Here is a 115,343-nt window from a genome sequence, read left to right on the forward strand (position 1 = left end):
CCCCGCCCCCGGGGGTGGAGTTGTGGGGTTGACCTGTGTTGTATACCCCCGTACCCCCATATATGTCCCCCCCGGGCTGGGGGCCGGCGGCGCGGCCCCCGGGGGGGGGGGGGGGGGGCACCCCCCCCCCCCCCCCCGCGGCCCGGTGCGAACGTCAGACGCAGCGTCCGTCCATCCAGTCGGTGAGGCCCGGCGTCCACGAGGTGGCCAGACGGGTCGCATCGGCGTCCAGCGCCCGCTGCCAGGAGCCGTAGTTGCCGGAGGCCGGCGGGGGCGGCTCCTGCCAGTCGACGACGTCGTACCAGTCGGGGAAGCCGGTGAGGGCCGCGGAGAGGCCTGCGGCGCCGACCCGGCTCCGGAGCACCGGATCCAGGTCCTTGTCATCCGTGTAGATCATGATCTCCTGGGACGCGATGCGCTCCGCGATCGGTGCGAGCACCTCGTTCCAGGCCGTCTCCCGGATCGACGAGTCGCTGCTGAGGAGAGACTCCTTCGTTTCCGCCTTCACCTCCACCAACACGACCATGCCGAGGGCCTTGGCGCTGTCGAGCCACTCGCGGAACGTGTACACGGTCTCACCCGTGTAAGGGCCGCGCGTGATGGTGCGTCCATCGAGCGGGTTCGGCCCGCTCGCCCACGTCAGCTCCGAGATGGAATCGGACGATCCGGTCAGCCCGTAGGTGGTTCTGTTGTGCCACATCACGGCCTTGGAGCCGTTCTTGGTCAGCCGCAGGTCGGCCTCCACCCCGGCCGCGCCCCAGCTCTTCTCCTGGGCGAGGCCTCGGGGGTGGTTCGCCGCACGGATCTGGTCTTCCTGCCAGCCTCCCACCTCCTGGGGCCACCCGCCGTGCCCGAACACCGCGGGGCAGTAGGGCAGCAGGGAGGGGCTGGTGTACCCCTCCATCATGTGGACCTGGCTGAAGGTCCAGTTGCCGGGCGCGGACTCCCAGCTGTGCAGGGGACTGTTGAGGTCACCGTCGGACTTGGCGGTGAAGGTGATCGTCTTCACCCGTCCGTCGGTGTAGCCGTAGAGGGTGGCCAGGTCGTCGCGGCCGTCCCCGTTGAAGTCACCGGTGACGATCTTCATACGCGAACGATCGTACGAGCCGGCCGGGAGGGCCAGCATGTCCCGCCGGGCGCCGAACTTCCCGTCCGTGCCGAGACGGAAGCCGATCACCGCGTCGTGTCCGTCCGCGTAGTCGTACCAGGCGGCCAGTTCGTCACGGCCGTCACCGTCGAAGTCACCCGCGTGCAGACTCGCCTGCCGGAACGTCCAGCCCGTGGACTCCCAGCCGTGTACGGGCTCGGCGAACCCGCCATCGGTCCGCCCGGCCCAGTACATCAGCTTCACGCTGCCGTCCCGGTACCCGTACAGCGCCGCGAGGTCGTCACGACCATCCCCGTTGAAGTCACCGGTGGCGAACTTCATGCGGTTGACGTACCAGCCATCCCCAGGGGCCCGCTCGAAGGAGGCGAGGTGCGCGCCGAAACCGCCGTCCGAGCGGGCGAGCATCGTGAAGAGTTTGTCGCTGCCGTCTCCGTAGGCGTACCAGACGGCGACGTCGTCACGGCCGTCCCCGTTGAAGTCGCCGGCCTGGGCGGTCATGGCGTCGAAATTCCAGTTGCCCGGCGCCGCGGTCCAGGAATGGAGAGGACTCTCGAATCTGCCGTCTCCACGGCCGAGCCAGGTCAGCAGGGTGACCCGGCCGTCCTCGTAACCGTAGAAGGCCGCGAGGTCGCCCACACCGTCCCCGTTGAAGTCGCCGGTGAGGCGCTTCATGTTCTCGACCCAGTAGCTGCCTGCGGGGGTCTCCCAGCCCACCCCGGGCGCGGCGAAGGCGCCGTTCGAGCCCGCGAGGAAGGTGCGTACGGCGTCGTGCCCGTCCGCGTAGTCGTACCAGGCGGCCAGATCGCTGCGGCCGTCACCGTTGTAGTCGTGACGGGCACCGGTGCCCGGTTCGGCCGCCTCAATGGTCGGCGCATCCGCCGTGCCGTCGAATGCCGCGGCCGTCCCTGCTGGTTGCCCAGGCGCGGCGGTCGCGCTACCGGTGCCCGTGGACAGGCCGAGCAGAGCGAAGCACAGCGCGGCCGAGCCCACTGCTATGGAAGGTCTTCTCATCCAGCTCTTCACATCCCTTGCCGTCGAACGAGAAAAATGCACCCCTCGGCGGGGGTGCATGGGGGCGAGCCTCGCCCGGCCGGATCGTTCATCTCGCCACAGCCATGGCAAAGACGACGACCGACGCCTGCGGGCCGTCGATCATTAGATCATTCAAGATCCTTCTGCGAAGCAGTCTCGATTGGCTCGGTAGCCTGTGGAGCGTCGCAGGGATCGTTGAGCGGCTGGTGCCGGATGAGTCGTGGGAGCTGTTTCAGCGGGTGGTCGAAGGCCAGGGTCCGGGCCAAGCTGCAGCACCTGGTGCTCGACGAGCACGGCTCCCGGGGCGAGCTGGACTGGTCGAGATGTGCGATCGACTCGGTGAACATGCGGGCTCTGAAAAGGGGGACCTGACAGGTCCGAATCCTGTCGACCGGGGCCTCACCATCCTGGACGTCCCCAAGCCCTGAGCCCTCCCCCAGAGACACCCCGATGCACCCTGACGTGGAACAGCTCACCCACATCGTCCCGCCACCGGCGGAGCGTCAGCCGCAGGCCTGGCCCGAGGTCGAGGCCCGCCTGGGCAGCGCTCTGCCGGAGGACCTCAAGGATCTCGTCGACACCTACGGCGGGGGCGTCCTCGACGAGACGATCTGGATCCTGGAGCCCGACTGCGCCGACTCCGACTACGACCTCCTGGCCATGAAGGCGGAGCGCGCCGAGGTACTGGCCCGGCTGTGGGAGATCGGTCCCGAGCCCCGCCCAGAGCAGCTGGAGGCCGACGGTGCGGGGCTGCTCCCCTTCGCGTACTCCGGCCCCTCCTGCCGTGGGCCACCCGGCGTTCCTCCCGCCGGCCGATCCGCGACGAAGTCAAGAACTCGTCGAAGGGCACGGTCGGCTGCTCGTTCAGCGCCGCGGGAACACCGGTGCCGTCGGAGCCGGCCCCAGCGTCGTCGTGCCGGGGGCCGACCGGTGGCCCAGCCCCGTACGGTAGGCGTCCAGGGCTGCCTCGGTACGGCCGCCGCGGCGCAGAAGGTCGCCCAGCAGACGGCACAGGTCGGCCAGGTCGCCGCTCGCTCCGCTGCGCTCCAGCAGCCCCAGGGCCATGACGTAGTGCTCCTCGGCGGTCTCGGCGTCCCCCCGCTCCTCCGCGATCAGCCCGAGCAGCCGGTGCGCACCCCCCGCGTGCACCGCGCCGTGCCGGTCACCCAGTTCGAGAAACGCCGAGAGCAGCTCCGACGCCTCGTCGTGCCGTCCGAGCCGCCGGAGGACATCGGCCAGCTCCACCTCCACCTGCGCCGTGAACAACGCCGCACGTCTGACGTTCAGCATGTCCCGGGCTGCACGCAACTCCCTTTCGGCTGATGCCAGTTCTCCGTTCTGGGCCTGGACGTAGCCGCGCATCCAGTGGCAGTGCGCGAGATCGGTACGCAGGCTCAGCTGCTGGTAGATCGCCTGCGCCTTGGCCAGTGAGGCGTCCGCGTCGGCCATGCGCCCCTCGGCGAGGAGCGTGCGCGCCACCTGCCGGTGCATGCCCGCGACCAGCGCCGGGTCGTCGACCTGCGGAGCCAGCGCCAGGGCGAGCTCGGCGGCGTGCGCGGCACGGGCGTGGGCGCCCATGTCCATGTACGGGCCGATCACGGCGGCGTACAGGACGACCAGCGCCTCGGGGTCGGCCAGTCCGCTCGCGCCGAGCTCGTCGATGGTGGACTCGAGGAGGTAGCAGGCATAACGCAGCTCGCCGGCCAGGAGGTGCGCGACGGCACGGCCGCGGATCGCGCGTACGCGGCGCGGCAGCGGCTCATCGGCGAGGAGCCGCTCGGCAGCCTGGAAGTGGCGCCCCGCGTCGACCAGTTGACCGGTCTCCAGGGCGCAGTCGCCGAGTCCGAGCAGCGCCTCGGCCTGCTCGGGCACGAGCTCCAGGTGCTCCGCGTCGGTGAGGAGGCGCCGATAGCGCACGGCGGCCTCCTCCGCGGTCCTGGTGGCCAGCTGCCGGCGCGCGTCGACGAGGTCGAGCCGCAGTTCCGTGGCGAGGTGCGCGGGCCTGCCGGTGGCCAGCTCCTCGTACGACGTGCCGAGCCGCTCCGCGAGGAAGCGCAGGGCGGTCTCCGAGGGCCTCACCTTGCCCGACTCCAGCGTCGACACGTACGCGGGGGTGTATGAGGGCTCGGCCAACTGCCTCTGAGTCAGCCCGCGTTGAGCACGCAGTCGCTGCACCCGGCGGCCGATCGCGGCCGGATCGTCCATCAGGACCCCCTGGTTCGTGAACTGCCCAGTATCCAGAAGCAGTAGGCATTGCGCACACCTTCGCCCTCCCCCTAGGTTAAGCGACTTGTTCAGCAGGGTTACTCCTGCCCTTAACTCGCCTGGCAAGGGGCTGATTTCATGCGTTCAGCACGACGAGCGGCCATGGCGGTCGGAGTGGCCGTCGCCCTCACGGCCGTACTCGCCGCCGCACCCGGCAGCGCCGCCGCGGAGCCGCCCGCACCTCGCACGGCCGGAGTCGAGGTCGAGATACCGGGGCCTGAAGACGGGACGTTCGCCGGCTCCGGCCACACGCACGTGCCGCCGGAAGGCCGGAACCGACCGGCCGCCCGCCTGACGTCGACCGAGGTGGCCGCCGACGGCGAGGTGGCCAAGATCGTCGACAACGGCCCCACCGCCGACCGGCTCGACATCGTCGTCGTCGGAGACGGCTACACCGTCGCCGAACTGCCCCGCTTCCACGCCGACGCCCAGAAGAAGTGGTCGGAGCTGACGGCCGTCGAGCCGTACACCACCTACCGCAACCTCTTCAACGTCTGGACCGTCGACGCCGTCTCGAACCAGTCCGGCGTCTCCGGCGACCCCTCTCCCGACACCCTCCGGGACACGGCCCTCGGCTCGTACTTCTGGTGCGACGAGATCGAGCGGCTCCTCTGCGTCGACCAGGACAAGGTCGACGGATACGTCGCGAAGGCGCCGGAGGCCGACCTGGTGCTCGTCCTCGCCAACAGCACCAAGTACGGCGGCGCGGGCTACAACGAGCCCAGCGAGACCCTCGGCTACGAGGGCATCTCCACGGCCTCGGCGGGCAACGAGAAGTCCGGCCAGGTCGCGATCCACGAAACCGGCCACTCCCTGGGCAAGCTCGCCGACGAGTACTTCTACGCCGACTACCCCGGCTACGAGCGCTACCTGGGCCCCGAGCCCGCCGACTCGAACATCACCACCCTCACGGCCGACGCCATGGCCGACCGGGGCGCCAAGTGGCACCGCTGGCTCGGCGAGCAGTCCCCCGACGGAGGCACCGTCGGCGCGTACGAAGGCGGCGGCTACTACGCCACCGGACTGCGGCGCCCCACCGAGGACTCCCTGATGCGCTCCCTCGGCAAGCCCTTCAACCTGCCTGGAGTGGAGGCGATGATCGCCGGCTTCTACCGCGAGGCGCGCATCGCCTCCCCCCTCACATCCACCGAACGTCCCCTCCGCGCGGGCGACACCGCCAAGGCCCTCGTTCCCCGGCTGACGGGGGCGGACGGGCGTCAGCTCACCATCCGCTGGTACCTGGACGGGCGGGAGCTGAAGTCTCTCGTGGGCCGCGACCGCGTACGGGTGTCCGACCTGGCCCTGCGGCTGCTCGACCTCCGGAAGCACACACTGTCCCTCACGGCCGAGGACCGCACACCTTCGGTGCGGGACCGCGGCATCGCCCGAACGATGAGGTCCACCGTCAGCTGGACGATCCGGCTCTGACGGCTCCGGCGGGCGTACGCCGCGGTTCGCAGACCAGCGCAGCGATCGTCACGTTGCGTATGCTCATCCGCCGCGCGACCCCGCGCTACCGCCGGGACGGCCACCCCACCACCCGACGCCTCACGTATCCATGTGCCGGGGTCTCAGCCCCAGCCCTGCAGCTGCTGGAGCAGGTCGGCGTCGCCCTCCATCCGCAGCGAGCCGGCCGGGATGCGCATGTACATGAGCAGGGCCATCTCGCTCGCCGTGCCGTAGATGGCGGCGGTGGGCTTGCTCTCGGCGGCCTCCGCCGCGGTGAGGCGGGTGAAGCGGGAACCGGCGGCGTCCACCGTCTGGCGCCAGGAACCGGCCTCGGCTGCGTGGTAGTCCATGGTGGCGGGCTCGCCCGGCCACGGGACCGTGCCGGTGCAGACGGTGGCGAGGAACTCCTCGATGGCGTCGCCCGCCTCGGTCGTCGGCAGCTCCTGCGGGGTACCGGAGGCCAGCTGGGCGTCGTAGGTGTGGATCAGCGACTCCGGGACGCGGCGACGGGCCACGGCGGCCACCGTGTGCGGCGAGGCCAGCGGCTCCCACCAGGCCCAGCAGCCCCGGTCCGGGCCGGCCTCGCGCAGAGCAGTAAGCAGCTGCTCCGTCGAGTCGGCCAGCCAGGATATGAGGGCCTCGCGCTCCCTGGGCGCCGCCAGCCCGTCCTTGCTCGGCCGCTCGTCGCCCGGCGCGGTGTTCAGCACGATGGAGGCCCAGAAGCGGTCCCCCTCACTGAGGTGGTTCGCCAGGTCGTACAGCGTCCAGCCCGGGCAGGACGGGACATCGGCGTCGAGGCTGGGGGCCGCGGCGACGGCGGCGCGGAACGCGGCGGACCGCTCGTCGATCATCCGCAGCAGGGTGGGGAAGTAGAGATGCTCAGTCACGCAGACCTTGTATCACCCGGACCGGGACTCTCACACTCGATTAAGACCGCCCGGCACGCCTACTGCCGGGCGCTCTGAAGCATGAACACGGGCTCCGGGAGGGGCAGTCACCCTCGAAGTAGCCGTTTCCCACCGGAGAAGTGTTCTGGACGCTGCCCCGACCCGGGGTCGCGAAGGAAGAACGCGGGGCCGGGAGCAACCCGGCCGCCAGACCGCTGTCGTCGCACCCACCGGCTGGGACAGCGAGACAGTGGCCCGCTCGGCCGGATCGCCGGCGCCGGCTGCCGTGCGGTCACGCGGACCAGTCGTGCTCCGTGACCTGAGGCTCCCGTCGAGGGCCCGGCTGTCCCGAACCTCCTTGCCCTCCTTTCCTGCCTTGCCTTCCCACGACGCTGCCCAGCCAGCCGAACAGAAAGCCGGCGGGAATCGACACGAGGACGACCGTCTCCAGCGGGAACCAGTCGATGTGCCACTCCGGGAAGAGCGCCGAGGGGGCGCCTGAGAAGACGGGGCTGGAGATCTGGAGTCCGCCGGTGCAGCCCAGGCCCCCGTACAGCGTCCAGAGCAGCCCGGGTCGGGTGTAGCCGCTCCAGAAGAGGGAGTACACCAGCGCCGGAAGCAGGCAGGAGGCCGCCACCGCCAGGGACAGCGTCGTCAGGAACAGGACATTCCATCCCTGCACCCGGACGGCCAGCAGGATGCTCAGCATTCCGACCCCGGCGGACGCGAGGCGGGCGGCGGCCACCTCCCGGCCCTCGGTCGTGCGCCCACGGCGCAGGGCCTTCGTGTACAGGTCGTGGGCGATCGCCCCCGCGGCCGCCAGGGTGATGCTCGCCACGGCGGCCAGCGTGGTGAGGAACACGGCGCAGGAAACCAGGACGACGAGCAGCGCCCCGTTCGTGTGGGTCGAGGAGCCGCCCGCCAGTTCGCCGGTGAGCAGCAGCAGGGTGCTGTTGCCGCCGGGGTCCGCGGCCAGGATCGCCGGTGCGCCGATCAACGCGGCGCCCGCGAAGCCCATCAGCGCAGCCGTGAGGAGGAACGCGCCGACGATGCCGATGGTGTGCCGCACCGTACGACGCGCGGCGGCACCGTCGGAAGCCGTGCCGAGTTGCATGGCGACGTGCGGCAGGCACGCCACTCCCAGCACGATGGTGATCACCAGGCCGACGAAGTCGAGCGTGCCTTCGAGGTCGTTGCTCGCGGCGAAGCGGAGGCCGGGGCGCATATAGCCGGCGGGCCGGCCGCTCCCCTGTGCGGCGGCGTCGATCAAGGAATCGGCGCTCCAGTGAAATCGATGGAGCAGCACCGCTGCCACCGTCAGGGCGGCGCCGAGCAGCACCAGCGTTTTCATCACCTGGATGACGATCGCGCCGCGCATGCCGCCGAACACCGTGGCGCAGACGACCAGTGCGCCGATCATGACGACGGCCGTCTTCTCGGGTCCGGGCCCGGTCACTCCCAGCAGCGCCGTGGTGGTCACGCCCGCGCCGGAGAGCTGCACGACCAGAACGGGGACGCACACGCTCAAGGTCACGACGGCGCTCGCCACCCTCGCCCCCGGCCCTGGAGCCCGCAGGGCGAACGTGTCGCCCAGGGTGTAGCCGGCGTGCTCGCGCAGGGGGCGCGCGAGCAGGAGGAGCACGCCGAGCGACAGCACGGTGCACAGGGCGATGAACAGCCCGTCGTAGCCGAAGACCGCGACACTTCCCGTGGTGCCGAGCACCACGGCCGCGGGCAGGTAGACGCCGGACAGGACGAGGGCCCCGCGCAGGGGCTTCAGCCTGCGGCCCGCTGTGTAGAAGTCGTTGATCCGGTCCCGCTCGGGGCCGCTGAGGACGCAGACGAACAGGATGGGGATGATGAGCGCCAGAAAGCCCACCAGGACGAAAGCCTGTGTGTCGCTGTCGAGGGCGCCGGGCGCGGACGCCAGGATCCGCGGACTCATCTGCTCTCTTCCCCGTCCTCATGAGGAGCCGGGCGGCCGTCCGCACGGCGTTCGTACCGCGCCGCCGTCCACACCAGCAGGGAGCCCTGGAAGAGCAGGGCCGGCACGCCGATGCTGGTCTCCCCCCACACGCGGGTGGCCATCAACTCGGCTGCGGAGCAGGCGAGCAGCACGTGCAGGGCGAAGGCGGATCCGTTGACCAGGGCGAAGGTCGCACCGGGGCGGTGAGGCCGCGGTCGATGATGAAGGCGGGGGGCGTGCGGGTGGGTCATGGCGGTCTCCGTACGTTGTTGGGCGGACCGGGATGATCGGGCGTGGCTGACGGCGGCTCGGCTCGTGTGACTCGGAAGTGGGCCGCCGGCGCTCTGCGGCGTGCCCGGCTGCTGATTGAGGTGCGCGTGTCCATCGCCCTTTACGCAGATGACGGCGGGGTGTTGCTCGGGCCGACGGCATGCCGCTCCGGAACGAGGAGCGAGCCTGAAGCCGGCCGATGGTGCCCATGGGGCCGTTGACATCTCCGTCACGACGACCGTCAGTGCCGTTCCGGCGTGACGGGGACAATAACGGAACTGACAGTCACGTATCTAGAGGGAGGAGCCCTTCGGCTTCCCGTCCCATGCCATCGGTCGCCGCCATGAGCGACATGCGTGCGCACCTCGTCGCGGGCGTTCCTGCCCGATACCGGTGGCATGCCGCCGGCGAACCGTTTCCATACCCGCAGGTCCTAGCGTCCGGCACAGCCGTCATGGCCGCCCACGACCACCCTGCGAGGAGATTCCGTGCTCGAAGGCTTCGGCGAAGCGCTCGCGGACCGGGAGTACTACCTGCCGCTGCCCAGCGTGGCCGACCCCGGGCCGCGCTTCGCTCCCGGCGAGGTGCCGCCGGGCCTGCGCGGCGCCGCCCAGGGCATCTGGAAGGTCTGGGGCGGGCCGCGGACGGGGCTCGCCGAGCAGGGCTGGAAGATCCACGTGTCGGCGCGGCTGGACCGGGCGCAGCACGTGCTCGACACGGTCGCCGGGATCTGCTTCTCCGAGGGCGTGCCGTTCAAGCACCTGAGCGCCCGGCTCTTCTTCCTGTTCCTCCATCACAAACACGCCGGGCGGGCCCAGGCGGGCAAGTTCTGCGCCGTCTACCCGCCGGACACGGCGACGGCCCGCCGCCTGCTGGAGCGCCTGCGCGACGCGCTCGACGGGGAGGAGGGGCCGTACGTCCTCACCGACCGGCGCTTTCGCGACTCACGGACGGTCCACTACCGCTACGGCTCCTTCGGTTCCCGCAGCCGGCTGCGCGCCGACGGCACGCGGGAAGGGCTGGTCCGCGACGGCTCCGGCCGCGAGGTCGTGGACCTGCGGCTGCCCGCCTTCCACCTGCCCGAGGGGATCGCGGACCCCTTCGTCGAGCAGGAGGAGCGGCCGCACGTGGGCCCGATCCTGATCCGCGACTACGAGGTGACCCGCGCGGTGCGCCTGAGCAACGCCGGCGGCACGTACCAGGCCCGGGACCGGCGGACCGGCCGCACCGTCTTCGTCAAGGAGGCCCGCGCCCACAACGGCCTGGTCCTCGACGGGACCGACGCTCAGCAGCGGCTGCGGCACGAGTACGGCGTGCTGCGCGAGCTGCACGAGGCCGCCCCCGGGGTGGGCCCGGAGCCGCTGGACCACTTCACGGAGTGGGAACACGACTTCCTCGTCACCGAGTACGTCGCCGGACAGCCGCTGGTGGGCTGGCTGAGCCGGTCCTCCCCGCTGGCCCGCGCCGACCGCACGGCCGAGTCCGTCGCCGCGTACTACGAGGCGTGCCGGCACCTGCTGGCCTCGCTGGACGCCTCGCTGGAGCGGCTGCACACCGCCGGCTACCGGTTCGGCGACCTCAGCCTGGGCAATGTCATGGTCATACCGTCGGGCGAGGTCCGGCTGGTGGACTTCGAGGCGGCCTCGGCCCTGTCCGCGGCGCCCTCCGGGATGGGCACTCCGGGGTTCACGCCGCCGCCCGGCATGCTCCGGGCCGACTCCGATCCGCTGCTGCATGACCGGTACGGCATGTCGGCAGTCGCGTTCGCCTTCCTGGCGCCGTTCCACGAGATCGCCGCGCACGCGCCCGCCAACCTCGTACTGCTGCGCCGCGACCTGGCGGACGTGGCTCCGCCGCGGGACCTGTGGCAGCGGGCCACCGCCTTCCATCCGGCGGAGGACCCGACGCGGGACCGGGGCGGTCCCGGCCACCTGCCCTCCCCCACCGAGCTGGACGGCGATCCGCGCGGCTGCCTCACCCGGCTGGCCGAGGAAGTGGCCGCGGGGCTGCTGGAGATGGCTGACGCTGACCGCCCGGAGTGGGCCTTCCCGCCCTCGCCCGAGGCGTTCCGGACCAACAACGTGTGCCTGGCCTACGGCACGGCCGGGGTGGTGCACGCCCTGCACCGCGCCGGGGCCGCGGTGCCGGAGGAGATCCGCGAACGGCTGCGCCGCGACACGCTGGCGCAGCGCGACGCGCTGCCCCCCGGGCTGCTCGTCGGCTCGGCCGGCATCGCACGGGTACTGGCCGGCCTCGGCCTGCTGGACGAGGCCGTCGACCTGCTCCGGGACGCCGACGACCACGCGCTCAGCGCCTCCTGCGGCACGCTGGCCGGCGGGCGGGCCGGGGTCGGTCTGGGCTGGCTCGCCCTGCACCGGCTGACCGGGGAGAGCAGCCACCTGGAGCGGGCCGCCGCGGCCGGGGAGCGCCTGCTGCGCACCCCCGACCTGCCGGCCACCCTCGGCGAGCACGACGCCCGCGGCCTGCTGCACGGCCGCTCGGGACTCGCCCTCTTCCTCCAGCGCCTGGCCCGCCACACCGACGAGGCCCGCTACCTGGAGGCGGGGCGCGCGCTGCTCCACCAGGAGCTGGACCGCACCTTTGCGCTGGACGACGGCACTCTGTCCCTCTCCGACGACGCGCGGGTCACCCGTGCCATGCCGTACCTGGCCACGGGCGCGGCCGGCGTCGCGGCGGTGCTCGCACGCTACGTGGCCACCGCGCCGGACGAACGCTGCGCCGCGGCGCTGCCGAGGCTGGTGGCCGGCATCCGGGTCTCCTGCGCCACGAAGGAGGCGGGCCTGTACCGGGGGCTGGCCGGACTGACCTGGTGCCTGACCGGGTACGCCGAGCTCACCGGCACGGACGCGGCCCGCGGGGACGCCGTGCGCGCCGCGACCGGCCTGCTGAAGTACGCCGTCCCGTACCGGCGCGGTGTCCGCTTCCTCGGAGCGGGTTCGCAGCGGTTCACCGCCGACCTGTCCAGTGGCGGAGCCGGTGTCCTGCTGGCCCTCCACCGCCTGCTGGCCGGGCCGCTCCTGACGGAGCCCCACCACGCGCGTCCCCGGATTCCCGCAGTGCACTGACGTCACCCGGCGGGCGTCCCCTGAACCCCTGGGCACGGCGGCAGACCGCTCCGTGCCGAGGTGTTGCGGTCACAACCGACACAACCCCGAGAAATGGTGGTGAGCATCCATGAGTCAGATCCTCGCGCTCCAGACCCTGGACACCGAGCCGGAGGCCTGTTCCCTCCCTCCCTGCTTCAGCGTCGCCTGGAGCATGAGCGACATCTTCCCCGAGCCGATGTAACCGGCCGGCACCCGTGGAGGGCCGGGACCGGTGGTCCTGCCACCGGTCCCGGCCCGGTCGCGCTCCCGCCCCGGCTCCGGGCCGACACGCCCTCAGCGGCTCTTCACCATCGGCACGGTGAAGCTGACCTTCTTGCCGGAGTGGTAGTCGGTGTGGTCCCACACCGACAGGTGGGTCTTGTCCTTCAGCCTCAGCTGGAGCACCTCGTTCGCGTTGCTCCAGTTGTAGTAGAAGAACCGGAAGTTCCTCGACTCAGTGGCCTTCAGCTCCTTCGATCCAGCCCATTTGCAGTCGCGCGTCGCATCGTGCTCGCAGGTGGACCAGGCTCTGGCGTAGAGGCGGCAGTCCTCTCCATGCCAGATGTCGATGCGGCTCAGTCTGTCGTCGGACGAACGCCACGTTCCCGCGAACCCACTGGCGACACACAGGGCGGATGCCTGCTTCGCCGAGGTGAACGTCAGCAGGACGGAGAGGGAGAACGTCAACGCGACCGTCAGGAACAAGGCCGTCATCAGGCGGAGCGGACGGCGGACCGAAGAGGTGTGTGTCATCGTGAACCTCCGGTGGCGGGTGGCAGCTCGACCGGCAGTCCCGTGCAGCCGGACCGGCATCGGAGTCCTCATGGTCTCGACGACGTCTGAATCCGCGGTGCACTGCGTATGCGGGCCCGCACTCGTGCCAGGTGCCCCCTCCTTCTTCCAGACCAGCACTCCTGGATCCTGCCCGCAAGTCGGAGTGCCGTCTTTGCACACCGTTCAATGATGCACGCGATCCATTGTGGAGCGGTCAACGAGTCTCGTCGTCGAGTCGGGTGCCTGGAGGGGGCGTTGCCCGGTCCGGGCACCCGATCGTCCGAGGCCGCCGGAGCGCCCTCCGGGTGGGCGGGCGCCTCAGGACCGGCGGGCGTGGAGGGCGTGGGCGCCCAGTGCGAGGGGCGTGTGGCCGGCGAGTTCGAGGCCGTGCTCTTCGAGCAGACGGGCGTAGTGGTCGGCCGTACGCTCGCGTCCTCCGGTGTTGCACATCATGTGGAGGTCCCACGCCGTGGCGAGCGAGGGGGCGGTGCCGGCAGGCAGGAGGCGTTCCACGATGAGGAGGTCCGCGTGCCGGGGCATGGCGTCGGCGCAGTGGCGCAGGATGCTCCGGCAGCGGTCGTCGTCCCAGTCGTGCAGGACCCGGGAGAGGAGGTAGACGTCGCCGCCCGGGGGGACGTCCGCGAAGTCGCCCGCCCGGTATCGGCACCGCTCGCCGGCCCCGGTGGCGGCCAGGTACGTGCGCGCCGCCGCGAGCACCTGAGGGCGTTCGAGGAGAATGCCGCGCAGGGTGGGGTGTGCGGTCAGGATGCGACCGAGGAGTTCTCCGGTGCCGCCGGCGATGTCGACCACCGTGCGAGGTCGGCCGGGGGCGGTCGCAGCGGCGGTGAGGACCGGGTGCGCGGGGAGGGGATCGAACATGACGGCGCTCGACGCCATGGACTGGTCGAACAGGGTGGCCAGTTCGGGGTCGCGGGCGAAGTGGTCGAAGTGGTTCTCGCCGTGGAGGTGCTCGAAGCCGGGTTGTCCGCCGCGCACGGTGTGGGTCAGGTGGGCGAAGGACTCGTAGAAGGGGCCGCCGTACATCAGCGCCAGAGGCCGCATCGATCCCGGGGTCTCCGCGTCCAGAAGCGCGCCGACGCCGGTGAGCCGGAATCCGTCGGGGCCTTCGGAGACCACGCCCAGCATGGCGAGGTACCGCAGCAGGGTCGCCAGGCTCTCCGGGTGGGCGCCGACGGCGCGGGCCAGCTCCGAACTGTCGATCCCGGTGTGGCTGTTCATGGCTTCCGGCAGCCGGAGCCGGGCGCACGCCGCCAGGGCCTGGGTGGTCCAGGCTCCGGTCAGCAGCCACAGAAGCGTTTCCGCCGGCTGCGGTTCGCCCGGCGGTCCCGCGTGCCCCGCGGCGGCGAGAGGCCGCCCGAGGTGCTCGGTCAGTACGTCACGATGGTCTCCGCCCGCGTAGAGCTCGACGCGCCGGTACGCGGTCTTCGTGTCGGCGGGGGCGGTGAAGTAGAACACGGTGCCGTCCTCGTGCGGGTTGTACCCGCCTCCGTCGGCAGCCGCTCCGTGCCGCGCGAAGCTCGCCAACAGCCCCCGCAGCACCAGCGGGTCGGGCCGTGCGACGTCGAAGGCGAGGTGCGCCTCGTGGTCCCGGCCGCGTTCCTCCTCGGCGATCCGGGACAGTCCGGAACCCGGTGGCACGGTCAGCGCGAACACCTCGACCGCCCGGCGTTCGTCCGCGGGGCCTCGGACCACGGGACGGAGGATCCTCACGTCGAGGTCAGCGGGATCGCGGCGGTGGCGTGAGGCGAGGCGGTCGCGCACGACGACGCTGGGCTGCGCCTGCGCTTCCGCGGACAGCCCGCACGCCGCCAGGTCCGTCCGGAGCGCGTGCTCGTCGGGCGGGAACACGAGCACGGCGGCGTGGGCGAAGCGGCACTGATCCGTCAGTGCCCGCAGTTCGGGACCGTCGAGTCCGGGCAGCACGCGCGAGAGCAGGACGGACGTGTCCTGCTCCCGGACGAATCCGGCCGTCGCGCTCAGCCGCTCCGCGTCGTCGCCGGCGTTCGCCCGGATCGTGGTCATGGGTGTCGTGGGTGTCGTGGGTGTCCTGGTGGCCGACGCCGTGGTCGCGGGCATGGTGAAGGGAGGTTCGGAGCGCATTCCCTGTCCGTGGGTGGAGGAGGAGGCCCGGGCCCGGCCCCCGGAGCCTGCCCGTGCACGGTGCACGGGCAGCCCGGGGCCTGGCCCGGAACGGGACGAAGAGGAGGAGGAGAAGGGGGACGGTCAGATGCCGACGTAGTTCTCGGCGAACCAGTCCTGTTGGGTGCGCGAGGTACGCAGCGAGGCGAGGCGGGAGCGGCGCAGACGCTCCTGGAAGAGGGAGGCGCCCTCGGTACCCGGGGCGGCGTGCAGGAGGCGGATCATCCAGTGCGAGAACTCCTGCGCACGCCAGATGTGCGCCAGGCACCGCTCCGAGTAGGAGGCGAGCGGCTCGGGGTCGCCGTGAGCGAGGGCATCGGTCAGGGCCTGGGCCAGGATCTCCGCCTCCAGCACCGCGAGGTTCGCGCCCTTCGCGGCGGACGGGCTGATCAGGGCGGCGGCATCGCCCACCAGGAACAGCGAGCCGTGGCGCAGCGGTTCGAGCACGTCGGACTCGAGGTCGACGACGGCACGCTGGACGATCCGGCCGCGGAGCAGGTGTCCGTACGAGGTCGCGCGCATGCGCAGGTCGAGTTCGTCCCAGATGCGGTCGTCGCTCCAGCCGTCGGCCTCGGTTCCGCTTTCACACTGCAGGTAGTAGCGGGTGATCTCGGCGGAGCGGGCCATGTGCCCGGCGAATCCCCGCGGGTGGACCGCGTAGCCCACCGCGTCCAGGCTCGGCGGCGCCTCGGCGAGCAGCCCCAGCCAGGACACACCGTGGTCGCGGTGGTGGCGGTGGACCGCGCCGGGCGGAAGCGAGCGCCGCCCCGCCCCGTGGCGGCCGTCGCAGGCGGCGACGTACCGTGCCCGCCAGTGGCCGGGGCGCCCGTCCGCCTCCCGTACGGTCACGGAGGGCGCGGGGCCGTCCGCGTCGGACACGACGACCGCCTCGGTGTCGAAGCGGATCCGCCCCCCGGCATCGATGAACTGCGCCAGCAGATCCGTGACCAGTTCGTGCTGCGGATAGACGGTGTGCGGGTCACCTCTGCCGAGCCGTCGGTAGTCCAGGCGGAAGCGGCCGTCGTCGGTGCGGAACTCGCAGACGCCGTGCTCCTGCCCGCGCCGCCGCAGCCCCTCGTCCAGACCGTTGCGTTCCAGGATCCGCACGGTGTTCGCGGCGAGGAAGCCCGCCCGTGCCCGGTTCTGGACATGGTCACGACCGGCACGTTCGAGCACCGCACAGTCGATGCCGCTGCGCAGTAAGAGGTTCCCCAGGACCAGGCCGGCCGGGCCGGCCCCGAGGATGACCACATCAGCCGAGTCCTGCGCGACCTCGGCGTACTGACTCTCTGTCACAACAGTGGATCATAGGCACTCAAAAATATACGGACGGCCGTATATCACCCGAATGCCGCATGGTGCGAAAAGGATTCTCCCCTCACGGGGGCGAACCGGATCGCCACCCGAGACCCGTGAAACGTGTGCCCAAGGCCGTATCCGTCCCTCGGACGGGCCGGGCGCGAGCGACGGCCCCGCCGCCCGGGACACGGGCGGAAGGCGGCCGGGGCCGCGCGCCCCCGTCGGCTGCCGTCACGGCACCGCCGACCTCGTCGAGGCGCCTGACCTGGGGTCCTGTCCGCCAGGCGGCTCTCCTCGTGACGCTGCCGGCCGGCTGCCCGATCATGTCGCACCGGTGCCGGGGCCGGTACCAGGGCGGACCGCGAGACCGGAGGGCGACGGTGTTCTAGCCTGGAAGGACACGCAGCCCGCGGAGGCGGGGACCTTCCGTTCGTCCGGCATTCCGTTCGTCCGGCCACCCGCTCCCGGGCGATGCGTCCGATCGGCGGGTGAGATCAATGGGCGGCACGGCCGGCACGGCCGGCGACGGAAACCACCACGACGTGATCGTCGTCGGCGCACGCTGCGCCGGCGCACCGACCGCGATGCTCCTGGCTCGTCAGGGTCACCGCGTTCTCCTGGTCGACAGGGCGACGTTCCCGAGCGACACGATCTCCACACACCTGATCCATCCCCCCGGTCTGGCCGCGCTGGACCGGTGGGGACTGCTGGATCAGGTCGTGGCGAGCGGGTGTCCTCCCATCGACACGTACGCCTTCGACCTCGGACCGTTCTCCATCGTCGGGTCGCCGGCCGGCGAGGGATTCGAAGCCGCGTACGCGCCGCGCCGCACGGTCCTCGACAAGATCCTCATCGACGCAGCCGCGGAATCCGGTGCCGAGGTACGCGAGGGCTTCACGGTGGAGGAGCTCCTGTTCGACGGGGCGACCGTGACCGGGATCAAGGGGCACCACAAGGGCGGCGACACCGCCGTCGACCACGCCCGGGTCGTCGTGGGCGCGGACGGCGTCCACTCCTCCGTCGCGAGGGCGACGCATGCCACCGGCTACGCGGAGAAGCCGAAGATCAACGCCTACTACTACACGTACTGGGCCGGCCTGCCCATGCACGGCACGTACGAGGCGTACGACCGCGGCGACCGCGCCTGCGCCGCGTGGCCCACGAACGAGGACCAGACGATGCTCATCTGCGGCTGGCCCATGCATGACTTCGAGGCCAACCGCGACGACGTCGAAGGCAACTTCCACGCCACGCTGGCCCGTGCTCCGGCGCTCGCCGAGCGGGTCGCCCGGGGCGAACAGGCGGAACGCTTCGTGGGGACGGCCATCCCGAACTACTTCCGCACGCCCTACGGTCCCGGATGGGCCCTGGTCGGCGACGCCGGATATCTGAAGGACCCCATCACCGCCCAGGGCATCCAGGACGCGTTCCGTGACGCGGAGCGGTGCACTCGCGCACTCGACGACGTGCTCACCGGCCGCCGGTCCTTCGACGAGGCGATGCGGGCCTGGCAGGAGGCGAGGGACGCCCAGGTCATGGGCATGTACGAGTTCACGGCCCAGTTCGCGACGATGGAACCGCCGCCCCCGGAGATGCAGCAGCTACTCCTCGCCGTGTCGCAGAGCCCGTCGGCACGCGACGAGTTCGTCAGGGTCACGGCGGGCATGACCCCGCCCGACGAGTTCTTCGGCCACATGCAGGAACGGATGAGCCACCACCGGGCACCCGACGCGGCCTGATCCCGGCCTTCGGCTGCCCACAGAGGCGCGGAAGCGGGCCACGTCACCCGCCGCCGCGGGCTCGCAAGCGAGCGGGCCGATGAGTCATCGCGCGCGTTGATCAACTACGCCCCGCGTGACAGAGTATTCGCACTTGCATTCTGCGAACAGCTTTGCGCACGGGGGGATTCTCAACGATGGCTGTCACGGTGCCGGACTGGGCTGACACGCTGTTGGATCTGGTGGGGGTGAACTGGCCCAACGTCGATGAGGACGCCTACCGGGAGATGGCGGACGCGCTGCGGGAGTTCGCGGACGATCTCGCCGACGACGGGCAACTGGCCAACAACCACATGGAGCGCCTGCTGTCGTCGGGGCACGGCGAGGCCATGGACGCCCTGAACGAGCACTGGAACAAGGTCAAGGGCAAACACCTGAAGGACATGGTGTCCGCTGCCCGGACGATCGCAGGTGCCCTGGACATGGCGGCGGGCGCGATCGAGGCCATGAAGTGGAAGGCCGTCGCAGAGCTGGGGATCCTGGCCGGCCAGACCGGTCTCGCCATGGCGCTGATCCCGGTGACCGGTGGCCTGTCCGCCCTGCTCGGTGCCGGGGCGATCGCCTTCACGAAGAAGCAGTTGCTGAAGCTCATCACGGGTGCCATGGAGGAGGCGGTCGGTCACATCGTCTCGGTGATGACCGAGCCCGTCGTGGCGGCGTTGGAGAACATGGCGGCGGACCTGGTGGTCCAGGTGAGCATGGACGCGCTGGGCGTCCAGAACGGTGTGGACCTCGACCAGACGAAGCAGGCCGGCAAGGACGGTTTCGATGAAGGCGTGCAGGGTGCCAAGGAGGGCCTGAACCTCGCCTCCGCAGGAAGCGGCGGCGGTCGCCCGGGGGGCAAGGGGTTCCACATCGAGCACGACGAGCACGACAGCGCCGGCACGAAGCTGAACGGCGTGAGCGTCGGGATCCATGGCAAGACCACCGGCAGGCTGACGAAGGCGAAGACGGCTCAGAGCCGCAACAAGGGCCGTGACGACATCGCCGACGCCCTGGACCCGGTCATCGAGAAGGCCATGGGCGCCCTGGTGAAGTCCGCCAAGACCATGGGCGACCACGTCGGCGAGACCCTGCCCAAGGCGGTCAAGCAGATATCCAAGGACCACAAGAACAACGACGACGACACCCGCGAACGCCTCGCCCGCCAACGGAAGAACGACGACCGCAAGGGCAAGGACGGCGTCAACGACGGGCCGAACGGCAAGGGGCCCCGCACCGACGGGCACCCCAAGCCGGACTCGTTGAAGGAAAGTTCGTCCGACCCGCGTGGCAAGAGTGTCGAGATGGGCAACCGCACCTGTGAGGGCGACCCCGTCGACATCGCCTCCGGTGAAATGACGCTGGAGCAGGTCGACCTGTCCTTGGCGGGCGTCCTGCCTCTGGTCCTGCGGCGCACCCACCTGTCGTCCTACCGCTACGGTCACTGGTTCGGGCCCAGCTGGGCCTCCACCCTCGACGAACGCCTGGAGCTCGCCCCTTCGGGCCATGGGGCGTTCTGGGCGCGCGAGGACGGATCGATTCTGTGGTTTCCTGAGCTCCCCGCCCCGGGCGACGCGGACCCGGTCCTTCCGGTGGAGGGACCCCGGTTGACGCTCCGTCACGCCGGCGAGGAGAACACGGAGACCCGGTACCGCGTCACCGACCCACGCACGGGCGTGACCCGCATCTTCACCGGGAGCCCGTATCACGGGTCCTCCTCGTACTGGCTCACCGCGATCGAGGACCGTACCCACAACCGGATCACCATCGCCCGTCGGGGCGACGGCACCCCCACCGCCGTGTCTCACTCCGGCGGGTACCTCGCGACGCTCGCCTCCGAGGGCGGCAGGCTGCGCAAGCTGGCCCTGCGCACCCCCGAGGGCCCACGGACGGTGATGCGCTACGGCTACGACGGACTGGGCCGGCTCACCGAGGTCGTCAACTCCTCCGACCTGCCGATGCGCTTCACCTACGACTCGGACGGCCGGGTCACCTCGTGGACCGATCGCAACGACTCCACGTTCCGATACGAGTACGACACCGCCGGCAGAGTCGCCCGCACGATCGGCCCGGACGGCTACCTCTCGTCGACGTTCGCCTACGACACCCATCCCACGACCGGCGACCGGGTCACCCGCTTCACGGACTCCACCGGCGCGTCCAAGCTCTACCTCCTCAACAGCCACCTCCAGGTCATGTCCGTGACGGATCCGCTGGGCAACACGGTCCGTCAGACATGGGACCGGTACGACCGGTTGCTGTCCCGCACCGATACGGCCGGGCGCACCACCACGTACACCTACGACGAGCGCGGCAACCTCACCGGCGTCACGCACCCGGACGGCAGCGAAGCCGGCGTCGAGTACAACGAACGGAACCAGATCACGGTCGTCACCGGTCCCAACGGTTCGGTGTCCCGGCAGGAGTACGACGAAGACGGCAACCCGGTCCTGTTCACCCGCCCCAACGGGACGACGACCCGGCTCACCCACGACGCGCGGGGCCGTCTCATCGGGGTCGACGACTCGCTGGGCGCCGTCGACCGGGTGGAGAACGACGCGGCAGGCCTCCCCCTCGCCGTGCGCGGCCAGCACGGCGGGGTCACCCGTTTCGTCCGCGACGCCTTCGGCCGACCCGTACGCATCACCGACCCCGAGGGGGGCAGTGCCGAGCTGGAGTGGACTGTCGAGGGCCGGCTCGCCCGACGGACCGATCCGGACGGAGCCACCCAGTCCTGGGCGTACGACGGCGAGGGCAACTGTGTCCTGCACACCGACGCCATGGGCGGCGAGACCCACTTCGAATACACCCACTTCGACCTGGTCTCCGCGCGGACGACACCGGACGGGGCGCGTCACGAGTTCGCGCACGACACCGAACTGCGCGTCACGCGTGTCACGAACCCGCAGGGGCTCACCTGGTCCTACACCTACGACCAGGCCGGCCTGCTGACCACCGAGACCGACTTCGACGGACGTACCCTCAGCTATACCCACGACGCCTTCGGACGTCTCGCTTCACGGACGAACGGGGCGGGACAGACCGTCCGTTACGAGCGGGACACCGATGGACGTCTCGTCCTGAAGAACGCCGACGGGGCGGTCACCCGCTTCGTCTACGACGCCCATGGCCACCTGGCCGGTGCGAGCGGACCCGACACCGAGCTGACGTACGTCCGCGACATCTCGGGCCGGGTACTCCAGGAGACGGTCGACGGCCGAAGCCTCACTCACGTGTACGACGAGGCGGGGCGCCGCGTCCGCCGCACCACGCCGTCCGGGGCGGTCAGCCTCTGGTCCTTCCCGGCCGACTCCGCCGCGCGGCTGGACACCTCGGGTCACGAGGTCGAGTTCGTGTTCGACGCGTCAGGCCGGGAGATCACGCGGAGGATCGGCGCCACGCTCGCCATGGACCATGTCTTTGACGCTGCGGGCCGCCTCGCCGGCCAGCGCGTCCGCGGAGCCGGAGACCGGTTGGTCCAGCACCGCGCGTATACCTACCGCCCGGACGGCCATCTCACCGCCGTCGACGACCGTCTGGCCGGCCGCCGGGAGCTCGAACTGACCGGAGAAGGAAGGGTCACCGGCGTCACGGCCGAGAAGTGGACCGAGCGGTACGCCTACGACGAGGCCGGCAACCAGACACACGCCTCCTGGCCCGGTGCGGGCACGGCCGAAGGCCCCCGGGAGTACACCGGCACCCGCATCGTCCGCGCCGGCACGATCCGCTACGAGCACGACGCACAGGGCCGGGTGGTGCTGCGGCAGAAGACCCGGCTCTCCCGCAAGCCGGACACCTGGCGCTACGACTGGGACGCCGAGGACCGGCTGATCGCCGTCACCACCCCTGACGGCACACGCTGGCGGTACCTGTACGACGCCCTGGGCCGCCGCGTGGCCAAACGGCTCCTCGCGGACGACGGCGCCACGGTCCTCGAAGAGACGCTCTTCACCTGGGACGGCGACACCCTCTGCGAACAGACGACCCGCACACCCGGCACGCCGGAGAGTGTCACGCTCACCTGGGACCACGACGGCCCCAAGCCGGTCACCCAGGTCGAGCGCCGGTTCCTGGACAGCGCGGAAGTCGACCGCCGCTTCTTCGCCATCGTGACCGACCTGGTCGGCACCCCCCGCGAACTCATCGACGAGTCGGGCGACATCGCCTGGCGCACCCGCGCCACGCTCTGGGGCACCACCACCTGGAACCGCGACGCGACCGCCTACACCCCGTTGCGCTTCCCAGGCCAGTATTTCGACCCCGAGTCCCAGCTCCACTACAACCGCCACCGTCACTACGACCCCGCCTCGGGCCGCTACGTCTCGCCGGACCCCCTGGGCCTGGTCCCCGCACCGAACACGGTGACGTACGTCGAGAACCCGACGCGGTGGATCGACCCGCTGGGGCTCGCCAAGGAGGAAGTGGAGACGGGATGCCCACACCGTAGGAAGGGCGAACACCGCCACAGTGTGGTGCTGGGGATCGAGGACCACAGCGAAGCCCTCGTCGACCACCTGCGCGGCCGCAAGGTCGACCCGGACCCGGGAGCCCACACCTACAACGGCCCCCCGTACGGCAACGTCGTGAACGAGGTCCCGGTGTGGATGTCGAACGTCATGAGCTCCGTCGCGGACAAGAACACGACCCTGTCCGTCACCCTCGACGGAATGCTGAACAGCAGAGGAGAACGCGGGAACTGGAACACGCCGGCCGACATCGTCGACGCCTTCCAGACGGCGGTCAAACAGGGTTCCCCGTTCTCGACCGTCGATGGCAACCGGCCCGAGTACGGTAACGGAACCGCGTGGGAGATGAGCGTGGTCGCCCGGAACGTGATCGTGTACGAGGGGGAACTCAACATCTACAACGAGCCGAACCCGGACGGGCGGTCGTGGGACGACATCCATTGGTACACCCGCGACAAGGGGAGTGACGGGTACAAGGAGATCAAGGTGCCGAAACCCGACATCCCCGAGATCGACCCGCACGTCGCCATGAAGAAGAACAAGTGATGTTGGAGCATGATGAACAGCGAACCCCCGCGTGAGGCGTCGGAGATCGTGGCCGCGGAGTGGCGGAGGATCCTGGAGATGAGCGAGAGGCGCATCGACCCCGCGATCCCGCGTGCGGCCCACGCGCATCCCCGGCTGCGGGAGTTGTTTCCCATGGTCAGCCACGGGGCCCTGTACTTCAGCCGGTGCACCCGGTACCCATGGACCCACGACGTCGCCGCGCTGTTCCCCCGTCCCGGCGGGTTCCACGTCTTCCGGCACTCCGACAAGACGGTGCTCGGCGAACCGGACACCGTGGAGGATGCCGTCGCACTCATCGTGGCCAACCTGCCCGAGGAATGCGGACCGGCCGTCGACGGAACCCCGGACGATCTGTGACCGGCGCAAGCACGGGCCCGGCCGACCCGGCCCGGGCCCGCCCGCTGCGCGTCGCGTACGCGTCCACCGAGGCAGCGCCGTCCCTCAGGGAACCTCCGCCCAGCCGTTTCGCATGGCGTGGGCTCCGAGCTGCATCCGGGTCCTGACTCCGGCCAGGTCCATGAGGTGGCGCAGGCGCCGGTGCAGCGTACGCGGTGACAGGCCGAGTTGGGTCGCGGCGGTCAGGTCCGTCAGGCCGGCCAGGAGCAGGGCGAGGATCCTCCGGTCGAGGTCGGTGGGGCCTTCGGCGCCGACCTCGACCGTGAGAGCGGCCGCTCCGCCGGTGCCCGCCGGTTCGATGGGGCGGGCGGTGCGCCAGACCGTCTCGAAGAGTGCGTCCAACGCGTCCAGGAGCCCGCTGCGGTGCAGCAGCACGGCGCCGGGTTCCCCGGCCGCTGTGACCGCGAGCGGGACGAGGCCGAGGTCGGCGTCGGCCAGGACGAGTTTCATCGGGAGCTCGTCGGCGACGCGCAGGTGCACGCCCTTGGCCAGGGAAGCTATCGCGTCGTCGACGATGCCGGGTTCCGCCAGTACGGCCCGGTCCAGCACGGCGCGGAAGTGCACGCCCCGGCCGATGGCCACGGGTTCGGCCGTGTTCTCGTCGGGCGGCAGGGCGACGAACGGCGCGGTGATGAAGGAGCGGACCTGCGTGCGGGCCGCCTGCTGCACCTGGAGGAACCGGTGCCGGATGGCGTCGACGCCCGTGACGACTTCGATCAGGTCGCTGATGCTGCTCCCGGTCATCGCCGCCCGGTGTTCCTCGGCGAAGGTCACCAAGGCGTGCTCGGCCATCCGCAGCCCGTCGCGGCGCTGGCTGATGAGGGCGCCGAGCGCCATGGCCGGCGGCGCGGCGGTGAACCGCTGGTCCGCCGCCGACCTGGTCACGAGTCCCCACGAGACCAGGCGGGACAGGGCCTTGTCGACATGGGCGTGGGTGAGATCGAGCTGCTCGGCGAGCGGGGCGACGAGGGAGCCGGGCTGTCCGAGCAGCGCCCGGTAGACGCGCTCCTCTTCGGGTTCGAGGCCCAGGACATCCAGCATCGGCGACCGACTCTCCTCCACTTGCCGCAGCGGGGAGAGTATGCGCCATGGCGGCAGACCCTGAACAGTCCCAGCTGGAAGCAGGTGGGCGGGGAAGGGCCCCGGGGAGTCGCCTCCCCGGGGCCCGACTGTGCGGTTCATCGCAGGCCGTAGGCCCGGATGATCTCGTTCCTGACGCTGAAGCCGCCGTCCGTCGCGGCGCTCGCGCGGACCGAGACGAAGCCGCCGGGCCTCTTGGCCGGCTTGAACGAACCCGTCCAGGAGCCGCCGGAACCCTTGGTCAGGGTCACCTTCTGCCAGGTCTTCCCGTCGTCGTACGAGACGTCCAGCTCGACCGTGGTGATCTTGCCCGGCACGGTGCCGCCGTCCATCGACACCGGCTTGAGCGCGATCCGCTGGGTCTCGTTCGCCCTGACGTCGCCGTGCAGGTCCGTCTCCAGCGAGTAGTCCAGGTTCAGCACCGAGAACCGCTCGAAGAAGTCCGAGTCGACGGTGTCGGACATGTAGGTCCACTCGGTGTGGGTGCGCGTCGAGAGCCGGAAGACGTCACCGGGACGCTCCACGTCGAGGACGGCGCGGTAGGGCAGGTTGCCCGCCGGTACCTCCACCCACTGCATGTCGCCGCTGACCGGGTTGTCGTGGATCAGCGTGTCGCCCTGGAAGACCTGCAGGTGGGACGGGGTCTCACCCCACGGCAGGTTGCCGCCCAGCCGCATATTGTCGCTGGAGGAGGCCCAGGCCTGGACGTTCCAGGTCATGTGGTTCTGCCAGCGGGAGTTGTACACGCCGAAGGACTCGCCCTGGCCGGGCCGGGTCAGGGGCGCGAACCAGTCGAGACGGGTGGTGCTGCCCTTGGCGTACGTGTTGTCGCCCGACACCATCACCCAGGGCAGGGCGGTGTCGACGCCCTGCGCGTGGAACTCGCGCCAGACCTGTCCGGGGGTCACCCATTCGGTGCGGGTGCCGGGGTGCCATTCCCTCTCGGGGAAGTTGAACGACGGGCTGAGGGTGAAGTCGGACCGGTAGCCCTCCGACAGCTTGCCGTCCGTGGCCGAGTAGTAGTGGGCGTCGATCCGGGCGAGGTCCCGCTGGGCCGGCTTGTAGACCAGGGGCCGGTCCGGCACCTGGCCGGGGTAGTCCCGGGTCAGGTCGTAGACGTAGGGCGTGTACTCGGTCTGCTTCGCGGTCAGCTTGAGGACGCCGGTCTTGGCCATGGCGATGAGGCCCTTGCCCGCGTCACGGTGGACGCCGGCGACCGGGATGGCCGACTCGCCGACGTACTCCATCAGGCCGCCGACACCGTCGTTGACCACGATCAGGGCCTTCGCGCCGGCCGCGGCCGCGGCCTCGGCGCGCTCCTGCGGCGAGACCTCGTCGCTGCGCTCGACGACGACGGCCTTGCCCTCGGCGTCGACCTTCGCGTACGCCGCCTCCGCGCCGTTGCCCGCGTAGACGGTGGTCAGCCGCTCCGTGCCGGTGCTCAGCCCGCTGCCCGCCTGCACGCTCGCGTCGAAGCGGACCCGGCCGTCCAGGGTGCTCAGGGCGAGCTGCGGCTCGCCCTTGCGCCAGCGGGTGACGAGCGTGAACTCGCCCTGCTTCATCGCCTCCGTCGGCGCGACGTAGACGTCGTCGTACGTCGGCGGCAGCACGTACGCGCTGCGGTAGTCCATGAACGGGTCGAGGCCCTGGTAGTGGACGTTGAAGTCGACCTTGCGCTGGCGGTCCTCGGTGCGCTGCGGCGCCTCGGTCCGCAGCAGATTCGCCTTGCTCGCGTCCAGGACCACGTCCGCGGAACCGTCCTTGAGCACGGTCTCCGGGTCGACCAGCACGGCCAGACCCGAGCGGTCCGCCTTCTCGCCGGGGACGTCGACGTACGCGGCGACGGTGTACACGCCGGGTGCCATGCGCATGGTGGTCGAACCGTCGACGTAGACGTTCCACGGCCAGAAGTCACCGGCCAGGTTGATGGAGACCTGGCCGGCGGCGGGCTTGCCGTCCCGGCCGACCAGCTTGATGTTCAGGTCGTAGCGCTCCTCCTCCTTGAGCAGCGCCACCGAGGTGCGGGTCACCGGCTTCCCGGTGGCCGCGTCGGTCGCCGTCACGTAGCCGGAGTGCCGGCCCGCCGGGGCGGCCTTCGGGTCACCGGTCACCGGGACGGCGGCGGTGCCGCCCGCCGGGACGGTCACCGTGGTGGCTCCGAGCGCGAACGGTCCGCCGTCGTTGCCCAGCGCCAGGTTCAGCGTGACGTCGGCGGAACCGGTGTTGGTGTAGGTCAGGTCATTCGTGACGGCGACGTCGCTCGGCTGGTGCGGCCAGGTGTGGTTGCCGAAGAAGAGCGATCCGGTGCCGCGGACCGTCGTGCGTACGGCGGCGGCCACGTCGAGACGGCCGGTGCCGACCTCGTACGGCGAGTACCCGCTGTCCAGGCCCTTCGCGGTGCTCATCAGGTGTTCCTTGAGCTGCGCGCCGGTCCAGTCCGGGTGCTGCTGGGCCAGGACGGCCGCTGCGCCCGCCACGTGCGGGGTGGCCATCGAGGTGCCGCTGATGGTGCGGTAGAGGCCCTCACCACCGCCGGTCATCTCCTGCGACCGGGCCGCGGTGATGTCCACGCCGGGAGCCGCGATGTCCGGCTTCATGCCGCCGGAGTAGGCCAGCGGACCGGTGCTGGAGAAGTTCGCGAGCCGGTCCTGCTTGTCCGTGGCGGCCACGGTCAGCGCGGAGGCGGCCGCGCCGGGGGCGGAGATGCTCTCCGGGCCCGCGTTGCCGGCGGCGATGACGAACAGCGTGCCGTACTGCGCGGAGAGCGCGTCGACCGTCTGCGACATCGGGTCGCTGCCGTCCGTCGGGTAGGAGTCGCCGAGGCTCATGTTGACGACGTCGGCACCGGACTCGGCGGCCCACTGCATGCCGGCCATGACCCAGGAGTCCTGGCCGGAGCCCTCCGCGCCGCCGAGCACCTTGCCGACGAACAGGTCGGCGCCGGGCGCGACGCCCTTGTTGTCGCCTCCGGAGGCGGCGCCCGAACCGACGATCGTGCCGGCCACGTGTGTGCCGTGCCCGTTGACGTCGGTGATGCCCTCCCCCGGCACGAAGCTGGCCGTGCCGTCGATCAGGCCGGCGAAGTCGGGGTGGTCGGCGTCGATGCCGGTGTCGAGCACGGCCACCTTGACGCCCTTGCCGGTGTACCCGGCGGCCCAGGCCTCGGGCGCGCCGATCAGCGGCACGCTCTCCTTGAGGCTGGCCTTCACGCGACCGTCGAGCCACAGCTTCGTCACACCGGCGCCCAACTTCGCGCTGCCCTGCGGCGCGACGGAGGTCCAGAACGTGCGGGCCTGCCGCTTCTCGGTGCTGAGCACCGAGCCGCGGATGCCCTTGAGCCTGCGGGTCAGCTTGCTGCCGCGGGGAGCCGTCGGCTCGGCGACCGCGCGGGACGTCGACGGGGCGTACGTCGCGATCAGCGGGACGGCGGCCGACTTCGCGTCGTCGTACCCCATCTCGATCAGGTCGGTGACGTTGAACAGCCGCCGGTCCAGCTTGGCCGCGCCCAGGAGCGGTGCGGCCTCGTCCGGTATGACGAACAGGTCGCCCTTGATCTGCTGGATCTTGACGCCGCCGACGGCGCTGTCCGGCCGGTCGACCTCGGCGGCCTGCTTGCCGTCGGCCATGGTGGTGACCGTGACGACGTCGCCGGTGACCAGAGTGACCCGGTGGGTCGCCGAGGGCTTGGCGGGAACGGTGGGCTTGACCGGGGCGGCCTGCGCGGGTGCCTGCAGGACGACGAGCCCCGAGGCCAGCAGGGGCACAGCGGTGGCCACCGAGATCAGCTGCCAACGCCTGCGCCGGAAGGCGGAGAAGCGAGAGGGGGAGGACATGCCAAGGGTCTATCGACCGGTGATCGCCGCCGTGAAGGCCTCATGGCGGCAAGTCCTCGCCATGGCAAAGGTCTGCCAGCCGTGAACCGCGCGATTCCGGGCGGAAAGACGCCGTACGGACGTGGGGTCGGTCTGCCGGAGCGGCGGCACGGGCCTTCCCGTCCCGCCGACGTGCGCCGGGGGACGACGCGGGTCAGATTGGAGGTATCCGACCCGCCGGACGGGGACGTCCCGGCGGGCAGACGAGGTGGAGGAGCACGTGGAGGAGCCTGTCAGGACGGCGCACCCGAGTGCACCCGGCCGCCGAGGGGATACATCCGGTGGCGGTCGGCCGGTGCGCGCCGCCGTCGAGGCCGGCCGTCCATGGCCCCCGAAGAAGTGACTGGGGAGCCGCCGCGGCTGGTTCTCGTCGTCGGTGTCGCCGGGGCGGGCAAGTCGACGGTGGGCCGTCTGCTCGCCGAGCGTCTGGGCTGGGGGTTCCGGGACGCGGACGAGTTCCACTCCGAGGCCGACCGCGCCAAGATGGCCGCCGGCCATGCCCTCACGGACAGCGACCGGTGGCCGTGGCTCGAAGCGATCTCGGAGTGGATGGACCGGGCGACCGCGGCCGGCCGGCGGGCCGTCGTGGCCTGCTCGGCGCTCAAGCGCGACTACCGCGACAAGCTGCTGGCAGGGCGCACCGACGCTCTTCTGGTGTACCTGCACGGCTCGCCCGAGCTGCTGCGCGCCCGGCTGGCCGGGCGGCACGGGCACTTCTTCCCGGCGGACCTGCTGGACAGCCAGCTCGCGGACCTCCAGGAGCCGGAGCCGGACGAGCACCCGCTGGTGGTGGAGATCGACCAGCCTCCGGAGGCCGTCGTCACCGCCACGCTGTCGCTGATGGGCCGGGCAGCCGCTGTCGGGACACCTGAGGAAGGGCCGCACGCGGAGCGGGCCCCGCACGCCGTCGTCCGCGAAGGCTCTGCCGCGCCCGCCGACCCCACAGGCGCGTCGTGGCGGTTGGTCCGCGGAGCGCAGAGCGCCGAAGTGGTCCAGCTGGGCGGCGCCCTGCGCTGCTACGTCGTGGACGGACGACCGCTGCTCGACGGGTTCTCCACGGGGTCCACCATCACGGGCGGGCGGGGGCAACTGCTCGTCCCGTGGCCGAACCGGGTGGGTGGCGGGCGCTACGACTTCGGCGGCAGGACGCTCCAACTCCCCCTGACCGAGGTGGAGAAGAGCAACGCGATCCACGGACTCCTGCGCTGGACCCTGTGGAAGCTGCTGGCCCGCACCGACGACTCGGTGCTCCTCGGCACGACGCTCTGCCCCCAGCCCGGATATCCGTTCCTCCTCGACGTCCGGGTCGAGTACCGGCTGGGACCCGACGGGCTCAGGACGGCGGTGTGGGCCACCAACACCGGTACCGAGCCCGCGCCTTACGGTGTGGGCCAGCATCCCTATCTCACGGTCGGCACCGATCTCGTCGACAGCACCGTGCTGACCGTTCCCGCCCGGTACCTGCTGCGGACCGACGACCGGGGCCTGCCCGTCGGCCGGGAGCCCGTCGACGGCACCCCGTACGACTTCCGCGCCGCCCGCCCCATCGGCGACCTGCGGCTGGACACCGCCTTCACCGGACTCGACCGCGCCCACGACGGCCGGGCGACCGTGCGGCTGGCACACCCCTCCGGACTGCGTGGCGTCGATCTCTGGCTCGGCGAGGGGACCCGCTACGTGCAGGTGTACACGGGCGACACCCTGGCCGAACCCGAACGGCGGCGACGAGGCGTGGCCGTGGAGGCGATGTCCTGTCCACCGGACGCCTTCCGCAGCGGCACGGACCTCACCGTCCTGCGGCCGGGCGCGACCCACGTGCTCCGGTGGGGGCTGAGCCCTTGGGGGTACGCGTGACACCGTCCGTGGAGCCGTCGAGGGCGGGCGACATGACCGCGCACGATTTCCGGGTCCTCCACGAGCGCCTCCGCGACGGGGCAGCGGGGCCGGCGGGCGGCGGGGACAGGTGCGGCGCACTGCGCCATCTGACCCCGGAACGGGTGGCGGCGGCCGTCGGGGAAGTCCGCCTCGGACGCAGCGTGTCGCTGGCGGCTCCGATCGAGACCGCGCCGGGTCCTGACGACCCCGAGCCCGCCGTGCACCGGATGACCGGACCGGGCCCGGCCGATCTCGGCTCGGACGGACTGCACTTCGCCACGGACCGCTTCGCCATGAACGTCCACGGGGACGCGGACAGCCATCTCGACGCCCTCTGTCACGTGGTGCTCGACGGGGAGCTCTACGGCGGAGTGCCCGCGAGCACCGTGACGGCCGAAGGCGCCCGTGCGCTCTCCGTGGACGTGGTCCGCGACGGCATCGTCGGCCGGGGTGTGCTGCTGGACGTCCCGCGGCTGCGTGGCGTGCCCTGGCTGGAACCGGGCGACCATGTGACCTCGGAGGACCTGGCGGCCGCCGAGACCGCGCAAGGGGTCCGCGTCGGGCCGGGAGACCTGCTGTTCGTGCGGACGGGGCATCGCCTTCGGCGCGCCGAACTCGGGCCGTGGAACTCGGCCGGGGCACGGGTGGGTCTGCACCCGACGGCCATGGCGTTCCTGGCCGAGCGCGAGGTCACCGTCCTGGGCGGGGACGGCAACAACGACACCGCGCCCAGCGCGGTGGCGGACATCGCCTTCCCCGTGCACGTCCTGGCCGTCCAGGCCATGGGCATCCACCTGATGGACTACCTGCGGTTCGAGGACCTCGTCCCGGTCTGCGCGCAGGCCGGGCGCTGGAGTTTCCTGTGCGTGGTCGCCCCCCTGCGGCTGACCGGGGGCACGGGGTCGCCCGTGAACCCGATCGCGGTGCTGTGACGGGACGCGCGCCGGGACCGCCGCTCCGGTCGCCGTCCACGGGGAGGGCGGATACGTTCGAGGGAGGTGGGACCGCCGGGCCTTCGCCCAGCGGGGCACCAGGCGCCTGACACCAGGTCGGGGCCCACGATCCCAAGGACGGTGGTCGCCGTGGGCGACGCCCCTCACTACGACGTCATCATCATCGGCACCGGCGCCGGCGGAGGATCGCTCGCCCACCGTCTCGCCCCGTCGGGGAAGCGCGTCCTCCTGATCGAACGCGGCGGACACCTGCCGCGCGAGCGGGACAACTGGGACTCGACGGCCGTGTTCGTCAAGGGCAAGTACCGGGCGCCGGAATTCTGGCTGGACAAGAACGGCACCGAGTTCCCGCCCGAGGTCAACTACTACGTCGGCGGCAACACGAAGTTCTACGGCGCCGCCCTCTTCCGGCTGCGCCCCGAGGACTTCGGCGAGATCCGCCACCACGGCGGCCTCTCGCCCGCCTGGCCGATCCGGTACGAGGATCTGGAGCCGTACTACACGCAGGCCGAGCACCTCTACCTCGTCCACGGACGGCACGGTGAGGATCCCGGCGAGGGGCCGGTGAGCGCGCAGTACGCTCGTCCGCCGGTGGAGCACGAGCCGCGTATCCAGCAGTTGAGCGACGACCTCGAGAAGCGCGGCCTGCACCCGTTCCACCTGCCGATCGGTGTCGATCTCACTCAGGAGGACGGCGGGCGGGCCACCCATGCGAGCGTCTGCATCCGCTGCGACCGGGTCGACGGCTTCCCGTGCCTGGTGCGCGGCAAGTCCGACGCCGAGGTGATCTGCGTCGAGCCGGCTCTCAAGCACCCCAACGTCGAGATGGTGACGCACACCCAGGTGGTCCGCCTGGAGACCGACGACCGAGGTCGCAGGATCAGTGCGGTGGTCGGACGTCTGGCGGACGGTTCGGAGGTCCGGTTCTCGGCGGACGTGGTGGTCGTGTCCTGCGGTGCGGTGAACTCCGCGGCCCTGCTGCTGGCCTCCGCGAACGAACACCATCCCGGTGGCCTCGCGAACAGCTCCGACGTGGTCGGCCGGTTCTACATGCGTCACAACAACCTCGCCCTGATGGCTGTGTCCAAGGAACCCAATCCCACCCGGTTCCAGAAGACCCTCGCCCTCAACGACTGGTACCTCGGCGCGGACGACTGGGACTTCCCGCTGGGCGGCATCCAGATGCTGGGCAAGTCGGACGCCGAGCAGATCCACGGCGAGGCCCCCCGGTGGGCCGGTGCGGTGACACCGGACATGCCGTTCGAGGTCCTGGCGCATCACGCCGTCGACTTCTGGCTGTGCGGTGAGGACCTGCCCCTGGCGGAGAACCGGGTCACCCTCGACGGCGACGCCCGCATCCGGCTCGCTCTCGACGAGAAGAACAACGTCGAGGGCCTGCAGCGCCTGAGGCACAAGCTGCAGGGCATGCTGGGCCACCTGGGCATGCACGAGCACCATCTGCTGTCCCGCAGCATCTATCTGCACAAGGGCATGCCGATCGGGGCGACGGCGCACCAGGCGGGCACCGTGCGCTTCGGCACCGATCCCGCGGACTCCGCGCTGGACGTGAACTGCAGGGCCCACGACGTCGACAACCTGTACGTGGTGGACACGAGCTTCTTCCCGAGCATCGGGGCGGTCAACCCGTCGCTGACGGCCATCGCCAATGCCCTGCGGGTCGGCGACCATCTCCTCGCCCGGCTGGGCTGAGACCGCCGGCCGGCCGTCGGTCCGCCGGCGCCCGGCCCGTCCGTCCGTTCGTTCCTCCGTTCCTCCGTTCCTCCGTTGGGAGGAAGCTCCTCGGCCCAACGGCCCAGTGGGGACCCCCGAAAGGTGCCGGCCGCCGCATCCGATGGTTGCGTGTCCCTGCCCGGCCGAGCTGCCGCCGGGCACGGCGCGGCCGCGCGCAGCGAGGAGGCACGACGGTATGGATTCGACCGCGGGGGCACCGCAGAGTGTGATCCCGGCACGTTTGCTCCACGGCCAGAAGGCTCTGGTCACCGGTGCCAACTCGGGGATCGGCAAGGCGACGGCGATCGGCCTGGGACGAGCCGGCGCCGACGTGGTCGTGAACTACGTGGCGGGTCGCGAGGCCGCCGAGGCGGTGGTCGAGGAGATCGTCTCGTTCGGCGTGCGCGCCGCGGCGTACGAGGCCGACGTGTCCCAGGAGGACCAGGTCGTCGCCATGACGGACCGGATGGTCGAGGAATTCGGGACCATCGACATCCTGGTCGCCAACGCGGGACTGCAACGTGACGCCCGGCTCACGGAGATGACCCTCGCGCAGTGGCAGAAAGTCATCGACGTCAATCTCACCGGTCAGTTCCTGTGTGCCCGCGAGGCGACCAAGGAGTTCCGGCGCCGGGGCGTGGTCCCCGAGGTCTCCCGCTCCGCCGGGAAGATCATCTGCATGAGTTCGGTGCACCAGGTCATCCCCTGGGCCGGTCACGTGAACTACGCGTCCTCCAAGGGCGGCGTGCAGATGATGATGCAGACCCTGGCCCAGGAGCTCGCGCCGGACCGGATCCGGGTGAACGCGGTCGCACCGGGGGCGATCAAGACGCCGATCAACCGCTCGGCCTGGGAGACGCCCGAAGCGCGGGAGGACCTCCTGAGGCTGATCCCGTACGACCGGATCGGCGACCCGGAGGACATCGCCCACGCCGTTGTCGCTCTCGCCTCCGACCTCATGGACTACGTGGTGGGAACGACTCTCTACGTCGACGGCGGCATGACGCTCTTCCCGGGTTTCGCCACGGGCGGATGACCTGCTCCCGGCCCGTCACGTCCACGAACAGCGAAGGCTCGCATGTCCACCTCGCTCCACCTGCTGGCGGATGCCCCGGCCCAGCTCCTGCCGGCCCGGGAACTCATGGCCTTCACCCTGGCGTCCCACATCATCCTCGTGCCCCTCGGCGTGGCGTTTCCCCTCATCACCCTGGTCATGCACTACCGCGGGCTGCGCCGCAAGGACGCCACGGCACTGCTCCTGGCACGGCGCTGGTCGGCCGTCATGGCGGTGCAGTTCGCCCTCGGCATCGTCACCGGCACGGTGCTGTCGTTCGAGTTCGGCCTGTTGTGGCCGGGCCTGATGGGGCGGTGGGGTGATGTCTTCGGTGTCGGATTCGGCGTCGAGGCCTGGGCCTTCTTCCTGGAGGCCGTGCTCATCGCCATCTACCTGTACGGATGGCGGCGGCTGAAGCCGCGGACGCACTTCCTCCTCGGGCTGCCCCTGCCGTTCGTCGCGCTGCTCGGGGCGTTCGGCATCCTGGCAGCCAATTCCTGGATGAACACCCCCCGGGGCTTCTCGCTCGACTCGGAGGGCAACCCGGTCGACGTGAACGTCTGGAAGGCGATCTTCACGCCCATGTTCGGGCCGCAGTACTGGCACTTCGTCGTGGCGATGGTGCTCACCGCGGGCTTCATGGTGTCCGGTGTCTACGCCATGGGCTGGCTGCGCGGCCGCCGGGACCACTACCACCGGCTCGGCTTCGCCATTCCGTTCACCATCGCCGCCGTCGCCGCGCCGGTGCAGTTCGTCCTCGGCGACTCCATCGCCCGGTCGGTGTTCCACAAGCAGCCGGTGAAGTTCGCCGCGCTGGAGATCGTCTGGAAGACCGACACCCGTGTACCGGAGTACCTCTTCGGGAGACTGAACGAGGACGGGACCGTCTCGGGCGGCATCAAGATCCCCCTGCTCGACTCGGTGCTGGCCGGCTTCAGCCCGAACACCGAGGTGGTGGGACTGACCTCCGTCCCCGCGGACGAGCGCCCCACCGCGACGCAGGCGACCATCGCCCACTGGGCCTTCGACCTCATGGTCGTCATCGGGTCGGTGCTGGTGCTGCTCGCCCTCTGGTACGGGTTCGTCTGGCTGCGGCACCGCCGGCTGCCCGCCTCGCCGTGGTTCTACCGCTCCGCGGCCGGTGCCGGGGTCGCCTCCGTGGTGGCCGTCGAGTGCGGCTGGATCGCCACCGAGGTGGGGCGCCAGCCCTGGATCGTCTACCAGAACATGCGGGTCGCCGAGGCCGTGACGTCGACCCGCTCCACCAGCCTGTGGATCATGCTCGGCGTGGTGATGGTGGTGTACGTGTTCCTCTTCGGCTCGTTCGTCGTCATCCTGCTGAAGATGCGCACGCGGTGGCGGCTCGCCGACGAGCAGCGGGCCGCGGCGAGCAGGGAATCCGCTCCTGAGGACGACCTCCCGTACGGGCCGCGCGCCTCCGTGTCCGCGAACGACGTGCCCGCCGGCCCCGGGGGTGACCGCCCGTGATGGCCGACCTCATCGCCGTGGTGCTGCTCCTGGCCGTGACCGCGTACGCCTGCGCGGGGGGCACGGACTACGGGGCGGGCTTCTGGGACCTGACGGCCGGAGGGACGGAACGCGGACGGCGTCCCCGGTGGCTCGTCGACCACGCCATGGCTCCCGTCTGGGAGGTGAACAACGTCTGGCTGATCTTCGTCCTCGTCATCATGTGGACCGGCTTCCCCGTCCTGTTCCAGACCGTGTTCTCCGCGATGTGGCTCCCGTTGGCCCTGGCCGTCGTCGGCATGGTCCTGCGGGGCGCCGGCTTCGCCCTGCGCAAACCCTCCCGGCGGCTCGCCGGCCGACGGCTGTACGGTGCCGTGTTCGCCGTGGCCTCGGTCGTCACGCCGTTCTTCCTCGGTGCCGCCGTGGGCGGGGTCGCCTCGGAACGCGTGGCTCCCGGCACGGAGGCCTCGGCGGACGTCTGGACCGGACCGACCTCCATCGTGTTCGGACTGGTCGCCATCGCGACCACGGCCTTCCTCGGTGCGGTGTTCCTCGCCGGGGACGCCCGCAGGTTCGACGCGCCCGATCTGGTCGGCTACTTCAGGCGGCGGGCGCTGGGCAGTCTCGCCGTGCTCACGGTCCTCGCGGTGGTCACCGGGTTCGTCACCCACGAGGACTCCCCCTACGTCTGGCACGGACTCACCCGCGGCCTGGGGCTGCTGTTCGTCGTCGTGGCCGGAGCGGCCGCTCTCGCGACCGCCTGGCTGCTCCTGCGGACGCCGGGAACGTGGGTGCGCGTCACGGCGGTCGGAGTCGTCGCGTCCGCCGTCGTCGCCTGGGGCATGGCCCAGCGGCCCTACCTGCTCCCCACCTCGCTGACCGTGGCCGACGCCGCGGGCGCGCCCTCCACCCTGACGTGGCTGTCGATCGTCACCCTGGTGGCCCTGGTGGTCGTCGTGCCGGCCGTGGTCCTCCTCTACTGGCTGGACGCCCGCGGCGAGCTGGCGGAGCTCACCGACGCCGAACTGCGCGGAGGAGGCGGCACCGCCGGCGACGGAGCGGTACGCGACGGCTGATCGCCCGCACGTGCCCAGTCCGGCCCCGTACGCGCCCGGCCCCCGAGGGAGGAAGCCGCTGTGACCGACGACGAGATCCTTCTCGGACTCGCCCTGACGGTGGTGCTCGCCACCGGCTCGCAGATCCTGGCGAGCAAACTGCGCGTCCCCGCCCTGATCATCCTGCTTCCCGTCGGGTTCACCGCTGGGTGGCTGACGGAGATCGTCCACCCGGACAAGCTGCTCGGGCCGGACTTCTCGAACCTGGTGTCGCTGTCCGTCGCGGTGATCCTCTACGACGCCGGTCTAGGACTCGACCTGCGCAAGCTCGCCCACCACACGCGGGGGATCGTGGGCAGGCTGCTCGTGTACGGCGTGCTGCTCACCTTCCTCGTCACCGGGACGGTGGCCCCGGCGATGTTCGACATGCCCCTGCGGGTGGCCGCGATGCTCGGCATGATCCTCGTCGTCTCGGGGCCCACGGTCGTGGGGCCGATCCTCGATTTCGTGCGGCCGAGCGACAAGGTGCGGCGCATCCTGATCTGGGAGGGGACGCTGACCGACCCGATCGGCGCCATCCTCGGCGCCCTCACCTTCCACGCGGTCGCCTCGTCGCACCAGATCGACATCGGCCGGGGCTACCAGCTGGGCCAGTTCGCCATCAGTCTCGCCTTCGGGCTTGCGGGCGGGGTGGTGGGAACCGCGCTGCTGTGGTTCACCCTGCGCACCCTGCGACTCGGCGAGACCCTGGGCACGCTCGCGCAACTCGCCGTCGTGATCGGCGTATCGGCGTGCTGCGACGTCCTGCGGGACGACACGGGACTCATCGCCGCGATCGTGGCGGGGCTCGCCGTGGCCAACATCCGCGGCTTCGACATGCCCTCGCGCCGGCCGTTCTTCGAGACCCTGGTCCAGCTGATCATCGGACTGCTGTTCATCTCCATCTCCTCCACCGTCACGCCGGCGTCCCTCGTTCCGGTGCTCCTTCCGGCGCTCGGCCTGATCGCGATCCTCGTCCTGGTGCTCCGACCGCTCGTGGCCTTCGGCGCCGCCGCGCACACGGACCTCACACGGGGGGAGCGCGCCTTCATCGGGTGGATGGACCCACGCGGCATCGTCGCGGCGGCGACGGCGTCGGCCTTCTCCGCCGGCCTGGTCGAGCGGGGGGTGGCCGGGGCGGCGAAGATCCTCCCGGTCACCTTCCTGGTGATCGTGGGCACCGTCCTGCTGTACTCCCTGACGGCGGCGCCGATGGCGAGGCGCCTCGGCGTGGTCAAGGAGGAGGGCCGGCGCGTCCTCCTGGTGGGCGGCGAGCCGTGGGTGGTCGACCTGGGACGGGCCCTGCGGACCGCCGGTCTCGACGTGCTGATGTGGGCCGGACTCGACGAGGAGCGGGAAAGGATCAGGTCAGCGGGCCTCGACCTGGCCAAGGGCGATCTGCTGGCCACGGCCATCAACCCCGGGGCGCGGCTGGAAGGTGTGACGGCCGTCTTCCTGGCCACCGACGACGACGACTTCAACGCGCTCGCGTCGATCGTGATGCAGGACAACGTCGAAGGGCCCGTCTACCGGGTCGGGCCGCCGCACGACAGCCACGGCGTGGTGGCTCCGTACACCGGCGGCGACATCCTCTTCGGCAGCTCGCTGGTCCGGCACGTCCTCGCGGAGCGCTACGGGCGAGGTGCCCGGTTCACGGTGCAGCCGGCCGGCGCACCGACGGCACCGGAGTACGACACCCTCTTCGTGGTGCGGGCCGACCACCGGCTGGATCCCGTCACGGAGCGGCAGGAGACCGTGCCGCGGGAGGGTGACACCGTCGTCCTCCTCGGACCGGCGCCCACCACCACGCCTCGGTGAGACGCGCCTCGGCGGCCCCGGCCCGGGGCCGCCGCGCGTCTACAGCATCGAGTCGAGGGTGATCGCCGCGTCGATCAGCGCCAGGTGGGTGAACGCCTGCGGGAAGTTGCCCAGCTGGCGTCCGGTCAGGTCGATCTCCTCGGAGTACAGGCCCAGGTGGTTGGCGTAGGTGAGCATCTTCTCCAGGACCAGCCGGGCCATGTCGGTGCGTCCGGCCCGGGCCAGGGCGTCGACGTACATGAAGGTGCAGAGGGAGAAGGTTCCCTCGGAGCCGCGCAGCCCGTCGGGGGACGCCTCGGGGTTGTAGCGGTAGACGAGGCTGTCGCTGACCAGCTCGCGCTCCATCGCGTCCAGGGTCGACTTCCACATCGGGTCCTCCGGCGTGATGAAGCCCACCGTCGGCATGCGCAGCAGGGAGGAGTCGAGAACGTCGTCACCGTAGTGCTGCACGAAGGCCCGCTTCCCCGCGTCCCACCCGCGGTCGTACACCTGTGCGTAGATCTCGTCCCGCGCGTCCACCCAACGCCCGCCGGCGGCCGGACGGCCGTCGTCGGTGGCGATCCGCAGTGCCCGGTCGAACGCCACCCAGGACATCACGCGGCCGTAGGTGAAGTCCTTCCGGCCGCCGCGCGTCTCCCAGAGCCCCTCGCCCGGCTGGTCCCAGTGATCGACCAGCCAGTCGAGCAGGGTGTGCAGGGCCTTCCAGCCCCCGTGGTCGAGATGCATGCCATGCTCGTGCGCGAAGTAGATGCTGTCGAGCGCCTCACCGTAGATGTCCAGCTGGAGCTGGGTCGCCGCGCCGTTGCCGATGCGGACCGGAGCGGAGCCGCGGTATCCCTCCCAGTGGTCCAGGGTCTCCTCGACCAGGTCGGCGGAGCCGTCGACCCGGTACATGATGTTCAGCGGTCCGGAGCCGTTCCTCTGGCCGGCGTCCTGCTTCACGCGGTCGTGCAGCCAGTTGATGAACGCGGCCGCCTCCTCCGTGAACCCCAGGCCCAGCAGGGCGTACACCGAGAACGAGGCGTCGCGGATCCAGGTGAACCGGTAGTCCCAGTTGCGCTCGCCGCCGAGTTGCTCGGGCAGCCCGGCCGTGGGCGCGGCGACCAGGGCGCCGGTCGGCGCGTAGGTCATGAGCTTCAGGGTCACGGCCGAGCGTTCCACGGCCTCGCGCCAGCGGCCGGAGTAGGTGGACTGCCCGAGCCAGGACCGCCAGAAGCGGACCGTCTCGTGGAAGAGCCGCTCGAACTCCTCCGGGCGGACCTCGTGCGGAGGCCCGTCGGGGGCGGATTCCATGACCAGGCCGCGCTGCTGTCCCGCCCGCAGGCTCAGGGAGAAGCGCAGGTCGTCGTGGTCGCCCGGGAGAATGCTCATGAGCCGCGCGTCCTGGGGCTCGCGGACGGGGTGGACGGCGAGATCCAGGTCTTCCGAGGTGAACAGGGCCCCGTGCTCCGTCAGGTGCAGTTCGTGCGGCTTACGGCCGTAGTCGAAGCGCGGAGCGATCTCCCCCTCGAACGTCATGCTGCCGCGTACGCAGCGGAGCATGCGGACGATACGGTGCCGGTCCGTCGCGGTGGTTCCGGTCACCGGCATGAAGTCGACGACCTCGCCGGCCCCGGCCTCCGTCATGAAGCGCGTCACCAGAACGGCCGTGTCCGGGTGGTAGAGCTGTTTGGTCGTGTACGTGTCCGCGACCGGCCGCACGGTGAAGTGGCCCCCCTTACGGCGGTCGAGCAGAGAGCCGAAGACGCTGGGCGAGTCGAACCGGGGACAGCAGAACCAGTCGATCGTCGCATCGGTCGTCACGAGGGCCGCGGTCTGCAGATCACCGATCAGGCCGTGGTTCTCGATCAGGGGGTAGTCGTCCATCGTGGGCCCCTTTCAGCCCCGGTCGACCACTCCCGGGGCTGACCTGCACTCCGCGGGCGGGGTGGACCGGACGGCACGCGATCAGCTTAGGCCGGTGAGGTCGGTCCGTCCTGGCGAGCGGACGGCACGGTGGACGGCGGTACTGCCGCTGCGCAGGTCCGGGAATCGCCCTACCGTGAGGTGGAGGCGGCCCCCGAGAGGTCGCCCGCCGTCTCGTCGTGCCCCGAGGGCACCTGACTCCTCCCGTGAAGGGGGCGTGGTGTCATGACGTCCTGGGCGGCCCGGTTCAGGTTGCGGCAGTACGCCAAGTCCAGCCTGTGGATCGTGCCGATGCTCGGACTCCTCCTCGGCGTCGTGCTCGCCGAGCTCGCCCTCGCCGCGGACAGCGCCGACTGGCCGCCGAGCGGCTGGCACTACTCCGCCACGACGGCGAGCGGCGTGCTGGCCGCCATCGTGGGAGCGATGGTGGCGCTGCTCGGGTTCGTCGTCACCATCGGCGTGCTGGTGGTGCAGCAGGCCACGAACACCCTCTCTCCCCGTTACATGCGCCTGTGGTACCGGGACCGGCTGCAGAAGGCGGTTCTCGCGACCTTCACGGGGACCTTCGCGTTCGCCTTCTCCCTGCTGCGCAGCGTCGAATCCGCATCGGTCCCCGACCTGGGGGTCACCCTGGCCGGCGCGGCGGTGGCGGTCAGCCTGGTGCTCCTGCTCATCTACCTCAACCGGTTCACCCACAGCCTCCGGCCGGTGGCCATCGCGGAGTTGGTCACGCGCCTGGGGGAGACGGTCTTCACCGAGGGCGCCAGGGCGATCCGGGGCGCCGCGCCCCGTGAAGACAGGGCGGTGCCGTCCGTCGGTCCGGTGACGCATGTGCGTGCCGTGCGCGGGGGCGCCATCCAGGCGTTCGACGTACCCGGTCTGGTCACCGAGGCGGCGCGCCACGACTGCGTCTTCGTGGTGACGCGGCTGATCGGGGACTTCGTACCGCCCGGCACCGTACTGGTGGAGGTGCACGGGGACACCTCCGGACCCGCCCCGGAGCGGGTGACCGGTTTCGTCGCCCTCGGGGCCGAGCGCACGATCGAACAGGATCCCGCCTTCGCGCTGAGGATCCTCGTCGACATCGCGATCAGGGCCCTCTCCCCCGCGGTGAACGACCCCACGACCGCGGTGCAGGTCATCAACTACATCGAGTCCTTCCTGCACACGGTCGGCACCACACGGCTCCCCGGACGCCACGTCCTGGCCGATCGTGACGGGAACCCCCGGGTCGTGCTCCCGGGCCGGGACTGGGACGACTACCTCGAGCTCGCCGTCTGCGAGATCCGCGACTACGGAGGTTCCTCCGTGCAGATCTGCCGGAGGCTCCGGGCGATGCTGGAGGGCCTGCTCGAAGCCCTGCCGCCGCCCCAGCACCCCGCCGTGCGCACGCAGCTGCTCCTCCTGCAGGAGGCGGCCGAGCGGGAGTTCACCGACCCGAACCGCCTGGCCATCGCGGCGCAGGCCGACCACCAGGGCATCGGCGGACGCTCCTCCCACCGCCTTGCCACGCCTTCGCCGGACCGGCCCCCACAGGAGGGACCACCGTCGTGAGCGTGCCGCGCTCCGCGGACGCCACGGGGACGCCGCGCGGGAGGACCGCCGCCGTGCCCGGAGGCCGCCGGCCGGCCGGGGCGGCGCGCGTCACCGGGTGCGGTCGAGCAGGTGGGTGAACAGCGCGTCCAGTTCCTGCGCGGCCGTGTGCGTCAGCGGCGCGCCCCGCAGTGCGCGGCGAGCGGTGTCCAGCTGCCGGCGGGCTTCCTCGCGGGTCGCGGTCCAGCCGCCTGCCTCCTCCACGAGGGCCGCGACGTGCGCGGCGGTCTCGCCGTCGATCCGCCGGGCGGAGTCGAGGCGCGAGGCGAGTTCCCGCGCGGCCCTGCCGCCGCCTGCCAGTGCGGCGAGGACCGGGTAGGTCTTCTTGCCCCGGCGCAGGTCGGCGTGGACGGGTTTGCCGGTCACCGCCGGGTCGCCCCAGATGCCGAGGATGTCGTCCACCGCCTGGAAGGCGAGGCCGAGATGGCGTCCGGCGCGTTCGAGCGCGGTCACGGTCCGGTCCGGGGCGCCGCCGAGGACCGCGCCGAGCGCGATCGCGCCACCCAGCAGCGCGCCCGTCTTGTGCTCGGCCATCGACCGGTACCGCTCCGGCACGACCGCGCCGGGACCTGACCAGGGGCGGTCCTCGAAGCGCAGGTCCTCCGCCTGGCCGGACACCAGCGCGTTCAGCGTCCGGCAGAGGCATCGGACCGCGGCTGCCGCGTGGGGGCCCGGTGCCTCGGCCAGGCTCGCCACGGCCTGGGCGTGGAGCGCGTCGCCGGCCAGGACGGCCGGCCCCGTCCCGTACGCCTTCCACACCGCCGGGCGCTGCCGGCGCAGGGCGTCGCCGTCCATGATGTCGTCGTGGAGCAGGGAGAAGGTGTGCACGAGTTCGACGGCCACGGCGCCCGGCACGGCGTCGGCGCCGTCCGCCCCGGCGGCTTCGGCACCGAGCACGGCGAGCGCCTGCCGCACGCCCTTGCCCTCGGAGCCGCCGGGGTCCGGGGTCCCGGCCGTGTCGGCCCAGCCCAGCGCGTACGCCGCCATCTCCCCCGTCCAGGGATGCAGCCGGCCCACCGCCTCCACCAGTGCGGGCCGGACCAGTTCCCGGCATCGCTCCAGGACGTCGGTCGCCGAGGCGTCGTGACCACGAGGGGTGCGCGGCGAGGCCGCGGCCGCGGGACCGGGGAGGCCGGAGGGCGGGCGGACGGGTGCGGCGGACGTCGGCAGGGCGGTCATCGCAGCCCCTCCGGGTCGGCCGTCCGCAGGGCCTCCACCCCGACCGCCGGCAGGATCGGCCCGGCCACCCCCGGCCCGTCCCCGGCGTGGTCCAGCAGCGGCCCGACCCCCAGCTCGGCCGCGGCCTTGTCCACCATGTCCCGGGCGTGCCGCAGCCCGATGCGGTCCAGCGTGGAGCGCAGTTCGGTCAGCTCCGCGGCGGTGTCCCCGGCGTCGCGGCCCAGCCGGGCACCGGCCTTGGCGAGTCCCAGCCGCGACAGCGCCGTCCCGCGCGGCTCGTCCATCTCACGGAACTCCTCCAGCGCCAGCGCGTACAGCTCACGGGCCTGCTCGTACCGACCCGCCCGGTAGAGCACGTTGCCGCGCATCTTGTGGTTGTAGGCGAGCGCGCTGGACAGCGATATCTCCCGGCACGCCTCCTCCGCCCGCGACAGCAGGGCCAGGGCGCGCTCCGCGTCCCCGTCGCGTACGGACACCACGTCGGCGATGCCCCGCAGCGCCCACGCCCACCCGCGCCGGTCCTCGGCGCGCGACGCCGTCTCGGCCGCCTCCTCGAACAGGGCCAGGGCGTCGTCGTAGCGGCCGGTGTTGCGGTGCATCTGCGCGATGCCCTCCAGCGCCCACACCGTGTGCCGGGCCTCGCCTCGGCGGCGGGCCTCGGCCAGCAGTTGCTCGTGCAGCCTTCCCACGGCCTCGTAGTCGCCCTGGATGCGCCCGGTCTCGGCGAGCCCCGCGAGCGAGTAGCCCCGCACGACGACGTCCCCGCCCCGCTCGCCCGCCTCGGCCGCCAGGTTCAGCAACCGGTACGCCAGCCTGAGCGCACCGCGCTGCCGGGCCAGCGTGCCGCCGCTCCACAGGGCCCAGGCCATCGCACCTTCGTGGCCCGCCGAACGCGCCGCCCGGTAGCTCGCCTTCCACGCCCGGTCGGCCTCCCCGATCCGCCCGAGCCTGCGGCACGCCTCCGCCACGGCCAGACCGCAGCGCGCCGCCTCCCGGAGATCGCCGGACCGCTCCGCCGCCCGCAGCTCCCGCACGCCCCGGGCGAGCACCTCGGGCAGGGAGGCGTTCACCGACAGTGACCCCAGAGCCCCTTGGTACTCGGGCGCGGACGCCTTCGCCGGCCTCACACTCACCTGACCTGCCATCAGAACCTCCTCATGCCGACTCGACGATCGAGCCGGCGCGAGGGTCAAGACGTGGGCAGCGGGCGCGGGTTCCTCATCGGCCGCAATGTCCCTCTCGGTACGGGCGCGAGGGTCCTCCTCAAGTGCTACGCGGCCGTCCGAGACTCCTCAGCGAGGCGTACGCGGTGCCGCGGGTCGACCCGTCACGGAGATCCCCGCGGACGGCGGGGCCCCGTGCGGCGACGGTTCCCCGGCACGGCACCGTGCGGGGCTCGGTCCGGGGCGATGGGGGTGATCACTGGTGCGGCGTACGGGAGTTGTGCTTTCCTGAACTCATGAGCCTGCTCGTGATGCGTCGACACGTGGACTACGTGCGCGTCACGACCATGGCCTGTTCCGGCTGACACCGAGGCCTCGACCCGGCGTCCGGACACCGACGCGCTCGCCCCGTAGGGCTCCTGGGCGCCTCCCCGACGGCCTCGTCCTGCCCCACGGTCCGTCCCTCCTGCCGTGCCGGTCCCTGCCTTCGGGGCTCCGGCCCGCCGCGATGGACGGGCCGCCCCGAGCACACCACCACCGCAGCAGGAGGCGACGCATGAGCGTCCGTGACATCCCCGAGGCCCGCGAGACCGTCGACGACGACATCGACGGGCGCACCGGCGCACCCGATCCGGCGCGCTTCGCCGCCGAGTGGGAGGAATGGCACCGGGACAAGGACGCCCGGCTGGCCGCCGAGCACGGCTTTCTCGCGATCACCGGCCTGCACTGGCTCTCCGCCGAGCCGCAGAGCGTCCCCGGCGCCCCGGGCAGCTGGTCGACGGGGCCCGAGGGCGTCACCGTGGAGCTCGACGAGGGGACCGAACTCGTCGTCGAGGGCGCGGTGGTGCGAGGGAGGCACCTCTTCGGCGTCATCCCGGAGCGCGGCGGCGTCGACGCCGTCTGGCAGGGCACCGTGATCGAGGTCGCCAGGCGCGGCGGCCACGACGTGGTCCGGCCCCGCCACCCCGACCACCCGCTGCGCGTCGAGTTCACCGGTACGCCGGCCTACGCGCCCGATCCCCGCTGGGTCGTCACGGGCCGCTACGAAGCCTTCGACGAGCCGCAGCCGACCACGGTCGGCGCCTCCGTCGAGGGACTTCGGCACGTGTACGACGCTCCGGGCCGTGTCGTCTTCCGGCTCCGGGGGCGCGAGCTGAGCCTGACCGCGTTCAACGGGCACACGCCGGGCAGCCTCACGGTGCTGTTCACCGACGAGACCTCCGGCGTCACGACGTACGCGGCCAACCGCCAGGTCACGGTGGCCGCGCCCGGGCCCGACGGCACGGTCGTGCTCGACTTCAACCGCGCCACCAACCTGCCGTGCGCCTACACCGACTTCGCGACCTGCCCGCTGCCGCCGGCCGAGAACCGGCTGCCCGTCGCGATCGAGGCCGGAGAGAGGATCCCGCGGGAGCGCGGCCCGGTCTCCTGAGCCGCGTCCCGGCCATTGCCGCGGAGGCCGTCGGCCCGGATTGTTGCCGCGGCGTGACGGCGCCATGGCCACCCCGTGGCGATACCGTCCGGCACGAGGCCGAGCGGCCCTGCGGCACTTAGCCTCCCCGGAACGGCCCTGCCGCCGATGACGCGGGGCCGCTCCCCGTCTCCGCCGAGGGCAGGTCCCCATGAGTATCTCCAGCACCCCGAGTGTCGACGAAGCACGGTCGCGACTGCCCGACCTGCACGTGGTCGACGTCCGTGCCCCCGGCGAGTTCGCCTCCGGTCGCTTGCCGGGCGCCGTCAACGTCCCCCTGGACCGCATCGAGGACCACCTCTCCGACCTGCGGGACGCCGCCGAGCGAGGACCGCTGCTCCTGGTGTGCGCCGGCGGCGCCCGCTCCGAGAAGGGCGTCGCGGTGCTCGCCTCCCACGGGATCACCGCCGCGAGCCTCACCGGCGGCACCCGGGCCTGGGCCGCCGCCGGCCACCCGCTCGAGCACCCGCCCGGCCCGGTGCGCGCCGTCTGGGGGATGGAGCGCCAGGTGCGCTTCACCGCCGGCGCCCTGGTGCTGCTCGGTCTGGTTCTCGGCCTGCTGGTGCATCCGGCGTTCCAGGTGCTGTCGGCGGGGATCGCCGGAGGTCTGGTGTTCTCGGCGCTCACCGACACCTGCGGCATGGCCGCGGTCCTCGGCCGGCTGCCCTTCAACCGGCGCGGCTGAGCACCACACGGCCCCCTCCGGGGGTCTCTCCCACGAGCGCGGTCCAGCAGGTCCGGGGTGTCGGTCCACCCCGGACCTGTTCCGCGTCTTCCGTGTGTTCCCGTGCTCCCGCGCGATCCGGGACCCGGCTCGCCGCACGTACGGGCTCGATATCCGGACGCACCAGCCCGATATCCCGGTGAACGCATTCGGCGGGCGAGTGCCGGGCCGAGCGAAAACCCTTTCCCGGCGCCGTGTTTCGGGCCGGTTGTGAACGCCGTACGACACGCGTATGTCGCCTGATTCACCATGCGAGACGCAGCGGGACAGGACATTGACGGGTCCGGATTTCGCTGCGAGTCTCTTGGTCGTGAGCACGCCCGAGAACCTCGCCGCGCGGCTGCACGTCGATCTCCGACGTCAAGCCAGCGCCATCTGTGCCGCCGGCCGATAAATCCGCCGGCAGGCATCCTTCTCCTGCTCTTCTTCCCGCCGTGGACGTGCCGCGCCGCGTCACCGTGATGGCTCACCGGTTTTTCTCCGGATGCCGGGGCCTCGGCTCCCTTTCCCGCCCTTCGGTGCCTTCCACGTCCTTTCCCTGAATCCCGGCGCACCCTTTCCGGCAGCCACTCCATCGAACGTGAACAGGAATGCCCATGACCACGACGGCGTCGAACCGACGACAGTTCCTCACCCTGCTCGGACTCTCGGCGGTGGCGGTGAGCTGCGGCACGACCGCCACCGGAGCCTCCGGCAAGGGACAGACCCGGACGCTGCGGTACCAGGGGTGGGCAGGACAGGTCACCTTGCCGGAACTGGCGGCGGACCTCGGCTACCTGGAGGACGTGAAGCTGGAGTGGGTCGGCAACACGATCAGCGGCCCTCAGGACATCCAGTCCGCTGCCACCGGGCAGACGGACTTCGGCGGCGCATTCAACGGAGCCGTCGTCAAACTGGCCGCGAACAAGACCCCCGTCAAGGCCGTGATCAGCTATTACGGCTCCGACAAGGACGCCTACAACGGCTACTACGTCCTCAAGGACAGCCCTATCCGCTCCGCCCGCGATCTGACCGGCAAGAAAGTCGGCATGAACACCCTCGGGGCGCACGCGGAGGCCATGCTCGACATCTATCTCCAGCGCGGCGGTCTGTCCCGGGCGGAGATCGAAAAAGTCGAGCCGCTGGTCGTGCCGCCGGTGAACACCGAGCAGTCCCTGCGGGCGAGACAGATCGAGGTGGCCGTGCTCGGCGGAATTCTGCGCGACAAGGCACTCGCGACCGGGGGAATTCGTCCGCTGTTCACGGACTTCGAACTGCTCGGTGCCTTCAGTGCCGGGTCCTACGTGATGACGGAACGCTTCCTGAAGCAGAACCCCGACACGGCCAGGACCTTCGTCACGGCCGTGGGGCGGGCCATCGAGTGGTCGCGCACCACTCCGCGCGCCGAGGTCATCGCCCGGATGACGGAGATCGTGAAGAGGCGCGGACGCAACGAGGACACCGCGCCCCTGAAGTTCTGGCGGTCCTACGGCGTCGCCGAGACGTCGGGCCGGATCACCGGCAAGGAGCTCCAGCTCTGGATCGACTGGCTCACCGAGCGCGGCGACATCCGGAAGGGCCAGGTCACGCTGGGCGATCTCTACACCAACGAGTTCAACGCGGCCGGTCGGGGCGGCGCGACGCCCTCCTCGCCGGCCCCCTCCGCCTCGACGAGCGGGAGCTGATCCCATGGCTGTCACCACACCCAAGATCGTGTTCGAGGACGTGCGGAAGGTCTTCACCGTCAAGGACTCGCCGGTGAAGGGGGGTTCGGGGGCGCGGAGGTCCAGGGAGTTCACGGCTGTCGACGGCATCGACCTGGAGGTCGCCGCGGGTGAGTTCGTCGTCCTGGTCGGCCCCAGCGGCTGCGGCAAGTCGACCCTGCTGGATCTGCTGGCCGGCCTCGCCCGGCCCACCGGCGGACGGATCCTGCTCGACGGCGAACCCGTGACCGGTCCCGGCCTGAACCGCGGCATCGTCTTCCAGCAGTACGCGCTGCTGCCCTGGCGCACCGCGCAGGGCAACGTGGAGTTCGGCCTGGAGGCCACCGGTGTTCCGCGCCGCGAACGGGCGGCACGCGCACGGGAGTTCCTGGATCTGGTCGGCCTGACCGGGTTCGAGAACCGGCATCCGCACGAGCTGTCGGGCGGGATGCGGCAGCGGGTGGCGATCGCCCGCAGTCTCGCGTACGACCCGGACGTGCTGCTCATGGACGAGCCGTTCGCCGCCCTGGACGCCCAGACCCGCGAGTCGTTGCAGGACGAACTGCTCCGCATCTGGCAGCGCACCGGGAAGACCGTCGTCTTCATCACGCACGGCATCGACGAAGCCGTCTACCTCGGGCAGCGCGTCGCCGTCATGACGTCCAGGCCGGGCCGCATCAAGCAGGTCGTGCCGGTCTCCCTCGGCTCCCGCACCACCACGGACGACATACGTTCCAGCCCCGAGTTCGCACGCCACCGGCACGAGATCTGGTCACTGCTGCACGACGAGGTGGCCATGGCCCAGCAGTTGGAGAGGCAGGAGGCCTCCGTATGAGCCTCACGACCCGCACCACCGCCGCCCCCGCCGCCCCCGCCGCCGAAGGGACTCCCCCACCGGCCCCGGCCGGCATCGCCGGCGGCGTCCACGCCCCCGCCGCCTCGTCCGGCGCGTCCGCGGCACCGCCGCCGCGCCGGACCCCCTCCCGGGCGGTCCGTCTTCGCGAGGCGCTCCGACGGCCGGTGTCCCTCCTCGTGACCGGGGCCACCAAGTCCGCGGCGATCGCCGCCCTGCTGCTGCTCTGGGAGGCCGCACCCCGGCTGGGACTGGTCGACCGGACCTTCCTGCCCCCGTTCAGCGAGGTCGCCGTCGCCTGGTGGGAACTGGCGGCCGACGGTCAGCTCGCCGACAACACCTACGCCAGCCTGGTGCGCTCGTTCAGCGGATTCGGTCTGGCCCTGGCCGTGGCCGTACCCCTCGGTCTGCTGATCGGCTGGTACCGGCCCGTGGCCGATCTGCTCAATCCGCTGCTGGAGGTGTTCCGCAACACCGCCGCGCTGGCCCTGCTGCCGGTGTTCGTCCTGCTGCTGGGCATCGGTGAGACCTCGAAGATCTCCATCGTGGTGTACGCGTGCGCCTGGCCGATCCTGCTCAACACGATCAGCGCCGTACGCCATGTCGACCCCACCCTGCTGAAACTCGCGAAGTCGATGGACCTGTCCGCGCCCCGTCTGTTCCAGAAGGTCATCCTGCCGTCCGCCGTTCCGATGATCTTCACCGGCATCCGGCTGGCCGGAGCGGTGTCGATCCTGGTCCTGGTCGCCGCCGAGATGATCGGCGCGAAGGCGGGCCTCGGCTACCTGATCAACGCCTCGCAGTACAACTTCGCGATCCCGCAGATGTACGCGGGCATCATCACGATCTCCGCCATCGGCGTGACCGTCAACCAGCTCCTGGTCGCCCTGGAGCGCCGGCTCAGCTCCTGGCGTGTATCCGCCGGCGACTGATCCGGCCGCCCGCCCGCCTCGCAGTCCCGAGTCCCACCGCCCCGATCCGAGGAACCCCATGACCGCGACCAGCCCCCGCCGACTGCATCTCAACGCCTTCCTGATGAACGCCGGCCACCACGACGCCGCCTGGCGCCACCCGCGCACCCAGCCCGAACGGGTCACCGAGCTGGCCTACTTCCAACAGCTCGCCCGGACCGCCGAGCGCGGGCTGCTCGACTCGGTCTTCCTCGCCGACGGTCTCGCCCTGTGGGGGAACGCCCGCTACAACGCGCTGGGCGGCTTCGAACCGCTCACGCTGCTGTCCGCGCTGGCGGCGGTCACCGAGCACGTCGGACTGATCGCCACCGTCTCCACGACCTTCAACGAGCCCTTCCACACCGCCCGCTGGTTCGCCTCCCTGGACCACATCAGCGGCGGCCGGGCCGGCTGGAACATCGTCACCTCCGGCACCGTGAACGAGGCCCGCAACTTCGGTCAGGACGAGCACCTGGAGCACCGGCTCCGCTACGAGCGGGCCCGGGAGTTCGTCGAGGTCACCACCAAGCTCTGGGACAGCTGGGAGGACGACGCGATCCTGCTCGACCGGGAGCGCGGCATCTACGCGGACACCGACCGGGTACGGGAGATCAACCACCGCGGGGAGCACTTCGGGGTGCGGGGTCCGCTGAACGTTCCGCGCAGTCCGCAGGGCCACCCGCTCCTGGTGCAGGCCGGTTCGTCGGAGGACGGCAAGGAGTTCGCCGCCCAGTACGCCGAGGCCGTCTTCACCGCCCAGCAGACGCTCGCCGACGGCCAGGACTTCTACAAGAACCTCAAGTCCCGGCTCGCCGGCCACGGCCGCGGCGAGGACCAGCTGCTGGTGCTCCCGGGCATCGCCCCCGTCATCGGGTCGACCGAGGCCGAGGCGCGCGCGCTGGAGCAGGAGCTCACGGAGCTGCAGATCCCCGAGTACGGGCTCGCCCAGCTGTCCGGAATGCTCGGAACGGACCTGACGGGGCTGCCCCTGGACGGGCCCCTGCCCGAGCTGCCCGAGGAGCGGGACATCAACGGCAACAAGAGCCGTTTCACGCTCGTCGCCGAACTCGCCCGACGCGACGGCCTGAGCGTGCGCCAGCTCATCGCCCGCCTCGGCGGCGGACGTGGCCACCGCGTCTTCGCCGGCACACCGGAGCAGATGGCCGACGAGCTCGAGGAGTGGTTCACCCAGGGCGCCGCCGACGGTTTCAACATCATGCCGCCTCATCTGCCGGGAGGGCTTGAGGACTTCGTCGACCACGTCGTGCCGATCCTGCAGCGCCGCGGCCTGTTCCGTACGGAGTACACGGGCCGCACCCTGCGCGAGCACTACGGACTGGCCCGCCCCGCCAACCGGCTGGCGGCGGCAGCGGCGGAAGGGGACACCCGGTGACCGGGCTCGATCTCACGGCGGACGTCCTGGTCGTCGGCGGTGGCCCGGCGGCGACGTGGGCGGCGCTCAAGGCGGCGCAGGCCGGGGCGGACGTGGTCCTCGCTGACAAGGGCTACTGCGGCACGAGCGGCGCCACCGCCTCGAGCGGCACCGGAGTCTGGTACGTCCCGCCGGAACCCGCCGCGCGCGAGGCGGCCATGGCGAGCCGGGAGGCGCTGGGCGGGTTCCTGGCCGACCGGCGCTGGATGGCGCGGGTGCTGGACCGGACGTACGCGGGCATGAACGAACTGGCGGTGGCCGGCCGCTATCCCTTCCCGACCGGGCCGGACGGAAGGCAGCTCAGGAACGGCCTGCAGGGGCCGGAGTACATGCGCAGGATGCGCATCCGCGTCCAGCGGGCCGGTGCGCGCGTCCTCGACCACAGCCCGGTGACCGAGCTGCTCACGGACCCGTCCGGGGCGGTGGCCGGGGCCAGGGGTCACCGGCGCCAGGCCGGGGAGCCGTACCGGGTGCGCGCCGGAGCGGTCGTCCTGGCCACCGGGGGCTGCGCGTTCCTCAGCGGCGCGCTGGGCTGCAACGTCAACACCGGCGACGGTGCGCTGTTCGCCGCCGAGGCGGGCGCGGAGCTGTCCGGCATGGAGTTCTCCAACGCGTACGGCATCGCGCCCGAGGGCACCTCCGTCACCAAGACCGCGTTCTACTCCTTCGCGACCTTCTACCGCGAGGACGGCTCGGTCCTGGAGGGTGCGGCCAGCCAGGGCGGCAGGTCCGTGATCGCGAGGACGCTGCTCAGCGAGAAGGTGTACTGCCGCCTGGACCGGGCGGACCCGGCCGCCCGGCAGGCGATGCGGCTGGCCCAGCCGAACTTCTTCCTCACCTTCGACCGGCTCGGCATCGACCCCTTCACCCAGCGTTTCGCCGTCACGCTGCTGGCCGAGGGCACCGTGCGCGGCACCGGCGGCATCCGCGTCACCGGCGACGACTGCTCCACCACCGTTCCGGGGCTGTACGCGGCCGGGGACGCGGCCTCCCGTGAGGCGATCTGCGGCGGCTTCACCGGGGGCGGCAGCCACAACGCCGCGTGGGCCATCTCCTCGGGCTCCTGGGCGGGGGAGGGCGCGGCCCGCCACGCGTTCTCCCTGGGGAGCCTCTTCCCGGCACGCCGGGCGGTCCCCCTGGGCGGGGCCGGGATCCGGCCCACGGGCAGGCCGGGAACGGCCGGCGGCTTCCGTGACGTCGTCAGCGCCGTCCAGGCCGAAGTGCTGCCCTACGAGAAGAACTACCTGCGCCACGGCGAGCGGCTCACCGCGTCCCTGCGGGTGCTCGACGGCCTCTGGCAGGAGCTGCGCGCGAGCCTGCACGCGGAAGGCGGGGACGTCGTACGGGCCCGGCAGGCGTCGGCGATGGCGGCCCACGCCCGCTGGATGTACACCGCGGCGCTCGCCCGCACCGAGAGCCGCGGCATGGCCAGGCGACTCGACTTCCCGGCGCAGGATCCGCGGCAGCACCACCGCATCGTCACCGGCGGCCTCGACCGGGTGTGGACCCGGCCCGAGCCTCTGACCCCCCTGACGGACAGACCACTGGAGGTGGCCTCGTGATCGAACTGGTCTCGGCGGAACGCTGTATCACCTGCGACAAGTGCATCAAGGTCTGCCCCACCGACGTCTTCGACCGGGGCGAGGACGGCGTCCCGGTGCTCGCCCGCCGCGACGACTGCCAGACCTGCTTCCAGTGCGAGGCGAACTGCCCGGTCGACGCCCTGTACGTCGCGCCGCAGACCCGCCCGCTGCTCGACGACCCGGGCGCCCGGGACGAGGAGCAGCTGGCCCGTACCGGACTGCTCGGCAGCTATCGCCGGCACATCGGCTGGGGACACGGCCGCACGCCCGGCGCACTGCGGGCCGTCGGCCCTCCCCTCGGCCCGCCGGGGGCGGACCGCCCCTCACCACCCATCACCTCCTGACCGAACACCCCCGAAAGGAACCGCACATGACCACCAGCACCGGCTTCGACGTCCGCAGGACCGGAGGCCGTATCGGCGCGGAGATCCACGGTGTGGACCTCCGCGCCGACCTCGACCCCGCCGTCGTCTCCGAGATCAACTCGGCGCTCCTGGAACACAAGGCCCTCGTCTTCCGGGACCAGCAGCTCGACGAGGCGGGTCAGCTCCGCTTCGCGTCCCTCTTCGGCGAGCTCACCACGGCGCACCCGACCGTGCCGTCCGTCGACGGCCGGCCCCAGATCCTGCCCGTGGACGGCGACGAGGGCATCCGCGCCAACACCTGGCACACGGACGTCACCTTCGTCCGCACACCGCCGAAGGCGTCCACGCTGCGCAGCATCGTGGTCCCGCCCTACGGCGGGAACACCCTCATCGCCAACTCGGGCGCCGCCTACCGGGATCTGCCCGAGCCCCTGCGCGAGCTGGCCCACAGGCTGTGGGCGGTGCACACGAACGCGTACGACTACGCCGCCCCCGCCGCCCCGGCGAGCGAGAAGGCGGCCGAGCACCGCAAGCAGTTCGTCTCCCGGAAGTACCGCACCGCCCACCCGGTCGTCCGGGTGCACCCCGAGACCGGGGAACGCGGACTGTTCATCGGCGGCTTCGCCCAGAGCATCATCGGCCTCGGCTCCTCGGAATCCCGCGACCTGCTGCGCATCTTCCAGTCGTACGTCACCCGTCCCGAGAACATCCTGCGCGTGGTGTGGCAGCCCGGCGACCTCGTCCTGTTCGACAACCGCATCACTCAGCACTACGCCCCCGACGACTACGGCGACCTGCCGCGGCTGCTGCACCGGGTGACCGTCGCGGGCGATGTCCCGGCCGGCGTGGACGGCACGCTCAGCCACATCATCGAGGGCGACGACGCCGCCCACTACACCCCGGCGGCAGCATGATCCCTCCGAGAGCGTCCCGCCGGTCGGGCCGGAGCCCGGTGTCCTGCCACCGGACGCCGGCGGCTCCGGAGGAGCGGCTGACCGCCGTCCGGGGTGCGTAGCACGGCGCCGACGGCCGGCCGGGCGCGCTCAGCGCCCGGCCGGCACACCCTCCGCGCCGCGCGGGATCCGTTCGTCCGCGTCGGCCAGCAGGAGGAAGACGGGCGGCAGACCGAGCTCCAGCACGGTCAGGGCGATCTGGAACCCGTGCGGCAGGCCGTGCACGGCGAGCGAGAGGAGCCGGCCCACGCCGCCCAGCAGGAGGACACCGGCCAGCCATCGCACCGCCCGGGCCGGGATCGGACGCTGTCGCGCGGCCCAGAGCCACGCGAGGCCGTAGCCGGCGAAGGCCGCCCCCATGAAGCGGCCCCAGCTGTCGACCGTCGCGCCGGCGGAACCGGCACCGGGGATCGCCGCGTTGCCGAGTACCACGTGGAGCAGGCCGATCGCCACGCAGCTCCAGCCCATCACCTGCGCGAGTGCGCGTAAGGCCCTGGCCATGTTCCCTCCCAGCAGTCGGACACGCCAAGTTGACATGTGTCTACCAAGGTGACGCGCCAGTAGACACATGTCAACTAAGATGCGTGCGTGCCTCCCCGCAAACGCCTCGCTCCCGCCGACCGCCGCGCCCAACTCCTCGACGTCGGCGCGCGGTTCTTCGCCTCGCATCCGTACGCCGAGGTACTGATGGAGGACGTCGCCCAACAGGCGGGCGTCTCCAGGGCCCTGCTGTACCGTCACTTCCCCAGCAAACAGGCCCTCTTCGCGGCCGTGTACCAGCAGGCGGCGGACCGGCTCCTCGCCGAGACACGGCTCGACCCGGCCGACTCCCTGGTGGACCAGCTCAATCAGGGCATGGACGTCCATCTGGACTACTTCGTGGCCAACCGCCACGCCGTCCTCGCCGCCAACCGGGTCCTCGCGGGCGATCCCGTGATCCAGACGATCATGACGAACGAGCTGGACGCCCTGCGCGCGCGGCTGCTGGCCGTCCTGCCCCTCGCGGACGAGGGCACCCGTGAGGCCGTATCGGGCGTCCTGAAGGGCTGGCTGGTCTTCGTCCAGGTCCTGACCGTCGACTGGCTCACCCGCGAGACCTGCACCCGCACCCGGTTGCGCGACGTCTGCGTCGGGGCGGTCCTCGGCGCCCTGCGCCCGCTGCTCGCCGAGGACCCCGCCCCCGACCGGCCGGCCCCGGGACCCGGCACGCCCCGCGGGTGACGGACCCCGCTCAGCCCTCGTCCGCCGCCGGGCGGAGCGCCGCCAGCGCCGCGAGGGTCAGTTCCAGGGCGAAGGGGTAGCCGCTGTCGCGCATGTCGGCGGCGAGCAGCGGGAAGGTCGCGGCGACATGCGGGTGGGTGTCGGCCGACAGCCTGCCGTAGACCTCGTGCCAGACCGCCTCGTCGGCCTCCCTGGCGGCCTTCGGCAGCGCCAGCGCGGCGGCGTCCTGGGCGGCGAAGGCCAGGGCCTGGTCGACGAAGGCGTGGTAGGCGCGGACGGCGAGGGCGTCGGGGAAGCCCGCGGAGCGGAGGATGCCGAGGATCCGCTCGACGGCCCGGGTCTCGTGGGGGCGCCCCGTGGTGCGGTACGCGCCGAGGACGGCCGCCTGCGGGTGGGTGAGATAGCACGCGTGGATCCGCAGGCCCATCGAGCGCAGGTCCTCCCGCCAGTCCCCGGTCGCCCGCCAGCCCTCCTGCGCCCTGCCGATCATCTCGTCCGCGAGGGCGAGGAGGAGGGCGTCGGTGTTGTGGAAGTAGCGGTAGAGCGCGCTCGGGTCGGCGCCGAGCGCGGCGCCCAGCCTCCGCACGGAGAGCGCTTCGGCGCCGTGCTGGGCGACCAGCCGGAGCGCCGTCTCGACGATGAGCTGCTCCGAGAGGACGGCGCCCTGCTTCGTGGGCCTCCGGCGCTGCCGCCTGGCTTCGGGAACGACACGTTCGGACATGGCCGGGACCTTACGTCAACACCATTGACGTGTAAACGGCCTTGCCGCTTCCATGGCGCCACCGCCCGTCGTCTCACGCTCCTGGAGTTTCGAATGGCCAAGGCCGATCTGGTCTTCACCCGTGGCCCCGTCCTCACGGTGGACCCGGCCCGCACCCGGGCGACCTCGCTCGCCGTCGTCGGCGACAGGATCGCCGCCGTGGGCCACGACGAGGTGCGGGAACTCGTGGGCCCCGGCACCGAGGTGGTCGACCTGACGGGAAAGCTGCTGATCCCCGGCTTCCAGGACGCCCACATGCACCCGGTCTTCGCCGGCGTGGAGCTGGCCGAGTGCGATCTGACCGAGACGGTCGGCGTCGACGACTACCTGGCGCTGGTCCGCGCCTACGCCGACGCGCACCCCGACCGCGCGTGGATCACCGGGGGCGGCTGGTCGATGGAGAGCTTCGAGGGCGGGCTGCCGACCCGGCAGCTGCTCGACTCCGTCGTCCCGGACCGTCCGGTCCTGCTGTCCAACCGGGACCACCACGGCGCCTGGGCCAACACGCGGGCGCTCGAACTGGCCGGGGTCACCGCCGCCACCCCCGATCCCGCCGACGGCCGGATCGAGCGCGAGCCGGACGGCACGCCCAGCGGCATGCTCCAGGAGGGCGCCACCGCGCTGGTCGGCCGGCTGCTGCCGGCCACCACACCGGCGGAACTCCTCGCCGGGCTGCTGCGGGCCCAGAAGCTGCTGCACTCCCTCGGCATCACCGGCTGGCAGGACGCGATGCTCGGTGAGCTCCACGGCCGGCCCGACCCCTCGGACGCGTACGTGACCGCGGCGGGGGACGGCTCGCTCACCGCCCGGGTGACCGGGGCGCTCTGGTGGGACCGGGCGCGGGGGGCCGAGCAGATCCCCGAACTGCTGGCGCGGCGCGAGAAGCTGGGTACCGGACGGTTCCGCGCGGGCTCGGTGAAGATCATGCAGGACGGCGTCGCGGAGAACTTCACCGCCGCCATGACCTCCCCCTATCTGGACGGCTGCGGCTGCGCCACGGCCAACAGCGGTCTGAGTTTCGTCGACCCCGGGGCGCTGCGCGGATACGTGACGGAGCTCGACGCCCTCGGCTTCCAGGTGCACTTCCACGCCCTGGGCGACCGGGCCGTGCGCGAGGCCCTGGACGCGATCGAGGCGGCGGTGGCGTTCAACGGGCACCGCGGCAACCGCCACCACCTCGCCCATCTCCAGGTCGTCCACCCGGACGATCTCACCCGCTTCGCCGCGCTCGGCGCCCTGGCCAACATCCAGCCCCTGTGGGCGGCCCACGAGCCCCAGATGGACGAGCTGACCATCCCGTTCCTGGGACCGGAGCGCGCCGCCTGGCAGTACCCGTTCGGCGACCTGGTGCGCGCCGGCGCCACCCTCGTCGCCGGCAGCGACTGGCCGGTGAGCAGCCCCGATCCGATCGCGGGCATCCACGTGGCCGTGAACCGCCGGGATCCCGAAGCCGACCACGACCGGGTCTTCTACCCCGAGCAGCGGCTCGACCTGCCGACGGCTCTGGCCGCCTACACGGCCGGCGCCGCCCATGTGAACGGTCACGACGACGCGGGCAGCCTGCGCGTCGGCAACCTCGCCGACCTGGTCGTGCTGGACCGCGACATCCTGACGGCGCCCGCGGAGGAGATCGCGGAGGCCCGGGTGGAGCGGACCTATGTCGCCGGCCGGCTCGTGCACGCGGGCTGAGGGGGCCGGACCGATGACGCCCGTACGTCGAGGCGGGTCGGGACGAGCACCCCCGGCAGCTCCCGGGCACCGTCCTCCAGGACCGCCACCAGGCGTGCGACGCCCGCCTCCGCGATCGCCTCGGGCCGCAGGCTCAGGGTGGTCACCGGCGGCTCGGTGTGCTCGGCGGTGACATCCTCGCTCACACAGACGAGGAGCAGGTCGCCGGGGACGTCGCGGCCGAGGCGGCGCACCGCGTCGAGGACGAGGGGCGGACTCGCCTCGGCCACGACGAGGAGGGCGTCGGGCCGTGCCCCGTCGGCCGCCGGGTCGCCCGCGAGGGCGGTCTCGACGGCGCGGACGACGGCCGGGTTGCCCGGAGCCCCGACGCGGACGACCCGTTCCGGCACGCCGCGATCCGCGCACCACGCGCGGTGTGCGGCGAACACCTCGGTGTGGAAGCGGGTGGTGCTGTCCGGCACCACGAGGACGGGTCGGCGGGCGCCCTGTTCGCGGACGTGGTCGAGGGCCTCGCGCACGGCGCCGCCGGCGTCCACGTCCACCCAGTACGCCCCGGGCCGCCCCTCGACGGAGCGGTCGCTGAACACGGGGATCCGGGCGGCGAGGAGGTCGTCGACGATCCGGTCGTCGGCCACCGGGTCGGCGACGATCACCGCGTCCAGCGCCAGGTCCGCCCACTCGCTCTGCAGGGAGCCGGCGGGCAGCAGCACCATGGCGTAGCCGCGTCGCAACGACGTCGCCGCGGTGGCGGCGGTCAGCCGGGCGAAGTACGGCGACTCCAGGAAGGCCCAGGGGGCGTCGGCGAACTCCCCGACCACGTATCCGATCAACCGGGCACGTCCCGCGCGCAGCCGGCGCGCGGTGGCGTTGGGCCGGTAGCCCATTCTGCGCGCGGTCTCACGGGCCTTCTCCCGCACTTCGGGGGAGAGCCTTCCGGTGCCGTTCAGTGCCGCCGAGACGGTCGTCTTGGAGAGGCCCGCCTCGCGGGCCACGTCGACGAGGCGGACGCGCGGGAGGGGCGGCGAGGGCTGCCCGCCGTACGGTGAGGCTTCGGTCATGTGACTGATGCTGCCACCCTCGCGACCTTTGCAAAACCGTTCCCGCAGAGCCTTGTGCGGGAACGTTCCCGCATCAATACTCGCTCCATCCTCCAGCGCCCGTCACTACACCCGTAAAGGGGTGGGTCTGCATGCGCATGTCCAGAACCATCGCGCTTCTCGTCTGTAGCGCCGCTCTCGCGGCCACCACCGGCGCCTGTTCCGGCGCGACGACGCCTCAGCACGCCGCCGGCGGCGGCGCGGACTTCAAGGTCACTCCGCTCTCACCGCCCGCGCAGGGCCCGCTGAAGTCCTTCACCTGGTCCCTGTACGCCGAGCCCTACACGCTCGACTACGCCCTCGCGTACGACTACCCCCCGAACACGGTGCTCGCCAACGTCTGCGAGCAGCTCCTGCGGGTCACGCCCGACATGCGGATCGAGCCGGGCCTCGCGGTGAAGTACGAACGCCCCGACCCGCGCACGCTCGTCTACACCCTGCGCCCCGGAGTGAAGTTCCACGACGGCACGACCATGACCGCCGACGACGTGGTCGCCTCCCTCGAACGCCAGAGGGACCCGAGGACCGGTTCCCCCTGGGGCTCGGCGTTCAAGTACGTCGACGCCGTCGAGAAGACCGGTCCGCTGGAGGTGACGCTCCGGCTGAGCAAGCCCGACATCCTGCTCAACGAGCTGATGGCCGCCTCCCCCGGCACCATCGAGAGCGCCGCCACCCTGGCCGAGGCCGGCAAGGACTACGGCACCCCCAAGGGCAAGGTCAACTGCACCGGTCCGTACGCCCTCGACACCTGGACCCAGGGTGCCGAGATCACCCTGAAGAAGCACGGCGCCTACTGGGACCCGAAGCTCGCCCCCAGGACGGACACCGTGAGGTTCACCTTCATCGAGGACCCGGCCGCCCGCACCAACGCCTTCCTCTCCGGCACCGCCGACGGCGGCTACATGGTGGCCCCCGCCTCGATCGGGCAGCTCCGCTCCGGCGGCAAGGGCACCGTTCTCTTCGGCCCCAACACCGCCGCGTCGAATCTCGCCGTGCTCGACTTCCGCGGCCCGCTCGGCAACCTGAAGGTCCGCAAGGCCCTCTCCCTGGCCCTCGACCGGAAGAACATCATCAAGGCCGCGGCCGGCGGCATCGGCGTCCCCGCCAAGGCCCCCGCCGCGCGCGGCGCGTGGGCGCTCGCGCCGGAGAAGACCGCCGCGCTCCACGACACCCTGCCCGAGCCCGTCCACGACGTCGCGGCCGCGAAGAAGCTCGTCCAGGAGTCCGGTGCCACCGGCCGCAGGATCACCCTGGCCACCAGCACGCTCGCGCCCGAGATCAGCGTCGTCGCCAACGCCGTGCAGGCCGCCGGGCGGGAGATCGGCCTGGACGTCGAGCTGAAGTCCGTTCCCCCCGAGGCGTACAGCAGCATCTTCGTCGACCCGGAGGCGCGCGCCGGCCTCGACCTGGTCATCACCAACGGCTACGACAACACGCCCGACCCGCTGGAGTTCTACCAGTACCTGCGCACGGGCGACTTCGGGAACTACGGCAACTGGTCGAACACCGAGTTCGACCTCGCCTTCGACCGGGCCAACGCCGAACCGGACCCGGCGGTCCGGGCCGAGCGGACGGCCGTGCTCCAGGGGATCGCGATGCGCGAACTGCCCGTCATCCCGCTCTACGAGGCGCCCTACGTGGTCTTCCTCGGCAAGCGCGTGACCGGCGCCCCGACCGGGATCGCCCAGCTCTACTACCCGTGGGCCGCGACGATCGGGGCCGCGGCCGGATGACCCGCTACCTCATCGGACGGATCCTCGGCCTGGCGGCGGTGCTGTTCGCGACCTCCGTCGTGGTCTTCGGCAGCGTCCACCTGGCCCCCGGCGACCCGGTGTCGTTCCTGCTCCACGGCCGCCCCGCGACCCCCGAGGCCGTGGCGGCCCTGCGCTCCCAGTACCACCTGGACGACCCGCTGGCCGTGCAGTACGCGAAGTGGCTCGGCGGTGTCCTCCGGGGCGACTTCGGCAGCTCCGCCCAGTTCCACCAGGACGTCACCGCGCTCATCGGCTCCCGGCTGCCCGGCACGGCCCTGCTCGTCGGGTACGCGGCACTGCTCGTCGCCCTCGTCGGCGTGGCGGCCGGAGTCCTCGCCGCGCTGCGCCCCGGACCGCTGGACCGGGCGGTGCTCCTCGGGAGCGGCGTCGCCACGGCCACCCCGTCGTTCGTGACCGCGATCGCGCTCGTGTCGCTGTTCTCGGTCCGGCTGGGCTGGTTCCCCGGGCCCGGCGGCACACCGGCCGGGTTCACCGACCGGCTGTACCACCTGACCCTGCCGGCCTTCGCCCTGGCACTGACCTTCGCGGGTCTCCTCGCCCGGGTCACCCGCTCGGCGATGCTCGACGAACTCGGCCGCGAACACGTGGAGGTGGCACGCGCCCGCGGCGTCCCCTGGTGGACCGTGGTCCGTCGGCACGTGCTGCGCAACGCGCTCGGCCCGGTCGTCACCGTCGGCGGCACGATGCTCGCCGGACTCCTCATCGGCACCTCGATCGTCGAGACGGCCTTCGACGTGCCCGGCCTCGGCTCCCTGCTCGTGCAGTCGGTCACCGCCAAGGACTTCGCCGTCGTGCAGGCCATCACCCTGCTCAGCGTGGGCGCGTTCGTCCTCGTCAACCTCGCCGTCGACCTGCTCGTCCCCCTCATCGACCCCCGGCTGTCCCTCCACGGGGAAGGCTCCTCATGACCACGACCGCGCCTTCGGAGCCCGCCGTCCTGCACCGCAGGCCCGGGCTGCGGCGCCTGCGCCTCGCCGGCCAGGGCCCGTTGTTCACCGCCTCGGTCGCGGTGCTCGCCGCGCTCGTCCTGATCGCCGTGCTCGCCCCCGTCCTCGCTCCGTACGACCCCGAGGCCCTGGACCTCGCGGCGAGCCTGGCCGGGACCACCGGCGAGCACCTGCTCGGCACCGACCAGTCCGGGCGGGACATCCTGTCGCGGCTGATGCACGGAGCCCGCACCGGGCTGCTCGGACCGCTGCTCGTCGTCGGCGTCTCCACCCTGCTGGGCACCCTGCTCGGCGTGGTGGCGGCCTGGCGCGGCGGCTGGGCGGACTCGGTCCTGTCCCGCTCGATGGACATGGTCTTCGCGATCCCCGGACTGCTGCTCGCGATCCTGCTCGTCTCGGTCGTCGGCTCCGGGATGACCGCGCCCGTGATCGCGATGGCCGTGGCCTACACCCCGTACGTGGGCCGCCTGGTGCGCGGCATCGCGCGCCAGGAGAAGGCCCGCCCGTACATCGAGTCCTACCGGGTGCAGGGCTGGTCCGGCTGGACCGTGTGCCTGCGCCACCTGCTGCCGAACATCGCCCCCACCGTCTTCGCCCAGTCCGCGATGAACTTCGGTTACGCGCTGATGGACCTGGCGGCCCTGTCCTACCTCGGCTTCGGTGTGCAGCCGCCGACCGCCGACTGGGGCGCCATGATCAACGAGGGCCAGTCGGCCGTCCAGCAGGGGGCGATGCTGCCCGCCCTCGCGCCCTCCGCGTGCATCGTGCTCGCCGTGGTGGCGTTCGGCATCGTCGGCGAGGGGCTCGCCGACCGGATCGCGAGGCGGGAACGGTGAACAGCATGAAGAAGCCGCAGGATCCGCGGGACCTGACGGCCGCGGCCGCGATCCCGGCCGGGGACACGAGTCCCGGCCCGGACACGCGTCCGCTCCTGGAGATCGACGGACTCGGGGTCCGGTTGCCCGGCGACCGGGCCGCGCGGCCGATCCTGGACGGGGTCGGCCTGCGGGTACGGCCCGGGGAGAGCGTCGGGCTCGTCGGCGAGTCCGGCTCCGGCAAGTCGGTGGCCTGCCGCAGCGTCCTCGGACTGCTGCCCGCGGGCGCGCACACCAGCGGCGAGGTCCGGGTCGCCGGCCGGGACGTGCTCGCGATGAGCCGTGCGGAGCTGGCCGCGCTGCGGGCCCGGCAGGTCGCGATGGTCTTCCAGGACCCGCGTTCCTCCGTGAACCCGCTGCGCCGCGTCGGGGACTTCCTCACCGAAGGACTGCGCGCGGCCGGCACCCCCGCCGCCGCGGCGACCGCGCGGGCCCTCGAACTCCTCGCGGCGGTCGGCATCCGGGACGCGCGCGGCGCCCTGCGACGCCGGCCGCACGAGTTCTCCGGCGGCATGCTGCAGCGGGTGGTCATCGCCGCGGCGCTCGCCGCCGAGCCCGCGCTGATCGTCGCCGACGAGCCGACCACGGCCCTGGACGTCACGACCCAGGCCGAGATCGTCGGCCTCCTCGACCGGCTGCGGGTCGAGCGCGGCGCGGGCCTGCTCTTCGTCACCCACGACCTCGAACTGGCCGCCGCCGTCTGCGACCGGGTGTACGTGATGTACGCCGGCCGGATCGTGGAGACCCGGGGCACCGACGAGTTGTTCGACCGGCCGCGGCACCCGTACACCGCGGGGCTGCTCGCCTGCACGCCGAGCATCGCGGCGGACACACCGGCGCCCCGGCCCATCCCCGGGCGTCCCGTCTCCCTGGCCGAGGCGCCGCCGGGGTGCGCCTTCGCCGCGCGCTGCGCCCACGCGGTGCCGCGCTGCTCCGAGGAGAAGCCCGTACTCGCCCGGCACGGCGACGGACTCGCCGCCTGCCACCGCGCCGACGAAGGGATCACGCTGTGACCGCCGCAGCGAAGGAGACACGGCTCACCGAGGGGCCGGTCGTCGAGGGACTGGTCGTCGAGGGGTTGCGGAAACGGTACGGGGACCACGCGGCGGTCGACGACGTGTCCTTCTCCCTGGCGCCCGGGGCCTCCCTCGCCATCGTCGGGGAGTCCGGCAGCGGCAAGACCACGACGGTGCGGATGCTCGTCGGCCTGGAGCGCCCCGACGGCGGGACCGTCCGCCTGGACGGCCGGGACCGCTCCACGCGGCCGCGGGGCAGGGCGGAACGGCTGGCCAGGGCCCGGGAGATCCAGATGGTCTTCCAGGATCCGTACCTCTCGCTCGATCCCCGGGTGACCGTCTCCGGATGCCTGGACGAGGTGCTCCGGCTCCACACGGATCTCGACGCGCCGGGGCGCGCCACCCGGGTCGCCGCGCTCCTGGACCAGGTCGGCCTCGGCGCCCGCGAGGCCGCCGCGCTCCCCCGCGCCCTCTCGGGCGGCCAGCGGCAGCGCGTGGCGATCGCCCGCGCCCTCGCCGTCGAGCCCCGGGTCCTCGTCCTCGACGAGGCGGTCGCCGCACTCGACGTGTCGATCCAGGCGCAGATCCTCGAACTCCTCGGCGCGATCCGCCGCGAGTCGGGAATCGGCTACCTCTTCGTCACGCACGACCTGGCGGTGGTCCGGCACATCGCCGACGAGGTCCTCGTCCTCAGGTCCGGTCGCGTCGTGGAGTCGGGCCCGGTCGCCCGGGTCCTGGGCTCCCCGGAACACCCGTACACCCGCCTCCTGCTGGACTCGGTGCCCCGCCGCGGCCGGATCCCCGGGGGCGGGTGACGGGCGGCACGACCTCCTCGGGGCCCGGCGTCCTCATGATCTCCCGGACGGCGGGTCCCCGGGCTCCGCACCGGGGCCGCCCGCCTCGAGACGGCGTCGCACCTCGTCGGCCATCGGGTTCCCGAGGGACTCGAGGATCGCGACCGCCTCGGTCCGGGCCTCCCGGGCCTCGTCCGTCCGACCAACGGCGGCGAGCTGTTCGGCGAGGCCGTCCAGCGAGCGGGCCAGCCCGAGCAGGTCCCCGACGCGCCGTCGTACGTCGACGGCCCGTCCGTACCAGCCCATCGCCTCATCGGTCCGGCCGATCGTCCGGCAGACGTCGCCCAGTCCGTGCAGCGACTTGGCCTCGGTCGGTAGATCGGCCGCGGCCCGCGCACCGGCGAGAGCCCGCTCGTACTCCTCGTACGCCGCGGTGGGCCGGCCGAGGGCGAGACTCGACGCAGCCATCTCGGTCCGCGTGATCGACTCACCCCGCCGGTCGCCGTTGCTCTGGTGGATCGGGAGTGCCTCCCGCTGGCGTTCCAGGGCTTCCTCGTGGCGTCCCATGAGGCGCAGCGTCCACGCGATGTTGTAGATGCTGGTCGCCTGCCAACGGCTGTCGCCGATGGCCCGGCTGATGGCCAGCGCCTCGGTGAGGTGGCGCATGGCGTCCTCGTAGCGACCCATGTCCGACTCCGCCCCCGCGACACAGATGAGACTCCAGGTCTCGGCCCACTGGTCGCGCAGGCGGCGGGTGGCCTGGACGGCGGTGTCCGACAGCGCCCGCCGGTAGGCGTCGTGCCGGCGCAGCCGCAGGAAGTACACCAGCGCCACCGGCAGCTTCCACGCCACGTCGTCCAGGCCGAGTTGCACCGCCTGGCCCACGGCCGGTACCAGGCTCGGCAGTTCGGAGTCGCACCACGCGAGTGCTGCCTCAGGCCCCGGAAACGGCGCGGCCTCGCCGTCCGCGCGGTGTTCGAGTGGTACGTGCTGACGCTCGGGGACCAGCACACGGTCCGCGGCGTCCGCCATCCGCAGATAGTGGGACAGCTCGCGGCCCAGCGCTTCGGCCCGGACCTCGTCGGTCTCCTCCACCGCGACCCGTTCCCGGGCGTAGTCCCGGAGCAGGTCGTGGTAGCCGTACCGTCTCGGTCCCGACACCTCCAGCATGTTCACCGCCACGAGACTGTGCAGAACCCGGCGGGCCTCCGGTACGGGAAGATCGATCAGAGCGGCGGCCGTCGACAGGGAGAAGTCCGGCCCGGCATGCAGGGCGAGCAGCCGGAAGGCCCTGGCGCCGGCGGGTGGAAGCTGCTGATAGGACCACGAGAACACAGTGCGCACTCCGCTTCGCTCGTCCGACATGGACAGCGATTCCAGCCGGCGGCCGTCACCGTCCAGTTCCTCGATCAGCTCTTCCAGACTCGTGCCGGAGCCCGCCTGCTGGGCGGCGATCCGGACCGTGAGCGGGAGGCGGCCGCAGCGCCGCACCAGCCGGGTCACCTCGTCGCCGTCCTCACCGTCGTCGTCGCCCGAGAGCCTGCGGAACAGCTCCACCGCCTGTGGCGTGTCCAGCGGCCTGATCTGCACGGGCGTGGCACCGTCCACGGCGGTCAGGCCGCCGAGCCGGTCCCGGCTCGTGACGATCGTGAAGCAACCGGGCGCGGACGGGAGCAGCGGCCGCACCTGGTCGGCGCTGCCCGCGTTGTCCGCGATCAGGAGCACCCGCTTCCCGTCGAGCAGGGAGCGGAAGAGCGCGGACATGGCGTCCAGCGAGCCCGGCATCCGGTCCGCCGGCGCGCCCAGGGCCGAGAGGAATCCGTGGAGGACCTCCTCGGGCGCGAGGGGTGCGAGCACGTCGTAGCCCCTCAGGTTCGCGTAGAGCTGGCCGTCCGGGTACCGGTCCCTCGCCTGCTGTCCCCAGTGGACGGCGAGTGCGCTCTTGCCCACTCCCGCCGGCCCCGAGACCGTGGCGACCCCGTTCGTCGTCGTGGCGACCGTGCTGAGGGCGGCCATGACGTCCGATCGGTCGGTGAAACAGGTCGCGGCCCGGGGCAGTTGCCTCGGCACCGGCAGAGCCGGCTCCCGGAGGTCGTCCCCGCGCCCGTGGACGCCGCCGTAGATGACCCCGGCCTGCACCACATGGGTGGCGCGGCCGGCGAAGGTGTTGCTCTCACCGTCCGCGCTCACGTGGACGACCCCGCCCTTCGTGCTCCGGGCGCACGGCCGGGAGCCGGCACCGGGACCGGGGCGGCGGACAGCCGGTCGATGGCGGTACGCAGACCGGCCAGGAACCGCGCTCCGGCCGGGGCCGTCCCGGCCTCGGCCGCGAGCGTGTCCACCACGGCGTCGGCCCGGTTCAGCGAGCGGCGGAAGGCCGCGGCGGCGTCGGCCGACCGGAACCGGTCCCGCCCGCGGGACCGCGTCCCGTCGCGTGGGGGCGCACCGGCACGCGCCCGCCAGAGTTCCGCCAGGGCGACCTGTGCGTAGGCGCCGTGGAGCGCTTCCCCCGGCGATACGGGGGCGGTCCGCCACGGCACGGGGAGGGAAGCGGGTCCGTCCGTGTCGAAGAAGACGTACGCGTCCGTCAGCGCGTCGAGTTTGGCGCTCTGGAAGTGCCGGAGCAGCGCGGCTGCCGTGTCGCTGGTTCTCGTGGGCGTCGCCAGGGCCAGTGCACCGAACGGCGCCCGCCCGCGGAGGGCGGGGAGATGCGGTTCTGCCGGCATCGGCCGCAGGGGGACCACGACCCGGGATGCCGCCCGTAACGGGGCGGCGTAGGCGGGAACCAACAGGCTCAGCTCGCGGCCTGCCCGGCTGAGGGCGATCTGCCAGGCCGTCCACTGCCGTGGGGAGAGCCGATCGAGGGCGATGCCGTCGTACGGGACGACGGCTCCGGCGGGCGGGGCGCGGTACGGGTCGAGGTCGTCCAGGGCGACGGGCAGCCAGGGTGTGATCAGCCGTCTGATCCGGATCCAGCCGTGGGGCGGCCCGCTCCTCCCCCGGACGGTCACCTCGGTCGTGTGTTCCGCCTGGTCCACCCGTACCGCGCCGAGGCCGGGCAGGTGCGCCAGCCCGTTCCGCACGGGGAGGGGCAGTTGTGTGGTGACTCCGGCATGCCAGGCGACGGCCGCCGCGACGCCGGCGATGTGCGCCCGGTCGCGCAGCCTGTCCGCCGTGCCGCCCTGGGGGTCGTCCCCCGCGCCTCCGGACGCTTCACGGCGAAGGCGGTCCTTCGCCCACGTCCGGACGAACGGGTGGCGGAGGACCTCCGCGGTCTCGGCCGGGTGGCTGCCGTCCAGCTCCACGAGAAGCTGCCGGCCGGCGGCGGCCACCACCGCCAGGTCCGACGAGCTGTCGTGGCACGGGTCCAGCCCCGCGACCAGGGCCCTGGTCAGCGACAGCTGCATGTCCGCGAGGGCCTTCGTCCCCTGGACCGTCCCCGCTCCCGAGGCGAAGGCGTCGAAGGCGCCGTCCGGCAGCCGATGAACGTGCGGCGGGGCAGGATCGGTGGGGCGCGGAACCGCGATCCCCCGCATCCGCGCCGCCGGGATCTCCGACGCGAGCCGCTTCAGATCGGCGCAGTAGACGGAGGGATTGTCGAATCCGTTGCCGGGCCGGAAACGGTGGGCGTAGAGGCCGCCCCCGCAAATGCGGACCACCGGGCAGGCGAGGCAGGTGGCACACAGGCCCGCGTATCCCTCGTTGCGGGCGGCGACCCCGGGATGGCGGGCGAGGTCGTCCACGCTGTGCGTGAAGACGGACATGCCGGTCGCGGGAGCGCCGTCGTAGGCCGTCTTGAGGGAGTCGGCCTGCTCCCACGATCCGTCGGTGTCCACGACCGCGAGGGCGACGGGCCGGAGACCCACGGCCTCGCTGCCGCTCGCACCGCCCCAGGCAGCCGACGCGAGAGCGTCGAACAGGCGGATCGGCACGGGCCGGCCGTCGGCGATCCAGCGTGCGTGGATGCGGCCCAGCCAGGAGGCGTACGGCGTGGGGACGTCGCTCGGCCGGGGCGGCGGGTGCGCCCAGGTCGCGTGCGGCAGCAGGAAGTCGAGGCGGGGCGGTGCCTGCTCCATCAGGGCCTCGAACACGCTGATCGGGTCGTTCGCGACGTCGACCGTGCAGAGGAGCCCTCCGTACAGGGGGCGGAACTCCTCACGGCGCAGCAGGGCCAGGCCACGCAGCACCGCCGCATGGCTACTGCGCCCGCTCGCGTAGCGACGGTGCCGGTCGTTCGCGGCCCGGTCGCCGTCGAGCGAGACGCCCGCCTGCACCCCCGATTCGGCGAAGAGTTCGAGGAACGCCGGATCGAGCCGCACACCGTTGGTCTGGATGTGCAGGCTGAGCCGGACGACGCCGTCCAGGACGCCACGGAGCGTGTGGATCAGCTCGCGCAGTCGTACGACGCCGAGAAGCAGCGGCTCGCCTCCGTGGAGGGTGATGCGCACCGTGGGGATCGCATGCCTTCCCACGTGTTCCGCGATGCGCTGGGCCACCCGCTGTGCGACGGCCGGACTCATGGTGCGGGGTTTCGCCCGCCAGCTCTGGTCCGCGTGCTCGTACACGTAGCAGTGGTCGCAGGCGAGATCGCAGGCGCCGTGGACCTTCAGGACGTACTGGTCGATGAGGGAAGGCACTCGTCCCCGCCGATTTCGGAGCTGAAGGCAGCCATTCGGGCGGGGAGCTCCGGGGTGACGACGCGGGTGCGGAATTCCGCGACCAGTCCCGCGTGATCCGTGAAGAGGCTTTCCAGTGAAATGTTCCTGAGGTCGGGAAGCGGACGCGCGAGAGGTTCGAGGTCGCTCATGGTCACCTTTTCCGCTGTGGCTGGAGATGACGGCCGATCGAGAGTGCTCAGGTCTGCGAAAACACGGCGCGGTGACAAGGGAACTGCCCGCAAGGGGAACAAGACGGCAGGGAGGTGTGCGAATCACCCCCCAGCCTTTCCAGGCTAGCATCGGGGCGTCCCGCTGTCCCTCGTCTCTCCCATCCCTGCCCGGGCAGCGCTGCCGTACACTCGGCCGCGTGCGCAGGGAAGGTGATCGAACATCACAGGTCGTGCTGCGGCCCGTCGTCGCGGCGGACGAGGAGAGATTCCTCGAACTGGCACGCGAAAGCGTGCAGTTCCACCACCCCTGGGTCGAACTGCCGGCCACGCAAAAGGTCTTCGCCTCCTACGTGAACCGATCCGACCAGGTGACCGCGGCCTGCATGGTGCTCACACGCAAGGACCAGGGCGACCTTGTGGGAATGATCAATATCAACGGCATCGTGCGCGGCCCCTATCAGCGAGGCATTCTCGGCTATGCCGTGTTCCTTCCCTATGCCGGCCGGGGATACATGACCGCCGGAGTGGCTCTGGCAGTCCACCATGTTTTCGGCGTCATGGGGCTGAACCGGTTGGAAGCCGACGTCCAGCCCGGGAACGACGCCTCCCTCGCACTCCTACGACGGCTCGGGTTCCGGAGGGAGGGCCTCTCGCCCGGCTTCATCAGGATCGCCGGCGTCTGGCGCGACCACGAGCGCTGGGCCATCACCTCGGACATGACGCTGCCACCGGTGCACGGGGGTGGGGACGCGGCATGAGCCGCCCCTGACCGTGACCGGGCGTGGGCCGCGCAGGCAGGACACGCCGGGCGATGCCCGGGCCGCGGCGCGCGGAATCACTCCATCGTCAGGCCGCCGTGGATCTCTCGTGTCTGCACGACGTTCTTGGCCTGACCGTGGAAGGAGTTGGCGACACCGCCGGACGCCGCCTGGTTCCACAGCGTCTCGCACTGCTGCCGGAACGACGGATCGCGCGTGAACTCCTCGTCCAGCGCGCTCGCGATCTCGTCCTCCGACTCCGGCACGACCGCGCGGCCCGCGAAGCGCTCCCGGACGCGCCGCCACAGTGCGGGCAGGGCAGCCCCAGTGGACTCACCCGCCCCGGTCGCGATCCCGGCCGCGAGTGCTCCGGCGATGGCGAGGGACAAGGGATCCATGGATGACCTCCACTCGGATGACACGCCCGACCATCATGGAGGCGCGGCCGCGCGCGCACCATAGGGCCTGCCGGCGGGGTGCCCCCGGCGCCCGCCGGTTCCGTGCGCCGTCCCGGGGGCGGCGAGGAGGCCGCGTGCGGCTCCCGTGGTCGGGGGTCCGCCGCCCCCGACGCGGTGACCCGCCGCCCGGGGGAACACGTCCGGTGACCGCCGCGCACCCGTGTCCACGTCGGGTCGGACCCGCGGGAGGAGCGGCCGCCCGGATCGCGCCCGGCGCCTTCCTTGTGCCATTCGAAGGCAGTCGGCCGCGATGATCCATGTCACTGTCGTCGGACCTTCAGAAGCCCTCTGGCAGCCCTTAGCGTTGCCGAAACGAGCCGGGCGGGACGCGGGCGAGTGAGTGCCGTACCCAGCGCGGCACGTACTCGCCGGCGACGTCGTCGTCCCTTGGCGCTCGTCACCGGCAAGGTGAAGGGATCAGGATGTTCCGCAAGGTGTTGGTAGCCAATCGCGGGGAGATCGCGATTCGCGCGTTCCGCGCAGGTTACGAAGTGGGTGCGCGGACGGTAGCCGTCTTCCCCCATGAGGACCGCAACTCGCTCCACCGACTCAAGGCTGACGAAGCATACGAAATCGGCGAGCCCGGACATCCGGTGCGTGCCTACCTCTCCGTGGAGGAGATCATCCGGGCGGCCCGCCTGGCCGGAGCCGACGCCGTCTACCCGGGTTACGGATTCCTCTCCGAGAACCCGGAACTGGCGCAGGCGTGCGAGGACGCCGGCATCACGTTCGTGGGCCCGAGCGTGCAGACCCTGGAGCTGACCGGCAACAAGGCCCGTGCCGTGGCCGCCGCCCGCGAGGCCGGGGTACCCGTGCTCGGCTCCTCGGCGCCCTCCACCGACGTGGACGAACTGATCGCGGCCGCCGAGGAGATCGGCTTCCCCGTGTTCGTCAAGGCCGTCGCCGGAGGCGGCGGCCGCGGCATGCGGCGCGTCGAGGACCCCGCGACCCTCCGGGAGTCCATCGAGGCGGCGGCCCGCGAGGCCGAGTCCGCCTTCGGCGACGCCACCGTCTTCCTGGAGAAGGCCGTCGTCGACCCCCGTCACATCGAGGTGCAGATCCTCGCCGACGGCGAGGGCAACGTCATCCACCTGTACGAGCGCGACTGCTCGGTGCAGCGGCGCCACCAGAAGGTGATCGAGCTCGCCCCGGCCCCGAACCTGGACCCGGAGCTGCGCCGCCGCATCTGCGACGACGCCGTGAACTTCGCCCGCCGCATCGGCTACCGCAACGCGGGCACCGTGGAGTTCCTGCTCGACCGCGACGGCAACCACGTCTTCATCGAGATGAACCCGCGCATCCAGGTCGAGCACACGGTGACCGAGGAGGTCACCGACATCGACCTGGTGCAGTCGCAGCTGCGCATCGCCGCCGGGGCGACCCTCGCCGACCTCGGTCTGACGCAGGACTCCGTCGTCCTGCGCGGCGCCGCGATGCAGTGCCGGATCACCACCGAGGACCCGGCGAACGGCTTCCGCCCCGACACCGGCATGATCAGCGCCTACCGCTCCCCGGGCGGCTCCGGCATCCGGCTCGACGGCGGCACCACGCACGCCGGTACGGAGGTCAGCGCCCACTTCGACTCGATGCTGGTCAAGCTGACCTGCCGGGGACGGGACTTCAGGACCGCCGTCGACCGCGCCCGGCGTGCGGTGGCCGAGTTCCGGATCCGGGGCGTGTCCACGAACATCCCGTTCCTGCAGGCGGTGCTCGACGACCCCGACTTCCAGGCCGGGAACGTCACGACGAGCTTCATCGAGGAGCGGCCGCACCTGCTGACCGCCCGCCACTCGGCGGACCGCGCGACGAAGCTGCTCACCTACCTCGCCGACGTCACGGTGAACAAGCCGCACGGCCCCCGGCCGGACCTCGTCTCCCCGGCGAGCAAGCTGCCCGCGCTGCCCGCCGGCGAGCCGGCCGCCGGCTCCCGGCAGCGGCTCCTCACGCTCGGCCCGGAGGGATTCGCGCGCAGCCTGCGCGAGTCTCCGACCATCGGCGTGACCGACACCACCTTCCGCGACGCCCACCAGTCGCTCCTCGCCACCCGCGTCCGGACCAAGGACCTGCTCGCCGTCGCGCCGACGGTCGCGCACACCCTGCCGCAGCTGCTGTCCCTCGAGTGCTGGGGCGGCGCCACCTACGACGTCGCGCTGCGCTTCCTCGCCGAGGACCCCTGGGAGCGCCTGGCCGCCCTGCGCGAGGCCGTGCCGAACATCTGCCTGCAGATGCTGCTGCGGGGACGCAACACCGTGGGGTACACGCCGTACCCGACCGAGGTGACCCACGCCTTCGTCGAGGAGGCCGCCGCCACCGGTATCGACATCTTCCGGATCTTCGACGCGCTCAACGACGTCGAGCAGATGCGGCCGGCCATCGACGCCGTGCGGGAGACGGGGACGGCGATCGCCGAGGTCGCCCTGTGCTACACGTCCGACCTCTCCGACCCCGCGGAGAAGCTCTACACGCTGGACTACTACCTGCGGCTGGCCGAGAAGATCGTCGACGCGGGTGCGCACGTGCTGGCGATCAAGGACATGGCCGGCCTGCTGCGCGCTCCCGCCGCGGCCACGCTGGTCTCCGCGCTGCGCAGGGAGTTCGACCTGCCGGTGCACCTCCACACCCACGACACCGCGGGCGGCCAGCTCGCCACCTACCTCGCCGCCGTCCAGGCCGGGGCGGACGCGGTGGACGGCGCGGTCGCCTCGATGGCCGGCACCACCTCGCAGCCGTCGCTGTCGGCGATCGTCGCCGCGACCGACCACTCCGAGCGGCCCACCGGCCTCGACCTGCAGGCGGTCGGCGACCTGGAGCCGTACTGGGAGAGCGTCCGCAAGATCTACGCGCCCTTCGAGGCGGGTCTGGACTCGCCGACCGGGCGCGTCTACCACCACGAGATCCCCGGCGGGCAGCTGTCCAACCTGCGCACGCAGGCCGTCGCGCTCGGCCTCGGCGACCGCTTCGAGGACATCGAGTCGACGTACGCCGCCGCGGACCGGATGCTCGGCCGGCTGGTGAAGGTCACGCCGTCGTCGAAGGTCGTGGGCGACCTCGCGCTGCACCTCGTGGGTGCCGGGGTGCCGCCCGAGGACTTCGAGGCGACCCCGAACCGCTTCGACATCCCCGACTCGGTCGTCGGCTTCCTGCACGGCGAGCTGGGCACGCCGCCCGGCGGCTGGCCGGAGCCGTTCCGCAGCAAGGCGCTGGAGGGGCGTGCCGGTCCGAAGCCGATGCAGGACCTGACCACGGAGGACCGCGCGGGGCTGGACAAGGACCGGCGCGCCACGCTGAACCGCCTGCTCTTCCCGGGGCCGACGAAGGCGTACGAGACGCACCGTCAGGCGTTCGGCGACACCAGCGTGCTCGACAGCAAGGACTTCTTCTACGGGCTGCGCCCGGGGAAGGAGTACACCGTGGACTTCGGGCCCGGCGTCCGGCTGCTCATCGAGCTGGAGGCCGTCGGCGAGGCCGACGAACGCGGTATGCGCACCGTCCTGTCCACCCTGAACGGCCAGTTGCGGCCGATCCAGGTGCGGGACAACGCGGCGGCCGCCGACCTCCCGGTGACCGAGAAGGCCGACAGGTCCAACCCGGGGCACGTCGCGGCGCCGTTCGCCGGTGCGGTCACGCTGGCCGTCGCCGAGGGCGACCAGGTCGAGGCCGGCGCGACGGTGGCGACGATCGAGGCGATGAAGATGGAGGCCGCGATCACCGCGCCGAGGAGCGGCCGGGTGTCCCGGCTGGCGATCGCCCGGATCCAGCAGGTGGAGGGTGGCGACCTGCTGGTCGAACTCGCGTGAGCCGGCGGCCGGGACACCGCCCCGGGTCCCGGCCGTCGCCCGTCAGGGGTGCGGGGTGTGCGGTGGTCGCACGCGCCCGCACCGCGCACGGCCGGACCGGGGCGCCCGGCCCGCGCCCCGCCCCGGCGTGCGCTCCGCCTCCTCAGTGGCGGTGGGCTCCGCCGGACGCCGTCCCGGCGGCCGGCTTCTCCCGCGCGGCCCCCGTGTGGTGAGCGCCGTGGCCGTCGTGCCCCGGCACCGTGCCGTCCGGTTTGGCCACCAGGAAGAGACCGGCCATTCCCATGTCGGAGTGGCTCTGCACATGGCAGTGGTACATCCAGGCGCCCGCCCCGACGTGCTCGCCCGCGACGACCTGGAACCCGAACGAGTCCGCGGGCCCGGTGATCTTGTTGTCGATGACCCGGCTTACGTCCTCCGGTCCGGCCGACAACCCCGTGCGGTTGTCGGCCCAGCGATGACCGTGCAGGTGGAAGGTGTGGTAGTACTCGCCGTGCGTGATCATGACGACCTCCACCCGGTCCCCCACCGTGGCGAGGAAGTCCGGCGCTTCGGCCGCCGGCCGGTTGTTGATCGTCATGTCGTTGAAGACGATCGTGAACTGCTTGTCCGGCAGGACGTCGCCCTTGCGTCGGACCACCAGGGCGCCGTACAGCCCCTTGCGGATGCCGCCGGTGCCGTGGTCGGTGCCCACGACGTGGTCGTGGTAGTGCCAGTACCCGGCGCTGCCGGGACGCCAGGTGCCGTCGGGGCGACGGCCGGGGGTGTGGGTGCGCCAGGTGTAGGTGCGGATGGCGCCCGGTTCGACGTGGCTCCCGCTCATCCTCGTGCCGTCGTTGTCGATGTCGTAGTCCACGCCGTGGGGGTGGAGGCTCGCGGGGACGTCCAGCAGGTTCTCGAACTCGATGTGGAGGGTGTCGCCCTCGTTGATCTCGATGAGGGGTCCGGGCACGGACGGTTCGCCCTTTTCCAGGCCGTATCCCATCAGACCGTCGGCCGTCTTCTCGGCGAAGAGCTTGAGGTGGCGTATCTGCCCGCCGGCCGGGGCAGTTCTGAGCGTGACCGCCGTGCCGGGTGTGGCGTTGGAGGCCGAGGCGATTGACAACGATGTCACACCGGTCGCGGCGACGGCCCCGCCCGCGAGCAGGCGACGGTGGAAGCTGCGTCGGTCCATGTCGAACTCTCCGGTCGTCAGTGGAGATCGGCGGGACGCGGAGCCCCGGGCGGGCGCCTCGCCCCCTGGGGACGGGCCAACACGGTAGCGGGGCAAGGGCAGTTCATCCACACCCAGGACAAAGTTTGTCCGGTTGTGGTCATAGCCCTTGGCGATCCGAGCAAAGACGTCTAGCTTCACTGGCTGTTGTTGTGACCTCAGAGGGATGGGTGACTCATGAAGCGCACACCACATCACCGTTCGAGATCCGGAACAGGCTTCGCAGTGGCGGCACTCGGAGCCTGCGCCCTGGCCGCCTCCCTGCTCGGGGGCGACCCCGCCTCGGCCAGGCCGTATCCGGATCCGCCGACGACCACGGATGCACGGGCTTCGGCGACCTCGACGTCCCCGACAACGTTGTCGTTACCGTCACCGCCAGGTGGCGCGAACGTGCGGGTGCTCGTCTTCCACGGATCCGCGGCCGCGGAGTCGCCGACGGTCGACGCGGGCATCGCGGCCGTCGAGAGCATCGGACTGTCCGGCCCGGCCGCCGGACGCTTCCGCACGGAGGCCACCGACGACCCGTCCGTGTTCACCGACTCCCGACGACTCGGCCGCTTCAACGCGGTGGTGTTCCTCACGGGCGGCGGCGACGTCCTCGACCCCGAGCAGGAGGCCGGCCTGGAGGCCTACATGGAGGCCGGCGGCGGCTTCGTCGGCGTGCACGAGGCCGCGCGGACCGAGCCCTACTCCGCCTGGTTCACCGGCCTGATCGGCGCCCGGCCGACCGGAGCCCCCAGCAGCACGCAGCGCGCGGTGGTCGAGGTGGGCGACCGGCAGCACCCGGCCACGAAGTCCCTTCCGCTGGAGTGGAAGAGGCCCGACAAGTGGTTCAACTGGGCCCGCAACCCGTCCGGCACCGTGCACACCGTGGCGCGGGTCCGGGAAGCCTCGTACCAGCCCGCCGCCACACCGAACGGCTGGGACCACCCGGTCTCGTGGTGCCGTGACTACGACGGCGGCCGGTCCTTCTACACCGCCATGGGCGGCACCGTCGACAGCTACGCCGAGACGGACTTCCGCGACCACCTGCGGGGCGCCATCGCCTGGACCTCCCGCATCTCCCGGGCGGACTGCAAGGCGACCATCGACGCCAACTACCTCGCCGAGCGCGTCACCAGGCCCAACCAGCCCGGGCAGAACGACCAGATCGGCGAACCGCACGGTCTCGTCGCCGCTCCCGACGGGCGCATCCTGTACATCGGCCGCGGCGGCGCCGACGCGAGCGTGCCGGTCGTGACGGACTGGAACGACCCGGACGTCGGCAAGGGCAGCGGCGAGATCCACGTCTACGACCCGACGACCCGGCAGGTCACCAGGGCCGGCGCGCTCACCGTCTTCGGCAACAAGGGCGGCGGCGACGAACTGGTCAAGAACGAGGAGGGACTCCTCGGCATCGAACTCGACCCCGGCTTCACGACCAACGGCTGGGTGTACCTGCACTACACCCCGCACTCCCGCATCGACCGCGCGACGCACATGGGCGAGCGGCGGGTCTCCCGCTTCACGCTCGACCTCGCGACGAACCGGCTCGACCTGGCGAGCGAGAAGGTGCTGCTGAGCTGGCCGGTGCAGATCCACAGCTGCTGCCACGCGGGCGGCGGGATGGCCTGGGACTCCAAGGGGAACCTCTACATCGCCACCGGCGACACCAACTCGTCCGGTTCCAGCGGTGGCTACTCGGGCAACAACCCCGCCCCGAACTTCAAGGGCGTCTCCTTCGCGGACGCCCGCCGCACCGCCGGCAACACCAACAACCTCAACGGCAAGATCCTGCGGATCCACCCCGAGGACGACGGCACCTACACCCTCCCCGCGGGGAACCTCTTCACCGGCGAGGAGACCGCCGAGGGCGGCGGCAGGACCCGCGGCGAGATCTACGTGATGGGCGTCCGCAACCCGGCGCGCATCTCCGTGGACAGGACGACCGACATCCTCTACGCGGGCTGGGTCGGCCCCGACGCGGGCGCGCCGTCGACGACCTGGGGCCCGGCCAAGTACGACACCTTCGCCGCGATCACCAAGGCGGGCAACCACGGCTGGCCGTACTGCATGGGCAACGGACAGCCCTATCGGGACCGCAACCTGCCCGACCCGAGCGTGCCGCGCGGCTGGTACGACTGCGCCGCCCCGAAGAACGAGTCGCCGAACAACGACGGACTCGTGAACCTGCCCCCGGTGACGGGGAACACGATCTGGTACTCGCCCCAGGGCGGCGGCGTGGACTACCCGAGGGACGCGAACGGCGTCCCGAGCTACAAGCAGGAGGAGCAGCGGCTCCTGCTGCCGTGGCTCAAGGGCGGCGGGCAGGCGACCATGAACGGTCCGCTCTACCGCTTCGACGCCGCGAGCGCGTCGACGGTGAAGTGGCCGTCGTACTGGGACGGCAAGTGGTTCGTCGGCGACTTCTACGACGGGGAGCAGCCGCGGCACGCCGTGCTGACCGATCCGAAGACCGTCGGCAAGGGCGGCCTGCCGGTGCACGCCGAGTCCCTGAAGAAGATCATTCCGGTCGGCCAGGGCGGCATCCGCAACCTGATGGACTGGAAGTTCGCCCCGGACGGTTCGCTGTACGTCCTCGACTACGGGCGGGGCTTCTTCACCTCGCACTCCGACTCCGCGCTGTGGCGCGTGACCTACAAGGGCGGCGGGCCGACCCCGGCCGCGGACCAGCTGGCAAGGAAGGCGGCGCAGTGATCACGAGACACCGGGGCGCGAGCCTGTGGGCGGCCCTGCTGGCCGCGGTGGCGATGGTGGTGGGGCTGACCTCGGCCTCGGCCTACGGCAGGTCCGACGATGTACTCCGGGACGGCGCGGCACAGGTGCTGACCTGGAAGGCCGGCGATCCGATCGACCACTACCTGGAGTTCCCCACCACGGCGGTGGCCGGCGCGGCGACGATCGTGTTCGAGAACAGCGCGGCCACCGGCAACACGACCGGTATGCCGCACACCCTGACGTTCGACGTCTCCGACCCCGAGTACAACAACGACGTCCCGCTCAACATCCTGGCCAACCCGAACGACGCGAACGGCGGCCGGCACACGGTGGAGGTGACGCTGACGCCGGGCCGGTACCTGTTCAAGTGCACGATCCCCGGACACGGTCAGATGCAGGGCATCCTCACCGTCACCGAGGGCGGCGGGGAGGACACCACCGCGCCGGAGACGACGGCGAAGGTCGAGGGGGACCGCAACGCCGACGGCGCCTACGTCGGCCAGGCGACCGTGACGCTCGCCGCGACGGACGCCGGGTCGGGCGTCGACACCGTCGAGTACGCGGTCGGCGCCGACGGCCCGTGGCAGCCGTACACCGCGCCGGTCGTCGTCGACGGGGTGGGTGCGCACACGATCCGCTACCGGGCGAGCGACAAGGCCGGCAACACGGCCGTCGAGAAGAGCGCGGCGTTCACGGTCGTCGCCCCGCCCACGGACGACACGACGGCGCCGGAGACCTCGGCGACCGTGTCCGGGGAGCGGGACGACCAGGGCCGCTACCTCGACATGGCCACGGTGACGGTGACCGCGTCCGACACCGGGTCCGGCGTCAACACCGTCGCGTACGCGATCGGCGACGGCGCCTGGCAGCCGTACACGGCGCCCGTGATGGTGCACCAGGCGGGCACCCACACCGTCCGCTACAAGGCGAGCGACAAGGCCGGCAACGCCGCCGCCGAGAAGTCGGTCGGCTTCACGGTGGTGACGCAGCCCGACCCCGACACGACCGCCCCGGTGGCCTCCGCGTCGGTCGCGGGCGAGCGGAACTCCGACGGTGCCTTCATCACCAGCGCCACGGTCACGCTGTCGGCGACCGACGCGGAGTCGGGCGTCGACCGGATCGAGTACTCGCTCGACGGCGGCCCGTACCTCGCGTACACCACGGCGGTGATCGTCGATCGGGTCGGCCGGCACACGGTGCTGTACCGGGCGACGGACAAGGCGGGCAACACCTCGACGGCGGGGAGCACGGCCTTCACCGTGGCCGAGGGCGGCGGGGTGCCCGCACCCGACTGCCCGGAGTTCGACGAGCGGCTGACGGTGATCGTGGGGACGGTCGACAGCGGCGTCCCGAACCGCATGACGAACCGGCGCTGCACGATCAACGAACTCATCGAGGACGAGAAGGACTGGGCGTCGCACGCGCTGTTCGTCAAGCACGTCGACGCGGTGGTCGACCGGCTGCTGACCGACGGAGTCGTCGACGCCCGCGAGCACCGCCTCATCCACCGTGCCGCCAAGCAGTCGGGCATCGGCAGGCCGGGCCAGACCGAGGGCTACCGCGATCTGTTCGACGGCACGGCGGCGAGCTTCTCGAAGTGGGAGCACGTCGGCGGCGGCAGGTTCGCGCTGAGCGCGGACGGGGCCATGACCAGCAGCACCACGGTGCCGGGCATGGGCATGCTGTGGTTCCCGCAGCGGCAGTACGGCGACTTCTCGCTCAAGCTCCAGTGGCGCGACGACGCCCCGGGCGCCGGCAACGCCAACGGCGGCGTCTTCGTGCGCTTCCCGTACGTCCACGGCAACCCGGAGGAGTCCCGTCCGGAGTGGGTGGCCATCAAGTACGGGCATGAGATCCAGGTCCTGGACCGGCCCGACGGCGACATGTACAAGACGGGTTCGGTCTACGGCTTCGACCGCGTGGGCCTCGCCGGCGCCGCCGTGACGCCCAAGGGCACCTGGAACGACTACGAGATCCGGGTGAAGGGCCAGCACTACTCGGTCTTCCGCAACGGCAGGCTGATCAACGAGTTCGACAACACCGGCGGTCAGGTCTTCGAGCCGCCGCGCTCCGACGACCCGGGCACCGACGGCCGGCGCTACGCCTCCGGCTACATCGGGCTCCAGGTCCACGGCACGACGGACGTCATCTCCTACCGGAACATCCGGGTGAAGACGTTGTAGGGAGCGTCGAGGGGTCCTCTCCCGCACCGGGGAGAGGGCCCTTCGTGCGCGGTCGCGGAGGTCCTTCCGCCGGAGGGGTCCGGGGCACGGGCCGTCGCGTACCGGAGCGGTCCCGCGTGATCGAACATACGATGGGCGGGAGCCGGCGCGGGCAGCTCGTGCGTGCCGGCGGTCCGGAGCGCACAGGGCGGAGACGCATGCCACAGGCCGGCGACGCAGCACGGACCGTCATCCTGACGGTGGACGACGACCCGGGAGTCTCCCGCGCCATCGCCCGCGACCTGCGGCGCCGCTACGGCGGCGGCTACCGCATCGTGCGTGCCGAATCCGGTGAGTCCGCGCTGGAGGCACTGCGCGAGCTGAAGCTGCGGGGCGATCTGGTGGCCGTGATCCTCGCCGACTACCGCATGCCGCAGATGAACGGCATCGAGTTCCTCGAACAGGCCCTGGGCGTGTACCCGGGTGCGCGGCGCGTCCTGCTGACCGCGTACGCCGACACCGACGCGGCCATCGACGCGATCAACGTCGTCGACCTCGACCACTACCTGCTCAAGCCGTGGGACCCGCCGGAGGAGAAGCTCTACCCGGTCCTGGACGATCTCCTCACGGCCTGGCGCACCAGTGACTACCGGCCGGTGCCCGCCACGAAGGTGGTCGGCCACCGCTGGTCGGCGCACTCCTCGCGGGTGCGCGAGTTCCTGGCCCGCAACCAGGTCCCGTACCGCTGGTACTCCTCCGACGAGCCCGAGGGGCGGCGGCTGCTGGACGCGGCCGGGACCGACGACCGCAGGCTCCCCCTGGTGATCACGCCGGACGGGACCGCCCTGGTCGAGCCGGAGGCGCCCGACCTGGCGGCGCGGGTGGGACTCGCGACCACGCCGGCGGCCGAGTTCTACGACCTCGTCGTCATCGGCGGCGGCCCGGCCGGGCTCGGCTCGGCGGTGTACGGGGCCTCGGAGGGCCTGCGGACCGTGCTCGTCGAGCGGTCGGCGACGGGCGGGCAGGCCGGCCAGAGCTCCCGCATCGAGAACTACCTCGGCTTCCCGGACGGCGTCTCCGGCGCGCAGCTCACCGACCGCGCCCGCCGTCAGGCGAGCCGCTTCGGCGCCGAGATCCTCACCGCGCGCGAGGTCACGGGCCTGGAGGTCAACGGCGCGGCGCGCGTCGTACGGTTCTCCGACGGCTCGGCGGTCGCCGCCCACAGCGTCATCCTGGCGACGGGCGTGTCGTACCGGCAGCTGGCGGCGCCCGGCTGTGACGACCTGACCGGCCGCGGGGTGTACTACGGCTCCTCCCTCACCGAGGCGTCGGGCTGCGAGGGCCAGGACGTGTACGTGGTCGGCGGCGCGAACTCGGCCGGGCAGGCGGCCGTGTACCTGGCGCGGGGCGCGAAGTCGGTGACGCTGCTGGTGCGCGGGGAGTCCCTGGCGGCGTCGATGTCGTACTACCTGGTCCAGCAGATCGAGGAGGCGCCGAACATCACGGTGCTGCCGCGGACCGTCGTGGAGGCGGCGCACGGCGAGGGGCACCTGGAGCGGCTGACGCTGCGGAACGTCGCGACGGGTGCCACCGAGGCGGTCGACGCCCAGTGGATGTTCGTCTTCATCGGTGCCGCCCCGTTCACCGACTGGCTGGGCGGGACGGTCCTGCGTGACGAGCACGGATTCATCCTGGCCGGACCCGACCTCACGGCGGACGGACGCCCGCCGGCGGAGTGGGAACTGGACCGGCCGCCCTACCACCTGGAGACCAGTGTTCCCGGCGTGTTCGTGGCGGGTGACGCGCGCGCCCAGTCCGCGAAGCGCGTCGCCTCCGCCGTAGGAGAGGGAGCCATGGCCGTGATGCTCGTCCACCGTTATCTGGAGCAGTCGTGAGCGGGCGGGTGATGCCCTGCGACCCGCGGGAGATCGCCACCCTGTTCCTGTTCGAGAAGCTGTCCCCGGAGCAGCTCGGGCGCCTGTGCGCCGAGGGGCGGACGGAGCGGTTCGACCCGGGTCCGGTGTACACCGAGGGTGATCCCGCCACCTGCTTCTACGTGATGATCGAGGGCACCGTCGTGCTGTCCCGCCGGGTCGGGGGCGACGACGTGGAGGTGAGCCGTACCTCGCAGCGGGGCGTGTACGCCGGGGCGATGCAGGCCTACCTGGGCGACCGGGTGCCGCAGACGTACGTCAACTCGATGCGGGTGACCGAGTCCACCCGGTTCTTCGTGCTGCCGGCGGAGTCGTTCGCGGACATCATGCGGGAGTGGTTCCCGATGGCCGCGCACCTGCTGGAGGGGCTCTTCTTCGGCTCCAAGAACACCCAGCGGGCCATCGGGCAGCGGGAACGCCTGCTGGCCCTCGGCTCGCTGTCCGCCGGACTGACCCACGAGCTCAACAACCCGGCCGCGGCGGCGGTCCGGGCCACGGCGGCGCTCCGCGAGCGCGTGGGCAAGATGCGGCACAAGCTGGCCGTCATCGCCCAGGGGCCCTACTCCCGCGAGGCTCTCGCCGACCTGATCGAGATCCAGGAGCGCACCGCCGAGCGGGTCGCCAAGGCACCGGCGCTGACCCCGCTGGAGGCGTCCGACCGGGAGGACGAGCTGGCCGACTGGCTCGACGACCACGGGATCGCGGAGGGCTGGCGGGTCGCGCCGACCTTCGTGCAGGCCGGGCTGGACACGGACTGGCTGGACCAGGTGGCGGCGACCGTGGCCGAGGACATCCTGCCCGGGGCCATCGGCTGGCTCAACTACACGGTCGAGACCGAGCTGTTGATGGACGAGATCGGCGACTCCACCACCCGCGTCTCGCACCTGGTGGACGCCGCGAAGCAGTACGCCCAACTGGACCGCGCCCCGCATCGCGACGCCGACGTCCACGAACTCCTCGACAGCACGCTGCTGATGCTGTCGGGCAAGTTCGGTCCCCTGATCCGCGTGGTGAAGGACTACGACCGGTCCCTGCCCGACGTGCCCGCCTACCCGGCCGAGCTCAACCAGGTGTGGACCAACCTCATCGACAACGCCGTCGCCGCCATGGGGAGCACCGGCGGCGAGGGCACCCTGACGGTCCGCACGGCCCGGGAGGGCGACCGGCTGCTCGTCGAGTTCCGGGACACCGGCCCCGGCGTCCCGGAGGACATCCGCGGGCGCATCTTCGACCCGTTCTTCACCACGAAGCCGGTCGGGGAGGGCACGGGGCTCGGCCTCGACATCTCGTGGCGGATCGTCGTCCACAAGCACCACGGCAGCCTCGAGGTGGAGTCCGTGCCGGGGGACACCCGGTTCCGGGTACTGCTGCCGCTGACGGCCCCGGAGGCCGAACCCGGACCCGAGGCCCTGTCCCCGACCGACGCCGACGGCACCGAGGAGCCGGCATGACCGAGATCGACGGCATCGACCCGAGCGTCCCGCCCAGCGGCACGGGCTGCGCGGACTGCGACACCGCCGGCGGCTGGTGGTTCCACCTGCGGCGCTGCGCCCAGTGCGGCCACATCGGCTGTTGCGACTCCTCACCGGGTAGGCACGCCACCGCTCACTGGAAGTCCACCGGGCACCCCTTGGTGCAGAGCTTCGAGCCCGGCGAGGACTGGTTCTGGAACTACGCCACGGACGCCCTGTACGAGTCGGGCCCCGGCCTGACGCCGCCGGGCGGCCACCCGGCCGACCAGCCCTCCCCGGGCCCGGCCGGCCGCGTCCCGGACGACTGGCAGCGACGGCTGCACCGCTGAGGGCGGGAGGGAGGGGCGGTGCTCCCTCGGTCGCATGGTGCGCGTGGTGCGGCGAGAGCTCCCGGCGCCCCGGGCACCGTCGTCACCGTCCCGACGGGCTCGCCGCCTCGGTCGCCGTGTGGGCGGAGGCGAAGGTGAAGGCGCGCGGCGACGGGCCGTGCGCCCGAAGGTCCGCCAGCCGCTCCAGGGCCTCGCCGACCGTCGGGCGGTGGCCTGCGGGGACCCACCAGAGCACCAGGTGGGCCTCCACGTGCCGGGCGAACCAGTCGCGGCGTCCCCGCATCACCTCCAGGTGCCCGCTGCGGTAGGTGAAGTCCCACAGCGCCTCCTGGCTCTCCCACACCGACATGTTGACGATGACGTCCTCCCCCGCCGGGCGCAGGCCGGTGGCGTCCGGCGATCCCTCCGCCACCAGCCGCCACACGAAGCCGGGCGCGGCGTCGGCGGCGGCGTTGACCGGGTCGAGCATCTCGACGAACGGGGCCATGCGCGGGTCGTCGAGGGGGTGGAGGAGCGTGGCGACGTTGAGCTGGGCGAGGTGGGCGGCGGGCGCAGATGCGGTCATGGCGTCATCCCAGCACGGCCCGGTTTTCTATGTCAATGATTCTTGTTTTTAGAATGCTCGACCACCACGCAGCACTCCCCCGGCCGGGCGTCCATACGGGCGCGGACGGGGCCGTCCGTGCCGAGGAGCCCCTCCAGGAGCGCGAGGTTCATGCCGCAGACGAGCGGCGGGAAGCGTTCGGCGACGGCGTGGAAGGGGCAGTTGCGCATGCGGACGACGACCGAAGGGCCCGCTCCGGACGCCGGCCCGACGGATTCGGCACCGTCGGCGCCCGGAGCGCCGTCGTCCGTTCCGGCGCCCTCCAGATGCGGCTCGTAGCCGCGGGCCGCCAGCACCTCCATGGCCTCGTCGAGTCCGCCACAGGGCGCGGCCGGGCCGCGCAGGGCCTCGCCCCGGCGGCGCGCGGCGGCGCAGAGCCCGGCGTCCAGCCCGGCCTGTTCGGCGGCCTCGGCGAGCAGCTCCGCGGCGGTTCGGTAGTCGCGGGCCGGCAGGGACACCGACCGTTCGGCCCGCACCCGCGTGTACACCTTGGCCGGGCGTCCCGCACCCGGACCCGAGCGTCCCGTCAGACGGCGGCTGCCGCTCTCCAGCAGCCCGACCTCGGTCAGCCGGTCCAGATGGTGCGCGGCGAGCGTCCGGGCCACCCCGGCCGCCTCGGCCGCCTCGTTGCGGCCGACCTCGCGGCCCTGCGCCGCCACGTACTCGTACAGACGGCGCCGTACCGGATCCTGCAGCGCCGCGATCGCGTCGATGTCCTCCATCCCGCCATTCTAGGAACAACGCAGGTTGGAGATAGAAAGCCGAGTACGCGGGGCAGCTCCGCGGCCCGCCGTAGGGTGAATCCCGCACGTGACCGAAGAGGAGGCCGGAGTGGCCGGAACGATCGAGGCCGAGTCCGCCGAGGTGATGGCCGAGCTGGCCGAGCTGGAGGACCCGAAGGTCCGCGCGGTGAACGAGAGGCACGGCGACGACCACGGCGTGAACCTCGGCAAGCTGCGCGCGGTCGCGAAGCGGCTCAGGACACGGCAGGACCTCGCGTGCCGCCTCTGGGAGACGGACGACTCCGCGGCGAGACTGCTGGCGGTCCTGATCTGCCGGCCGAAGGCGTTCGAGCGGGACGAGCTCGACGCCATGCTGCGCGAGGCCCGCACGCCCAAGGTCCACGACTGGCTCGTGAACTACGTGGTGAAGAAGAGCCCGCACGCCGAGGAGCTGCGCCTGGCCTGGCTCGCCGATCCGGATCCCGTGGTCGCGAGCGCCGGCTGGGCGCTGACCACCGAACGCGTGGGGAAGAAGCCCGAGGGCCTCGACCTGCCGGGACTGCTCGATGTCGTCGAGGCGGAGATGAAGGACGCCCCGGACCGCCTGCAATGGGCGATGAACCACTGCCTGGCCACGATCGGGATCGAGCACGCCGAGTACCGCGCCCGCGCCCTGGACATCGGTGAGCGCCTGGAGGTGCTCAAGGACTACCCGACTCCCCCGGGCTGCACGTCTCCGTTCGCGCCCGCCTGGATCACCGAGATGGTCCGCCGGAAGGACGAGGCGTAGGGAGCCTGCCCGCCCGACCGGCAGGACACCCCCCGTAGGCCGGCCCGCCTCCGTACGGCCGCGGCGCAGGATGCCGCGGCGCCCCGGACCGCGATGCCCGTGCCGCGATGCCCGGCGCGGGGCGGGCCCCGGCGGGTGGCCGGGGCCCGCGCGGCCGGACTCAGGAGCGGTCGAAGGGGATCTCGCGCTTGAGGATCTTGCCGGTGGCACCCTTGGGCAGGGTCTCCAGCAGCATCACCTCGCGGGGGTACTTGTAGGGGGCGATCCGCTCGCGGACGAAGTCCCGCAGCTCGTCGGCGGTGGCCTCCGCTCCGGGGCGCAGCGCGACGGCGGCCGCCACCTCCTCCCCGAGGGCGGGGTGGGGCACACCGATCACGGCTGCCTCGGCGACGGCAGGGTGCTCGTACAGCACCTCCTCGACCTCGCGGGGGTAGACGTTGAAGCCGCCACGGATGATGAGGTCCTTCTTGCGGTCGACGATGAAGTAGAAGCCGTCCTCGTCGACGCGGGCGAGGTCGCCGGTGTGCAGCCAGCCGTCGACGATGGTCTCGGCGGTGGCCGCCGGGCGGCCCCAGTAGCCCTTCATGACGTTGTGGCCGCGCACGCACAGCTCGCCGACCCCGTCCTCGACGTCGGCCAGCCGCATCTCGACGCCTTCGATCGGCGTGCCCACGGACCCGGCCTTGCGCGGACGGTCGGGGTGGTTGAACGAGGCCACGGGCGAGGTCTCGGACATGCCGAAGCCTTCCAGGACGGGGCAGCCGAACGCCTCCTCGAAGGCGTGCAGGACCTCCACCGGGAGGGAGGCGCCGCCGGACGCGGACAGCCGCAGCGAACCGGTGTCGTACGCGTCCGGCCGCTGCGCGCGCGTGCCGGCCAGCGCGGCGTACATGGTGGGGACGCCCGCGAAGAGCGTGACGCCGCGGTCCTGGATGGTCCGGAGCGCCAGATCCGGCTCGAAGCGGGACAGCAGGGTGAGGCGGGCGCCCGCGGTGACCGCCGTCAGCATGGCGCAGACCTGGCCGAAGGCGTGGAACAGCGGCAGGCAGCCCAGGACGACGTCCTCGGGGCGGAGGTCGAAGAGCGAGCGCGCGCAGATCTCGGCGTTGCTCCCGATGTTGGCGCTCGTCAGCTCGGCGCCCTTGGGCACGCCGGTGGTACCGGAGGTGTAGAGGATGACGGCGGTGTCGTCGTCCCGGCGGTCCCGCGCGGGAAGGGGGCGCGGGTGCGGGGCGAGCAGTTCGGCCAGCGCTCCCGCCCGGAACGGGACCACCTCGGCCCCGGTGCCGTCCGCCGCGCGCTCGGCCTCGGCGACGGCGGAGTCGTGGGCGAAGAGCAGCGCGGCGCCCGAGTCGCGCAGGCAGTGTCCGATCTCCCGGGCCTTGAGGAGCGGGTTCATCGGCACGACGACCGCGCCGGCCCGCAGGACGCCGAAGTACAGGGCCGGGAACTCGAGCAGGTTGGGCAGCATCAGGCCGACGCGGTCGCCGGGGACCACACCGCGGTCCGCGAGCAGCGCGGCCACCCGGCCCGCGTACGCGTCGAGTTCGGTGTAGGTGAGGGAGTCGTCGCCGAGTTCGACGGCGATCCGGTCGCCGTGGACCGCCACGGTTCGGCTGAGAAGGTCGGCCAGGTTCACTGCGAACTCTCGTTTCTGCGGAGGAGGGTTGAGGTCCTGCGGGTGGGTGGACGTCGGGCGGCCTCGCAGCGCGGAGGCCGGTACACCGGGCAGTCTGCCGAAGCCGGGCTTCGCGGTGAAGCGGGTGGGCCGTCCGAGACTGGTCTCCCGGGGCCGAGTCGGTGCGGGGCGGCAGTCCACGGAGCACCCGGCGACCCGACGGCAGGGCCGGTAGCGAGACGTGAGCGGGCCGGGGACGGCACCGGAGGCGAAGCCGCGGGCGGGACCTGCGCGCCGGCCGCGGCCGGATCGCTCCCGCACCGGCGGCCCATCCGCGCGGCCGGCCGCCGAGGTCTGGATCGAAGCACTGAATGATGGTTCACTTCTTCGCATGGCCTATCGCAAGACCCCCGCAGAGCTCGAACGCCTCAAGGCCGCCCGTGAGCGCCTGGTCGACCAGGCCACCCAGGTGGTGGCCGAGGTGGGTTGGGCGAACGCCTCCGTGACCGCGGTCGCCGCCGCGGCGGGCATCTCCGCCGGCTCCGTCTACCAGCACTTCCCGTCCAAGGCGGCGCTCGCCGTGGAGGTCTTCCGCCGCGCGTCGGGCCGCGAGGTCGAGGTCCTGGGCGAGGTGCTCAGGGGCGGCGGAGATCCGGTGGAGCGGCTGGCCCGCGGGGTGCGCGTCTTCGCCCGGCGTGCCCTGGAGCGGGGCGGACTCGCCTACGCGCTGCTGGCGGCGCCGGCCGAGCCGGCGCTGGGCGCCGAGCGGCTGGAGTTCCGGCGCCGCTACCGCGAGCTGTTCGCCGAGGTGGTCCGCGAGGGCATGGCCGCCGGGCTGCTGCCCGCGCAGGACGCGCACATCACCGCCGCCGCGCTGACCGGTGCCGTCGGCGAGGTCCTCGTCGACCCGCTGGGCACGCCCGACTCCGGCTCCGTCGACGACCTGCTCACCGAACTGACCGCCGTGGCGCTGCGCTGCGCCGGCGCCCGTCCCGCCGATCGCCCGTCCCACTGACTCCGGAGGACCGTCCATGACCGCGACCGCCGACATCCCGCCGCTGCGCAGCAACCCCACGGCGCGCACCCACGAGGTGACCAACCAGGTCCCGCCCCTCGTCGGGCACGACGTCGCCGACGACCCCGTCCTGCTGGAGGGCGTACGCCGCGAGGGTGCCGGCTGGTACCTCGACGACCTGCACCGCATCGGCCGCCGCGCCGGCAGCGAGGAGGTCCAGCGGTGGGCCGACGAGGCCAACCGCCACGAGCCCGAGCTCCGCACCCACGACCGCTACGGCAACCGCGTCGACGAGGTCGACTTCCACCCCTCGTACCACGCGCTGATGGACGTCGCGATCGGCGAGGGCCTCGGCGGGGCACCCTGGGCGGACGACCGGGCCGGCGCCCATGTCGCCCGCGCGGCGGGCTTCATGGTGTGGAGCACCGCGGAGGCGGGCCACGGCTGCCCGGTCTCCATGACGTACGCCGTCGTCCCGGCTCTGCGCTCGGCCCCGGAACTGGCCAAGGAGTACGAGCCGTTGCTCACCAGCCGCGTCTACGACCCCGGGCTGCGCGCCCCGTCGGCCAAGCGCGGGCTGCTCGCCGGGATGGGCATGACGGAGAAGCAGGGCGGTACGGACGTCCGCGCCAACACCACGACCGCGACGGCGGCGGCGGACGGCACCTGGCGGCTGCGCGGCCACAAGTGGTTCACCAGCGCCCCGATGAACGACCTGTTCCTCGTCCTGGCCCAGGCACCCGGCGGACTGTCCTGCTTCCTGGTCCCGCGGGTGCTGCCCGACGGCAGCCGCAACACGTTCCGTATCCAGCGGCTGAAGGACAAGCTCGGCAACCGCAGCAACGCCAGCAGCGAGCCGGAGTTCGACGACACCGTCGCCTGGCTCGTCGGCCCCGAGGGACAGGGCGTGCGGACCATCATCGAGATGGTCACCATGACCCGTCTCGACTGCATCCTCGGCTCCGCCTCCGGCACGCGCGCCGCGCTCGCGCAGGCCGCGCACCACATCCGGCACCGCTCGGTGCTCGGCGCCCGGCTCATCGACCAGCCGCTCATGCGGAACGTCATCGCCGACCTCGGCGTCGAGTCGGAGGCGGCGACCACCCTGGCGCTCCGGGTCGCCGGCGCGGCCGACCGCGCCCAGCGCGGCGACGACGGCGAGCGCGCGTTCCTGCGGCTGGCCACCGCCGTCGGCAAGTACTGGGTGTGCAAGCGTCAGCCGGCCGCCGTCGCCGAGGCCCTGGAATGCCTGGGCGGGAACGGGTACGACGAGGCGTCGGGCATGCCCCGCCTGTACCGCGAGGCTCCGCTGAACGGCATCTGGGAGGGGTCGGGCAACGTCAACGCCCTCGACGTCCTGCGGGCGCTGGCCCGTGAACCGGAGTCGCTGGAGGCGTTCCGCGCGGAGGTCGAGGCCGCCGCGGGTGCCGACGCCCGACTGGACGCCGCCTGGCGGGAGCTGCGCGGCGGACTCGTGCTCGACGAGGACGCCCAGCTGCGTTCCCGCCTTCTGGTCGAGCGGATGGCCCTGGTCCTGCAGGGCTCCCTCCTCGTCCGGCACGCCCCCCACGCGGTGGCCGACGCCTTCTGCGCCTCCCGGCTGGCCGGCGACCGCGGCCTCGCCTTCGGCACCCTGCCCGCCCGGAGCGACCTCGGCGGGATCATCGACCGGCTCCCGGGGGCCACGGCCTGAGGCCCCGCGTTCTGCGCGGCCCCCGGTCGTAGGGCCCGGCGCCCAGGCGCGGCACCCGCCGGCCGGGCGGCGCCCCGACCCCGACCCGCGGGCGGTCCCGGTCGGGACCGCCCGCGGGCGCCTTCGGTGGTTGGGGCACCCAGGGAGTGGGACGCTGGACGTGGGGATCCGAGCCGTCGAGCCTCGGGAGGGCCGAATGGGACGCGATGTCCCGGCGCTGGAGTTCACCCGTGACGACCGCCGCCGGTTCCGGAACAAGATGCACACGTGCCTCGACGTCCTCGCGCGCATGCTGCGGGAGGCGCGCTTCGACTTCGAGCGGCCCCAGGTCGGCCTGGAGATCGAACTGAACCTGGTGGACGCCACCGGCGAGCCCGCCATGCGCAGCAGGGAGGTCCTGGAGGCGATCGCGGATCCGTCCTGGTCGAGCGAGCTGGGCCGGTTCAATCTGGAGATCAACGTCGAGCCGCGCAGGCTCACCGCGGGAGGACCGGACTCCTGGGAGCAGGAGATCCGGGACGCGCTGAACCACGCCGAGGAGAAGGCCGCGGCGCTCGGCACGCACCTGCTGATGATCGGGATCCTGCCCACGCTGGAGCTGCAGGACGTCGGCATGCCGGCGCTGTCGGAGGATCCGCGGTACCACCTGCTGAACGAGCAGATCTTCTCCGCGCGGGGCGAGGACCTCCTGATCGCGGTGGACGGCGTCGAGAAGCTGCGGACCTACGCGGACACGATCACGCCGGAGGCGGCGTGCACGAGCACGCAGTTCCATCTGCAGGTCGCGCCGCACGAGTTCGCGGACTACTGGAACGCCGCGCAGGCCATCGCGGGGGTGCAGGTGGCCCTGGCGGCGAACTCCCCCTTCCTCTTCTCCAAGGAGCTGTGGCACGAGACGCGCATTCCGCTGTTCGAGCAGGCGACGGACACCCGTCCCGACGAGATCAAGGTGCAGGGGGTGCGGCCCCGGGTGTGGTTCGGCGAGCGCTGGATCACCTCCGTCTTCGACCTCTTCGAGGAGAACGCGCGCTACTTCCCCGCCCTGCTGCCGCTGTGCGACGAGGAGGACCCGCAGGAGACCCTGGAACACGGCGGGACCCCTGGACTGTCCGAACTCACCCTGCACAACGGGACGGTCTACCGCTGGAACCGCCCCGTGTACGCCGTCGTCGACGGCGTTCCGCACCTGCGGGTGGAGAACCGGGTGCTGCCCGCGGGGCCGACGGTGGCCGACGTCCTGTCGAACGGCGCCTTCTACTACGGCCTGGTCCGCGCCCTGGTCGACGAGGACCGGCCCGTCTGGTCGCGGATGTCCTTCTCGGCGGCGGAGGACAACCTGCACGCCGCCGCGCGGCACGGCATCGACGCGCACTTGTACTGGCCCGGGATGGGTGAGGTCCCGGTGACCGAACTGGTGCTGCGGCGCCTGCTGCCGGCCGCGGACCGCGGGCTGGACCGCCTGGGACTCGACGCGGCCTGGCGGGAGCCCCTGCTCGGGATCATCGAGCAGCGCTGCGTCACCGGCCGCAACGGTGCGGTGTGGCAGTCGGAGATGTTCCACCACATCCACGACATCGACCACGCGGACCGGCACGAGGCGCTGAAGCGGATGACCCGGCAGTACATCGACTACATGCACCTCAACGCCCCCGTGCACACCTGGCCGGTCGACTGAGGTTCCGCACCGCGGAGCGGACGCGCGGGGCCCGGCGCCGCCTTCGGCGGGGACCGCCCGGCGGCGCTGAGCGGGGACTCGTCCGGCAGCACGGGGTGACCTGGGTCACCTTCACGCCGTCCCGGGGTGACCCCTGCCCGACATGAGTAAGGTTAGCCTTGCCTAAGTAGCAGCACTCGCCCGCTTGGAGTCCCGTTGAGCACCCCTGCCGACTTCGCATCCCCCCTCCCCGAGCCGACCACGGCGGAACGCGTGCGCACGGTGCTCGCCCGCGCGGCCTCGCTGTCCCTCACCACGGCGGCGCAGCAGTACGACCTGATCGGCCTGCACTCCGTCTCCCCGAGCGGGCAGGTCACCCTCGGCTCCCGGCCCGGCTGCCCCTTGGCGCGGGAGGTCTCGACGGCCCCGCGGGGCGGCCTGGCAGCCCTCCTGGAGTTCACCGACATCGCGCCCACCCCGGTCCGCGACCGCGTGCGGGCCAGAGTGACGCTCTCCGGGTGGCTGACGGCGGCGGGCGACGACGGGCTGCACCTCGACACGGCCCGCGCGACCCTGCGGACCCCGGCGGGCGCGACGGACGTCGGACTGGACGAGCTCGCGCTCGCCGGGCCGGACCCCCTCGCGGTCGACGAGGCCGCCATGCTGACCCATCTCACCGACGCGCACGGGGAGTTGACGGACGCGCTGCTCGGACTGGCGGGTCCCCGGCTGCCGTACGGCATGACCCGGGCCCTCCCCTACGCCCTCGACCGCCACGCCGTCACCCTGCGCTGCGAGTACCCCTCCGGCCACTGCGACCTCCGCATCCTGTTCCCGTCGCCGGCGCGCGACGCCGCCGAGGCGGGCGAGCGGATCCGGCAGCTCCTGACCGCTCCTGACGCGTGGTCGCACCACAGCCACCACTGAGCCGCCGGGGCCCCGCACGGACGGTCCGCCGGCCCCACGGAAGCCCGACTTAGGTTAGGCTAAGCTAAGTTGAAGCCCGGCTCGGACGGGCCCGATCACCGGGGAGGGTCCGCCATGGGCTTGCCTGTCATTCCGTCGTACCCCATGCCCGACCTCGCGGCCCTGCCCCGTTCGCACGCCTCCTGGAGCATCGATCCCCGACGCGCCGCCCTGCTGGTCCACGACATGCAGAACCACTTCGTCCGGGCGTTCCCGGCGGAACGGCCGCCCGTCGTGGAGCTCGTCGCGAACATCGCCCTCCTCCGTGAGCGCGCCGGCGCGCTGGGGCTGCCCGTCGTCTTCAGCGCCGAGCCCGCCGGGCAACTCCCCGGCCGGCGCGGCCTGGTCGCCGACGTCTGGGGACCCGGCATCGGCGACGTACCCGAGGACGCGGCGATCGTGGAGAGCCTCACGCCGCGCCCGGGTGAGCACGTGCTGCCGAACGCGCGACCCAACGCGTTCCTGCGCAGCCATCTCGGCCGCCTGTTGCGCGCCGAGGGCCGCGACCAGCTGATCGTCTGCGGCGTGTATGCCCACCTCGGCGTGCTGCTGACGGCCGCGGACGCCTTCATGAACGACATCCAGCCCTTCGTCGTCGCCGACGCCGTGGCCGACCTCTCCGCCGAGGAGCACGTCATGGCCCTGCGCTGGGCGGCGCGCAGCGGCGTGGTGTGCACCACCGAGAGCCTGCTGCGCGACCTGCCGCCCGGAGCGGAGCCGCGCGCGGCGTGAGCACGACCTCCCGGTGCGCCACGCCGGCGAGGCCCTCGGCGCCGACCGGCTCGTCATGCTCACCGACGTGGCCGGCTTGTACGCCGACTGGCCGCACGGCACCGAGGTGATCGAGCACCTGACGGCCACACGACTGAGCGAGCTGCTGCCGCGGCTCGACAGCGGGATGCTTCCGAAGATGGAGGGCTGTCTGCGGGCCGTCCGGGCCGGTGTCGCCCGCGCGCACGTCCTGGACGGCCGGGTGCCGCACGCGGTGCTCCACGGCGTGCTCGCCGCGAAGGCCCCGGGCACCACGATCGTCCCGGACGCCCGGACGGACCGCACCGGCGGGGAGGAGCCGGGCGGGTAGCCCTGTACGGCGAGGAGACGGCACCGCCCGGACGGTCCGGGCGGTGCCGATCCGTCGGAGCGGTGCCGATCCGGCCCGGGCCGGTCACGCCTCACGGCGTTCCTTCCAGGTCCGCTCTGGAGACGAGGCCGGTCCGGACGGCCCTCAGCCGCAGGCGCGGCCCGGGTAGTCGTCGCTCTCCGGGGCGCCGGCCCGGCGCATCCGGCGCAGCACCTCGGGCAGTACCGCGTCGGCGACGGGCGCGGGGATGTTGAGGAGCCTGTCGAAGACCATGGTGTCGTCGCCCGCGGTCCAGATGACCCAGCGGGGCGGCGACGTCGGAGGCTGCCAGAGGTGCGCCCACGGCGCGAGGCCGGCGTGGGTGCTCACGGCTTGCCCGCCTCCTCGGCGTCGCGGCCGTCCACGAAGGTGGTGACGACCTCGATGTCGCCGATCCGGGAGGTGTCGACACGGCGCGGGTCGTCGCCGAGGACCACGAGGTCGGCCCGTTTGCCGGGAGTGAGGCTGCCGGCGCTCCCGTCCCACCGGCAGGCGTACGCGCCGGCGACGGTGTAGGCGCGCAGTGCCTCGTCGACGGTCATCCCCTCGTCCGGGCCGATCGACCGGCCCGAGGTGGAGGCGCGTTCGACCATGAACTGGATCGCGCGCAGCGGGGAGCCGTCCGTGACCGGCCGGTCGGAGCTGCCGACGACCGTGACCCCGTGGTCGAGGAAGCTCCGCCCCCGGTACATCCACGGGGCCCGCCGCTCCCCCATCACCGTCGCGTAGTCGTCGCCGAAGTAGCGCAGGAAGCTGGGCTGGACGACCGCGCTGACACCGAGCCGGGCGAAGCGTGGCAGTTGGTCGGGCCGGACCAGTCCGGCGTGCTCGATGCGGTGGCGGGCGTCCTCGCGGGGCCTGAGCGTGTGCGCCCGCTCCAGAGCGTCCAGTGCGAGGTCGACGGCGCGGTCGCCGATGGCGTGGACGGCGAGTTGCCAGCCGCCGAGGTGCCCGTCGACGACCAGGTCGGTGAGGCGGTCGGGGTCGTCCTGCAACTGACCGGTGCCGCCGGTGCCCTCGTAGGGGGAGGTGAGGGCGGCGGTGCGGGCCATCATGCCGCCGTCGGTGTAGATCTTGAGGGCGCCGACGGAGAGCCAGTCGTCGCCGAAGCCGGTCCGCAGGCCGAGGTCGAGGGCGCGCGGGATGCCGTCGCGCTCGTGGGCGCCGGCCGGCCGCAGGGTGTCGGCGCCCGGCATGAGCTGTATCCGCAGCGGCAGCCGGCCCTCGTCGCGGAGCAGTTGGTAGGCCCCCAGTTCGACGGGGCTGTGCCCCAGCAGTCCGCCGCCGATGCCGGCCTCGGCGCAGGCGGTGATCCCCTCGGCGAGGCAGGCCCGGCCGGCGTACTCGATGGCGTCGGCGAGTTCGCGCTGCGCGTACGGCAGGCGCAGGCGCCGTACGGCCCCCATCGCGCTCTCCACGAGCAGGCCGTCGTCGTGGGGGACGTGGTCCGGGAGCAGGTCGAGCACGGCATGGTTGACCACGCAGGCGTGGCCGGACTGGTGCATGAGGAACAGCCGGCGTCCGTGGCCGACCCGGTCCAGTTCGGCGGCGGTCAGGTGGCGTCCGAGGACCCGCTGGTCGTAGCCGCCGACGTGCACCCAGTCGCCCGGGGCGCCGGTCCGTGCGGCGGCGTCCGACACGGCGGCCAGCACCTCGTCGACGTCGGTGAGACCGGCGATGCTCGGCGAGCTCGCCTTCAGTCCCGTCCACGCCAGGTGGACGTGGCTGTCGATGAAGCCGGGGAGGACGGTGGCGCCCTGGAGGTCGATGACCTCGCGTGCGGGGAGCGAGGTGACGGCGTCGTCGAGACCGGCGATCCTGCCGCGCCAGATGCCCAGGTCGTGGGCGACGGGATGGTCCGGATCCATGGTGTGGAAGGTGGCGTTCGTCAGCCTCGTGCAGAGCATCATGCGGGTGGTCCGTCCTGGGGTGTCGGGGAGGTGGGGCCAGGCGGGAGCGCGGGTCGCCGCCGGAGGTGCCCGGCCGCGTCACGGATGTCCAGGGGCTGTCCCGTAATCCGCGGTGCGCCCGCCGCGGATTACGGGACGGCCCTTACGGCCGGGATGTCCGGCCCGTGCCGGCCGTCGCCGGACCGGTGGTGGCGGAGTCCGCGGCGGAAGCGGCCGTGGACCCGTTCGCGGAGCCGGCCGTGTCCTCCCCCGCCGCCGTCCCTGCCTCGTACCGTCTGGGCGCGGCCGGCACCATGAGCGGGGTGCCGGTCTCGGGGTCGTCGATGATCCGGCAGGGCAGCCCGAACACGTCCTCGACGAGCTCGGCGGTCATGACGCCGCCCGGGGCCCCTTCGGCCGCGACCGTGCCGCCGGGGCGCATCACGATCAGGTGGGTGGCGTAGCGGCACGCCTGGTTGAGGTCGTGCAGCACGGCGACGACGGTGTGTCCCTGCCGGGCGTGCAGGTCGGCGCAGAGGTCGAGGACCTCGACCTGGTGGGCGATGTCGAGGAAGGTGGTCGGCTCGTCCAGGAGCAGGATGGGCGTCTCCTGGGCGAGCACCATGGAGAGCCAGACGCGCTGGCGCTGGCCGCCGGAGAGGTCGTCGACGGGCCGGTCGGCGAGTTCCAGGACCCCGGTCCGCCGCATCGCCTCGACCACGGCCGCCTCGTCCTCGGCGGACCACTGCTTCAGCATCCCCTGGTGCGGGTAGCGGCCCCGGGCGACGAGGTCGCCGGCCGTGATCCCGCCCGGTGCGGTGGACGACTGCGGGAGGAGCCCCAGTCGGCGGGCGACCTCGCGCGAGCGGTACGAGGCGATGGCCCGGCCGTCCAGGGTGACCTGCCCTGCCCGCGGCCTGAGCATCCGCGCGAGGGCCTTGAGGAGCGTGGACTTGCCGCAGGCGTTCGGTCCGACGATCACGGTGAACGAGTGGTCGGGGATGTCGACGCCCAGACCGGTGGCCACGGTCCGCCGGTCGTACGAGAGCGTGAGGTCCACGGCGCGCAGGCGGGAGCCCGGGCGGTCGCCGTTCGTCGAGGCCCTCGTCGGGTCGGCCTTCGGGTCGGTCGTCGGGTCGGTCGGGGCGGGTGCCTCCGTGGGCGTGGTCGAGGGCGCGGCGGTCGGTGACGTAGCGGTCATGCGCGGCTCTTTCGCGACTCGGTGATCAACAGCCAGATGAGGTACAGCCCGCCGAGGGTGCCGGTCGCGGTCCCCACCGGGAGCAGCGCGGGCGCGAAGAGGCGCTGGGCGGCGAGGTCGCTCGTGGCCAGCAGCAGCGCGCCCATGAGCGCGGCGGGTGCCAGTGCGGGACCGGAGGACCCGGTCAGCCGTCGGGCCAGTTGCGGCGCCGCCAGCGCGACGAACCAGATGGGGCCGGTCACGGCCGTGGCGACGGCGGCGAGGGCGACTCCGACGATCAGCAGGGCCGTCCGGGTCCGGGCCACGTTCACCCCGAGGGCCATGGCGGTGACGTCGCCCATCTCCAGCATCCCCAGGCGCCGGGAGAAGAGGAAGGCGGCCGGGAGCAGCAGGGCGACGGCGAGCAGGATGGCGTTCGCGTGCTGCCAGCCGCGGTTGCCCAGGCTGCCGATCAGCCATGCCTGGGCCTCCAGGGCCTCCTGCCAGGTCGCCCGGGTGATCAGGTAGGAGTTGACGGCCAGGAGCAGGGCGCTGACGCCGATCCCGACGACGATCAGGCGGAAGCCCTGGAGCCCGCGGCCCAGCATGAGGAGGTACACGGCGGCGGCGGTCGCCAGGCCGCCGGCGAGCGCGCCCAGGGCGATCTGGGTCATGCTGCCGTGCAGCACGATGATCACGACGAGCGCGCCGACGGCCGACCCGTTGGTGAAGCCGATGATGTCGGGGCTGCCGAGGGAGTTGCCGGTCAGGCTCGTCAGGACGGCGCCGCTGACGGCGAGGGCCGCTCCGACGCCGAGGGCGGTCAGCAGGCGGGGCATGCGCAGGGTGTTGACGACGAAGTCGGCGCCGCCGGAGTCCTGTCCGAGCACGGCCCGCAGGACCTCGCCGACGGTGAGCTCGAAGTCGCCGGTGGCGAGGGTCACGAGGGCGACCGCGAGGAGCAGTCCGAGCAGCGCGGCGGACGCGGCCAGGGTGCGCCCCCGGACCCGGACGGACACGGAGCCCGCGCGGCTGCGGATCACGGTACCGCTGACGACGCGCGGGGCACGGTCGGCGGTGGGCGCGTCCGGGGTCTGCCCGGCGGAGCGGGCCGCCTCCTTCGCGGCGCTCACAGCATGACCAGCTTCCGGCGGCGGCACATCGCGATGAACACCGGGGCGCCGATGAAGGCGGTGACGATGCCGACCTGGACCTCGCCGGGGGCTCCGAGCACCCGGCCCAGGACGTCGGCGCCGATGAGCAGGACGGGTGCGAGGAGCATCGAGTAGGCCAGTACCCATCGTTGGTCGGTTCCGGCGACGAAGCGGGCGACGTGCGGGACCACGAGTCCGACGAAGGCGATGGGCCCGGCGGCGGCGGTCGCCGCGCCGCACAGCAGCATGACGCCGGCGGCGCCCAGGGCCCTGGTCCTGCCGACGTTCAGTCCCAGGGCGCGTCCCATCTGGTCGCCCAGGGCCAGGGCGTTCAGGGACGGGGCGAGCCCGAGTGCGATCACGAGGCCCGTGAGGACGAACGGGAGGACGACGTACACGACGTCGAGGTACCGGCCCGCGAGGGAGCCCACCGTCCAGAAGCGGAACTGGTCGAAGGCCCTCGGGTGGAGCAGCAGGACCGCCGCGTTGAAGGCGTACAGGACCGCGGTCACCGCCGCTCCGGCGACGACCAGGCGGTCGGGGCTGGCGACCTTGCGTCCCGAGGCGCCCAGGAGGTAGACGGCCACCGAGGTCACGGCGGCGCCGGCGAAGGCGAACCAGACGTGGCCGAGCACCGATCCGACGCCGAGGAAGGCGATGGCCACGACCACGCCGGCGGAGGATCCGAGGCTGATGCCGAGCAGCCCCGGCTCGGCGAGCGGGTTGCGGGTCAGGGCCTGCATCAGGGCACCGGACAGGCCGAGGGACGCACCGACGAGGAGGCCGAGGAGGGTTCGGGGGACGCGGTACTCGTGGATGATGACGGAGGTCTCCGACCCGTCGGGATCCCACAGCACGCTCCACGTGGCGGCGAAGGGGATGCCCCTGGTGCCCACCCAGACGCTGAGGAGTCCGACGAGGACGAGTGCGGCGAGCACCGCGAGCAGGCCCGCGCCCCGGAGTGCCGTGGTGGTCCGCGTCGGTCGTGTGGCGGGCGGCGGGTCGGTGGTCCGGTCCTCGGGCACCGCCTGGGCTTCGACCGGCAACGCGCACTCCCCCTGACGGTGGTTCAGGTGACCCGCCGAGGCGCGCCGACGACTGCCGACGACCGTGGGCGACCGCGGCGCGGCACGACGACGACCAGCGACTTAGGTAAGCCTAACCGAACCCCTGATGGCCGGTCAACGCGCCTTCCCTGCAAGGGAGATGACCCGAACGAAGGACCGAAAGGCACCGCCTCGCGACCTCGGCCCGACCCCGACATTAGAGTAGCCTTACCTAACCGATTGCCGTCTGTGCGGAGGTCGCATGCCAACGGGAGGACCGACCGGGGGGCACGTCCTCCGCCGAGCGATCAGGGGTCAGCGTCGTCGTGTCGTCACGGCCTCCCTGCTCGGAATGACCCATCAGGGCTGCGAGGCCCTGGTGCCGGTGGTGATCGGCGCGGCGATCGACTCGGCCGTGGCCACCGGCTCCGCCGGGCACCTGGTGCGCTGGCTGCTCGTCCTCGCGGCCCTCTTCCTCGTCCTGTCGACCTGCTACCGCACCAGCGCCCGGATCGCGGAGGGAGCGGGCGAACACGCGGCCCACCGCCTCCGGCTGGAGCTCGGGGAGCGCGTGCTCGATCCGCGCGGCGGCGCCGACGCGGACCGGCTGCCGGGCGCGCTCACCAGCATCGCCACCGACGACGCCCGCCGTGTGGGATCGGTGGCCACCGTCCTCGCGTACGGCGCCGCCGCCGTCGCCGCCCTGGCGGTCAGCGCGGTGGCCCTGCTCCGCATCTCCGTCCCGCTCGGGCTCCTCGTCCTGCTCGGCATCCCGCCGCTGCTCTGGCTCGGACACCGCATCAGCAGGCCGCTCGAACGCCGCAGCGAGACCGAGCAGGAACGGGCGGCGCACGCCTCCGGTGTCGCCGCCGACCTGGTCACCGGCCTCCGCGTGCTGAAGGGAATGGGCGCGGAGTCGGCGGCCGTGTCCCGCTACCGGAGGACCAGCCAGGACTCGCTCACCGCCGCGCTGCGCGCGGCCCGCAGCCGGGCGGGCCACGAGGGCGCGGTCCTCGCCCTGACCGGGGTCTTCGTCGCGGCCATCGGCATCGCCGGCGCGTACCTCGCGATGGACGGCGCCATCAGCGTGGGCGAACTGGTGGCCGCGGTGGGCCTCGCCCAGTTCCTCCTCGGTCCCTTCCAGCTGCTGACCTACGTCAACGCCGAACTGGCGCAGGGCCGCGCCTCCGCGCGCCGGATCGCCGACGTCCTCGCCGCGCCCACGGCCGTGGCGGGAGGCACGGCGGCGCCGCAGGACGGCGCGGCCGGGCACGTCCGGCTGCGCGGGGTGCACCTCGGCGCCCTGCGGTCCGTGGACCTCGACATCCGCCCCGGCAGCCTGACCGGTGTGGTCAGCCGCGATCCGGCCGCCGTCGACGACCTCCTGCGCTGCCTCGGCCGGGAGGCGGACCCGGCCGGCGGACACGTCGAGCTCGACGGCGTACCGCTGACCGCGCTCGACCCGGACGGCCTGCGACGGGCGGTCCTGGTCGCGCCGCACGACGCCGCCCTGTTCGAGAGCAGCCTGCTGGACAACGTACGGGCGGGTTCGACGGCCGGTACGAGGATCCTCGCCGACGCGCTCGCCGCCTCGGCGACGGACGAGGTGGCCGGGCTGCTGCCAGACGGGACGGACACCGTGCTCGCCGAGCGCGGCAGATCGCTGTCCGGCGGCCAGCGCCAGCGTGTGGCCCTGGCCCGGGCCCTCGCCGCGGACCGTGCCGTACTGGTGCTCCACGACCCGACCACGGCCGTGGACACCGTCACCGAATCGCGGATCGCCGCGCGGCTGCGGGACCTCCGCCGGGGCCGTACCACCGTACTGATCACGACCAGCCCCGCCCTCCTGGCGGTGACCGACCGGGTGGTGGTGCTCGACGAGGGCGCCGTGGCCGCCGACGGCAGCCACGCCGAACTCCTCGCCACCGACGGGGCCTACCGGGCGGCGGTGCTCGCATGACGTCCACCGGGGAACACCGCGCCGTCGCCACCGCGCCGGCGGACCCGAACCCGCCGGAGGAGACCGGGAGCGCCGCCGCGGCGGCCGGGAACGACCGGCCGCTGCTGCCGACCGCCACCGGCGCGGAGAGCCTGGCGGCGCTCCGCGTGATCCTGCGCGGCCACCGGCTCCTGGCCGCGGCCGCCGTCGGGGTCCTCGTCACCGGCACGGCGATCGGCCTGCTCACCGCTCCCCTGCTCGGTCACGTCGTCGACGTGGTGGTCGAGCGGCGGGGCACCCGCGCCCTGACGGTGCCCCTGGCCCTGCTCGTCGCGGTGGCGCTGGCGCGCGGCGCTGCGGCCGCGCTCGGCGGCAGTCTCGTGGCCCGGCTGGGCGAGACCGTGCTCGCGGCCGTGCGCGAGCGGTTCGTCGAGCGGGCGCTCCGGCTGCCGCTCGGGCGGGTCGAGGCGGCCGGCTCGGGCGACCTGGTCTCCCGGGTCACCAGCGACGTGTCCGTGATCGCGAAGTCGGTGCGCCAGGCGCTGCCCGAGTTCACCCGCTCCGCCCTCACCATCGTGCTGACACTCGCCGGACTCGCCGTCCTGGACTGGCGCTTCCTGCCGGCCGTGCTGCTCGCCCTCCCCGTCCAGGTGCTGTCCGTCCGCTGGTACCTGCGCGGGGCCGCGCCCGTGTACGCCGAGCACCGCGTCGCCACCGGCGCGCTGCAGCACCAGCTGCTCGACAGCATCGGCGGTGTGCGGACCGTGCGCGCCTTCCGGCTGAGCGACCCGCACGCCGCCCTCCTGGAACGCCGGTCGGAGGCGGCCCGCGACGTGGCGCTGCGCGGCCTGCACATCGTGACCGGGTTCTTCTCCCGGCTGAACCTCGGCGAGTTCATCGGTCTGGCCGCCGTGCTCGTGGCCGGCTTCCTGCTGGTCGACGACGGATCGGTGAGCATCGGCACGGCCACCGCCGCCGCGCTGTACTTCCACAGTCTCTTCAACCCGATCAACGCCGCGCTGTTCCTCATCGACGACGCCCAGTCGGCGGGTGCCGGCTTCGCCCGTCTCATCGGGGTGACGAACCTTCCGGTCGAGCCGGACTCCGGGGGCGGGAGCTCCCCGGCGGACGGTTCGGTCCGGGTGGTGGCGCTGTGCCACGCCTACGAGGCAGGCCGGCCGGTGCTGCACGACGTCGGCCTGGAGGTCCGCAGCGGCGAGCGGGTGGCCCTGGTGGGCGCCAGCGGCGCGGGGAAGACGACCCTCGCCAAGGTCGTCGCCGGTGTCCACGAGGCGGTGTCCGGATCGATCGCCCTGGGCGGTGTCGACGTGCGGGACCTGGGCCCGGAGGGCGTACGGCGCACGGTCACCCTGATCAGCCAGGAGGTCCATGTGTTCGCGGGCCCGCTGGCCGAGGACCTGCGGCTGGCCCGGCCCGGCGCGACGGACGAGGAGCTGCGTGCGGCACTGGCCCGAGTAGGTGCCCTGGACTGGGCGCGGGCCCTGCCCGACGGCCTGGCCACGGTCGTCGGCGAGGGCGGGCACCGGCTGACCGTCACCCAGGCGCAGCACCTGGCGCTGGCCCGCCTGGTCCTCGCCGACCCGCCCGTCGCCATCCTCGACGAGGCCACCGCGGACGCGGGCAGCGCGGGCGCGCGCGTGCTGGAGAGCGCGGCGCTCAGCGCCCTGGAGGGACGAACCGGCCTGGTCGTCGCCCACCGGCTCCCCCAGGCGGCGACGGCCGACCGCGTCGTCGTCCTCGACCGGGGCAGAATCGTCGAGACGGGAACACACGACGAACTCGTCGCGGCGGGCGGCCGGTACGCCGAACTCTGGGCGGCGTGGTCGGCCGGCCGTCAGGGGCCCGCGGAGCGCGTCCCCCCGCCGTCGGGCGACCCCGATCTGCCGGCGAGGACGACACCGTGACGCGCTGACGGCGTGACGGCGTGACGGCGTGACGGCGAAGGGACGCCCGACGCAGGACGAGACCGGTCCACAGGACACCCTTCGCCCCGGAGCCCGCGACCGAGAGTCCGCGGCACCTCGCCCTCGGGCGCAGCACGTCGCCGCCCCGCGGAGAGCGGATCTCCGTGGGGCGGCGACGTCGTGGGCCGGTCAGGTCAGGTCGCGTCCTGGCGGGCGATCAGGCTCGCGGGGCGCAGGTCGGTCCAGTTGCTCTCGACATGGGCGAGGCACGCCTCGCGGGTGTCCTCGCCGAACACGGTCCGCCACCCGGCCGGCACTTCGGCGAAGGACGGCCACAGCGAGTGCTGGTTCTCGTCGTTGACCAGGACCAGGAAGCTGCCCTGCGGGTCCTCGAAGGGGTTGGTGGTCATGCGTGGTCACTCCTCTGGGACGGGACGGGGAACAGTTCGGAGAGCGGCTGCCCGGGGCGGGCGGTGGCGGTGCGCAGGAGCGCCGTCAGTTCGTCGGCCAGCCGCCGTGCCTCGGCGGTGCCGAGCACGTCGGTCGCGTGGGTGAGCGCGCAGTGCACCGGACCGGCGCCGCGCGGCTCGTGGAAACCGAGGGTCAGTTCCGCGCGCGCCGAGCCGGTCGGTACGACCCGGAGGGAGCCCAGGCCGCCCTCCAGCTCCGCCAGGTCCGCCTGCTCGTGGTGGACCACGGTCACCTGGGGTCCCTCGGGGGGCAGCCCGGTGGCCATGGCGACCTCGTCGTAGGGGACGTCCTGCCGGTCGAGGGCGCTCAGCGTGGTCTCCCGGACCCGGGACAGCAGTTCCGTGAAGGTGGGGTCGCCCGCGGTGTCGGTACGCAGCACGACGGTGTTGAGGAAGCTGCCGACGAGATCGGCGAGCCGGTCGTCGGCGCGCCCGGCGACCATCGTGCCCAGCGGCAGGTCGGTGCCCGCCCCGTGGGCGGTGAGCAGGGTCGCGAAGGCGGCGTGCAGCACCATGAACATGCTGGTGCCGGTGGCCCGGGCGAGCCGGTCCACGGCCTCGTGGAGTTCCTCGTCGAGGACGAAGCCGACCTGGCCCGCGGGGCGGTGGGAGGTGCTCCGGGCGGCGGGCCGGGGGCCGTCCGCCGGCAGCGCGAGCCGTCCCGGGGCGCCCGCGAGCCTCCGTCGCCAGTAGGCGAGCTGCCGGCCGCCCGGGCTGTCGGGGTCGGCGGGGTCGCCGAGCGCCTCGTGGGCCCAGTGGGCGTAGTCGGGATACGTGACCGGCAGCGGCTCCCATGCGGGTGCCAGGCCCTTCGCGCGGGCCGCGTGGGCCGTGGCGAGGTCCCGCAGCAGGGGCACGACCGACCACTCGTCGACCGCGAGGTAGTGCATGGTCAGCAGGAGTGCCCGGCTGCCGTCCGGGGCGCCGAGCAGCCGTGCCCGCAGGGGCGCCTCCGTCTCCGGGTCGGGTCGCTCCGCGGCGAGTTCGGTCAGCCGGTCGTCCAGGTCCGTGCAGCGTTCGACGGCGAGCGCGGGTGGATCGGCCGGGCGCGGGACCACCTCGCCGTCCCGTTCGGTGTACGCGGTGCGCAGCGGCTCGTGCCGTGCCACCACGTCGGCGAGGGCGGCGGCGACGGCGTCCAGCTCGAGTCCGTCCGGGGAGCGGAGGACCAGTGCGTGGTCGTAGCGGGGGTCGCTCCGGTACGACCGCCACTGGGCGCGCTGGCCGGGCGCGATCCGCCGCGGGCCGTCCCGGTCCGTGCGGGGTCGCAGTGCGGGGCGGGCCGCGGCGACGGCGCCCGCCAGCTTGCCCGCGATCCCGGCGACGGTGAGCGCGTCGAAGACGTCCCGGAGGGCGAGCTCGACGCCGAACTCGGCGCGGATGCGGCCCAGGAGCCGCATCGCGGCCATGGAATGGCCGCCGAGCGCGAAGAAGTCGTCGTGCACGCCGACGCCGTCCAGCTTGAGGACCTCGCGGAACAGGCCGGCGAGCCGGGCCTGCGTCCCGGTGGCCGGACGGGTGTCACCGGTCATGGCGGACCAGTCCGGGGCGGGCAGCGCCTTGCGGTCCAGCTTGCCGTTCGGGGTGAGCGGCAGCGGGCCGTCCAGCGGGACGACGAGCGCGGGGACCATGTACTCGGGCAGCAGCGCCGCCACGTGGGCGCGCAGCTCCCGCGGGTCCGCCTCGCCCGACTCGGGCACCGCGTAGCCGACGAGCCGGACGATGTCGCCGTCGCGGTCGGGCACCACCGCGGCCTGGGCGACGGACGGGTGCCCGGCCAGCGCCGCCTCGATCTCGCCGAGCTCGATGCGGAAGCCCCGTACCTTGACCTGGGTGTCGACCCGGCCGAGGAAGTCGAGGTTGCCGTCCCTGCGCCAGCGCGCGCGGTCGCCGGTGCGGTACATCCGCGCCCCGGGCGCTCCGAACGGGTCGGCGACGAACCGGTCCGAGGTGAGCCCGGGCTTGCCGAGGTAGCCGCGGGCGAGGCCGCGTCCGGCGACGTACAGCTCGCCCGCCACACCGGGCGGGACGGGCCGCAGCCGCTCGTCGAGGACGTAGCAGCGGGTGTTGGGGTCGGGCCGGCCGATGGGCACCCGGCCGGACGGACTGCCGCCGTGTTCACGGGCGGGCCAGAGCGTGGAGTTGACCGTCGCCTCGGTGAGTCCGTAGGCGCAGATCAGGTCGGCCGTGTCGCCGAACCGTTCGAACAGGTCCGGTGGGACGGTCTCGGTGCCGACCAGCACGGTCGAACCCTCGGGCAGGGCGCAGCCGGGGGGCAGCGCCGACACCAGCGACGGCGGCAGGATCATGTGGGTGATCCGCTGCTCGGCGAGGAAGTCGGTGAGCGCCGGTCCGGCGACCCGCGCCTCGTCGGTGACGAGGACGAGCCGGCCGCCGTGGCACAGGGCCATCGCCAGTTCGAAGACGAAGACGTCGAAGCCGATCGACGCGAACTGGAGCACGCGGCTGTCGCGTTCCAGACCCATCCGGTCGACGGCGGTGGCCACCAGGCTGGCGATGCCCTCGTGGGGCACGACGACGCCCTTGGGCCGGCCGGTGGATCCGGACGTGTAGATCACGTACGCGGCACGGTCGAGACCGACCGGCCCGGTGTCCGGTGGCAGGTCGGGCAGCGTGCCGAGGGTCCCGGCCGTCTCCGGGGCGTCGAGCAGGATCACGGGGACGCCCGCCACGTCCGGGATCTTCCCCGCGACGGGCTCCGTGCCCACCACCAGGACGGCGCCGGAGTCCTCGATCATGTACGCGAGCCGGTCGCCGGGGTGGACGAGGTCGAGCGGCAGGAACGCGGCGCCCAGTTTCGACGTGGCGAGCACCGTGGCCACCATGTCCACCGAGCGGGGCACGGCCACGCCGACCACGCTCTCCTCCCCCGCGCCGTGCGCGGCCAGGAGCCGGGCGAGGCGGTTCGCACGGGCGTCGAGCTCCGCGTACGTGACCGAGCGGGCGCGGTCCACGACCGCGACGGCGTCGGGCCGCTCGGCGAGCCGGCGGGCGAAGAGGACCGGCAGCGGCTCCTCGTCGACCTCGCGCGCCATGCCGTTGAAGTCCTCCAGGACCAGGCGCCGTTCGTCGGCGGCGAGGGTCCCGAGCCGCGACAGGGGCAGCTCGGGGGTGGCGACCAGCTCCGCGACCAGCGTCCGCAGCCGGTCTCCCATCCGCTCGGCGGTCTCCGGGTCGAACAGCTCGGTGGCGTACTCCAGGCGGCAGCCGAGCGAGCCGGCGCCGTCCTGTGCCGCGATCCGTTCCGTGAAGCTGAACACCAGGTCGAACTTGGCCGAGCGGATCCGCACGGGCAGGTACTCCGCGCGCAGGCCGGGCAGCCGGGGCCCCTCGTCGCCGCGGGCGTGATGACCCACCATCACCTGGAAGAGCGGGTTCCGGGAGAGCGAGCGGGTGGGGTTGAGCTTCTCCACGACGGCTTCGAACGGCACGTCGGCGTGGGAGAACGCGGCGAGGTCGGTCGCGCGGACCCGGGCGAGCAGCTCCCGGAAGGACGGGTCCCCGCCGAGGTCGGTGCGCAGGACCAGGGTGTTGACGAAGAAGCCGACCAGGTCGTCCAGCGCGTCGTCGTTCCGGCCCGCGATGGGTGCGCCGAGGGGGATGTCCGTGCCGGCGCCCTCGCGGTGGAGCAGGGCGGCGACGGCGGCGTGCACGACCATGAACATGCTGGTGCCGGTCTCCCGGGCGAGCCGCTTCAGGCCCTCGTGGGTGCCGGCGTCGAACGCGAGGTCCAGAGCGGCCCCGGAGAACACCGGGCGGGCGGGCCTCGGCCGGTCGGCCGCGAGCTCCAGCTCCTCCGGGGCGCCGGACAGGGTCTCGTGCCAGTGGTCGAGCTGGCGGGCGGCCAGGCTGTCCTCGTCCGCGGCGTCGCCGAGCAGCCGCCGCTGCCAGAGCGCGTAGTCGGCGTACTGGAGGGGCAGCGGTTCCCAGGCGGGGGCGGCCCCTCCGAGACGCGCCGTGTAGGCGGTGGCGAGGTCGCGCAGGAAGGGGCGGTCCGACCACTCGTCGGTGGTGATGTGGTGCAGTACCAGGACGACGACGTGGTCCTCGGGCGCGAGTTCCACGATCACGGCGCGGAGCGGGAGTTCGGCGCCGAGGTCGAACGGCCGGTTGGCGGCCGCGTCGACGACGCCGGGCAGCTCGTCCTCGCCGGCCCGCAGGTGCTCCACCGGGGGGCGGGCCTCGTCGGCGGGGAGGATCCGCTGGTACGTGCGGCCGTCGGCGGACGTGGCGAAGACCGTGCGCAGCGCCTCGTGGCGGGCCGTCACGTCGGCGAGCGCCGCGGCCCACGCCGTGCGGTCGAGCGCGCCGCGCAGCCGCATCACGAGGGGGAAGTTGTACGCGGCCGAGGTGCACTCGATCTGCTGGACGACCCACAGCCGCTGCTGGGCGTGGGACAGGGGCAGTTCGCCGGGCCGGTCGCCGGCGGTGGGCCTCGGCCGCGCGGCGCCGGCGGCGCGGGCGGCACGCTCGACGAGCTCGGCGACGGTGGGCGCCTCGAAGAGGTCGCGGATCGCCAGCTCCGCGTCGAGGGCGGTACGGGCGCGGCTGACCAGGCGGGTGGCCAGCAGCGAGTGGCCGCCCAGCTCGAAGAAGTCGCTGTCGATGCCTACGCCGTCCGCGGGGAGCCCGAGCACCTCGGCGAAGAGGTCGCGGAGGGTCTCCTCGCGGGGGGTGCGGGGAGCCCGGCCGCCCCCGGAGCCGGTGAGGTCGGGCGCGGGGAGGGCCTTGAGGTCCAGCTTGCCGTTGACGGTCAGCGGCAGCGTCCCGACCGTGACGAACGCCGAGGGGACCATGTAGTCCGGCAGGCCGGCCTTCAGGTGGTCGCGCAGCCGCCGCGTGAGCGCGTCCCCGGGCTCGGTGCCCTCCTGCGGCACGACATAGCCGACGAGGCGCCTGGTGCCCGCGTTCTCCGACACGACGACGGCCGCGTGGGCGACGTCCGGGTGTTCCGCGAGCGCGGTGGCGATCTCGGCCGGCTCGACGCGGTAGCCGCGGATCTTGACCTGGTCGTCGGTGCGGCCCAGGAAGTCGAGCAGCCCGTCGGGGCGCTGCCGGACGAGGTCGCCGGTGCGGTACATGCGTTCACCGGGTTCGCCGAACGGGTCGGCCACGAACCGCTCGGCCGTCAGGGCGGGACGGTCGTGGTAACCGCGCGCCAGGCCGGTGCCGGCGATGTACAGCTCGCCGGGGCAGCCGGGGGGCACGGGCCGCAGCATCGCGTCCAGCACGTGGGCGCGGGTGTTGCGGATCGGTACGCCGACGGTGGACGTCGCGCTGTCGGTGGTGGATCCGCCGAGGGTGTTGATCGTGTACTCGGTGGGGCCGTACAGGTTGTACCCGTACACCCCGTGGGTGCGGCGCAGCCTCGTCCACACCGTGTCGGGCACGGCCTCCCCGCCGAGCAGGACCAGTGCGGGCCGGTGCCTGCCCGTGGCCTCGTCGCGGTCGAGGAGGCCCTCCTCGATGAGCAGCTGGGCGTACGTCGGCGTCACGTTGACCACGTCGACGCGGTGGAGGTCGCAGTAGCGGACGAGGGCCTCGGCGTCGCGGCGCAGCTCCTCGTCGCAGACGTGCACCTCGTGGCCCTCGACGAGCCAGAGCAGTTCCTCCCACGACATGTCGAAGGCGAAGGACACGGTGTGCGCGATCCGCAGGCGCCGGCCGCCGGCGGAGGCGATGGCCGGGTCGAAGATCTCCTTCTGGTGGTTGAGCTGCATGTTCGTCAGCCCCCGGTAGGGGGTCACGACCCCCTTGGGGCGGCCCGTCGAGCCGGAGGTGTAGATGACGTACGCGGGGTGCTCCAGACGGTCCGGCACGTCGCGGGCGAACGCGGGGCGTTCCTCGTCGGCGATCTCCTCGTCCGGGAGGTCCGCCAGCTCGGCGGCCACGGGCTCGTCGTCCAGGAGGAGTTCGGGTGCGACGGGCCCCTCGGCGGCGCGCAGCGCGGGGGCGACGGCGGTCGTGGAGACCAGGCACAGGGGTCCGGTGTCGAGCGCCATCAGGCGGAGCCGGTCGGCGGGGTGGTCGAGGTCCAGGGGCAGGTAGGCGGCGCCGGTCCGCAGGACGGCGAAGAGGGCGGCCACCATGTCGATGGACCGCGGCAGGGCGAGTGCGACGACCTTCTCCGGCCCGGCGCCCCGGGCGAGCAGCAGCCGGGCGAGCCGGTTGACGTACGCGTCCAGTTCGGCGTAGGTGAGCTCGCGTTCGCCGAAGACCAGGGCCCTCGCGTCCGGGGTGCGGGCCGCCTGGGCGGCGAGCATGTCGGCGACGGTCTCGTCCGGTACCGGCTCGCGTCCGCCTCCGTGGCCGGCGACGAGCGCGGCGCGCTCGGTGGGCAGCAGCAGGTCGACGGCGGCGGTCCGGGTCGGGTCGGCGGTCCCGGTCCGGCCGGCGGTGTCGGCGACGGCGAGGCAGTCGGTGAGCCGGTCGAGGACGGTCGTGAAGCGGGCGAGGATCGTGGTCGCGTCCTCGGCGTCGAACAGGTCGGGCCTGGCCGCCAGGGTGACCCGCAGCCGGGCACCGGGCGTGACGATCAGGGTGAGGGGGAAGTGGGTGCCGTCCACGTTGGACACCCCGGTGATGCCGTGGCGCCGCCGGAGCGCCTCGGCCCGGTCCTCGCCGTCGGCCGAGCGGAGGACGAACAGGGTGTCGAACAGGCGGCGGTGACCGGTCTCCTGCTGCAGGGTGCCGAGGCCGACGTGGTCGTAGGGCATGACCGCCGCGCGTTCGGACTGCATCCGGCGCAGCAGGTCGAGCAGCGGCTCGTCCGGGGCGAAGGCGATGCGGGCGGGGACCGTGTTGAGGAACATGCCGATGATGCCGGCCGCGTTCGGCACGTCCGCCGGGCGTCCGGCCACGGCCGTGCCGAAGGCGACGTCGTCGCGGCCCGTCGTCGCGGCGAGCACCAGTCCCCAGGCCGCGTTGAGCACGGTGTTCAGAGTGAGTCCGTGGCGCCGGGCGAGGGTGCGCAGCCGGTCGCCGGCCTCCTCGGCGAGGAGGACCTCGTGGTCCACCGGGATGACCGGTCCGCCGTCGCGTCCGGACGGGGCGACCAGGGTGGGCTCGGCGAACCCTTCGAGGGCGCGGCGCCAGGCGTCGAGGGCGGCCGCGGTGTCCTGGCGGTCCAGCCAGGCCAGGTAGTCGCGGTACGAGCCGGGGGCGGGGAGGCCGTCCGCGTCGCCGGCCCGCTCGTACAGCGTGAAGAGCTCCTCCAGGAACAGCCAGGCGGACCAGCCGTCCCAGAGGATGAGGTGCCGGGTCAGCACGAGCCGGTCCCGGCCGTCGTCGAGCCGGATCAGCAGGAGGCGGCAGAGCGGGGCCGCGGACAGGTCGAAGCGCTGCCTGCGGTCGGCGGCCAGCAGTTCCGCCGTCCTCGCCCGGCGTGCGTCGGCGGGCAGCTGGGACAGGTCCACCTCCGTCAGGGGGATCTCGGCGCCGTCGGTGATGAACTGCACGGGCCGGGGCAGGCCGTCGCTGGTGAATCCGGCGCGCAGGCCGGTGTTGCGCTCCAGGAGCGTCCGGCAGGCGGCGCGCAGCCGGTCCGCGTCGACGCGGTGGTCGAAGTCCAGCGTCTCCTGGGACTGGTAGACGTCGAGGGCGTCGCCCGCGTCGTAGGTGGCGTGGAAGTACATGCCCTCCTGGAGCGGGGAGAGCGGCCAGACGTCCGCGACCGGCATGCCTGCGGCGGCACGGATGCGGTCGGTCTCCTCCGGGGAGAGCCGCAGCCCTCCGAGCGGCGGGTCGGCCGGGGGCTCCGGGGGCCCGGCGGCGGTCAGCCGGTCGAGGAGCGCGCTGAGCGCGGGGTCGACCGGGGCGCCGGACTCACGGTGCCGGGCCAGCATCGCCTGGAGGGCGGCGGCGGCCGGGCCCGCGTCGGAGGCGGAGACGGTCACGCCGTCGGGCGGCACGGGCACCTCGGAGGTCGGACTCGGGGTCGGGGTCGCCTCGGCCGTGCCGGCCGCGTGCGCGGCGGCGGCGAGGGCGGCGGGTGTGCGGCACTCGAAGACGTCACGGGGACCGAGGATCAGCCCCCTGGCGCGGGCGCGGGTGGCGACGGCGATCGAGGTGAGGCTGTCGCCGCCCCGTACGAAGAAGTCGTCGTCCACGCCGACGCCGGGTGCTCCGAGGACCTCGGAGAAGATCTCGCACAGGGCGCGCTCGCGGTCGTCGCGGGGCGCGCGCCCGGCCGGCCGGGGTGGGGCGTCCGGCGCGGGGAGGGCGTGGTGGTCCAGCTTCCCGCTGGGTGTCAGGGGCAGTTCGGGGACGACCACGACGGCTCGGGGCACCATCGGGGCGGGCAGCGCGTCGGCCAGTGCCACCCGCAGCCGCTCGCCGTCCGGGGCGGTGCCCGGCGCGGGGACGGCGTAGCCGACGAGGGCGCCGTCCCGGACGGTCACGGCCGCGCGGGCGACGCCGGGCAGGCCGGCGAGGGCGGTCTCGATCTCGCCCGGCTCGACGCGGTTGCCGCGGATCTTCAGCTGCCGGTCGGTGCGGCCGAGGTACTCGACCGCACCGTCGGCGCGGCGCCGCACCAGGTCCCCGGTGCGGTACATGCGCTCCCCCGGTGCCCCGAACGGGTCGGCGACGAACCGCTCGGAGGTGAGGGCGGGGCGGTCGTGGTAGGCCCGGGCCAGCTGGACGCCGGCGAGGTAGAGCTCGCCGGGCACGCCGTCGGGCACCGGGCGCAGGAACGGGTCGAGGACGTGGAGCCGGGTGTTCCAGACGGGGCGGCCGATGGGGACGGCCTGGTCGTCGGCGCCGTCGTAGGGGAAGGCGGTGACGTCCACGGCCGCCTCGGTGGGGCCGTACAGGTTGTGCAGCGGTACGGGGCCGCGGCCCGGGCGGTCCGTGAGCGCGCACCAGCGCCGGGCGTCGGCGCCGGAGAGCGCCTCGCCGCTGCAGAACGCCCGGCGCAGGCCGGCCGCCCAGTCGGGCAGGTCCGCGTCGGAGACGGCGCGCAGGAAGGCGGCCAGCATCGACGGCACGAAGTGCAGCGTGGTGATGCCCCGGGTGTGGACGAGCCCGGCGAGGTAGTGCGGGTCGCGGTGCCCGTCGGGGCGGGCGAGGACGACCGTCGCCCCTTCCGTGAGCGGCCAGAAGAACTCCCAGACCGACACGTCGAAGCTGGACGGGGTCTTCTGGAGCACCCGGTCGTCGGAGGTGAGTCCGTACGTGCTCTGCATCCAGGCGAGCCGGTTGACGATGGCGCGGTGGGTGACGGTGACGCCCTTGGGCCGGCCGGTGGAGCCCGAGGTGTAGATGAGGTAGGCGGGGTGGTCGGGACGCGCGTGCCGGACGGCGGCGTCGGGGACGGGCTCGTCGGGGGCGTCCCGGTCGACGAGGACGTGCGCGAGGCCCGGTACGGCGGGCAGGCGGCCGGCCGCGTCGGCGGTGGTGACCACGGTGCGGGCACCCGAGTCGCGGAGCATGAACGCGACACGGTCCGCGGGGTAGTCGAGATCGACGGGCAGGTAGGCGGCGCCCGCCTTCAGGACGCCGAGCAGGGCGACCATCAGCTCGGCCGAGCGCGGCACCGCGACCGCCACGTACCGCTCCGGCCCCGCTCCGCCCGCCCGCAGGCGCCGGGCCAGGGCTTCGGCCCGGCGGTCGAGTTCCGCGTAGCTGAGGGTGGTGTCCTCGAAGACGACGGCCGGGGCGTGCGGGGTACGGGCCGCCTGCCGGTCGAAGAGCGAGGCCAGGGTGGCTTCGGGGACCGGGTGCGCGGTGGCGTTCGTCCCGGCGAGGTGCTCGCGCTCCCGCTCGGACAGCAGGCCGGTGCGGGCGACGAGGCGGCCGGGCTCGGAGACGAGGGTGCGCAGCAGGGTCGTGAACCGGCTGGAGAGCACGGCCACGGACACCCGGTCCAGGCGGGCGCCGTCGTGCTTGAACCGCAGCAGCAGACCGTCGTCGGCCGGCTGGACGACCAGCGCGAGCGGGTAGTGCACCGCGTCGAGGACCTCGCACGTCTCGATCACGAGCTCGCCGGATCCCCCTGGTGCCGCCGCGGCTTCCCGGCCCGCGGCCGGGTCGGCGGTCGGGTGGTTCTCGAACACCACCAGGGTGTCGAAGAGTTCGCCGCCGCCGGCGACCCGCTGGATGTCGGCGAGACCGAGGTGCTGGTGGTCGAGGAGGGCGGCGTGTTCGTCCTGGACGCGCCGCAGCAGGTCGGTCAGCGTCTCGGCCGGGCGGAGCGTCACCCGGGCCGGCACGGTGTTGACGAAGAGGCCGACCGCCGTGTCCAGGCCCTCGACCTCGGTGGTCCGCCCGGACACCGTGGTGCCGAGGACGACGTCCCGGCTGCCGGTCAGCCCGCCGAGCAGCAGCCCCCACAGACCGTGCACGATCGTGCTCAGGGTCAGTCCGTGGGTCCTGGCGCAGGCGGTGAGCTCCCGGGTCAGGTCCCGCGGAAGCCGGGTGTCCACGTGCTCGGGCCGGTAGGGAGTGTCCGCGGCCGGGCCCGGTACGAGCCGGGTGGGGCCGGCAAGTCCGGCGAGGGCCGCCCGCCACGCCTCTCGTGCGGCGTCCCGGTCGCGGCCGGCGAGCCAGGAGAGCCAAGGCCGGGGATCCACCGGCGCGGGCAGGACGGCTCCCCGGTGGACGGCGGCGAGTTCGCGCAGCAGGAGGGCGACCGACCAGCCGTCGGCGACGATGTGGTGCAGGGTGAGCAGCAGCCGGTGCCGCCCGCCGTCCCTGACGAGGGTGGCGCGGATCAGGGGCGGCCGGTCCAGGTCGAAGGGCTCGCTCCGGTCGGCGCGCAGCAGCTCGTCGAGGCCGGTCACGGCCGTGTCGGCCACCCGCCACGGCAGGGTGACCCGGGGCGCGAGGCGCTGGACGACCTCGCCGTCGGGCAGTTGGCGGAACGAGGCCCGCAGCAGGGGATGCCGGTCGAGGAGCGACTGCAGCGAGCGGCGCAGCCGGTCGGGGTCGACGGGGCCCGTGAGGTCGAGGAGTTCCTGGACGAGGTAGAGGTCCGGTGCCCCGCCGTCGTAGTGGGCGTGGAAGAAGAAGCCCTCCTGGAGCGGGGAGACGGGCAGGGCGTCCTCGTCGAGGGTCACCCGGTGCTCCGGGGCGGCCGGGGTGCCGGTCCGGGAGGCGATCCGGGCGAGGGCGGCCACGGTCCGGTGCCGGAACACCTCGCGCGGAGTGATGACGAGACCGGCCGCACGGGCCCGGTTCACAAGCTGGATGGCGACGATGCTGTCTCCGCCGAGGGCGAAGAAGCTGTCGTGGACGCCGGCCGTGGGCAGACCGAGGACGTCGGCGAACAGGGCGGCGAGGGTCGCCTCGGCCGGGGTGCTCGGGGTGCCGGCCCCGCTCGCGGCGGTCCACCGGGGCTCGGGCAGCGCCTTGTCGTCGAGCTTGCCGTTGGGGGTGAGCGGGAGGGGGCCGTCG

75 protein-coding genes and 3 pseudogenes (1 of these 78 running past the window's edge) are annotated in these 115,343 nt (G+C 72.7%); 47 read left to right on the forward strand and 31 right to left on the reverse strand.

The annotated features are described in order from the left end of the window. Positions 1–154: 154 nt before the first annotated feature. Complete coding sequence (locus tag ACGFZF_RS32960; RefSeq protein ID WP_393560243.1) at positions 155–2,119, reverse strand: FG-GAP-like repeat-containing protein; 1,965 nt, start codon at positions 2,117–2,119, stop codon at positions 155–157. 252 nt (positions 2,120–2,371) lie between these two features. On the opposite strand from ACGFZF_RS32960, the pseudogene ACGFZF_RS32965 reads away from it, so the two are divergent. Beyond that, positions 2,372–2,538: pseudogene (locus tag ACGFZF_RS32965) on the forward strand (IS5/IS1182 family transposase); the annotation flags it as partial. Between the two features lie 466 nt (positions 2,539–3,004). On the opposite strand, the gene ACGFZF_RS32970 reads toward ACGFZF_RS32965, so the two are convergent. Beyond that, the gene (locus ACGFZF_RS32970; RefSeq protein WP_393560245.1) at positions 3,005–4,345 is read right to left on the reverse strand and encodes a tetratricopeptide repeat protein; all 1,341 of its coding nucleotides are present in this window, start codon (positions 4,343–4,345) and stop codon (positions 3,005–3,007) included. Between the two features lie 138 nt (positions 4,346–4,483). On the opposite strand from ACGFZF_RS32970, the gene ACGFZF_RS32975 reads away from it, so the two are divergent. Both ACGFZF_RS32975 and ACGFZF_RS32980 read left to right on the forward strand, forming a co-directional pair. Beyond that, positions 4,484–5,833 (forward strand): M64 family metallopeptidase, encoded by a 1,350-nt coding sequence (locus ACGFZF_RS32975; protein WP_393560247.1) that lies wholly within the window; start codon positions 4,484–4,486, stop codon positions 5,831–5,833. Positions 5,834–5,868: 35 nt separating this feature from the next. Beyond that, positions 5,869–5,955 (forward strand): annotated as a pseudogene (locus ACGFZF_RS32980) (IS5/IS1182 family transposase); the annotation flags it as partial. A 21-nt stretch (positions 5,956–5,976) separates the two neighbouring features. Here ACGFZF_RS32980 and ACGFZF_RS32985 read toward each other — a convergent pair. The 3 genes from ACGFZF_RS32985 to ACGFZF_RS32995 form a co-directional block, all read right to left on the reverse strand. Continuing rightward, positions 5,977–6,741 carry a maleylpyruvate isomerase family mycothiol-dependent enzyme gene (locus ACGFZF_RS32985; protein WP_393560249.1) on the reverse strand — a complete coding sequence of 255 codons (765 nt, stop codon included), beginning with the start codon at positions 6,739–6,741 and terminating at the stop codon, positions 5,977–5,979. 292 nt (positions 6,742–7,033) lie between these two features. Then, entirely contained in the window at positions 7,034–8,686 is a 1,653-nt protein-coding gene (locus tag ACGFZF_RS32990) for a cation acetate symporter (RefSeq protein ID WP_393560251.1), read from the reverse strand. Next, positions 8,683–8,958, reverse strand: coding sequence for a hypothetical protein (locus ACGFZF_RS32995; RefSeq protein WP_393560253.1), 276 nt, complete (start codon positions 8,956–8,958; stop codon positions 8,683–8,685). Before ACGFZF_RS32995 ends, ACGFZF_RS32990 begins: the two co-directional genes overlap by 4 nt. A gap of 507 nt (positions 8,959–9,465) precedes the next feature. Here ACGFZF_RS32995 and lanKC point away from each other — a divergent pair. After that, a complete protein-coding gene (gene lanKC, locus ACGFZF_RS33000; RefSeq protein ID WP_393560254.1) occupies positions 9,466–12,063 on the forward strand; it encodes a class III lanthionine synthetase LanKC in 2,598 nt (865 codons plus the stop codon). Positions 12,064–12,378: 315 nt separating this feature from the next. Here the strand turns inward: lanKC and ACGFZF_RS33005 are convergent, their stop codons facing one another. The 3 genes from ACGFZF_RS33005 to ACGFZF_RS33015 form a co-directional block, all read right to left on the reverse strand. Further along, the gene (locus ACGFZF_RS33005) at positions 12,379–12,798 is read right to left on the reverse strand and encodes a hypothetical protein (RefSeq protein ID WP_393560256.1); all 420 of its coding nucleotides are present in this window, start codon (positions 12,796–12,798) and stop codon (positions 12,379–12,381) included. 378 nt (positions 12,799–13,176) lie between these two features. Continuing rightward, on the reverse strand, positions 13,177–14,901 hold the full coding sequence (locus tag ACGFZF_RS33010; protein WP_393560258.1) for a methyltransferase: 1,725 nt from the start codon (positions 14,899–14,901) through the stop codon (positions 13,177–13,179). A gap of 201 nt (positions 14,902–15,102) precedes the next feature. Then, positions 15,103–16,314: a 4-hydroxybenzoate 3-monooxygenase gene (locus ACGFZF_RS33015; RefSeq protein WP_393560260.1), complete on the reverse strand. Its 1,212-nt coding sequence runs from the start codon at positions 16,312–16,314 to the stop codon at positions 15,103–15,105. Positions 16,315–16,814: 500 nt separating this feature from the next. Between ACGFZF_RS33015 and ACGFZF_RS33020 the strand changes: the two genes are divergently transcribed. The 3 genes from ACGFZF_RS33020 (at position 16,815) to ACGFZF_RS33030 (ending at position 23,467) form a co-directional block, all read left to right on the forward strand. Further along, a complete protein-coding gene (locus tag ACGFZF_RS33020) occupies positions 16,815–18,056 on the forward strand; it encodes an NAD(P)/FAD-dependent oxidoreductase (protein ID WP_393560519.1) in 1,242 nt (413 codons plus the stop codon). 176 nt (positions 18,057–18,232) lie between these two features. Further along, a complete protein-coding gene (locus ACGFZF_RS33025) occupies positions 18,233–23,089 on the forward strand; it encodes an RHS repeat-associated core domain-containing protein (protein ID WP_393560262.1) in 4,857 nt (1,618 codons plus the stop codon). A gap of 12 nt (positions 23,090–23,101) precedes the next feature. Further along, complete coding sequence (locus ACGFZF_RS33030; protein ID WP_393560521.1) at positions 23,102–23,467, forward strand: DUF6193 family natural product biosynthesis protein; 366 nt, start codon at positions 23,102–23,104, stop codon at positions 23,465–23,467. A gap of 84 nt (positions 23,468–23,551) precedes the next feature. On the opposite strand, the gene ACGFZF_RS33035 is transcribed toward ACGFZF_RS33030, so the two are convergent. Both ACGFZF_RS33035 and ACGFZF_RS33040 read right to left on the reverse strand, forming a co-directional pair. Continuing rightward, the gene (locus ACGFZF_RS33035) at positions 23,552–24,547 is read right to left on the reverse strand and encodes a helix-turn-helix domain-containing protein (protein ID WP_393560265.1); all 996 of its coding nucleotides are present in this window, start codon (positions 24,545–24,547) and stop codon (positions 23,552–23,554) included. 137 nt (positions 24,548–24,684) lie between these two features. Further along, complete coding sequence (locus ACGFZF_RS33040; RefSeq protein WP_393560267.1) at positions 24,685–28,419, reverse strand: S8 family serine peptidase; 3,735 nt, start codon at positions 28,417–28,419, stop codon at positions 24,685–24,687. Positions 28,420–28,782: 363 nt separating this feature from the next. On the opposite strand from ACGFZF_RS33040, the gene ACGFZF_RS33045 reads away from it, so the two are divergent. The 7 genes from ACGFZF_RS33045 to ACGFZF_RS33075 all read left to right on the forward strand — a co-directional run bounded on the left by ACGFZF_RS33045 (position 28,783) and on the right by ACGFZF_RS33075 (position 38,450). Continuing rightward, complete coding sequence (locus tag ACGFZF_RS33045) at positions 28,783–30,312, forward strand: gluconokinase, GntK/IdnK-type (protein ID WP_393560269.1); 1,530 nt, start codon at positions 28,783–28,785, stop codon at positions 30,310–30,312. 32 nt (positions 30,313–30,344) lie between these two features. After that, positions 30,345–31,265 carry a cyclase family protein gene (locus ACGFZF_RS33050; RefSeq protein ID WP_393560271.1) on the forward strand — a complete coding sequence of 307 codons (921 nt, stop codon included), beginning with the start codon at positions 30,345–30,347 and terminating at the stop codon, positions 31,263–31,265. A gap of 150 nt (positions 31,266–31,415) precedes the next feature. Continuing rightward, positions 31,416–32,996, forward strand: coding sequence for a GMC oxidoreductase (locus tag ACGFZF_RS33055; protein ID WP_393560273.1), 1,581 nt, complete (start codon positions 31,416–31,418; stop codon positions 32,994–32,996). Between the two features lie 217 nt (positions 32,997–33,213). Further along, positions 33,214–34,053, forward strand: coding sequence for an SDR family oxidoreductase (locus tag ACGFZF_RS33060; RefSeq protein WP_393560275.1), 840 nt, complete (start codon positions 33,214–33,216; stop codon positions 34,051–34,053). A gap of 42 nt (positions 34,054–34,095) precedes the next feature. Beyond that, the gene (locus ACGFZF_RS33065; protein WP_393560277.1) at positions 34,096–35,559 is read left to right on the forward strand and encodes a cytochrome ubiquinol oxidase subunit I; all 1,464 of its coding nucleotides are present in this window, start codon (positions 34,096–34,098) and stop codon (positions 35,557–35,559) included. Then, a complete protein-coding gene (locus ACGFZF_RS33070; RefSeq protein ID WP_393560279.1) occupies positions 35,559–36,614 on the forward strand; it encodes a cytochrome d ubiquinol oxidase subunit II in 1,056 nt (351 codons plus the stop codon). The genes ACGFZF_RS33065 and ACGFZF_RS33070 overlap by 1 nt, the downstream gene beginning before the upstream one ends. A 60-nt stretch (positions 36,615–36,674) precedes the next feature. Beyond that, the gene (locus tag ACGFZF_RS33075; RefSeq protein ID WP_393560281.1) at positions 36,675–38,450 is read left to right on the forward strand and encodes a cation:proton antiporter; all 1,776 of its coding nucleotides are present in this window, start codon (positions 36,675–36,677) and stop codon (positions 38,448–38,450) included. 39 nt (positions 38,451–38,489) lie between these two features. Here the strand turns inward: ACGFZF_RS33075 and ACGFZF_RS33080 are convergent, their stop codons facing one another. Continuing rightward, positions 38,490–40,316 (reverse strand): glycoside hydrolase family 15 protein, encoded by a 1,827-nt coding sequence (locus tag ACGFZF_RS33080; RefSeq protein ID WP_393560283.1) that lies wholly within the window; start codon positions 40,314–40,316, stop codon positions 38,490–38,492. A gap of 264 nt (positions 40,317–40,580) precedes the next feature. Here ACGFZF_RS33080 and ACGFZF_RS33085 point away from each other — a divergent pair, with 264 nt between their 5' ends. Continuing rightward, the gene (locus ACGFZF_RS33085) at positions 40,581–41,909 is read left to right on the forward strand and encodes a DUF2254 domain-containing protein (protein ID WP_393560285.1); all 1,329 of its coding nucleotides are present in this window, start codon (positions 40,581–40,583) and stop codon (positions 41,907–41,909) included. A gap of 90 nt (positions 41,910–41,999) precedes the next feature. On the opposite strand, the gene ACGFZF_RS33090 is transcribed toward ACGFZF_RS33085, so the two are convergent. After that, positions 42,000–43,127: a polyprenyl synthetase family protein gene (locus tag ACGFZF_RS33090; protein ID WP_393560287.1), complete on the reverse strand. Its 1,128-nt coding sequence runs from the start codon at positions 43,125–43,127 to the stop codon at positions 42,000–42,002. Beyond that, positions 43,124–44,272 (reverse strand): tetratricopeptide repeat protein, encoded by a 1,149-nt coding sequence (locus tag ACGFZF_RS33095; RefSeq protein WP_393560289.1) that lies wholly within the window; start codon positions 44,270–44,272, stop codon positions 43,124–43,126. Before ACGFZF_RS33095 ends, ACGFZF_RS33090 begins: the two co-directional genes overlap by 4 nt. Positions 44,273–44,846: 574 nt before the next feature. Here ACGFZF_RS33095 and ACGFZF_RS33100 point away from each other — a divergent pair. The 9 genes from ACGFZF_RS33100 to ACGFZF_RS33140 all read left to right on the forward strand — a co-directional run bounded on the left by ACGFZF_RS33100 (position 44,847) and on the right by ACGFZF_RS33140 (position 54,264). Next, entirely contained in the window at positions 44,847–45,722 is an 876-nt protein-coding gene (locus ACGFZF_RS33100; RefSeq protein ID WP_393560291.1) for a DUF1684 domain-containing protein, read from the forward strand. 190 nt (positions 45,723–45,912) lie between these two features. Further along, positions 45,913–46,446, forward strand: a complete 534-nt coding sequence (locus tag ACGFZF_RS33105; RefSeq protein ID WP_393560293.1) for a rhodanese-like domain-containing protein — start codon at positions 45,913–45,915, stop codon at positions 46,444–46,446. A 635-nt stretch (positions 46,447–47,081) separates the two neighbouring features. Then, on the forward strand, positions 47,082–48,149 hold the full coding sequence (locus ACGFZF_RS33110) for an ABC transporter substrate-binding protein (RefSeq protein WP_393560295.1): 1,068 nt from the start codon (positions 47,082–47,084) through the stop codon (positions 48,147–48,149). Between the two features lie 4 nt (positions 48,150–48,153). Further along, entirely contained in the window at positions 48,154–49,002 is an 849-nt protein-coding gene (locus ACGFZF_RS33115; RefSeq protein ID WP_393560297.1) for an ABC transporter ATP-binding protein, read from the forward strand. Next, positions 48,999–49,952 carry an ABC transporter permease gene (locus ACGFZF_RS33120; protein WP_393560299.1) on the forward strand — a complete coding sequence of 318 codons (954 nt, stop codon included), beginning with the start codon at positions 48,999–49,001 and terminating at the stop codon, positions 49,950–49,952. The genes ACGFZF_RS33115 and ACGFZF_RS33120 overlap by 4 nt, the downstream gene beginning before the upstream one ends. A gap of 58 nt (positions 49,953–50,010) precedes the next feature. Next, positions 50,011–51,363 (forward strand): LLM class flavin-dependent oxidoreductase, encoded by a 1,353-nt coding sequence (locus ACGFZF_RS33125; protein ID WP_393560301.1) that lies wholly within the window; start codon positions 50,011–50,013, stop codon positions 51,361–51,363. Next, positions 51,360–52,964 carry an FAD-dependent oxidoreductase gene (locus ACGFZF_RS33130; protein ID WP_393560303.1) on the forward strand — a complete coding sequence of 535 codons (1,605 nt, stop codon included), beginning with the start codon at positions 51,360–51,362 and terminating at the stop codon, positions 52,962–52,964. The genes ACGFZF_RS33125 and ACGFZF_RS33130 overlap by 4 nt, the downstream gene beginning before the upstream one ends. Further along, the gene (locus ACGFZF_RS33135; protein ID WP_393560305.1) at positions 52,961–53,329 is read left to right on the forward strand and encodes a 4Fe-4S dicluster domain-containing protein; all 369 of its coding nucleotides are present in this window, start codon (positions 52,961–52,963) and stop codon (positions 53,327–53,329) included. Before ACGFZF_RS33130 ends, ACGFZF_RS33135 begins: the two co-directional genes overlap by 4 nt. Before the next feature lie 26 nt (positions 53,330–53,355). After that, positions 53,356–54,264, forward strand: a complete 909-nt coding sequence (locus ACGFZF_RS33140; protein WP_393560307.1) for a TauD/TfdA dioxygenase family protein — start codon at positions 53,356–53,358, stop codon at positions 54,262–54,264. Positions 54,265–54,393: 129 nt separating this feature from the next. On the opposite strand, the gene ACGFZF_RS33145 is transcribed toward ACGFZF_RS33140, so the two are convergent. Further along, entirely contained in the window at positions 54,394–54,804 is a 411-nt protein-coding gene (locus ACGFZF_RS33145) for a DUF4345 domain-containing protein (RefSeq protein WP_393560309.1), read from the reverse strand. Positions 54,805–54,891: 87 nt separating this feature from the next. Between ACGFZF_RS33145 and ACGFZF_RS33150 the strand changes: the two genes are divergently transcribed. Beyond that, positions 54,892–55,524 (forward strand): TetR/AcrR family transcriptional regulator, encoded by a 633-nt coding sequence (locus ACGFZF_RS33150; RefSeq protein ID WP_393560311.1) that lies wholly within the window; start codon positions 54,892–54,894, stop codon positions 55,522–55,524. 10 nt (positions 55,525–55,534) lie between these two features. Here ACGFZF_RS33150 and ACGFZF_RS33155 read toward each other — a convergent pair whose 3' ends face one another. Beyond that, entirely contained in the window at positions 55,535–56,245 is a 711-nt protein-coding gene (locus tag ACGFZF_RS33155) for a TetR/AcrR family transcriptional regulator (RefSeq protein ID WP_393560313.1), read from the reverse strand. 93 nt (positions 56,246–56,338) lie between these two features. On the opposite strand from ACGFZF_RS33155, the gene ACGFZF_RS33160 reads away from it, so the two are divergent. Beyond that, positions 56,339–57,973 carry an amidohydrolase gene (locus ACGFZF_RS33160; RefSeq protein WP_393560315.1) on the forward strand — a complete coding sequence of 545 codons (1,635 nt, stop codon included), beginning with the start codon at positions 56,339–56,341 and terminating at the stop codon, positions 57,971–57,973. On the opposite strand, the gene ACGFZF_RS33165 is transcribed toward ACGFZF_RS33160, so the two are convergent. Then, on the reverse strand, positions 57,940–59,031 hold the full coding sequence (locus tag ACGFZF_RS33165; RefSeq protein WP_393560317.1) for a LacI family DNA-binding transcriptional regulator: 1,092 nt from the start codon (positions 59,029–59,031) through the stop codon (positions 57,940–57,942). The genes ACGFZF_RS33160 and ACGFZF_RS33165 overlap by 34 nt on opposite strands. A gap of 131 nt (positions 59,032–59,162) precedes the next feature. Between ACGFZF_RS33165 and ACGFZF_RS33170 the strand changes: the two genes are divergently transcribed. The 5 genes from ACGFZF_RS33170 to ACGFZF_RS33190 are packed head-to-tail and all read left to right on the forward strand — an operon-like array spanning position 59,163 to position 64,498. Further along, positions 59,163–60,803, forward strand: coding sequence for an ABC transporter substrate-binding protein (locus tag ACGFZF_RS33170; protein ID WP_393560319.1), 1,641 nt, complete (start codon positions 59,163–59,165; stop codon positions 60,801–60,803). Beyond that, a complete protein-coding gene (locus tag ACGFZF_RS33175) occupies positions 60,800–61,753 on the forward strand; it encodes an ABC transporter permease (RefSeq protein WP_393560321.1) in 954 nt (317 codons plus the stop codon). Before ACGFZF_RS33170 ends, ACGFZF_RS33175 begins: the two co-directional genes overlap by 4 nt. Next, positions 61,750–62,628, forward strand: coding sequence for an ABC transporter permease (locus ACGFZF_RS33180; protein ID WP_393560323.1), 879 nt, complete (start codon positions 61,750–61,752; stop codon positions 62,626–62,628). Before ACGFZF_RS33175 ends, ACGFZF_RS33180 begins: the two co-directional genes overlap by 4 nt. A 5-nt stretch (positions 62,629–62,633) precedes the next feature. Continuing rightward, on the forward strand, positions 62,634–63,680 hold the full coding sequence (locus ACGFZF_RS33185) for an ABC transporter ATP-binding protein (RefSeq protein WP_393560325.1): 1,047 nt from the start codon (positions 62,634–62,636) through the stop codon (positions 63,678–63,680). Then, on the forward strand, positions 63,677–64,498 hold the full coding sequence (locus ACGFZF_RS33190) for an ABC transporter ATP-binding protein (RefSeq protein WP_393560327.1): 822 nt from the start codon (positions 63,677–63,679) through the stop codon (positions 64,496–64,498). The genes ACGFZF_RS33185 and ACGFZF_RS33190 overlap by 4 nt, the downstream gene beginning before the upstream one ends. A 33-nt stretch (positions 64,499–64,531) precedes the next feature. Here the strand turns inward: ACGFZF_RS33190 and ACGFZF_RS33195 are convergent, their stop codons facing one another. From ACGFZF_RS33195 to ACGFZF_RS33205, 3 genes are read right to left on the reverse strand one after another with little or no spacing between them, the layout of a single operon-like run. Continuing rightward, on the reverse strand, positions 64,532–66,667 hold the full coding sequence (locus ACGFZF_RS33195) for an ATP-binding protein (protein WP_393560330.1): 2,136 nt from the start codon (positions 66,665–66,667) through the stop codon (positions 64,532–64,534). Then, a complete protein-coding gene (locus ACGFZF_RS33200; protein WP_393560332.1) occupies positions 66,664–69,114 on the reverse strand; it encodes an FxsB family cyclophane-forming radical SAM/SPASM peptide maturase in 2,451 nt (816 codons plus the stop codon). Before ACGFZF_RS33200 ends, ACGFZF_RS33195 begins: the two co-directional genes overlap by 4 nt. Beyond that, a complete protein-coding gene (locus ACGFZF_RS33205; protein ID WP_393560334.1) occupies positions 69,084–69,284 on the reverse strand; it encodes a hypothetical protein in 201 nt (66 codons plus the stop codon). The genes ACGFZF_RS33200 and ACGFZF_RS33205 overlap by 31 nt, the downstream gene beginning before the upstream one ends. Positions 69,285–69,502: 218 nt before the next feature. Here ACGFZF_RS33205 and ACGFZF_RS33210 point away from each other — a divergent pair, with 218 nt between their 5' ends. Next, positions 69,503–70,063, forward strand: coding sequence for a GNAT family N-acetyltransferase (locus ACGFZF_RS33210; RefSeq protein ID WP_393560336.1), 561 nt, complete (start codon positions 69,503–69,505; stop codon positions 70,061–70,063). A 77-nt stretch (positions 70,064–70,140) separates the two neighbouring features. On the opposite strand, the gene ACGFZF_RS33215 is transcribed toward ACGFZF_RS33210, so the two are convergent. Beyond that, positions 70,141–70,461, reverse strand: a complete 321-nt coding sequence (locus ACGFZF_RS33215) for a hypothetical protein (RefSeq protein WP_147979585.1) — start codon at positions 70,459–70,461, stop codon at positions 70,141–70,143. Positions 70,462–70,943: 482 nt separating this feature from the next. On the opposite strand from ACGFZF_RS33215, the gene ACGFZF_RS33220 reads away from it, so the two are divergent. After that, complete coding sequence (locus ACGFZF_RS33220; RefSeq protein ID WP_393560338.1) at positions 70,944–74,318, forward strand: pyruvate carboxylase; 3,375 nt, start codon at positions 70,944–70,946, stop codon at positions 74,316–74,318. 142 nt (positions 74,319–74,460) lie between these two features. Here ACGFZF_RS33220 and ACGFZF_RS33225 read toward each other — a convergent pair whose 3' ends face one another. Beyond that, complete coding sequence (locus tag ACGFZF_RS33225) at positions 74,461–75,489, reverse strand: multicopper oxidase domain-containing protein (RefSeq protein WP_393560340.1); 1,029 nt, start codon at positions 75,487–75,489, stop codon at positions 74,461–74,463. Positions 75,490–75,705: 216 nt separating this feature from the next. Here ACGFZF_RS33225 and ACGFZF_RS33230 point away from each other — a divergent pair, with 216 nt between their 5' ends. From ACGFZF_RS33230 to ACGFZF_RS33250, 5 genes are all read left to right on the forward strand, one after another. After that, the gene (locus ACGFZF_RS33230) at positions 75,706–78,225 is read left to right on the forward strand and encodes a ThuA domain-containing protein (protein WP_393560343.1); all 2,520 of its coding nucleotides are present in this window, start codon (positions 75,706–75,708) and stop codon (positions 78,223–78,225) included. Positions 78,226–78,278: 53 nt separating this feature from the next. Then, complete coding sequence (locus tag ACGFZF_RS33235; RefSeq protein ID WP_393560523.1) at positions 78,279–80,429, forward strand: OmpL47-type beta-barrel domain-containing protein; 2,151 nt, start codon at positions 78,279–78,281, stop codon at positions 80,427–80,429. A 197-nt stretch (positions 80,430–80,626) separates the two neighbouring features. Then, positions 80,627–82,303: an FAD-dependent oxidoreductase gene (locus ACGFZF_RS33240; RefSeq protein ID WP_393560345.1), complete on the forward strand. Its 1,677-nt coding sequence runs from the start codon at positions 80,627–80,629 to the stop codon at positions 82,301–82,303. Then, positions 82,300–83,793 carry an ATP-binding protein gene (locus ACGFZF_RS33245; protein ID WP_393560347.1) on the forward strand — a complete coding sequence of 498 codons (1,494 nt, stop codon included), beginning with the start codon at positions 82,300–82,302 and terminating at the stop codon, positions 83,791–83,793. Before ACGFZF_RS33240 ends, ACGFZF_RS33245 begins: the two co-directional genes overlap by 4 nt. After that, positions 83,790–84,143 (forward strand): UBP-type zinc finger domain-containing protein, encoded by a 354-nt coding sequence (locus ACGFZF_RS33250; protein ID WP_356602058.1) that lies wholly within the window; start codon positions 83,790–83,792, stop codon positions 84,141–84,143. Before ACGFZF_RS33245 ends, ACGFZF_RS33250 begins: the two co-directional genes overlap by 4 nt. An 82-nt stretch (positions 84,144–84,225) precedes the next feature. Here ACGFZF_RS33250 and ACGFZF_RS33255 read toward each other — a convergent pair whose 3' ends face one another. After that, positions 84,226–84,708: a DUF3291 domain-containing protein gene (locus ACGFZF_RS33255; RefSeq protein ID WP_393560350.1), complete on the reverse strand. Its 483-nt coding sequence runs from the start codon at positions 84,706–84,708 to the stop codon at positions 84,226–84,228. 32 nt (positions 84,709–84,740) lie between these two features. Next, on the reverse strand, positions 84,741–85,469 hold the full coding sequence (locus tag ACGFZF_RS33260) for a helix-turn-helix transcriptional regulator (RefSeq protein ID WP_393560352.1): 729 nt from the start codon (positions 85,467–85,469) through the stop codon (positions 84,741–84,743). Positions 85,470–85,614: 145 nt separating this feature from the next. On the opposite strand from ACGFZF_RS33260, the gene ACGFZF_RS33265 reads away from it, so the two are divergent. After that, positions 85,615–86,259, forward strand: a complete 645-nt coding sequence (locus tag ACGFZF_RS33265) for a DNA alkylation repair protein (RefSeq protein ID WP_393560525.1) — start codon at positions 85,615–85,617, stop codon at positions 86,257–86,259. A gap of 160 nt (positions 86,260–86,419) precedes the next feature. Here ACGFZF_RS33265 and ACGFZF_RS33270 read toward each other — a convergent pair whose 3' ends face one another. Next, positions 86,420–87,898 (reverse strand): long-chain fatty acid--CoA ligase, encoded by a 1,479-nt coding sequence (locus ACGFZF_RS33270; protein WP_393560354.1) that lies wholly within the window; start codon positions 87,896–87,898, stop codon positions 86,420–86,422. Positions 87,899–88,268: 370 nt separating this feature from the next. Here ACGFZF_RS33270 and ACGFZF_RS33275 point away from each other — a divergent pair, with 370 nt between their 5' ends. The 6 genes and pseudogenes from ACGFZF_RS33275 to ACGFZF_RS33300 all read left to right on the forward strand — a co-directional run. Continuing rightward, positions 88,269–88,892 carry a TetR family transcriptional regulator gene (locus tag ACGFZF_RS33275; RefSeq protein WP_393560356.1) on the forward strand — a complete coding sequence of 208 codons (624 nt, stop codon included), beginning with the start codon at positions 88,269–88,271 and terminating at the stop codon, positions 88,890–88,892. Positions 88,893–88,908: 16 nt separating this feature from the next. Next, positions 88,909–90,585 (forward strand): acyl-CoA dehydrogenase family protein, encoded by a 1,677-nt coding sequence (locus ACGFZF_RS33280; RefSeq protein WP_393560358.1) that lies wholly within the window; start codon positions 88,909–88,911, stop codon positions 90,583–90,585. Between the two features lie 196 nt (positions 90,586–90,781). Beyond that, a complete protein-coding gene (locus tag ACGFZF_RS33285; protein ID WP_393560360.1) occupies positions 90,782–92,260 on the forward strand; it encodes a glutamate--cysteine ligase in 1,479 nt (492 codons plus the stop codon). 195 nt (positions 92,261–92,455) lie between these two features. Continuing rightward, a complete protein-coding gene (locus tag ACGFZF_RS33290; protein WP_393560363.1) occupies positions 92,456–93,166 on the forward strand; it encodes a DUF2470 domain-containing protein in 711 nt (236 codons plus the stop codon). A 144-nt stretch (positions 93,167–93,310) separates the two neighbouring features. Then, a complete protein-coding gene (locus ACGFZF_RS33295) occupies positions 93,311–93,937 on the forward strand; it encodes an isochorismatase family protein (RefSeq protein WP_393560365.1) in 627 nt (208 codons plus the stop codon). Between the two features lie 28 nt (positions 93,938–93,965). Further along, positions 93,966–94,286: pseudogene (locus ACGFZF_RS33300) on the forward strand (acetylglutamate kinase); the annotation flags it as partial. Positions 94,287–94,430: 144 nt separating this feature from the next. On the opposite strand, the gene ACGFZF_RS33305 reads toward ACGFZF_RS33300, so the two are convergent. The 5 genes from ACGFZF_RS33305 to ACGFZF_RS33325 all read right to left on the reverse strand — a co-directional run bounded on the left by ACGFZF_RS33305 (position 94,431) and on the right by ACGFZF_RS33325 (position 99,594). Then, positions 94,431–94,655, reverse strand: a complete 225-nt coding sequence (locus tag ACGFZF_RS33305; RefSeq protein ID WP_393560367.1) for a hypothetical protein — start codon at positions 94,653–94,655, stop codon at positions 94,431–94,433. Beyond that, positions 94,652–96,232: an amidohydrolase gene (locus tag ACGFZF_RS33310; protein WP_393560527.1), complete on the reverse strand. Its 1,581-nt coding sequence runs from the start codon at positions 96,230–96,232 to the stop codon at positions 94,652–94,654. The genes ACGFZF_RS33305 and ACGFZF_RS33310 overlap by 4 nt, the downstream gene beginning before the upstream one ends. Positions 96,233–96,377: 145 nt before the next feature. Further along, complete coding sequence (locus ACGFZF_RS33315; RefSeq protein WP_393560369.1) at positions 96,378–97,415, reverse strand: ABC transporter ATP-binding protein; 1,038 nt, start codon at positions 97,413–97,415, stop codon at positions 96,378–96,380. After that, positions 97,412–98,527, reverse strand: a complete 1,116-nt coding sequence (locus tag ACGFZF_RS33320; RefSeq protein WP_393560371.1) for a FecCD family ABC transporter permease — start codon at positions 98,525–98,527, stop codon at positions 97,412–97,414. Before ACGFZF_RS33320 ends, ACGFZF_RS33315 begins: the two co-directional genes overlap by 4 nt. Then, a complete protein-coding gene (locus ACGFZF_RS33325) occupies positions 98,524–99,594 on the reverse strand; it encodes a FecCD family ABC transporter permease (protein ID WP_393560373.1) in 1,071 nt (356 codons plus the stop codon). Before ACGFZF_RS33325 ends, ACGFZF_RS33320 begins: the two co-directional genes overlap by 4 nt. Positions 99,595–99,856: 262 nt before the next feature. Between ACGFZF_RS33325 and ACGFZF_RS33330 the strand changes: the two genes are divergently transcribed. Beyond that, entirely contained in the window at positions 99,857–101,554 is a 1,698-nt protein-coding gene (locus ACGFZF_RS33330) for an ABC transporter ATP-binding protein (RefSeq protein WP_393560375.1), read from the forward strand. Continuing rightward, entirely contained in the window at positions 101,551–103,458 is a 1,908-nt protein-coding gene (locus ACGFZF_RS33335) for an ABC transporter ATP-binding protein (protein ID WP_393560377.1), read from the forward strand. Before ACGFZF_RS33330 ends, ACGFZF_RS33335 begins: the two co-directional genes overlap by 4 nt. Positions 103,459–103,652: 194 nt before the next feature. Here the strand turns inward: ACGFZF_RS33335 and ACGFZF_RS33340 are convergent, their stop codons facing one another. Next, positions 103,653–103,868, reverse strand: coding sequence for an MbtH family protein (locus ACGFZF_RS33340; RefSeq protein ID WP_393560380.1), 216 nt, complete (start codon positions 103,866–103,868; stop codon positions 103,653–103,655). Beyond that, positions 103,865–115,343: the 3' portion of an amino acid adenylation domain-containing protein gene (locus ACGFZF_RS33345; RefSeq protein ID WP_393560382.1), read on the reverse strand. Its footprint extends 2,882 nt past the window's final position; the window shows 11,479 of its 14,361 coding nt (coding positions 2,883–14,361); its start codon lies off the right edge, out of view — the gene reads right to left on this strand; the stop codon is at positions 103,865–103,867. Before ACGFZF_RS33345 ends, ACGFZF_RS33340 begins: the two co-directional genes overlap by 4 nt.

It is taken from the genome of Streptomyces sp. NPDC048338, from assembly GCF_043201055.1.
Lineage (GTDB): Bacteria > Actinomycetota > Actinomycetes > Streptomycetales > Streptomycetaceae > Streptomyces.

Bases quoted from the DNA above. Each gene is read 5' to 3' on its own strand.
- ACGFZF_RS32960 (WP_393560243.1), bottom strand. From the start codon at position 2,119: ATGAGAAGACCTTCCATAGCAGTGGGCTCGGCCGCGCTGTGCTTCGCT.
- ACGFZF_RS32970 (WP_393560245.1), bottom strand. From the start codon at position 4,345: ATGGACGATCCGGCCGCGATCGGCCGCCGGGTGCAGCGACTGCGTGCT.
- ACGFZF_RS32975 (WP_393560247.1), top strand. From the start codon at position 4,484: ATGCGTTCAGCACGACGAGCGGCCATGGCGGTCGGAGTGGCCGTCGCC.
- ACGFZF_RS32990 (WP_393560251.1), bottom strand. From the start codon at position 8,686: ATGAGTCCGCGGATCCTGGCGTCCGCGCCCGGCGCCCTCGACAGCGAC.
- ACGFZF_RS32995 (WP_393560253.1), bottom strand. From the start codon at position 8,958: ATGACCCACCCGCACGCCCCCCGCCTTCATCATCGACCGCGGCCTCAC.
- ACGFZF_RS33005 (WP_393560256.1), bottom strand. From the start codon at position 12,798: ATGACGGCCTTGTTCCTGACGGTCGCGTTGACGTTCTCCCTCTCCGTC.
- ACGFZF_RS33010 (WP_393560258.1), bottom strand. From the start codon at position 14,901: ATGACCACGATCCGGGCGAACGCCGGCGACGACGCGGAGCGGCTGAGC.
- ACGFZF_RS33020 (WP_393560519.1), top strand. From the start codon at position 16,815: ATGGGCGGCACGGCCGGCACGGCCGGCGACGGAAACCACCACGACGTG.
- ACGFZF_RS33025 (WP_393560262.1), top strand. From the start codon at position 18,233: ATGGCTGTCACGGTGCCGGACTGGGCTGACACGCTGTTGGATCTGGTG.
- ACGFZF_RS33030 (WP_393560521.1), top strand. From the start codon at position 23,102: ATGAACAGCGAACCCCCGCGTGAGGCGTCGGAGATCGTGGCCGCGGAG.
- ACGFZF_RS33035 (WP_393560265.1), bottom strand. From the start codon at position 24,547: ATGCTGGATGTCCTGGGCCTCGAACCCGAAGAGGAGCGCGTCTACCGG.
- ACGFZF_RS33040 (WP_393560267.1), bottom strand. From the start codon at position 28,419: ATGTCCTCCCCCTCTCGCTTCTCCGCCTTCCGGCGCAGGCGTTGGCAG.
- ACGFZF_RS33045 (WP_393560269.1), top strand. From the start codon at position 28,783: ATGGCCCCCGAAGAAGTGACTGGGGAGCCGCCGCGGCTGGTTCTCGTC.
- ACGFZF_RS33050 (WP_393560271.1), top strand. From the start codon at position 30,345: ATGACCGCGCACGATTTCCGGGTCCTCCACGAGCGCCTCCGCGACGGG.
- ACGFZF_RS33060 (WP_393560275.1), top strand. From the start codon at position 33,214: ATGGATTCGACCGCGGGGGCACCGCAGAGTGTGATCCCGGCACGTTTG.
- ACGFZF_RS33065 (WP_393560277.1), top strand. From the start codon at position 34,096: ATGTCCACCTCGCTCCACCTGCTGGCGGATGCCCCGGCCCAGCTCCTG.
- ACGFZF_RS33070 (WP_393560279.1), top strand. From the start codon at position 35,559: ATGGCCGACCTCATCGCCGTGGTGCTGCTCCTGGCCGTGACCGCGTAC.
- ACGFZF_RS33080 (WP_393560283.1), bottom strand. From the start codon at position 40,316: ATGGACGACTACCCCCTGATCGAGAACCACGGCCTGATCGGTGATCTG.
- ACGFZF_RS33085 (WP_393560285.1), top strand. From the start codon at position 40,581: ATGACGTCCTGGGCGGCCCGGTTCAGGTTGCGGCAGTACGCCAAGTCC.
- ACGFZF_RS33090 (WP_393560287.1), bottom strand. From the start codon at position 43,127: ATGACCGCCCTGCCGACGTCCGCCGCACCCGTCCGCCCGCCCTCCGGC.
- ACGFZF_RS33095 (WP_393560289.1), bottom strand. From the start codon at position 44,272: ATGGCAGGTCAGGTGAGTGTGAGGCCGGCGAAGGCGTCCGCGCCCGAG.
- ACGFZF_RS33100 (WP_393560291.1), top strand. From the start codon at position 44,847: ATGAGCGTCCGTGACATCCCCGAGGCCCGCGAGACCGTCGACGACGAC.
- ACGFZF_RS33105 (WP_393560293.1), top strand. From the start codon at position 45,913: ATGAGTATCTCCAGCACCCCGAGTGTCGACGAAGCACGGTCGCGACTG.
- ACGFZF_RS33110 (WP_393560295.1), top strand. From the start codon at position 47,082: ATGACCACGACGGCGTCGAACCGACGACAGTTCCTCACCCTGCTCGGA.
- ACGFZF_RS33115 (WP_393560297.1), top strand. From the start codon at position 48,154: ATGGCTGTCACCACACCCAAGATCGTGTTCGAGGACGTGCGGAAGGTC.
- ACGFZF_RS33120 (WP_393560299.1), top strand. From the start codon at position 48,999: ATGAGCCTCACGACCCGCACCACCGCCGCCCCCGCCGCCCCCGCCGCC.
- ACGFZF_RS33125 (WP_393560301.1), top strand. From the start codon at position 50,011: ATGACCGCGACCAGCCCCCGCCGACTGCATCTCAACGCCTTCCTGATG.
- ACGFZF_RS33140 (WP_393560307.1), top strand. From the start codon at position 53,356: ATGACCACCAGCACCGGCTTCGACGTCCGCAGGACCGGAGGCCGTATC.
- ACGFZF_RS33145 (WP_393560309.1), bottom strand. From the start codon at position 54,804: ATGGCCAGGGCCTTACGCGCACTCGCGCAGGTGATGGGCTGGAGCTGC.
- ACGFZF_RS33155 (WP_393560313.1), bottom strand. From the start codon at position 56,245: ATGTCCGAACGTGTCGTTCCCGAAGCCAGGCGGCAGCGCCGGAGGCCC.
- ACGFZF_RS33160 (WP_393560315.1), top strand. From the start codon at position 56,339: ATGGCCAAGGCCGATCTGGTCTTCACCCGTGGCCCCGTCCTCACGGTG.
- ACGFZF_RS33165 (WP_393560317.1), bottom strand. From the start codon at position 59,031: ATGACCGAAGCCTCACCGTACGGCGGGCAGCCCTCGCCGCCCCTCCCG.
- ACGFZF_RS33170 (WP_393560319.1), top strand. From the start codon at position 59,163: ATGCGCATGTCCAGAACCATCGCGCTTCTCGTCTGTAGCGCCGCTCTC.
- ACGFZF_RS33175 (WP_393560321.1), top strand. From the start codon at position 60,800: ATGACCCGCTACCTCATCGGACGGATCCTCGGCCTGGCGGCGGTGCTG.
- ACGFZF_RS33180 (WP_393560323.1), top strand. From the start codon at position 61,750: ATGACCACGACCGCGCCTTCGGAGCCCGCCGTCCTGCACCGCAGGCCC.
- ACGFZF_RS33185 (WP_393560325.1), top strand. From the start codon at position 62,634: ATGAAGAAGCCGCAGGATCCGCGGGACCTGACGGCCGCGGCCGCGATC.
- ACGFZF_RS33205 (WP_393560334.1), bottom strand. From the start codon at position 69,284: ATGAGCGACCTCGAACCTCTCGCGCGTCCGCTTCCCGACCTCAGGAAC.
- ACGFZF_RS33215 (WP_147979585.1), bottom strand. From the start codon at position 70,461: ATGGATCCCTTGTCCCTCGCCATCGCCGGAGCACTCGCGGCCGGGATC.
- ACGFZF_RS33220 (WP_393560338.1), top strand. From the start codon at position 70,944: ATGTTCCGCAAGGTGTTGGTAGCCAATCGCGGGGAGATCGCGATTCGC.
- ACGFZF_RS33225 (WP_393560340.1), bottom strand. From the start codon at position 75,489: ATGGACCGACGCAGCTTCCACCGTCGCCTGCTCGCGGGCGGGGCCGTC.
- ACGFZF_RS33230 (WP_393560343.1), top strand. From the start codon at position 75,706: ATGAAGCGCACACCACATCACCGTTCGAGATCCGGAACAGGCTTCGCA.
- ACGFZF_RS33235 (WP_393560523.1), top strand. From the start codon at position 78,279: ATGGTGGTGGGGCTGACCTCGGCCTCGGCCTACGGCAGGTCCGACGAT.
- ACGFZF_RS33240 (WP_393560345.1), top strand. From the start codon at position 80,627: ATGCCACAGGCCGGCGACGCAGCACGGACCGTCATCCTGACGGTGGAC.
- ACGFZF_RS33250 (WP_356602058.1), top strand. From the start codon at position 83,790: ATGACCGAGATCGACGGCATCGACCCGAGCGTCCCGCCCAGCGGCACG.
- ACGFZF_RS33255 (WP_393560350.1), bottom strand. From the start codon at position 84,708: ATGACCGCATCTGCGCCCGCCGCCCACCTCGCCCAGCTCAACGTCGCC.
- ACGFZF_RS33260 (WP_393560352.1), bottom strand. From the start codon at position 85,469: ATGGAGGACATCGACGCGATCGCGGCGCTGCAGGATCCGGTACGGCGC.
- ACGFZF_RS33265 (WP_393560525.1), top strand. From the start codon at position 85,615: ATGGCCGAGCTGGCCGAGCTGGAGGACCCGAAGGTCCGCGCGGTGAAC.
- ACGFZF_RS33275 (WP_393560356.1), top strand. From the start codon at position 88,269: ATGGCCTATCGCAAGACCCCCGCAGAGCTCGAACGCCTCAAGGCCGCC.
- ACGFZF_RS33280 (WP_393560358.1), top strand. From the start codon at position 88,909: ATGACCGCGACCGCCGACATCCCGCCGCTGCGCAGCAACCCCACGGCG.
- ACGFZF_RS33285 (WP_393560360.1), top strand. From the start codon at position 90,782: ATGGGACGCGATGTCCCGGCGCTGGAGTTCACCCGTGACGACCGCCGC.
- ACGFZF_RS33295 (WP_393560365.1), top strand. From the start codon at position 93,311: ATGCCCGACCTCGCGGCCCTGCCCCGTTCGCACGCCTCCTGGAGCATC.
- ACGFZF_RS33310 (WP_393560527.1), bottom strand. From the start codon at position 96,232: ATGCTCTGCACGAGGCTGACGAACGCCACCTTCCACACCATGGATCCG.
- ACGFZF_RS33315 (WP_393560369.1), bottom strand. From the start codon at position 97,415: ATGACCGCTACGTCACCGACCGCCGCGCCCTCGACCACGCCCACGGAG.
- ACGFZF_RS33330 (WP_393560375.1), top strand. From the start codon at position 99,857: ATGCCAACGGGAGGACCGACCGGGGGGCACGTCCTCCGCCGAGCGATC.
- ACGFZF_RS33335 (WP_393560377.1), top strand. From the start codon at position 101,551: ATGACGTCCACCGGGGAACACCGCGCCGTCGCCACCGCGCCGGCGGAC.
- ACGFZF_RS33340 (WP_393560380.1), bottom strand. From the start codon at position 103,868: ATGACCACCAACCCCTTCGAGGACCCGCAGGGCAGCTTCCTGGTCCTG.